Here is a 113,464-nt window from a genome sequence, read left to right on the forward strand (position 1 = left end):
ACCCACACCCTCGGTACCGAGACGGTGCCCCAGCGCTGGCGCGGTCTGGTATCCGGACTGGTCGGCGGCGGCGGGGCCGGACTCGGCGCGGTGATCGCGTCGCTGGTGTTCCTGGCCGTGTCCTCGGCCTTCCCCGGACCCGCGTTCGACGAGTGGGGTTGGCGGGTCATGTTCTTCACCGGGCTGCTGGCCTCGCTGGCCAGCCTCGCCTTCTTCCGGCTGCTCGAAGAGTCCCCGGTGTGGGCGGCGGCCGCGCGGGCCCGGGCCACCGCGGCCGTACCGGAGCAGCCGGTCCGGGCGCGGGACCTGGTGAGCGCGGTGACCCCGCGGACGCTGGTCGCGAGCACCGCGCTCGTGATCGGCGCAGGCGCGCAGTACTACCTCACCTCCGGCTACCTGCCCACGTTCCTGGACAAGATCAACCAGCTGCCGACCGGCCCGCGGGGGCTGCTGCTGGTGTGGACGAGCCTGGCGATCCTGCCGATGGCGTTGCTGGCCGGGCACGCCTCCGAACGCTTCGGCCGCCGCCCGGTGTTCCTGGCCATCGGCGCGGTGAACCTGGTGGCACTGCCACTGCTCGCGTTGGCGATGGGCGGGCTGGGTCCGGACGACACCGGAGCGCTGCTCGGCTACGGCCTGCTGATCACCGTGCTGGCCAACGCCTCCTACGCCGCGGTGCCGATCTTCCTCAACGAGCTGTTCCCGACCCGGTTGCGCGCCACCGCGACCGCCCTGATCTGGAACGGCGGGTTCGCCCTCGGCGGCCTGACCACCACGTTCGTCAGCCTGGCCAGCCCTACTGTTGCCGACATTCCCGGCCGGCTGGCGCTGTTCCTGGTCGCGGTCGTCGCGGTGTTCCTGCTCGGCGCCGCGTTCGTCCCGGAGACCCGCGGCGCGCTCGACCGCGACGACCCCCATGACGACCCGCACGACGACCTCAGGGCACCAGCCGCCCCGGCCGACCGGCCGGGAACCCTCCCGGGAGGACCACGTTGAGCACGAACCAGCACAGCAAGAGTGAGCACGCAGGTCGCACCGTCGTCGTCACCGGCGCCGGCGGCGGGATCGGCGGCGACTACGTCGCGGCGTTCGCCGGGGCCGGTGCGAACGTCGTGGCCACCGACGTCGCCGCGGCCGAGGACGCGGGCACCGCCCTGGCCGACAGGGTGAGCGCTGCCGGGCCGGGGCGGGCCGTGTTCGTGGCGGCCGACGTCACCTCCGACACCGACTGGGAGGCCGTCGTCGCGACCGCCACCGCCGAGTTCGGCGGGATCGACGCGCTGGTCAACAACGCCGCGATCTACCAGGGCCTGGGCACCAAGGCGCACCTGACCGAGCTCACCAACGAGTCCTGGGACCGGGTACTGACGGTCAACGTGCGCGGCACCTGGCAGGCGATCAAGGCCGTTACCCCGACGATGCGCGCCCGCGGCGGCGGGCGGATCGTCAACATCTCCTCCACCGTGGCGCGGATGGGCGCGCCCGGGTTCGCGCACTACGTGGCCTCCAAGGCGGCCGTGGACGGGCTCACCCGGGCCGCGGCCCGCGAGCTAGGACCGGACGCGATCACGGTCAACGGCGTCGCGCCCGGTCTGGTCAGCGACGACGCCAGCCGCACGCTGAACACCGGCGACTACATCGCCGCGGCGGCGAAGGGGCGGGCGCTGGGCCGGGAGATGGCCCCGGACGACCTGGTCGGCGCCGTGATGTGGCTGGCCGCGCCGTCGTCCGGGTTCGTCACCGGACAGACCGTCGTGGTCGACGGCGGTGGGGTGTTCACGTGAGCCCGGACCTGCGCTCCTGGCTCGAGGTGCTCGAGGGCCGTGACGAGCTGTCCCGGCTGAGGTCCCCGATCGACCCGGACCAGGACGTCGCCGCCGTCCTGACCCGGGCCGACGGGCGCCGCGCCGTGCGCTTCGACGATGTCGTCGGCGCGCGGTTCCCGCTGGTCGGCAACACCGTGCCGGACCGGGCCCATCTCGGACTGGCGATGGGTTGCGACCCGACCGGGGTCGCCGACCGGTTCGCCACCGCTCTGGACCACCCGGTCCGCTGCCCCGAGGTGGGGGCGTCCGGGGCCCCGGTGCTGGCGAACCGGATGAGCGGCGACCGGTTGCTCTCGGCGCTGCCGCTGACCCGTCAGCACTCCGAGGACGGCGGCATGTACCTGACCTCGGCGCTGCTGGCGGTGCGCGACCCGGCGAGCGGCCGGATGAACCTCTCCATCAACCGGCTGCTGGCCGCGGGCGAGCGGGAGCTGCGCGCACTGCTGCTGCCCGGACGGCTGCGGCGGATCTTCACCGAGGCCGAGACGGCCGGGCGCGACCTGGACGTCGCGCTGGTCGTCGGGGTACACCCGGCGCTCGTCCTGGCCAGCCAGTCCCCAGCCGACCGCGAGCTCGACGACTACGCCGTGGCCAACGCGCTGGTCGCGCCCGTCGAGCTGGTCGCCGCCCCGACGGTGGACGCTCTGGTGCCGGCCCGGGCGGAGTTCGTCCTGGAAGGTCGCTTCCGGGCCGGGCGCCGCGAGGCCGAAGGACCGTTCGGCGAGTATCCGCGCACCTACGGGCCCGGCGGCCCCGCCCCGGTGATCGAGCTACTGCAGGGCTGGCACCGCGACGACGCGGTGTTCCAGACGATCCTCTCCGGCGGCCGCGAGCACTTCTACGCCGGCGGTGTCCCACGCGAGGCGGCCTGCGTGCGGGCGCTGCGCCGGGCCGGGCTGGACGTGGCGGCGCTGCGGCTACCCGAGTCCGGCTCCTGCCGGCTCTCCGCCGTCGTCGCGCTGCGCGACCCCGCGCCGGGAGCGCCGACCACCGCGATGATGACGCTGTTCCTCACCGCGTCCACGATCAAGCAGGTCACCGTCGTCGACGACGACGTGGACATCGCCGACGACGAGCAGGTCGCCTGGGCGGTGGCCACCCGGGTGCAGCCCGACCGCGACCTGCTGGTGGTGCCGAACGCGAAGGGCAGCAGCCTGGACCCCTCCGCCGAGCACGGGCTCACCGCCAAGCTGGGGCTGGATGCGACCGTCCCGGCCGCCGACCGGGGCCGCTACCGGCAGATGGCGGTGGTCCCGGCCGACCCGTCGGCGTTGGTCCGCCATCTCGCGGAACTGGGCGGCCTGTAGTGCGGCGCATCGTCGTCGCGCTCACCGGGGCGTCCGGGGCAGCGTACGGGATCCGCGCGCTGGAGCTGTTGCGCGCGGTACCCGACGTCGAGACGCACCTGGTACTGACGAAGGCGGCGCGGGCGACCATCGGCTACGAGACCGACCACGGTGTCGCCGACGTGCGTGCGCTCGCCGACGTCGTGCACTCCGACAACGACCTGGGCGCACCGATCTCATCCGGCTCGTTCCGGACGGCCGGGATGTTGGTGGCGCCGTGCAGCGTGAAGACGCTGTCCGGGATCGCCTCCAGCTACGACGAGTCGCTCGTGGTGCGGGCCGCAGATGTGGTGCTCAAGGAACGGCGGCGCCTGGTGCTCCTGCTGCGGGAGACTCCGCTGCACGCCGGACACCTGCGTCTGATGTCCGAGGTCACCGCCTCCGGCGCGGTCGTGATGCCTCCGGTGCCGGCCTTCTACACGCGCCCGCGTACCGTTGCCGACATCGTCGAGCACACCGCGGGTCGGGCGCTGGACCTGCTGGACGTGGACACCGACGCGGTCGCCCGATGGACCGGTGAGCGTGACGCCGGAGGCGACGACGACGCCATCGTGCGCCGGTTGTGAGGCCCGGTCGCCCCTGTGCGTGACACCCGCTGCGGCTCAACCGCGCGCCGCGCACAGCAGCGACCGGCGGAACGCCTGGACCGGCGGTGACACGTGCGCGCTGGCCCGCGAGACCACGCCCAGCTCGCGGACCGCGGAGGGCTCGGCGAGCCCGACCGTGGGCCCGTCGCCCGCGGCCAGCCTCGGCAGCAGCGCGACCCCCATACCGGCGGCCACCATGCCGTGCACGATCGCAAGCTGCCCGGTCTCCAACACCACCCGCGGTCGGACGCCGGCCTCGGCCAGCAGCTGATCGGCCAGGTCGCGCAACCCGTAGCCGCTGCGCATCCCGACGAGCTCCTCGCCGGCCAGCTCGACGAGAGTGGTCTCCCCGCGCCCGGCCAGGCGGTGCTCGGCGGGAACCAGCAAGAGCATGGGCTCGCGGACCAGCACGTCGGCGCACAGCCCGCTCAGGGTCAGCGGCATCCGCGTTATCGCCAGGTCCAGCTCCCCGGAACGCACGAGCTGCTCGAACTCCCGGGAGACGTCGTGCTCGACGATCCGCACACCGACCCGTGGATGCGCGCGCCGGAAACCGGCCAGCACCTCGGGCAGCAGCCGGGCACCGATACTGGGCAGCACCCCGACCCGCACCTCACCCTCGCGAAGACCACTGACCTCGCCCACCCGTTCCCGGCCGCGTTCGAGCTGATCGAGCGCGACCTCGGCGTGCTCGAGCAGCGCGGCCCCGGCGGCGGTGAGCACGACCTGCCGCCCGGTGCGCTCGAACAGCCGAGCCCCGACGTCCTGCTCCAGCTTGCGAATCTGCACCGACAGCGACGGCTGGGCCAGGTACAGCCGGGCGGCCGCGGCGGTGAAGCTGCCCTCGTGCGCGACCGCCACGAAGTAGCGCAGTTGATGCAGCTCCACAGAGCACCTCAGACCATCCGTTTCAGACTATTGAACAGAGAGTACTGCGATGCGCTCGAATCGAACACTTACCGCCGCTCGGTCGAGGCGGAGCTACTTGAGCATGAAGCCCGCGTCGATCGGGACGGTCGTCCCGGTGATCCACTTGCCGGCGTCGGAGCACAGGAACGCGACCACTTCGGACACGTCGGCCTCGGGCAGTGCGTCCACCGGCATCGGGTTGAACCGCATGGCGTTGCCCAGCTCCTCGTGCTCCGTGAGCCACTGTGGGAAGAAGTCGTTGTTCGACATCGGCGACGCGACGCCGGTGGGGTGGATGGTGTTCACCCGGATCGACTCCGGCGCGAGCTCCTTGGCGAGCGTGCGCATCAGCCCGACGATGCCGGTCTTGGCCGCCGTGTAATGCGTGCAGCCGGCCACCCCGCGCAGGCCCGCGATCGACGACGTGATCACGATCGAGCCGCCGTCGCCGCCCGCCCGGATGTGCGGGACCACCGCCCGACAGGCCTTGAAGACACCGGTCAAGTTAATGTCGATCATGTCATCCCAGGCCTCGTCGGTGAGCTCCCAGGTGTTCTCGGACAGGCTCAGGATCCCGGCGTTGGCCAGCAGGATGTCGATCCGGCCGAACTCGCCCATCGCGGTGTCGGCCAGGCGCGCCATGTCCGCGGTGCGCCGCACGTCGCCCTCGAGGGCGATGCACCGGCGGTCCAGCTTCTCCACCTGTGCGACGGTCTCCTCCAGGTCACCGGGGCGACCCGTGTCGAACGGGACCGAGCCCACCTGCTCGGTGATGTCGCAGGTCACGATGTCGGCGCCCTCGCGGGCGAGGCGGATCGCGTGCGAGCGTCCCTGTCCGCGGCCGCCGCCGGTGATCACCGCGACCTTGCCGTCCAGCTGTCCCATGTCAGTTCCCCTTCCGGTACGCCGCCGCGCGGCGGTTGTGTTCGGTGATCGCGTCGGTGAGCGGCCGGTAGGGCTCGTCCCACGGGTCCTTGAGCCCCCAGCCGCGGCCGCCGGTGTTCTCCACGTAGCCGCACCAGTGCCAGCCGGCGAACCACGGCTCGTCGAGCAGCGCGTCCATCGCCGCGCCGTAGTCCGCGCCGCGGGCGGCGTGGTCGGGCAGGCCCTCGCGGTGCGGGTTGAGCTGGGTCGGGGTCCAGTTCCCGACGTCGGCGACGACCACCGGCTTGTCCCCGCACTGCTCGCGCCAGCGGGCCAGGTCGTCGTGCATCCGCCGGCGCGACTCGGCGGTCGGCTCGGTGAAATACTGCACCGACAGCGTGTCGATGTGCGGGACCATCGCGCGCAGCACCGGCTCCGGGATGCCCTTGTTACCGTTGAACCGGTCGCCGAGGATCAGGTGGTGTGGGTCGTAGCGCCGGATCGCCGTCGCGATCGTCTCGTAGTAGCGACTGGCGACGTCGTAGAGCTTGCGCTCGCGTGCGGCCGTGTCGAGGCCGGCGAGTTCGGCGAAGTCCCGCCCGGACGCGTGCGGCAGCCAGGCCGGGATATCGACCAGGAAGTAGCCGAGCAGGTCGGGCGAGTCGGCGTGCTCGGCGGCGATCGCGCGGCCGAGGTGGTCGCACCAGTCGGCGAAGTCGTCGTCGAGCGGGCGGAACGCGGGGTGGCCGTTCCAGTCCTCGATCTCCTGGACCCGCACCTGGGCGACGTAGGGCATCCCGGCGCCGCGCAGCTCCGCGGCCGACCAGGGCTCGGAGTGCTTGAGGTCGATCGGGTCGCCGAACCAGTCCAGCGCCTCGCCCCAGCCGCCCGCGACGTACTCGCTCGTCCAGCCCAACGTGTTGAAGCCCCACCCGCTCAGGTCGGCGACGACACCGTCCCGGATCCAGCTCTGCCGCGAGCCGTAGCGCTCGCGCCACACGTCGACGGTGCGCGGGAACTTCAGCGCCGTCTCGTCGGTGTGGTTGAGGCCAAGGGACAGGAACGGGTTCCCGTCCGGGTCGACGAGCCGGCCGTCGCGGACCGCGTAGGTCATGCCGTCTCCCCGGCGAAGAAGCGCACGTAGTGCCCGGCCAGCTCGTCCGGGGACTCCTCGGCGAGCTGGTGGCCCCAGGGCAGGATCACCGCGCGCACGTCGTCGGCGACCTCGCGCATCTGCCGCTCGTTATCGGCGCCGATGAAGTGCTCGCTGCCCACGGCCAGCACCGGCATCGGGAGCCGGGTTCTCGCGGACTCCTTGTTCTGGTCGCCGTCGGTGAGCGTCGCCCGGTAGATCTCGCACATGCATTTCACGCCGCCGGGCGAGGAGTAGCAGCGCACGTACTCGTCGAGCGCGTCCGGCGTGATCGCCGACGGGTCGTGCGTCTCGTGCTTCATGAAGTAGGAGAAGTACTCCCGCTCGTGCCCGCTGATGAGCATCTCCGGGAACTCGGGCACCGAGTAGAAGTTGATGTGCCAGAGCCAGACGTAGCTGCGCACGTTGTCCGGGGTCAGGAACGAGTAGTCCTCAAGCCCGAAACCGGGCAGGATCATCTCCTGGTAGACGAGCTGCTGCACGCGGTCGGAGTGGCGTGCGGCGAGCTGGTAGGCGGCCGCGGCGCCCCAGTCCTCGCCGACCACCCGGAAGCGTTCGTGGCCGAGCTCGGTCATCAGCGCTGCGAAGTCCTCGGCCACGTTCGCCATGTCGTAGCCGCCGTCGGCGTGCTCGGAGTCGCCGAGCCCGCGCATGTCCGGCACCACGACCCGGTAGTGCGGTGTGAGCAGCGGGATCACGTGCCGCCAGTGGTAGGAGGTCTTGGGCACCCCGTGCAGCAGCAGGACGGGCTCGCCCTCGCCTGCGGTCAGGTAGTGCAACCGGACGCCGTTGACGGTGGCCCGGCCGTGCCGGACGCGGTCACCGTGGTGGTCGACGATCTGCATGGGGTTCCGCTCCTCACTCACTTGATCATGAATCCGGCGTCGACCCGGTGCTCGACGCCGGTGACGTAGCGGGCGTCGTCGGAGACCAGGAACGCGATCATCTTCGAGACGTCCTCGGGCTGGACGACCTCGGCGGGCATCCGGTTGCCGCGCATCGGCTCGGCCAGGTCCTCGTGCTCGCCCAGCCAGCGCACGAACCAGTCGTTGTTGCTCATGTCGGTGTTCACCCCGGTCGGGTGCACGACGTTGACCCGGATGTTCTCCGGGGCCAGCTCCCAGGCCAGGGTCTTCATCAGCGCGATGCAGCCGTACTTGGCCGCGTTGTAGTGCGTGCACCCGGCCACCGCGCGCAGCCCGCCGGTGGAGCCGGTGATCGTGATCGCGCCGCCGTTCCCGGCCGCGATCATGTGCGGCACGACGGCCCGGGTGGTCTTCCAGACCGACGTCAGGTTCACGTCGAGCATGTCGGCCCACTGGTCGTCGGTCAGCGACCAGGTGTTCTCCGCGGCGCTCATGAACCCGGCGTTGCACACCAGCGCGTCGATCCGGCCGAACTCGGCCATCGCCTGCTGCGCCATCTGCTCCACCGCGGCGGTGTCGCGCAGGTCGGCGCGCACCGCCAGCGCCCGCCGGTCGTGCGCCTCGACCAGGCGGACGGTCTCGGCCAGGTCGTCCGCGGAACCCATCGGGTACTGCGCGGTGCCGATCTCGCCCGGCACGTCGACGGCGACGACGTCGGCTCCCTCGGCGGCGAGCGTGACCGCGTGCGCGCGGCCCTGTCCACGGGCGGCACCGGTCACCAGGGCGACCTTGCCGGTCATGCGGTCCATCGGTTGTATCTCCTCGATCTCGGTGGTGCACGGATACCGCGGTCCGCGCGCGTTATCCGCCCGCGCGCCGGAGGCATTCGCGGACGTAGGCGTCGGCGCCGCGCAGCTCGCGGGTGATTCGCTCGAGCGGCCAGCCCGCGGTGCCGTGGCACTTGAGGCTGGCGACGCCGGTGTACCCGGCCCGTGCCAGCGCGGCGAAGGGCACGGCGTGGTCGAGCACGCCGTCGGGGCGGGGCAGCTGGCGTTCGCCGGGGCCGAAGTTGAGCCCGTCCACCCCGCGCCGGTAGGCGTGGTCGATGTCCCAGACGTAGTAGTAGAAGAGCTTGCCCCGCTCGCTGAGGTAGCCGATCGCCTCGGTGATCGACTCGTTCATCACCCACAGGTGTGGCGGCGCCAGGCAGATGCCCAGGTTCGGGTGGTGCAGGTCGGCGAGCAGCCGCTTGATCTGGGCGAGGCTGTCCACGCCCTCGTCCCAGCGCTGCCCCTCGCCGACGCCGGACTCGAAGTCGGCGCTGAAGGGCACGGTGAGGTGGTTCTCCACCGCGATCCGCACCCCGAGCCGCTGCGCCTCGTCGAGCAGCGGCGGCAGGAACTGCGACACGAACACCGGGTAGTGCGCCTCGCAGTCGAACACCACGGTGTCGATCTCCAGGTCGTGCGCCAGCCGCAGCCGGTCGCGGATCTCGTCCTGGTCCTTGCCGTAGCAGGTCAGGCCGCACGCGGTGAGCCCGTGCCGGCGCAGCGCCGCGCTGATCGCGGGCAGGTCGTCGCCCGGGTTGACGTGCGCGGCCAGCGGCGGGGCCGAGGACCACAGGTTGACCTCGGTGAACCCCAGCCCGGAGAGCTCGCCGAGCGCGGTGTCCAGGGCGACGTCGTGGTAGGGCAGGACTTCGGCGGTGTAGCGGAACACGGGGGCTCCTTCCTCGGTCGGTGTCGTCGCGGCTGGGGGTTACAGCTCGGCGGCGAAGAAGTCGCCGAGTACCCGGGCCAGCTCGGCCGGACGCTCCAGGGCCAGGCTGTGTCCGCAGTCGGCGATCTCGACGTAGCGCACGTCGGTGGCCGTGCGCTCCATCTGCCGGCGGGACTCCTCGCCGATGAAGTGGCTGCTGCCGATCGTGAGCACCGGCATCGGCAGCGGCGTGCGGGCCCACCCGGTGTCCAGCTCGATGTTGGTGAACGTGGCCCGGTAGACCTCGAAGATCGCGCGCAGCCCGCCCGGCGCGGCCGAGCAGCGGGCCCACTCGCGCACGCAGTCCTCGGTGATGGCGGCCGGGTTGTAGGTCTCGTTCTTCATCCAGGTGGACCAGAACTGCTCCTCCCGCCCGGAGATCAGCATCTCCGGGAAGTCCCGGACGTGGAAGAAGCCGACGTGCCAGAGGAAGTGGTCGGAGGACACGTTGTCGGCGGTCAGCGCCGACCAGTCCTCCAGGCCGAACCCGGGCAGCAGCATCTCGGCGAACGAGAGCTTCGTGACCCGCTCCGGGTAGGTGGCGGCCACGGCGTAGGCGAACGCGGCGCCCCAGTCCTCGCCGGCGACCGCGAACCTCTCGTGGCCGAGCTCGGTCATCAGCGCGCCGATGTCACGGGCGATCGTGCCCATGTCGTACCCGTCGTCGGGACGGGCGGAGTCGCCGAAACCGCGCACGTCCGGGGCGATGACGGTGAACCTCTCGGACAGCAGCGGGATCACCCGGTGCCAGTAGTACCAGCTCTTCGGGACGCCGTGCAGCAGCACCAGCGGGCCGCCCGAGCCGGCCGTGACGTAGTGCAGGCGAACCCCGTTGACGGTCGCGCGGCCGTGCGTGACCGGGTGGCCGGCGTGGTCGGTGATCTCGCGCATCAGCCGTTCCTCCTGTCGTCGTCGCCCCGGGCCGCGGCCCGCCGTCGTGGGGAGAACCAGGCCAGCGCCAGGGTCACCACGCCGACGAGGGTCATCACCGCGCCCCAGAGCAGGTCCTTGTTGAGGGTCGAGCCGTCCTGGTTGAGCTGCGGTCCACCGAACAGGCCGTAGCCGGCCAGCAGCAGGCCGATGATCAGGACGATCGCGCCGATGTAGAGCCCGATCGCGAAGGCCTGCTGGTCGCGGCCGAGGTCCGGGTCGGCCGCGGGTACCCGCGGTTCGTGCTGGATGTCGCTGGGCATGACGGTCTCCGATCAGAAGAAGTAGACGTTGAGGCCGACGACGATCGCCAGCACGCCGGTGCTGAGCACCCACGGACGTTTGAACCAGGTGGGTTCGTGGCCCGGGCGGCGGTCGAGCAGGCTCCAGACCAGGCCCTGCAGCCGCTGGTCGGGCAGCCGGTCGCGCCGGGTCAGCAGCGACACCGCGACCGTGAGCGCCACCGAGATCACGAAGCCCCACCACGCCAGCCAGAGGTCTGCGCCGAGCTCGCTGCCCAGGTCGAGCAGGTCGGCCCGGTAGAGGCCGTAGAGGACCAGGTAGCCGACCAGCCCGCCGACGAGCCCGGCGAAGCCGCCCCACGGGGTGCTGCCCTTCCAGAACACGCCGAGCAGGAAGATCGCGAACGGTGGCACCAGGAACAGCCCGTTCAGCAGCTGCAGGTAGCTGATGATGTTGGTGAAGTTCAGGACGATGTAGGCCGCGCCGATCGACACCATGACCCCGGCCACGGTGGCGACCCGCCCGACGAGCAGGTAGTGCCGGTCCGAGGCGTCGCGCTTGAAGTAGGTCCGGTAGATGTCGTAGGTGAAGATCGTGTTGAACGCGGTGACGCCGCCGGCCATGCCGCTCATGAACGAGGCCATCAGCGCCACCAGCCCGAGTCCGAGCAGCCCGGTGGGCAGGTAGTAGGCCATCGTGTAGGGCACGGCCATGTTGAAGGAGTTCTCGATCCCGCCGCCCTGGCCGAGCCCGGGCACGATCATCAGCGCGAGCAGCCCGGGGAACAGGGCCAGCGCGCCGAGCAGGATCTTCGGGTAGGCGCCGATGATCGGGGTCCGCTTGGACGCGGCCTCGTTCTCCGCGGCCAGCGCGCGCTGCACCACCAGGAAGTCGGTGCAGTAGTAGCTGAAGCTGATCGCGAACCCGATGCCGAGACCGATCACGAACCACTGCACCCCGTAGGGGTTGTCGGTGGACCCGGTGTAGGCCCAGATGTGGAAGAAGCTGTCCGGCCGGTCCAGCTTGGCCTGCAGGCCCTGCCAGCCGCCGACGTGCACCAGGCCGAAGATCAGCAGCGGGACCAGGCCGAGGGTCATCAGGAAGAACTGCAGGGTCTCGTTGTAGATCGAGGAGGACAGCCCGCCCAGCGCGGTGTAGATCAGCACGATGACGCCAGCCAGCACGATCGACTGGGTGAAGCCCCAGCCGAGCAGCAGGTTGAACACCAGCGCCATCGCGTACATGTTGATCCCGCTGTTGAGCAGGACGAACAGGGCGAAGGTGATCGCGTTGAAGCCGCGGGTGGACTCGTTGTAGCGCGCCCGGAAGTAGCCGGGCACCGAGTGGATCCGGTTGCGGTAGTAGAAGGGCATCATGAACAGGCCCATGAACAGCATGCCGCCGACGCCGCCGAACCACAGGAACACGGCCTGCATGAAGCCGTACTGGGCGGTGCCCGCCGCCTGCCCGAGCACCTCCAGCGCGCCCACGTTCGCGCCCACGTAGGCCAGGCCGGTGACCCAGCTGGGCATGTTGCGGGCGGAGAGCAGGTAGTCCTCGGAGGTGTTCACCCGCTTGCGCAGCACCGCGCCGATGCCGAGCACGAAGACGAAGTAGATCGTGATGATGCTGTAGTCGAGCCAGGTCACGTCCACGAACACCGGTAGGGCCTGTGCCGCGGCGGGTACGGGATGGGTCATCGTCGTCTCTCCTGAGTCAGATGCTCGTGGCGAGCTCGTAGGCCTCGGCGACCACGGCGCGCAGCAGCCGGGGTGCGACGCAGTCGCCGACCCGGTGCACCCGGCCGCCGGCCCGGCCGTCCCGCCGGGCCGCGAGGTAGCCGTCCTCCACCGAGCGCCGTCCCAGGACCGGGACCACCAGGGCGACCCCGTCGATCCCGGTGCGTCGCCCGGTGTCCAGGTCCTCCAGGACCACGTCCCGCCGGCCGACCGCGACCAGCCGGGTCCGGGTGCGCAGCTCGATCCCGCGCGAGCGGGCGCGCTGGTGGAACAGCTCGCGGCCGGTGCCCTCCAGGTCGGCGCCGACCACGCCGGACGTGGTGACGACGGTGACCTCGGCCCCCAGCTCGGCCAGGTACTCCGCGGTTCCCGCGGCCTCCCAGTGACCGTTGCCGTCGATGACCACGACGTGCCCGGACGCCTCGTCGAGTCGCAGTGCCCGGTCGACCGGGCAGACCAGCTCGCCGTCCAGCCCGTCCGGGCGCCGCCCGGCGTGCACGCCCAACCCGGACGCCCACTCCTGACCGGCCGCGACGTTGATCACTGCGGCGCCTGCCGGCACCGACGCCGGGTCCCGGTGGGTCCAGTCGAGGGCGGGCACCGACCCGGTCGCGAACACGATCACGTCGGCATCCGCCGGCACTGTGTCGGCGCCGATCGGCGAGCGCAGCAGCACCTCGACGCCGAGCCGTTCGACCTCGCGGATCAGGTGACCTGCGACGTCGAAGACCTCGGAGTGCAGCGGCTGGCGTGCGGCCAGGCGCAGCTGACCGCCCAGCTCGGGCCCGGCCTCGTGCAGGGTGACCCGGTGACCGCGCCGGGCGGCGGTCTCGGCGACCTTGAGTCCGGCCGGCCCGCCGCCCACGACGACGACGTGCTCGGCCGCGTCCGGTGTGCGCAGCAGGTGCGTGCTCCACCGTCGCTCGCGCCCGGCCGCCGGGTTCGTGTCGCAGCGGATCGGCCGCTGCTGGCCCACCTGGTGGATGCACGAGTCGTTGCTGCCGATGCAGTACCGCAGCTCCCGTTCGCGCCCGTCGAGGATCTTGTTCGGGGTCTCCGGGTCGGCGACGAGCTGGCGGGCCATCCCGATCAGGTCGGCCGAGCCGTCGGCGAGCAGCGCCTCGGCCATCTCCGGGCGCTTGATCCGCCCGAACGCGATGACCGGGAGCGACACCGCCCGGCGCAGGTCGCGGACCAGCTCGTTGAACCGGCCCTCCGGCACCGCGGCCGGCGGGATCTCCATCCAGTAGCTGGAGAACGACCCGGCGTCGGCGTTGAGGTAGTCGACGAGCCCGCCCCGCTCCAGGTGCAGGGCCATCCGCCTGCCGTACTCCGGCCCGTAGCCCCACGGCGTGAACTCGTCCAGGCACAGCCGCACACCCAGCACGAACCCGTCACCGGTGTGCTCGGCGACCGCGGCGCAGACCTCGTCGATGATCCGCATCCGGTTGGCGAACGTGCCGCCGTAGGCGTCGGTGCGCCGGTTGAAGTACGGGGAGGCGAAGCTGCGCAGCAGCCCGTCGTGGCCGACCTTGAGCTCGACGCCGTCGAACCCGGCCTCGCGGGCCAGCCGCGCGCAGTGCCCGAACGCGGCCACCACCTCGTCGATGTCGGCGCGCTCCATCGCCTTGGTGCTGAACGAGCTGGAGGGCTCGGGCATCTGGCTGGGTGCCCACATCAGCGGCGGCGGGTACTCCAGCGACGTGTGCCCACCGTGGGTGAGCTGACTGAAGATCTTGGTGCCGTGCCGGTGCACGGCGTCGGTCACCGCCCGCAGCCGGGGGACGTTGTCCTCGCGCCAGGCCTGCACGAACCGCCGCGACATCATGCCGCTCGGGTGCACGGCCTGGCTCTCGAAGATGATCAGCCCGGCGCCGCCGCGGGCCCGCTCCTCGTGGTAGGCGACGTGGTCCTCGGTGGGTTCGCCCTCGTCGCTGCCCAGCGCGGTGAAGTGCGGCTGGAACACGAACCGGTTGCGCACGCTCACCGAGCCGATCGCGAACGGGGTGCCGAGCAGCCCCGCCGGCCCGCGCCTCTGGACGGTCTCGCTCACGTCGATGCTCCTTTGCTCCAGCACGTCCGGCGCGGCGAGCGCACGAGCGCAGCACGGGGTAGGCCGTCGTCGGCGCGTCGTCCACGCCGGCTCGGCTCGGGTCGGTACCGCGGGCCCGCTGGCCCGCGCACGGGTCGTCCCTAGGCGACGATCAGCGGCCGCAGGGTGCGGTGGGCGACCTGCAGGCCGGTGTGGATCCGGTCCTCGGTGCCGCCCCAGACCGGGTCCTCGTGCTCGACCGAGAGCACGCCGTCGAAGCCGCCCTCGTAGAGCGTGTCCACGACCCGGCGCCAGTCCACGTCGCCGAGGCCGGGTACGCGGTAGCGCCACCAGCCGACGTCGAACGGGTCCTCGCGCCCGACCGCCTTGCCGGGCCAGCCGTAGCGGTGGCGCCTGTCCGGGAAGAGCTGGATGTCCTTGGCCTGCGCGTGCGGGATCCGGTCCACGTAGGGCTTGAGCGCCTCGACCGGGTCGATGCCCATCCACATCAGGTGGCTCGGGTCGTAGTTCAGGTAGAGCCCGAGCGAGAACATCCACTCCCACAGCTCCGGGGAGTAGGCGAGGTTGCCCGGGTAGCCGTCCGGGTGCCAGCCCTCCATCACGCAGTTCTCGACGATCAACTTGACACCGCGCTCGCCGGCCCGCTCCACCAGCGGCGGGAAGATCTCCTCGGCATCGCGCAGGTTCTCCGCGACCGTCCTCCCCGGGTGACGCCCGACGAACGTGCCGACCGTCGGGCAGCCGAGCAGCGCGGCGGCGTCGATGCAGGCGGCGACGTGGTCGTTGACGGCCTTCCGTTCGCCCGGGTCGGGGTGCAGGTTGTTGTCGTAGAACGCCAGCGAGCTCAGGGTCAGGCCGTGATCATCGAACAGCGCGCGTGTGGCGTCGGCCTCGCGCTCGCCGAACGAGGCGACGTCGAGGTGGCTGGCGGTGAACGGGCGGTCGCCGATCGCCGGCCAGGCCGCCACCTCCAGGGCCTCGTAGCCGGCTCCGGCGGCCCAGCTCGCGATCTTTGCCAGCGGCTGGTCGGGCAGGCAGGCGGTCAGCATTCCGAGTTTCACGAGGGCACCTCCACCCAGGTCGAGGACTGCGACGAGCGGATCACCGCGTCGGTCAGTGCCGCGGCGCGCAGGCCGTCGGCGAACGTGGGCAGCCCGGCCGGTGCGTCGCCGTGGACCGCGGCGTAGGTGTCGGCCACGAACGCGTTGAAGCAGTCCTGGTAGCCCTGCGGGTGCCCGGGCGGGAGCAGCGAGTAGCGCGCGGCGGCCGCGGAGGACGCGGGCGAGCCGCGGTGCAGCATCCGGTCGCCGTCGGTGTCGCCGATCCGCACCGCCTCCGGGTCCTCCTGGTCGAAGCGGTACGCCGCCCGCTCGCCGTCCAGCGAGATCCGCAGGGCGTTGCGCCGGCCGAGCGCGGTCTGGCTGACCACGACCGAGCCGGTGGCGCCGCCGTCGGTCTCGAACTGCACGGTGCTGGCGGTGCCCCCGCCCGCGGTCGCGGCCAGCAGGCGGGTGATCCGGTGCCCGCTGGTGAACTCGACCAGGTCGCACCAGTGCACGCCGACGTCGGCGAACGCGCGGTGCGCGCCGCCCTCGGACGCGTCGCCGCGCCAGCCGGCCGGTGCTCCGCCGGCCTGCCAGTCCTGCAGGTAGGCGCCGTGCAGCAGGTGCAACGGCCCCGCCTCGCCGGCCGCCACCCGGGCCCGGATCTCCCGGGCCGCGGGGTAGAAGCGGTAGACGAACGGCACCGTCGCGACCAGCCCGCCGGCCGCGGCGGCCAGCTCCCGCGCGCCGTCCAGCGTCGTCGCCAGCGGCTTCTCGCAGACCACCGGCTTGCCCGCGGCCAGCGCGCGGCGGGCCAGCGCGACGTGTGTCGAGTTCGGGGTGCACACGTGCACCACGTCGACGTCGTCGGCGTCGATCAGCGCCTCGCCGCTCGGCGCCCCGGCGTAGGCGCCGAGCCGGGCCGCTGCGGCGGCCGAGCGGTCCGGAGTGGACGCGACGACACGAGTCACCTCGCCGCCGGCCGCGCGGACGGCGTGCGCGTGCACGCCGCCGATGAACCCGGCGCCGATGATCCCGGCGCGGAGCCTGTCCGCCATGTCTTCCCGCTCCCTTCTCAGTTCGTCACGGTCAGCCCGGCCCGGTCCAGCGCGCCGTCGAGCCAGGCGCGGCTGATCCGGGCGGCCTCGGCCGGGTCGCCGTCGTAGGAGTCCAACTCGACGACCAGCCAGTCGTCGTAGCCGGACTCGGCGACGGCGGCGAGCACGCCGTCCAGGTCGAGCTCGCCGCGGCCGAGCGGGAGGAACGTGGCACCGTCGGCCCCGAGGTCCTTGAGGTGCACGTGCCGGATCCGGTCGCAGTACCGGCGGATCATCGCCGCCGGGTCACCACCGCCGGCGGCCAGATGCGCGGTGTCCGGGCAGAACCCGATCGAGGATCGGGAGAACACGGCCTCGACCTGCTCCGGGGACTGGCCGATCGTGCCCAGATGCGGGTGGTAGCAGGCGGACAGGCCGTGCTCGGCCGCGATCCCGGCCACCATGTCGAGGGCCTCGGCGAGCCGGTCGTGATCGCCCTCGGCGATGCCGTCGGCACGGGGTGCACCGCCGCCGACCACCAGCTGTCCGGCCCCGAACCGGTCCGCGACCTCGGCGACCCGGCGCACCCGGTGCAGCTCGTCGGCCAGGATGTCCGGGTAGACGAAGTTCGCGCCGGTGTAGACCCCGACCAGCGACAGACCGGTCTCGTCGAGCAGCCGGGGCAGCGAGGCCGGGTCGTCGTCGGCGAGCTCGGCGAACTCGCGCACGTTCCCGTCGAACATCTCGACGCCCCGGTAGCCGGCGTCGGAGATCTCGCGCAGCGCCCGGTGCATGTCCCCCGGTACCCGGTAGACGAGATCCTTCACGCTGGTCACCCCGCCAGCGGCGCCGGTGACCCCGCCCCAGGTGATCGAGTGATAGCCCAGACGCACGGCCCACCTCCTCCCGATGCGGCAGCAGCGCCGCACTTCCGATCGATACGAAGACACTAAAGTTTGATCTGCACAGAAGTCAATGGGCTAATCTCGGAAGTCCGAGCCGGGGCGGAACGAGGAGGGCCACCGAGTGGGACTGTCCGTGCAGGGGGTCGCGCCGGACCAGCTGGACACGCTGGTCACCGTGCTCGACCTGATTCGATCCGGTGGCGCGCGCACCCGCCCGGAGCTGGCCCGCCGCTCCGGACTCGGGCGCACGGTCGTCTCGCAGCGGCTCGGTCAGCTGGAGGCTGCCGGTCTGGTGACCGAAGGTGACCTCGGCGTGTCGACCGGCGGTCGGGCGCCGCGCGAGCTGCGTTTCAAGGCCGATGCGGGGGTCCTGCTGGTGGCCTCGCTCGGGGCGACCGGGTTCGACGCCGGCGTGGCCGACCTGAGCGGGCGCCTGATCGCCCACCGGGGCTGCACCTGGGACATCGCCACCGGGCCGGAGGCCAGCCTGAGCCGGGTCGAGGAGTTGTTCGACGAACTGCTCGCCGAGGGGGACGCTGCCCCGGTCTGGGGCGTAGGTCTCGGGGTGCCCGGGCCGGTCGAGTTCGCGTCCGGCCGCCCGGTCGCGCCACCGATAATGCCGGGCTGGGACGGTTACCCGGTCCGCGACCGGCTGGCCGCACGCTACGACGCACCCGCCTTCGTGGACAACGAGGTCAACGTGATGGCGCTGGGCGAGTACCGGGCGGGCCGGGGGGCCGGCTCGCCCGACCTGGTGCTCATCAAGATCGGGACCGGGATCGGTGCCGGACTGATCTCCGGCGGGCGGCTGCACCGCGGCGCACAGGGCTCGGCAGGCGACATCGGACACGTCGGGTTGACCGGATCGGTAGCCGGTGCCGAGCAGGTGGTGTGCCGTTGCGGCAACGTCGGCTGCCTGGAAGCGCTGGTCGGCGGGGCCGCCCTGGCCCGGGACGCGACAGCGGCCGCCCGGGAGAGCCGGGGCGAGCATCTGGTCGCGCGGCTGGCGCAGGCCGGCGAGCTCGTTCCGGACGACGTCGTGCTCGCGGCCGAGTTCGGCGACCCGGTCGCGGTGGAGCTGCTGTCCCGCGCCGGCCGGCTCGTCGGTGACACGGTCGCCGCAGTGGTCAACTTCTTCAACCCCTCGACGATCCTGCTCGGCGGGCGGGTCGGGGCCTCCGGCGACCTGCTGCTGGCCAGCGTGCGCCAGTCCGTCTACCGGCGGTCGCTGCCGCTGGCCACACGCGAGCTGCAAATCGTGCGGACGTCGCTGGGTGAGCGGTCGGGACCGACCGGCGCGGGATTCATGGTCGTCGACGAGCTGTTCGGCCGGGACCTTCTGGCCCGGTGGATCCCGCACGGCAGCCCCGTCGGGATGTCGGGCCTGCACGCGCAGACGATGGCGGGCGTCTGACCGTCGCCGAACTTGACGCACCCCGCACCGCCCGCATCCCCGGCCTCGCTGCCTGGCGCTCGGTCGAGGTCCAGGAGTGGCGAGCGAGCCTGACGCTCGCCTCCCCCGGCACGACCAGCGAGCTCACCACCGCCGCGCACTAACCCGGCTCTTCCCAGATGAGGGTGTAGGTCGGCCGGGCGCGTCGGTCCGCAGATAGACGTCGAGGTCTCCCGACGATGGAGGTTCCTACGCCATCCATCCGAAAGACCTCGACGTGACCGACGCTACCCCGCCGGCCGGCCTCGGCCGCCCTGACCTGACCGCCTTCGCGTCTCATCCCAATCGACCCTGATCGGGTCTGCTGACCCCCTCGACGAGAACGCAGCGACATCACAGCCACCCAACCCCGACCGGCCGGGAAGCCGGGGCACGTCACATGGCCTGTGCTGCGGGCGTGTCGAGTGGGTCGTCCAGGGGCGACGCAGGAGCGTCGACGCGACGTGCTGAGAGGTGGTTCCAACCGGGCGCTAGGACACCGGCTACAGGCATGGCGATAGGTCAGGAACGGCGTCGCTCCCTGCGCAGGAGGGAGCGCAGAGTCTCGGCGTTCGCGTAGCCGACCCGTAGCGCGATCTCGGCGGAGGTGAGGTCCGTGGTTGCTGAGAGGTGCCGAGCTCGTTCGATGCGAAGCCGTTGGACGAAGCCGAGCGGAGTGAGGTTGAGCGCCGCACGGACTCGTCGTTCGAGGGTGCGCCGGCTGGTGCCGAGCGACTGCGCGACGAAGGCGACGTTGAACGGTTCGTCCAGGCGGGCGCGCACGAAGCGTTCGAACTCGACGACGATCGGGTCCTCGTGCCGGAGATGTTCGTAGGCGACGAAGGCCGCCTGCGACGGACGCTCGTCGATGATGAGGAGCTTGGCGACATGTTGGGCCAGGTCGGGGCTGATCGATCGCACGAGTGAGAGCGCGAGGTCGATGTGGGCGAACGCGGCGCCGGCGGTGACGAGGTTCCCGTCGACCACGACCATGGTGTCGAGATCGAGGGCGACGGTCGGATAGCGCTTCAGGAACTCCGGCCCCAGGAACCAGCTGGTCGTCGCCCGCCGATGATGCATCCGTCCGGTCTCGGCGACGGCGAACACGCCGGTGCACGCCGCGGCGATCCGGGTGGTCGCGTCGTCGAGGCGCCCGAGTGAGGCGATGACCGAACGTGCATCTCGGCTCTGGAGGGCGTCGTTGGTAGCGGCGGCCGTGAGGGTTCCAAGCGCAGGGACGACGACCACGTCGAACTCTCCGGACTCCGACAGCGGGTGGTCTACCGACAGGGTCATCGATGCCGTCGTGGTCACTCGCCGTTTCGGTCCGAGGATGGCGAGTTCGATCGGGTCGATCCGCGGGTCGACATCGCCGCGGGCTCCGTCGGCCACCCGCACGATGTCGATGACCGACGCGACAGCCGAACCGAAGCAGCCGTCGATCGCGATCAGTCCGATACGCATGGCGCGAACAATAGCAATACTGTCGTATACGCCACTCCCCATCGGCCCTCGCTCGTCATACGCTGAACTCGCCCCACGAAGAACCCCGACTTCAAGGAGAACCCCTCATGTCCACACCCGCATCACTTCCGTATGCCTTCGTCGCCAAGATCGTCGCGGCCGATGGACAGCACGACGCGCTCGCCGATCTGCTCGCCGGCGCTGTCGCACTCGCCAACGAAGAAGTGGGAACGATTGTCTGGTTCGCGGCTAGAACCCACGCCGACACCTTTTGGATCTTCGATGCATTCCCCGACGAGGCCGCTCGCGACGCCCACGCCAACGGCGCCATCGTCGCAGCCCTGATGGCCAACCAGCACCTCCTCGGCGCAGCACCCGAGATCCTGGCGGCCGACGTCCTCGCGTCCAAGCTCCCGTAGTCCGCCAACGCACGAGACGATCGCGCCCCGCCGAGCCGTCGGACCCGACCGCCTCGACACCCGCACCACGTTGACGATCCCCGACGGGCCGATCACGGGGGGCCAGGCAACACCAGGCGCAAGCCTGGAGCGGCACTGGTTCACCGGTGGTCATCGAGAGAGCCAGCGCGGTTCCATGGCAGCGCAACTGTGTCAACTTGCCCTCCGTCCCGCTAGGCGCCGTGGGCGGGGTCGTGGTTGCGATCCGTTGCCGTGACGGGAGACGCGTTGCGCGTCGCAGCGATGACGGGTCGTTGGCGTTCCGGGGCGTTGCGTTCGTGCGCGCCGCGCGTGCGGCATGGAACATCTCGCTGCGCACACAACGATCGCTGCGCCGACGCACCGTTGACACCTCGCACGTCCAGGTCGCGACACAACGCCACGCCGCGTTGCCGAGCGGAGCGAGGCCTATCGGCACACGGACAGGATGCCGGCCGCGAGCGCTCAGCCGGCGAGGGGTCCGTCGCAGAGGAGAGCGACGTCGGTGTCGGGCAGAGCCGTGAGGCCAGCGCATCGCGCGACCACCAGAACCGAACCGCCCCTGCCCTGCGTTTCCGCAGGTCAGGGGCTGTTCGCCAGAGCCGCCTGTCGGAATCGAACCGACGACCTAATCACGTCGGCTTTGCGTCTATCGCTTGATGCGCCCACTGGGCGAACGAGCCGCTGACCTGCGCAAACGCCGAGAGTGGGGGGCGCCGCCATCCGGTGGTGACCGACGACGACCGACCAGTACCGACCGTTTCACCGGAGCTTGCGGCGGCGTCGAAGCCGAGCAAGCTCCATTCTTTTAGCTCACCGCGCCCTCCTCCTAGCCGGTCCCGTCGTCGTCGAAGACGTTTCACCGCCGACGATGCGCGCCCGAGCCCGACCACGATCCACGTCGGCGCCACGCTCGTGTGGCTACCCGAACCGCTCATCGCCCTCACCCGCTCATTCCCGGATCCCTCGTTGCGGGCTCAGCACCAGTCTGCTCTCGGCGGCGGCGAGGACCGCGTCGCGCGTGTAGGCGAGCGGGAACGCGTCGCCGTCCGCCCAGGACTCCAGCTGATCCGCGTAGTGCGGCGACCGAGGGTCGCCGGACTGGCCGGGCGAGTTCAGGACCAGGGTCGAGTCCCACTCCCCCACATCGACGGCGATCCGGAAGCTGCTGCCCATCACCGCGTTGAACGTCGCATCGTGGCCGGACAGGCCGATCGTGTCGCCGCTGCCGGCGCGGGACACGGGCGGCAGCGACCGCCACTGCGGCGGCGCGTCCGGCACGTGCGTGAACACCGCGTGCCGCAGCTCGGTGCGGTGCAGCGCCCCCCACGTCCACGACGACGGGTCTTCCTCACCGAGCAGGACGGCGATCTCGGCGAGCGCCGCCCCGAGCGTCTCGTCCACACCGGCCCGCAGGAGCTCCGCGTCCGCCGGGTCGTGCCGCTCGAACAGGTCGATCATCCGCAGGTCCGGGCGGAGATCGGAGAACAGCGTGTCGGCCCGCAGGAGCCGGTGCCGGGCCGCCTTCGCCCGCTCGCCGTGCGCCCCGAGCCGCTCCAGGCACCGGTCGACCAGCCAGGGCCGCAGGTGCCGGCGCACCCAGACCTGGAAGACCAGCGCCGGACGGGAGTCGACCGCCTCCACGCCGTCCCAGGCCTGCAGCTCGGCCCACTCGTCCGCGTGCCGCACGGAGCCGCCCAGCTCGGCCAGCCCGTCGAGCAGGCGGCGGCCGTGCAGGTTGGTCGCGTCGGACTGCATGCGGACGCTGCCGGCGACGTCGATCGGATAGTCGCCGTCGAGCCAGCCGCGGAGGCGCTCGTGCCGCGCGCCGGAGTACCAGTCGGTGGTGATGGTCAGCTCGTCGTTGTCGAAGCCGTCGGGCAGGTTCTCCTGGTTCGACGTCGAGAACCAGCCGGAGTCCGGGTTGAGTACGCCGGGAAGCTCTTCGAGCCGGGCGAACCCGTCCCACTCGAACCGGCCATCGCCGGGTACCGGCAGCGCGCCGTCCCACCCGGGCCGGCGCGGCACCAGGGCGCATCCCTGCCATCCGATGTCACCGGCGGCCGTCGCGAACACCTGGTTGGCCCCGGGAGCTCCCCAGCGGCGCAGCGCCTGCCGGAACTGCTCGGCGTCGTCCGCGTCCTGGTACTCCAGGCTCGCCAGATACGGCGCCATCCCCGGTTCGAGCCAGACGGCACGGACAGCCACCGCCATCCGCGCGCCAGAGTCGACGTGGATGACCGGTCCATGCCGGGAGTACGTGAGCCGCAGCGTCTCCTCGCGACCGCCCGCGACGGCGGTCCGCTCCTCGAGGACGGTGAATGCCTCCCACTCGCCGCGGTAGCGGTAGCGGTGGTCGTCATCGGGGTGGAGCTCGTAGACGTAAAGGTCCTCGTGGTCGACCGGCCAGATCGTCAGACCGAACGCAACCCTCCCGTTGTGCCCGATGGACACGCCTGGCAGGTTCGGCTCCCCGGCGCCGATCACGCTCATCCCCGGCGCCTCGAGGTGCGTGAGGTAGCGCAGCGACGGCACGGTGACGGCACGGTGCGGGTCGTTCGCCAGCACGGGGCGGCCGGTGGCCGACCGTTCGGGCGAGACGACCCAGTTGTTGCTGCCCGACGGCGCCGCCGTCGTCGCCCTGGTCCCGGGAAGACCGGTGAAGTCGGCCGGGGCGAAGGCCAGGCGGTAGACGTCGAGCACCTCGTCGGTCAGGTGCGTCAGCGCGTCGGCATCCGGTACGACGAGGTCGGAGTGCGGGTCCCGCACCGACCGGAGCTCCTCGGCCGCGACGCCGAGGTCGCGGACGGTGAGCGCCCGGCCGAGCTCGTGCTCGGCGTTGTAGAGCAGACCGTGCGTGCGGATCCGGACGACGTCCTCGGGCTCCCAGCGCGCCGGCTCGTGGCCGAGGGCACCGAACTCCGGGGGCAGGCGCTCGTCCGGGGCCTGCAGTGCCCAGTCGACGTAGGCGTTGACGCCGGCCACGAACGCGGAAACGACGTCCCTGGTCGCGGTGCCGTAGGCCAGCCACTCGGCCCGCATGTCACCGCGGTAGAGGAATAGCCGCGTGGCCCGGTCCTGGGCCAGGAAGCGGCTGCCGAACACCTCCGACAGCCGCCCCAGCCCGCGGCGACGCCACAGGTCGATCTGGAACAGCCGGTCGCGGGCGGCCTGGAACCCCTGGGCGACGTAGGCGTCGTGCCGGGTCGTCGCGTAGATGTGCGGGACGCCCCAGCGGTCGACGATCACCTCGACGTCGCCGTCCAGCCCGGGTAGCCGGCGGGACTCCGTCGGGATCGCGGTCATCGCTCAGGCCCAGCCGGAGTCGGCGGGCGCCGGCTCGACGCCGCGCACGTCAGGGAGCGCGAACTTCGCCTCGTCGGTCTCGTCGTCGACCCAGGCCCTGGCGATCTCCTCGATCGTGGCGAACCAGACTCCGTCGTGGCCGCTGATGTACTCCACGAGCCGTTCGTACCAGAGCATGTGGTGCGCCTGGGCGATGACCTGCGGGTGCACGCAGGTCGCGAACACCGGGTTCGTCTCGTTCGCGTAGCCGTAGTCGAAGATGTCGCGCCATCGGTTGTAGATCGTGTTCGAGTCCTGCATGCCGGCCTGGGCGCCGGTGTAGGCCAGCGGCGGGAAGTCGTCGAGGTACCAGTTGACCGGGACCTCGAGGACCCGGCTCGCCCGGCCCGCGACGTTGCCCTGCTCCCAGCGCACCTGCCAGCGCTGCGGGTGGTACGGGTGGAAGTCGCGGCCCATCAGGGACGTGTCGTAGATCAGTCCCGAGCCCTCGATGATGTCCAGCGTGGAGTCGCTGTAGTCCCAGTACGGCGACCGGTACCCGACCGGCCGGACCCCAGGACCGTCTTGAACGTCGCGAAGGCCAGGTCGACCAGGCGCCGCTCGGTGTCGCCGGAGATCATCGTCGGGTTCTCGTGGTAGTAGCCGTGGTGGCCGAACTCGTGGCCGTCGTCGAGCACCTTCTTGCACTGCTCGGGGAACGTGTCGATCGAGTGGCCCGGGGTGAACCAGGTCGTGCGGACGCCGTAGCGCTTGTACAGCGACAGCAGGCGCGGCACGCCCACCTCGGCGCCGAACTCGCCGACCGGATCTTCGTCCCGAGCGAGGCGACCCAGCACGCCAGGTCGTCGAGGCTGGCATCGGCAGTGCGGATGCCAGCCCGGCACCGCGCCCGAACCGAACCGTCAACGCGGTCAACCTAGCCGCGTCGGACACCACCTCCGGCGCCAGATCCTCTATTGGCCAGCCATCCGTCGACCTCCACCGCGCTAGTTGTAGTGACCGGAAACGTTGATCGAGCAGCAGGGCCCGCAGCGTCGGACGTATCGCCGGGTGGAGGTGGAAGGGCTAAGTGCCGGCGCCGCCATCGAGAAGCCAGTGGTACCGCATGCGCATCGCGCGCTCGATGGCACCGGCCGCCGCGCCGAAGCCGAGTGCGAGGTTGAGCCACAGCGGCAGACGCAGCGGCGACTCGAATGTGCCCACGGCCGCGCCGATCGGCGGGATCTGGGAGATCGGTTCCACGAGCTGCAGCAGATTCACACCGACCCCGATCAGCAGCAGCAGAATCGAGACGGCCCCGATGAGCCCGCTCGCGGCGGGGTGCTCACGCGCGAACCGCATGCGCCGTCCCTCGGCGGAGCGCGGGTCGGGGACGAGGCGCTGCTCCGTCCCGTCGTCGCCGACGAAATGACAGCGGCGCATGCCTCCTTCGCTGGTGCGGACCTCGATGTGACCGCCCGCGACGGGGAATCGCGCCGGCAGCTTCGACCCCAGCCGGAGGTGGCCGTCGAGGTACAGCCCGGCCCGGACCACACCGGTCTGGGCGTCCCCGCCGTGCTTGACCTCGACCGTGTGCACGACCGGGCGCCCCTGGACCGGGAGCGTGATCGACAGCACCGAGCGGCGCATCATCTGCCACCAGCGGAAGGGCTTCAGCGCCCGTCCCGTGGGACTGCCCAGACTTCGGTTGACTCCTGACCTGTGAGGACGTCCTCCTCGCTGGAAGGATCAACACCGTGCCCAAGCCGTTCCCGACCGAGTTCCGCCGCGATGTGGTCGCGGTCGCCCGCCAGGGCGACCAGTCGATCGCTCAGGTCGCCCGAAGCTTCGGAGTCTCGGAGTCCTGCCTGTCGCGCTGGCTGCGCATCGCCGACCGCGAGGACGGCATCGAGCCTGGCGAGTCAGCCCCTGCTGGGCCGACGGCCGGGACGGACCTCGAAGCGGAGAACCGTGAGCTGCGCAGGCGGACGAAGCAGCTCGAGCAGGAGAACGAGATCCTGCGCCGCGCGACCGCCTACTTCGCCCGCGACGTCCTCCCAAAATGATGTACCCGCTGGTCCTCGACCTCGCCGACGACAAGATCCCTGTCGCGGTGACCTGCCGGGTGCTGGGCTTCTCCAAGCAGGCCTTCTACCAGTGGCGCGCCAAGCCGGTCTCCGACCGTGACTACGACGACGCGCACCTGATCAACGCCGCGTTCGACGTCCACCACGACGACCCCGAGTTCGGCTACCGCTTCATCGCCGACGAACTCGCCACGCAGGGCCACACCGCCTCCCGGACCCGGGTCGGCAAGTTGTGCAGCCAGCAGAAGCTCTGGTCGGTCCACGCCCGCAAGCGCGGCCGCACCCGCCGGCCCGGACCACCGGTGCACGACGACCTCGTCCGCCGCGAGTTCACCGCGGCCCGCCCGAACCAGCTCTGGCTCACCGACATCACCGAACACCCCACCGGTGAGGGCAAGCTCTATCTCTGCGCAGTCAAGGATGCCTGCTCGAAGCGGATCGTGGGCTACTCAATCGACGCCCGCATGACCTCGGTGCTGGCGGTCAACGCGCTGCGCAACGCCGTGAATCAGCGAGGCTTCCTCGCGCCGACGGTGGTCCATTCCGACCGCGGCAGTCAATTTCGATCACACGCCTACCAGCGAGAACTCCGCAGAGCCCGGCTACGGGGCTCGATGGGACGGGTCGGCACCTGCGCCGACAACGCCGCGATGGAGTCGTTCTTCAGCCTGCTGCAGAAGAACGTGCTCAACCGCCGGCGCTGGAACACCCGGACCGAACTACGACTGGCGATCGTGACCTGGATCGAGACCACCTACCACCGCCGACGCAGACAGCAGAGCCTCGGTCGGCTGACTCCGGTCGAGTTCGAGACACTGCACAACACCGCCCACGCGGCCTGACCCACCTACCGAGATCGGGTCAACTGAGCTCTGGGCAGTCCCGTCGCCCGGCTTCGCGCGCCTGCTCAGGCGGCGTTCGTTCCAGCTCGAGCTCACCGATCCCGTCTCTCTCCCGTGTTCGTCGCGGAGTGGCACATCGTTCTCCGACGCCGTGTCAGCGCTCGTGCGTTCACCGGCCGGCGAGCGTCTTCGCGTGTGGTCCGGTGCCTCGAGCACCGCTCGTCGGCCACCCGTTCTCCGGAGTGCGTGTCGGACCGTGGCTGCGGGTCGCCCACCAGATGATCGCGGTGATGACGACAAGCACCGCGCTGGGGACGAGGTTCGCCCAAGAACCGACCGCCGCCGACCGGTTCGCGAGCTCGGCACCGACGTCGACGTGCAGGGTCGTGCCGAGCACGAGGGCGGAGACGTTGTAGACGCCGTGCAGGACGACCGCGACCTCGAGCCCACCCGTGCGCCAGGTGACGATCGCCATCGACGAGAACAGCACGAGGTAGGAGGTGAACAGGAACGGGTCGAGCGTTCCGTGGATCAGCGAGAACAGCACCGTCGTCACGACGATGCCGAGGATCGCACCGGATCGGGCTCCACGGGTCCAGCCACCGAGGACACGGAACATCAGGCCGCGGAAGCCGTACTCCTCACCGGCCGCACCGAGCGGAGTCAGCACCATCCCGATGACGAAGAACCAGACGAGATCGGCGGTCGTCCACGGGGCCGACCCGCCATCGCCGCCCAGCGCCCCGACGGCGACCACGACCAGGACCGGCGGCCCGAACACCAGAAGGGTTCGGCCGAGAACGCCGAAACGGAAGCGGCCCGCCACCGAGTGCAGCGACCCCGCAGGCACCCCGTAAAGGACCCGCTGCAGCAGCATGCAGTACGGGATCAGCGCAGCCAGCGCCAGCGCGCCCGCGGCCTGTCGTAGCGGCGTCGACGGTCCCGACCGTCCGAACAGGGCAGCGTCGACCACCTCCGAGAGGTGCTGGAACAAGACCGCGAACCCGACGAACCCGGCCACGAGCAGCACGATCGCGAGGACACCACGCAGGATGCGCCGGCTCTGTCCCGCATACACGCGGTGGTACTCGACGCCGGCCGGCACCGCGGGACTCTGCTCTGGGCGGTCACCTCGAAGGATCCAGGGTTGGTGGTCGGGCACTGTCATTGCCTGCTCCTCGTGGTCGCTGCGACTAGCACGGTGTGATGGCTGAAAAGTAGCACACTGTGATAGACAGGGAGGACACACTGCCCGGAGGGGTGAGCGGACGTATGGGGCGAAGCACGCGAGACAAAATCTTGATCGCTGCGGCGACGATGCTCGGCGAGGATCCGACGGCCAAGCTCAGCGTGCGCGCGGTCTCCGCACGCGCCGGCGTCAGTACGGGGTCGCTGCGCCACTTCTTCCCGACGCAGCGAGCACTGATCGACACCGTGGTCGCCGGCATCTACACCGTCGACCTGCCCGACGATCCGATGCAGGACCCCGAACGTCCGCCGGCCGAACGACTCGTGGCGTGCCTACAGCTACTGTTGGCGCAGGTGGGGACGGGTGAGACGGCGCGCGAACACTGGCGCGCACAACACGCCGCCTACGTCGCCTCGCCCCCGTCCGACGACGCCGTCCACGCCTTCCTGGCACTCGAACGACTCGCCGTGCACTACGTCGAGAAATGGTTGGTGCGCCTGCGCGACGAGGGAGCGCTCGCACCCGGCGAGCTCGAACACCACGCTCGGTTCCTCCTGACCGTCGTCAACGGCCTCCTGACCGAACGTGCCTTGCCCGGCGACCTGACACGGCTCGAGTTCGAGTCCCGCACGCTCGTGACTGCCGCCTCGGCCGTCCTGCAGCCGGCATCGTCCAACCAGACCAACAGCGTGATCAGCTGAAGTCCATACAACAAAAGTACGATCAGGCCGTGGCCGTCTCACGTCCGCGACCGCCACTGCGCAAGATTGCGACTTGCGACTGAAGTACTAGTTCAGCGTCCAGATCGCGATGTTCAAGGCGCCGGCGAAGGTCACCCAGCCCAGGTAGGGCAGCAACAGAACCGCTCCGAGGCGGGTATGGCGGGCGAACAGGACGATGGTGGTCACCACCGACAACCACAGCACGACGATCTCGATGGCAGCGAGTCCGATAGAGCCGAGCCCGAAGAACATCGGCGTCCACAGCAGGTTCAGCACCAGCTGCAGTGCGTAGACCGCCAGAGCTAAGCGGGCAGCCGGCCAACCGGAGCTTCGCCACACCAGCCACCCGGCTACGGCGATCATGAAGTAGAGCACTGACCACACCGGGCCGAACAACCACGCCGGCGGCGCCCACGTCGGTCGTTGCAGAGCCAGATAGTCGGCGCCGGCATTGGACGCGGCCAACCCACCCACTGCAGCCACGACAACGACTGCGACAACGAACCCGGCCAGGCCAGCGCGGCCGCGCCCCTGGAAGGCGGCCGCGTGGTCATCTCGCTCATCGAGCAACTATCTCACTCATCAAGGGAGTTTGCACGAGAGCGACTTCCCCGGATTGGCCGGTACGGGCGGTCTGTCCCAAACCTCGCCGCCACCATCCGCGCGGCGCACAGCACCGAGCGGGCTGGCCAGGCACGACGGACGGGTCACGAATGTGTCTCGTGCCGTGCAGCGCCCGCCATCGCGGCGCGGCCCGGATCATCTCCCCCGCTGGGACGCCGGTCGGGGTGTCGCGGCGCGACGGGCGTGGTCGATGGCCTCGTCGAGGCTGTGGGCGGTGCGCACACCGGCCGGCAGGTCATCGCGGGTCCACCCGGGGCCGGCCGCGATGACCGTGCTCGAGTGCGGCAACAACACCCGGAGCGTGTCGAGGTGTGCGGTCGCGGGGGCCTGCGACCAGAGCAGCACCGCGGCGGGGCGAACGGTTTCCGCGGCATGCACGAGGGCGGGGGTGGGTACGGATGGACCGAGTGTGCGGGCCGAAAGGTGTTCTTCACCCAGGCCCGCGAGGACAGCGTCGAGGGCCAGCGTGTGCAGCTCGCCGGCCGTGCAGGCCAACAGGATGTGTCCGATGTCCGGTGGCGCGGGTGGCGGCGCGGGGAGACGGTGCAGGCTGGTGGTGATCGCCCAGACCAGAACACACTCGGCGTCCACGGACGCCGTCGGATGCAGACTTGCACCCGAGGTCCCGCCTGGGACGTCGGGAACCTCGGCGTTGAGCGCGGTGTATGTAAGGGCCGGCCGACACAACTGATTCCAGGTGCTCACGACTCCGCGGCGGGTGAAACCGGCCTGTAGTGCCCGTACAGCGGAGTCGGCGTCGAGACGGCGGACGGCGCGGATCAGCGCGCTGAGCTCGTCGGGCGAGACGTCGTCGAGGTTTTCGGGTCCTTTCGACGTCACGGAGACGGTTTCGGCACGGTAGTGCTCGGTATCGCGGTGTCGGTCGCGGGCGATCGAGGCCGCGGTCGCCATCGGCACTCCCTCGCGGTGCAGGCGGCGCATCATGTCCAGCTCGGCGACGTCGAGGCTGGAGTAGCGGCGGTACCGACCGGCCTGGTGCCCGGGCGGGCCTACCCCGTAGCGGGCCCCCCAGCTGCGCAGCGTCGCCGGCGACACTCCGAGCCGGCGCGCCACCGCGGCCGCGGTCCACACCGGCGGGGACGGGTCGTCCGCCTCGGCGCCGGCTGGTCTGGTCACGACCCCATGCTGACCCACCGACGACCGAACTGCCCATCTCGCCGCTCGAGTGGCAGGTTCGCAACGGTTGTGCCACGGTTTCGGTAAGTGCATAACGGAGGTGTTCGCGATGGCCTACACGGTTCGGTTACCGGATCCGGTAACCGGCGAGTGGGACTGGCAGCTTCAAGCCGCATGTCGCGGGATGGACCTCGCCGCGTTCTTTCACCCGCCCGGCGAGCGTGGACCGGCGTGGCGGCGCCGCGAGGAGCAGGCCAAGCAGGTCTGCGCCGGTTGCCCGGTTGCGCAGGAGTGTCTGGAGTACTCGTTGCGGATCGAGGAGCCCTTCGGGACCTGGGGCGGTGTGGGCGAGCGCGAACGCTGGAACATGGTGCAGCAGCGACGCGCACGGCGCCCCCGCCTGCGAAGCACGACATCGTCGCAGGTACGCGCCATGACGTGTGATGATCGGAAGGACCGAGATGAGTCGAGAAGCTGAGGGTGACCGGCAACAGACGCCGCCGAGGCACGATGTGGCCGGCGGCGGCACCCTTGGATGGCTGCACCGCATAGCTGGGTTCGTGCTCGGGCTGGGGTTGTGGGTGTTCGGGCTGTTGGGGTTCGTCAACAGGCTGGAGTTCTTCGCCACCAGCGGGCCGCCGGTACTCGGACTGTCTTCCAATGGGCTGCTCTCGGCGATCTCGGTGGTGTTCGGCACGATCCTGATCGTCGCCGCCGTCCGTGGCGGTCGCCTGGCCTCGACGACCAGCGTCGTGGTCGGCGCGCTGTTCATGGCTTCCGGAGTCCTCAACGTCCTCGTGTTGGCGACCCCGTTCAACGTGTTGTCGTTCCGGATGTCCAACGTCGTGTTCAGCCTCGTGGCCGGCGCGTTGCTACTGGTACTGGGCGCCTACGGCCGATTCACCGGCCGCCTGCCCGACAGCAGCCCCTATCACCGCGTCGCCCACGGCGGCCCGGTCGACGCACAACACAGCAGCGACAACGACCAGCAGACCCCCACAGATCGCGCCGACGCGACCGCCGCCCGTGAACTGGCTGAGGCTGAGCGGGCCAGCGCCGGCGGAGGAGGCACTGCAGAACAGAGAGATATTCTCTCCCAGGTCGGAGGCAGCCGCGACGCCGCGGGCCGGCGAGCGATCTGGCGGCGCCTGACCGAATGAGAGAATCCGGCTGCGCCTCTCGCGGACGGACCGGCCACCGACGATGGCGAGCCGGTGCCCCCTCGTCGGCCGGTCGTGATGGGTGTCGTGCGGGCCGGCCTGACCTACCTGGCCCGGGCCACTTTCGCTCGCTCCGGCCCGGTCCAGCTGACGGTTCCGGTCAGCATTCCGGATATCTCCGCTACGCGCGGACGAACTCGGTTCGAATTGACCCGCTCGTGGTGCCGTCGGTGCGTGCCGCCCTCTCCCCCAGAGCGCGAGACTCACGGCTGACGCCTCAGCCCTGCCCCGTTGTCACTGCATCGACGTTGCGGAGTCGACACATGATCGGAACAGGTCGGGCAAAGTGATGTCGGCGGCTTCGGCCATCATGGTGATGACGCTGGTGGGTGCGAACGAGCAGTAGAGGCCTGCTTCGAGGAACCAGGGACGTCCGTCCGGGTCGATCCGGAAGTCGAACAGGCCGTACTGGCGGCAGCCCAATGCCGTGTAACAGGCTCGGGCTGCTTCCCAGACGGGCGCGGTCACCGGGTCGGTGGGGTCGACGATCCATGCCCGTTCGCCATCCTTGGCCATCAGGCGCAGGTCGCCGTCGCTGCTACGGGCGAGCTTGTCGTCGTAGCCGCGGATCGGCTTCGACGCGGCGTCCATCGCGTACTCCTCGAGCGGTAGGCACACCAGATCTCCGCCGTATTCGATCAGGCCGCACCGCACTTCGCGGCCCAGCTCGACGTAGCGTTCGACGAGTGCGGTGCGCGAGTGCCGGAACGCTTCGGACAGGGCAGGCTCGTAGTCCTCAGGTGAGCGCACCAGGGTCACGCCGGAGGAGTTGTCGGCGTCCGCAGGCTTCACGACGACGGGACCTGCGATCGTCGGTGTCTGTCCCGGCCGCAGCAGCTCCGCGTGGGGGACGTGGACACCGGCTGCCGCGACGAGAGTTCTGGCCCGGTGCTTGTCCACCGACAGTGCGGTCGCGTCCGGGGTGTTGCCGAGATAGGGGACACCGAGCACGTCGAACAGGGCCCGGTAGTTGGTCATCCCGGGTCGACAGAACATCTGCGGGACCATGACGTCCGGTTCCAGCTCCGTGATCCTGCGGATCGCGTCGCCGGCGGTCACCGGGGCCGCTGTGTCGAGTACCTGCGGGTCGAGGGAGGCGGGGAACCTCCAGCGGCCGTCGGGACTCACGTGGGCGATGTGGGTCTCGTAGTGGTCCGGGTCGGCGGTGGCGGTCAGGCAGCCCCGGGCGTAGAGCAGTGACAGGTCGGCGAGCTCGTCGGAGACTGCCGAGCCGGTGAGATGCAAAACCCGTCGGCTCGAGGTTGCTTGTCCGGCCGGAGCCTGGAGCGTGTCGACGGGTCCTCCGGGTCGGTACGTCCGCATCTAGTCCCCCGCCGGTTCGACGATCTTGCCGATGTTGAAGTCGATCCGTACCCAGTCCGAGCCGCGGCGCAGGGCCCGCAGCAGCAGCCACGGGATCTGCAGGTGGTGCACGAGCAGGAACGGCAGCGGGTCGGCGGCCGAGAGGATGGCGTCGGTCCCGTTGATGATGGTGCGCAGCCGCGCGGCGCGGTCCGGCCCGGTGAGCAGCCGCCATAGTTCGTGGTAGATCCAGTAGGTCGGGCGGCTGGACGCCGAAGGAGTCACGGTCGGTGAGCTGCCGTGCAGGTAGGCGTCGGCGACGCCCGGGTGGTCGTGGAACATCGTGATCGCCGAGTGGGTGCGCGGGTTGCACTCGATCGCGTAGACCCGCCCGTCGTCGGCTTCGATGAAGTCGAACGAGAGCTGTCCGGTGACGCCGAGCTCGCCGACGAAGTGCCGTACCCACTTCTCGATGTCCGGCCGGTCCAGGTGCGCGTAGTTCACCTGGAACGACGACGACACACAGCACCCGTGCAGCGTCACTTCACCGTCGCGCACGGTGCTGTGCGTGCAGAACTCCTGACCGCGCACGAACTCCTGCAGGATCCAGGGGTTCTGCGCCGAGATCGGCAGCGACCGCGCGAACGCCTCGGTCTGGGCGGGCGTCGGGCGTGGGAGCGGGGTGAGGTCGAGGCGGCGTACCGGGTCGTAGGCGATGCTCTTGAGGACGAACGTCCGGCCCGGGCGCGCGGCGAAGTCGAAGGTCGTGACCTGGGCGGGGTCGGTGATCCGGTGCGTCTCGGGCACGTCGAGCCCGAACGAGGCGGCGGTCGCGGCGAAGGCGTCCTTGTCGTCGAGCAGGCCGATCACATCGGGCCCGGGGTGCAGCACCTCGCAGTGTGGCTCCAGCAGCGGCTTCGCGTGGGCGTCAGCGACGCTGGAGGCCGGGCTGCACACGGGGACGTAGACGTCGACGCCCTCAGACTGCACGATCGTCAGCAGCGCCTCGACGTAGCGGGGGTCGGAAGGCTCCGGCACGGTGTGGAACCGGTCCACCGCACGGGAGAACCGGTGCCCGGTGATCCGGTAGCGCGACGACTCGACCAGCACGACGCGGTGACCAGCCTGGTGGAACGCGCGGGCCAGCGCCAGTGCCTTGGTCATCTTCCCGCCGCTGAGCAGGATCGTGCGCGGTTCGGCCACCGGCGTCGGTGTCGCGACGGGGCGCCGTAGCCACGCCAGCGCGGTGACGGCGGCGTTGAGCGGGAGCGCGGCGGTCAGCAGCGCGATCGTGGCCAGTGTGCGTGCGCGTGTCATCTAGACCTGCCGAATCAGGGTCAGGCCGTCGCGCAACGGCAACACCACCTGTTCCACCCGCGGGTCGTGGGCCACGGCCCGGTTGAACGCCGCGATCGCCGCGCCGTTCGAACTGGCTTCCGCGCCGCTCCACGGTTCGCCCTGCATCAGGGTGTTGTCCACGCAGATCAGCGCGTCGGATGCCAGCAGGCCGGTCGTGAGCAGCAGCTCGAGGTAGTCGGCGTAGCCGCCCTTGTCCGCGTCGATGAACACGAGGTCGAACGACTCACCGGCGTCGGCGAGCTCGTGCAGCGTCTGCGTGGCCGGCCCCAGGCGGATCGAGATCCGGGCGCCGGCCTCGGAGGGCGCGAAGCTTGATCGGGCCAGTTCAGCGACGTCCGCGTCGATCTCACACGCAGTCACGGTGCCACCGGTCGGCAGGGCCTCGGCCATCGCCAGCGCGGAGTAGCCGGTGAACATGCCGATCTCCAGAACCCGCCGGGCCCGGGTGGCGTGCACGAGAAACGCCAGGGTCCGGCCCTCGACATGCCCGGAGAGCATCTCCTGCTCGAGTGGGCCCGAGCCCCAGCTGTGGGTACGCGTGCGCTCCGCCAACGCCCGCAGCGCCGCCGATTCCGGCGTGGTGCACGCGGCCACGTAGGGGTCCAGACCGCCGATCAGTGCGGCGACTGCTCGCGCCTCGGCGCCGGCGTCGCCGTCGAGCCGCTCGGCGAGACGGTGCAGCCGCTCGGCCGCGATCGTCACCGGCGTGACCGGGCGCGCCGGCCGGACCCCCGACCGGGCGAAACTCACGCCGCCTCCGCCGGGGCGTAGACGTCGATACCCTCACCGGCGCGAGGCAGCGCACCCACGAGGTCCTTGTGCGCGGCCAGTGCCTGTTCCAGCTCGGTCGCGGTGAGGTCGTTGATGAAGTGGCAGGTGCCGATCGGGCGGGGCACCGCCGCGCGCAACAGCCCGCCGCGGGTCTGCACGATCGACTCGGTAGCTCGCGCCAGGAGCCCCGAGGTCAGGTAGGAGCTGTCCAGCGATAGCCCCAGCCGGCTCATCACGCCGTGGATCCGGTCCCGGCTGCGGGCGGTGATGTAGTTGCGGCGCTCGGCGACTGTCGCCGACAGGGCCATGTCGACGCTGATCGCGTGGCCGTGGAACATCGGCACGTCCGGTGCCAGCTCGAGTGTCGGGCTCCACGTGTGCCCGTAGGCGATCTCGCGGTCGAGGTCGAGTTCGTGCAGGTTCGGCACCTCGAGTTCGAGCATGGTCTGCACCGCGTCGTAGGTGAACTTGTGCGCCAGCTCGCGCAGCTCACGGCTGCCGCCCTCACCGTGGCCGAACCCGGTGGCCATCAGCTCCTCACCGTGCTCCTCGATCAGGTCGAACGTTGCGCTGTTCGCGACGACCGAGATCTTGATCAGTTCGGCCATGCCGTTGCGGACCTGGTCGAGCGGGAGCGTGGCCAGCAGCGTCGGGTCGAGGATCACCATCTGGGAGGCGTGGTAGGCGCCGATGCGGTTCTTGCTCTTTCCGTGGTTGACCGCGACCTTGATCGCGACACTGGCGTCGACCTGCCCGATCACCGTCGTCGGAACGCGGATGTAGGGGGTGCCGCGGCGAAACGATGCGCAGGCGAAACCAGCGACATCGGTGGTCAGCCCGCCGCCTACGACGAGTACCGGCTCGGTGCGGACGAGGCCGAACTCGCCGAACGCGTCGATGATCCGCTCCACCGTGTGCAGGCTCTTCGCGGTCTCCGCGATCTGCACTCCGAACACGGTCAGGTCGATACCGTGGCGGGCGAAGTAGTGCCGGATCCGGTCCCCGTGCAGGCCCAGGACTTTCTCGTCGACGACCATCAGGCAACGCCCGTAGGGCCGGTAGGCGTCGGCCAGCTCGGCGTGGGCCGGGTCGAACGCTCCGTCGACGTAGACCAGGCTGAAGTCGATCTTTTCGTAGCCTTCGACGTGGAAGGCTCGCTCGGTCGCCGAGACGCTCGCGTGGGGGTGGCTCATGTGCAGTCTCCGGTTCGGTCGATCAGGCGTGGGGCAGGTGGGCGAGCAGCGCCGGATACTCGAGCCGGTCGACCCGCTCGTCTGCGGCGCCGAAGTCGTGGCCCGAGGTGTTGGCGTTGGGGAAGGCGACGCACGTGATGCCGGCTTCGCGTGCGGCGTCGACGCCGCCGACGTTGTCCTCGATCGCGACGCAGGCCTCGGCGGACTCGCCGAGCTGCTCGAGCGCGAAGATGTAGGCCGCGCCGTCCGGCTTGGGCTTGTCGACCTGAGTGGAGTCCACGACGAGGTCGAATCCCTCGTCGAGCGCCAGCGCCTCGATCACGGCCGCGACGTTCTCCGGCGACGTGGTGGTCACCAGCGCCACCCGCTGGCCGTTGCGGCGCGCGGCGGAGATCGTCTCGACGACGCCCGACCTCGGTGACAGCGGGTTCTCCCGCACCAAACGGCGGAACCACTCGGACTTCGTCCGGTGTACTGCGTCCGCGTCGACGTCGGCGCTCGCGGAGCGGGCGAACTCGGCGATCCGGTCGCGGCCCCCGTTGCTCGAGAGCATGTCCACGTACTGTTCGCGGTCCCAGCGCCAGCCGAGCCCGTGGTCGTCGAAGGCGTGGTTGAACGCCTCGCGCTGGATCTCGGAGGTGTCTGCGACCGTGCTGATGGACCCGAAGAGAATGGCAGGCATAGATACTCCCGGTAGTAGTGAACACTGAAGCTCGTACTGAACGTCATACCCGAAAGCCGACAGCTCGAACACTACTGAACCATATGTTCAGAAGATTGTGGAGGTGAGTCCGTGTCCTCGCAGGCAGATGACCGCACGGACCCGCGCGTGGCACGCACACGGCAGGACGTCCCCCGCGCCGCCTACCGGATCCTCGTGGAGCAGGGCGCGGACGCGGTGACACATGCACACGTCGCCCGAGCCGCCGGCTACTCGAAGGCGACGCTCTACGCGCACTGGCCCACCCGGGCGGACCTTCTGCACGCCGCGCTGTCGCTGATGGCCGAGGTCGACCATGCCGCGGTCACCGGCGAGCCACGCGCCGACCTGATCGGCCAGATGTCCGGATTCCGGTCCATGATCCACGAACACGGCACCGACCGGGCACTCGGCGCTATGGCCCAGCTCGGCGCAGCCACACCGGAGCTGGCCGACCTGCGCGACCGGGTCGCGGCCGAAGGAGAGCGAGTGATGCGCGAGGTGCTCGCCGGTATCACCGCCGACGACGAGCTGGAGGCCGTCGCGTTGATGCTCAACGGCGCCGTGCTCTACGCCGCCATGCTGCACCGACAGCCACCGGACGACGACACGATCGCCACGATCGTCGACATCGTCCTACGCGGACTGAGCCCGAACTGACCTACGCCGCGGCCGGCACGTCGGTACCGGCGACCATCCCCCTGTGCATGACACGGTCACCCATGACGTCGTCGTGGTCGGCACGGTGCAACACACAGGCGTTGTCCCAGATCACGACGTCGCCCGGCGACCAGGCGTGTCGGAACACGTTGCCCTCCGCCGTCGAGTGCGCGAACAGCTCCGCGACCGTCTCCGCGGACTCCTCCGGTGTCATCCCGCTCACCGCCACGCAGCGGGTCGGCGTGGACAGGTAGAGCGCAGCGCGCCCGGAGACCGGGTGCCGGCGGAACACCGGATGCTCGGCAGCGGTCTCGGCGCTGTCGCCGGGATCGACACCGGTCACCACATGGGTGATGGTCCGCCCATCCAAGCGCTCGCGAAGCTCGGGCGGCAGCGTGTCGTAGGCCCGGTACTGGTTCGTGAACAGCGTCTCCCCGCCGCGCGCCGGGATCTCCACCGCTCGCAGCGACGTGTAGGCCGGTGGCCGGCGCACATAGCTGGTGTCCACGTGGAAGGTGCTGCGCGGGGGCACCGTGCGGCCGACGTTGCTCACGACGTTGAGATCCGGGAAGTCCTCGACGGGCGTCTCCCCAACCGTGAACGTGAGGTCGCCGAACCCGCGCAGGAACTCGACGAACGCACCATCGTCGATGGGCTGCTCCGGCAGCACGAGCACACCGTGCTCCCCGAGGAGGCCCCGGATGCGCTCGATCATCTCGGGTGCGGGATTGCGCAGCGACACCCCGGTCACTGTCGCCCCGACCGGTTCGTGGACCACTGTCTGCATGCTTCGAAGGCTAGGGGCCGTCGTATCGAATCGCGCGCCGTCTCGAGGAGCTCGTCGATCGCCGCACACGGCGTCGGCCCCGGCGGACATGAGCGTGCCGATGAACGTGGTCAACATCTGTCGGAGCAGGTCAGGACTCTCGCCTGGGACAGCTGCTCGTGCAGGAACTGGGTGGCTGTCGATGCTGAAGGGCCGCGGTCATCGCGTGTCGTCCTTCGAGAAGCACTGTGAGAGGTCTTCAAGAAGACACGCGATGGCCGACCTACACCTCGACGCCACGCCCGTCACCGGGCTGGTCGCCCACCACCTTGGCGGACGCCACTATGCCCTAGCCGCAGCATCGCAACTGGCCCCTCAAGTGAGCGAGCCGGCCGTGTCCGGCCCCGCGTCGCCGGAAGCGGATAGGGCAACTGGGAGCGACGTATCATGACTCCATCTCCTCAGAAGATCAAGTCTCCGGACACGCCGGGCGGTTCATGGGGCAACTCGGCAACACGTAGTCGCAGCATCCACCGCCCCATAGGTGACGGGTACAGCAGCTGTCGCGTACTGCACGTGCGCCAGTCGAAGCTGCGCCGTGCGTCTGGCTGCGGCTTGCCGTTCTCGCGCTCGGCACGAGTGGTCGACGCTCAAGGGCAGAGGTCCGTCACAAGCTTGAGAGCTGCAGCGCGGGAATGTGCTTGCATCGACGCTTCCCGCGGGCGGGCCGTATCTTGATCGGCGTGTCAGTATCCGAGCCCGAGTACCTCGCGGACGCCTTCGCCGCCGTCGCCCGCGAGATGCAGGCCGCCACTTGCCCCGAGGAGACACGACTGGTGGTGACCCGCCGCGCGGTCGAGATGGTGCCGGGTTGTACCTACGCCGGGATAACCCTGGTGCAGCGGCGTGGATCGCTCACCAGCGTCGCACCCACCAGCGAGGTCGCCGACCGAATCCACGCCATCCAGAACGAGCTCGGCGAAGGCCCGTGCCTGAGCTCGATCCACGACCACATCGTCTACACCGTCGACGACCTGCGCCAGGACGAGCGCTGGCCCCGGTTCGCCCGCCGCGTCGCCGCGGAGCTCCCCGTCGCGAGCATGCTCGCCTTCCGGTTGTTCACCTCCGAGGAGACCACCGGTGCCCTGGACCTGTACTCGGACACCCCGGCCGCGTTCGACGCGCACTCGCGCGCGATCGGAACCGTGCTGGCCGCGCACGCCGCCATCGCCATGGTCGCCGCACGCGAGCGCGAGAACGCCGACAACCTCGAGGCCGCGCTGCACAACAGCCGACAGATCGGCATCGCCATCGGCATCCTGATGCGTAGTGAGAGCCTCACCCAAGATCAGGCGTTCGATTTCCTGGTCAACGTCTCGCAGCGGCTCAACCGCAAGCTGCGCACCGTCGCCGGTGTCATCGTGGAGGCGGGAGGAGTGTCGGGCGACCTGACCGCCAGTTCGTGAACCACCCTCGGGCGTCGCTCAGAGCGGGATGGGCCCGTGACGGTAGCACCGAATTTTTTACAGGAAGACACGGGCGTGCTGGCCGCTCCTGTGGGCCGCAGAGCTACCACGGCGCTTCGAACCTCGAACCCCGAATTCCGAAGACATGCGGGCCCATTTGGCTGCGGACGCACGGGTTATGGCGCTGACCCCGTTGACCGTTCAGGTGCCGCTGATAGGGTCACGCTCGAGTCCAACGGCCCAACGCCTCGGTGAGGGCGATCACGGTGTTATCTCCGGTCCGTTCGAACTCCACTTTGGCCAAAGGGGTCGCGAGCTTGGCGGCGCCGCGGAAGTCGATGTGGGCCCGGTAGGTCACGGCCGCGGCGCCGGGCTCAGTACCCGGCCTCACATCGATGTCATCGGTCGCGGTGGCACTTTTGTTCTCGCCACGAAACACGACACGCTCGTCATCGAGTTGAACGAGTTCGTAGGTCAGCTCGGTCTTGTTCCCCATGAACTTGGAGACGTTCTTCCAGCGAGATCCCACCTGAATCGGGCCACTGTCAACTCGCGCGCATGACACCGTGCCGGGGTCCCACTCCTCTGCCCGACTGAAATCCTGCAGGTACTCGAGGACGACGCCTGGAGGTTGCCGTACTTGGAAAGTACGATTCACTTCAACCATTACATTCCAACCGTTCTGATTGATGAGGTCCGGTATCCCGGCTCGGGCCAGAACAGCCTCTGTGCGGCTCTCCTAAGGTACTCCCCACGAGGTGGTTGCCATGACCCTAGGGTCCGCGACTTGCAACGCAACGGCTTCCCTGCGTAGCGCCGGCGAAACATCGTCGGCTCTCGGAGCCAAGACGTCCATTGCCATGCCTGTAGCTCACAGACGCGTCAGTCGTTCATCACAAGTCGCTTGTCGGTGTGAGCCGCCGGCGACCGTGATTGTTGATCGAGCGGACCGGCTGGCTGGGTGTAGCCGGCGCGAGCGGCCAGGACGCCCGTCGGGTGCGAATCCGGATCGGGCCGTCCACGTGCCCATTCGCGAGCTCGCACGCAGAGACGCAGAACTGGGTCCACATATGCAGCTGGATCTCCTTGCCGATCTTGAGCTGATCGAACACCAGGGCGGCCGCGCGGTCACCGGGGCGGGACCACGCCTCGATGCCGAACTCCAGCCCGTGGTCGCCGTCGTGCGCGGCGAACTCGATCTGCCCGGCCTCGAGGTGGTGGGCCAGCGTGGCGAACCGGAACGAGCGCGCGTCCCGGTTTACGACCCGGACCGGGCCGTTCCAGGGTGCGGGCATCTGCACGATGTACTCGTCGCCGAGCGAGAGCCCACCGAGCCGGCCCCTGGTCTTGCGGAAGGAGGTCACCTCGGACGGCGCGGCCCGGTCCAGGTCAGCGGTGATCCGGTCGATCAGCCCGGTGGCATCAGTATCGGCGTCGCGCACCGACACCCGGAAGGTGCGGTGCAGCAGTGGCCCTGCGCCGTCCTCGATCGTCTTGAGGTGGGCGTCGACGAAACGGTCGGGTAGCGCGGGTGGCAGGTCGTCGGCGTCGCCGGCTTGTTCGGTGCGCTCGACGCGGCTTGACCACAGGGCGTAGCGCGCCGTGCTCAGCGCCAGTCCCACCGGGTAGCGCAGCACTGCCGCGGCCCTGCGGGCCGCGCCGGGCTGCGGGGTCGGCTCCGCCCGCCGGGCCGTGTGGATGCGCTGCGCCGCAGCGTGATGTTCGACGGCCCGAGCCAGTGCTTGCGGTTCTGCGACCGTGACCGTGACGCCGGGATGGCGTAGCGCCCCTGTCGGTTCGAGACCGGGCACCGGTGTATGGAAACGGATGCACACGCCGTGTGCGGTGCTGCTACCGAACGTCGCGCCCCGGTCGGCCAGCGACAGGTGGGGGCCGAGAACTTTCGGGGCGCTGAACGGGCCGAGGACCTGCGCTCCGGCCAGGTTGCGCACCGGCGTCGAAAGCCCCCAGTGTCCGAACCGCACCTGCAGCTGGTCGTTGTCGAGGTCGACGTAGGCATCCGACTCGTCACACACGCCGAACGGCAACAGCAGCAGGCGATAGCGGGGAGCCACGTCGAAGGGGTACCGGCGCGCGCCGCGATGTGGCTCGTCGGGGTCAGGCATTGTTTGGAGTACCCCGCGAAGACCGTCGGTATCCAGTCAGCGACCTCCCTGCCCCGCCTCGGACGCGAACGGCCCCGCCCCACCCATGGGCCAGGGACCGGCCCGGCTCGGCTCGGCTCGGTGCGATCCACGCACAGCGCTCCGGCGTAGGCCAGGCGACAGAACCTCCAAGAGGCGATTTGCGTCCGGCCGGGTTGGACGCTCATGATCCGGCTTGCGTGTCGGGTTGTGAACGAGCTCGGCTCCCTTGCCGCGGCCATGCGGGCGACCACGCCCGTCTGCTGGAGCTGGAGTAATCATGCCTTTTTCCTCTTCCCTCCTACGTGCCTCGCCTGCCGGGGCTCGAACGCGTTCGACCGGACCGGCGGTGCGGCGGTGACGGGCTCCGACGCCAGGTCGACGAGGTCGCTGGGGCTGCTCGCCGATCCCGGCCTGCCGACCAAACTCGCCCATCACCTGGCCGGCGAGCTGCCCGAGATACTGGCCGACCGTCTCGGTGGGCAATGGACCGTCCAGGTCGGCGACACCAAGATCAGTCTCGACGCACAGGGCGCCCTACCGATGGTGCAGATCGGGGCGCACGCCCGCGATCAGGGCGGTTGGGACGCGACGGTGCTGCTCTCTGACCTGCCGCGCCGGGCCGGTTCGCAGCCGGTGGTGGCCGACGCCAGCACGAGGGAACGGGTGGGCCTGGTGTCGCTGCCCGCACTCGGCGCGCTGGCCCAGTACCGGCGTACCCGCGACACGGTCATCCGGCTGGTGACCCACCATCTGCTTCCAGACTCCGAACCCCGGCAATCCACCGATGATGGGGGCGCCGCAGGCCCGCTGACCCAGATCGATCCCGAGCACACCCAGGGCAGCGCCGAGGGCGATGTCACGAATGACGCCGCTCAGGAAGCGGACACCGACGAGGCCGGAGCGGCCGGCACCGAAGACGCGGTAGACGTGCGGCTGGGGCTGGCCGGGATGCGTGGTCGGGCCCGTCTGCTGGCCGGGATGGTCCGAGCGAACCGACCGTGGCGGCTCGTGTCGAGCCTGTCTCCGGCACTGGCGGCCGCGGCTGCCGGCGCGGCTTTCGGGATCTTCTACTCCAACATCTGGACCCTGGCCGCAGCACTCGGCATCGGCCGGCATGTCGCCGTCGCGCTGCTCGCGGTCGTGGCGATGATCGTGTGGCTGATCGCGAACAACCAGCTGTGGGAGCGTCGCTCGTCTCGTTCGCTGCGCGAGGAGGCGATCTTGTCCAACACCTCGACGGTGCTGACCGTCGGCGCCGGCGTGGTGATCATGTATGCGGTGTTGTTCGTGATCGCGCTGATCGCGTCGGCGATCGTCATTCCAGCGGACTACCTGGCCAGTCAGCTCAGCCGGGCGCCTGGTTTCGACGACTATGTCGTGATCGCGTGGCTGTCGTGCTCGATGGGCACCGTGGCCGGCGCTCTCGGGTCGGGTTTCGCCGACGAGGACGCCGTGCGCCAGGCCGCCTACAGCCGCCGCGAGCAGGAACGGCGCGCTCGCCTCGACCAACACGACGATGATCAGCGGGAGCGCGAGTAGCCCGAGTTCGTGGCCCCCCCGACACCCGAGGACGCTCCCTGCCGCGCCTGGTGACAGCAGCGGGTGGGTCGCAGATGATCGGATGCCCCGGTTTCGCCGCTCAGTAGGCGGGTACGAGTGTCATAGGGACGGGGAGCGGGCCCGGGCCCACTTCATTCCTTAGGTCCTTGTGGTTGAGTCCAACAGCCTCAGGGGCCGTCCCCCACTGACTCTCCGGTGCTCTTCCTGCCGAACCTCGAGCTCTTCGGCTGCATAAGCTCGCGAGGCGCGTTGCTCGCAAGCGTACCGACCGTTCACGTAGTTCTTGCTGGCTACAGGGATCTTGCGCTGTCACCGTTCGGAGCCCTGATGGCACGACCGCTCATCTTGCAGTCGACCGCTCCCGCACCGCCGCGCGCGGGGTTGGTCCTCGGGTCCGCGCGCGGCTGGCTGTCGTCGGCCACGCCGGGGGTCGGGGTAGATTGTTAACCAGCGATCAAGCCGAATGCATAGCCCCCTGTTCGCAGTCGGGCGTTCATGAGAGGCAGAGCGAGAGACAGTGGTGGACATGTCCAGCGAAGCTGATTGGCGCCGGGACCGGGACGACTGGATCGCCGCTGACGCCGGACCTGAGCAGGCAGCCGCGACCGACGAGTCCGTCTTCTCCGCGGCTCGGCTCCCGGCCGACACCGGTCCGCTGGCCGAGCAGTTCGCCGAGCTTGCTCAGACACTGTTGGTCGCCGACACCGTGTCCGACGTTCTACACCAAGTGGTCCACGCCACCCGCGAGATCACCCCAGGCTGTGACCTGGCCAGCGTTACCCTCCGTCGGCCTGAGGGCGGCTTCACGACTCCGGTCTACACCGACGCACTGGCCGAGCAGATCGACCAGGTCCAGTATGACGCCGACGAGGGCCCGTGCGTGGACGCCACCCGAGCCGAGGGACTCGGTATCGCCTGGTGCGCCGACCTCCACGGCGACACCGAGCACTGGCCGAGGTTCAGCCCCGGCGCCGCGCAGTTGGGCATGGGCGCCCTGCTCGGTGTGGGCATGTTCCCCCGGGGCGACCCGCCACGGTTGGGCGCCCTCAACATCTACTCCACCCGCCGGCACGGCCTCGACAGCACTGATCGCGACATCGCACTGATCCTGGCCTCACACGCCTCAGTGGCCTTGTCTCGCGCCATGGATGTCAGCGCCGCTCAACTCGAAGCCACCCAGCTGACGGAGGCGCTGCACAGCCGCGACGTCATCGGTCAGGCCAAGGGGATCCTGATGGAGCGACGCGGCATCGACGCAGGCGAAGCATTCGACGTTCTGCGTCGCGCCTCCCAGGACCTCAACGTCAAGGTCTCCGAGATAGCCCACACCCTTACCTCTCGTCGCGCTGAACTGTGACGAGTTCGTCGACGACGACCGTAGGTTCCTGCTGGCGCTGGGGGAAATCTGCCACGTGCGGGTTATTTGACCAGCCCTGTGGCGGCCCCGGTCATGGCCGGGACGCCGGCCGATTCGTTCTCATTCCACGTCGCTGAGCCTGCGGCTTTCGAGTGCTGCGAGTGCGGCTTGTGCCGTGGGGAAGTTCGGGAAGCCGCGGAGCCGTTCACGCAGAGACAACGAGGTCGACAGCGGACCGAGGCATCCGGCCAGCACGACGTCGATGCCGCGGCGGTCACAGGCGTAGCGGATGTGGCTGAGGGCTTCGGGTCCTCCCCGGTGGACGGCCTCGACCCCTTCCATGTCGATGATCACGGCTTGTAGCCGCCGGTGACCGGAGCTAGCCAGCATGAGTTGCGAATCGATCATGCGAAGCAGGCGAGCGGAGCCGTCGCCGCCCAGCACGCCGGACACTCGGATCAGCCGAATACCGGGCGCCGGCGTCTCGTTCATCAGTTGGACGGATCGAGCGGACGGGGAAGCGGCCACGTCACGTCGCGAGGTATTCGGTGAGGTGCTCATCGTTAAGAAACCCCCGTGTCGAGTGGGCGCCGCTGTACGAACGCGGTCTTCCCGGCTTGGCCAAAGGCGAGCTGGTCCTCAACTCGACAGGTGCTGTGAGCGTACCCCGTCCATACGGTCGATGCCCGCTTTGATGCGGGACTCGAATTAGCGTCTTCAGAGCGCGGCAGTGCTCGACGGAAAGGTCTGACGCTCGCGGGCAAGTAGCTGCGAAGAGCGCATGACCGCGCTATCAGGGGGCACGCGGCTACTGTTCTTGGACCTGGTCATCGGGCTGCGGTGTCTCGCGGTCCGGGCGCGTACGGGTTCGATGGCTGGTGTCGCAGAACGGGTAGCGGTTCGACCAGCCCACGTGACTCGTGCAGCGCAGCGCGGGCACGCATCACCGGCCCCAACGGGACCCGCACCCGCTCCAGCACCTCGGCCACCACACCGGAGGCGGCGAGCCGCTCGACGGTGACATCGGCCCGGCACGCCCCGGAGTGCACCAACAGCAGCGCACCACCCGGCAGAAGATGATCGGCGGCGGCATCACAGATCCGGTCCAGCAGAGCCCGCCCGTCCGGGCCGGCGTCCCAGCACCGCGCCATCCGGTGGCGCGGGAGCACGCTCGTCTGCGCCGGCACATACGGCGGGTTCGCCGTGACCAGACCGAACCGCCGCCCCTGCACCGGGGCGAACAGATCACCCCGGTGCACCGATACCCGGCACCGGTGCAACCGGGCGTTGAGACGTGCCACGGCCACCGAACGCCGCGACAGGTCGACGGCGGTCACCGACCGGGCACCGCAGCGGGCAGCGGCGAGCGCCACCGCCCCGGTGCCCGCGCCGAGATCGAGCACGTCGTGCCCGTGGGGGTTCGGCGCCCGTGGCGCCGGGTCATTGCCGGGTGTATCCACGGTGGGTGAATGCCGCGGTGTCGTAGTAGGTGCGCAGGCGGGCGATCTTGTTCCCGTCGAGGTCGAGCACGGTGACGCCTCGGTAGGAGATCGGGCCTTCGTCGGCCAGCGTCGCGTCGCTGCTCCATTCCAGAGCGATCTGGTCGGTGCCTTCGATGGCGTTGGAGAACGTCGTGGACAGCTCGCTGAACTGCTCGCGGTACTCGCGCCAGAACGCCGCCGGGTCGCCGCGTTCACCGCGGCCGTCGAGGCGCATCAGCGTCGCGTCGTCGGTGAACAGCGCCACGAGGCCGTCGGGGTCGGAGTCCTGCTCGAACGACCGCAGCGCGGCGACGAAGGCGCGTGCTCGCGGGTCTTCGATGTGGTTGTCCTGCATGTGAAGTGGTCTCCATTCGAAGTCGCGGAGCTGACCAGCGTCGTGCCGATCAGGTGGGCTCCCCGGCGGGTGTGCCGAGGACACCTCGCCCGGTCCCCGGGACGCATCGGTTACGGGCGAGGTGACCTCAGCCGGTCATGCGCTTGTGGCCTGCTCACGTTGAGGGCCTTCGGCGAACTGGGTGACCAGGGCGGAGCAGAACGCGGGCAGGTCCTCGGGGCGGCGGCTGGTGATCAGGCCGTGGTCGATGACAACCTCCTCGTCGACCCACACGGCGCCGGCGTTGCGCAGGTCGGTGGCCAGGCTGGGGTAGGAGGTGACCCGGCGGCCGTCGAGCACGTCGGCCTCGATGAGCAGCCACGGCGCGTGGCAGATCGCGGCCACCGGCTTGCCCAGCGCCATGAACTCCCCCACCAGGCGCACCGCGTTCGGGACGGTGCGCAGGAAGTCGGGGTTCGCGACGCCGCCGGGGAGCACCAGGGCGTCGTAGTCCTCGGGCTGGACCTCGCCGATGACCTTGTCGACGGTGAAGGTGTCGGCCCGGTCGAGATGGTGAAAGGCCTGAACGGAGCCGTGGTGCTCGGAGACCAGGACCGGGGTGGCGCCGGCGGCGGTCACTGCGGCCCAGGGCTCGGTGAGTTCGACCTGCTCGGTTCCCTCGGCCGCGGTCAGGAACACGATCGTGCGCCCGGCCAGCTCAGCGGTGGATGTCATCTGCGTGGTTCCTCGCTGTCGTGGGTTGCGTGGCGGTGTCCTCGGCGGGTCGGGTCCCGGTGCGGCGGAAACGTGCCCCGTCGACTACGGGTCGAGCGATCAGTGGGATCCGAGGCTGTCGGTGAGGCGCTGGGTGAATGCCCCGACCTGCACGGCGGGGCGCTGCTGCTCACCCTGCTGGGCGCCGATGACGGTGAGTGCCCCGGTCAGGGCGGGAACCACCCACTGCACCACCCGCAGTCGCTTCTGCGCCGCCGCGGCAGCGGCCGGGGTCTCTGCTGCGGGTGTGACCCCGCCGCGCGCCGGGGTCCCCTCGCCGGCGGCGGCCTGGCGGCCCAGGACTCCGGCGTAGGCGGTCGCGGCCAGTGCCGCCCCGGTCAAGACGGTCTTGACCGCGCTGGCGGAGGCCACGCCCGGCTGGTGACGAACGCGGTCCTGGTTGGCGCGCAGCATGCCGACCGCGCCGACGAGGTGCAGGCCGATCGCTACCGCGTTGACCGGCGTCCACCGGTCCCACCCGGCCGTGGCGACGCGGATGCGTTCGCGCGGCTCGCGCACGTCGTCGGCGGCGCCGTTGACGCCGACCGCGCCCATCAGCGACCCGCCGAACCAGGCGGCCATGCCGACGTCGTGCAGGCTGCGGACGAGGGTGTTGGTTCGTGTCATCGTGGAAGTTCCTTTCGGTTTTGGTGCGTGTTAGAGGTTGTTGAGGGCGCGGGTCAGCTGGTCCTCGGTGCCGTCGCCGAGGCGTTTGAGTTCTGAGCCCATGAGCGGGGCAGCCAGCTTGGCCAGGGCGGAGAACTCGATGTCGGCGTGATAGGAGATCGAGGTGTCGCTTCCTCGCGGTGACAGGGTGATGTCGTCGGTCGTGGTCGCGGTCTTGTTCTGTCCGACGAAGGTCAGCCGGTTCGGTTCGAGACGGATCAGGGTGTAGGTCAGGCGGGTCTCACGGCCCCAGAACTCCGACACGTTGTCCCAGGTCGAGCCCTCGCCGATCGGGCCGCTGTCGTTGCGGCGGCACGACTTGGTACCCGGGTCCCAGTATTCGGCCCGGGAGAAGTCCTTGAGGTAGTCCACGACCACGTCGACGGGCTTGTTGACGACGAAGGTTCTCTCCACACTCACCATGGCGGATCCTCGTTCCTGTTCGTCATTCGCTTGAGCGGGTCTCTCGCGCTGGTCACTGGTGGGTTGCCCCACCAGGGCCCTGTTCCGGCTCCGTGGATGAGGTGTCGCCGTCCGTCGCGCGGCGTTCGGCGCCGGTCTCGTCGGCGTAGCCCAGGTCGTCGCCGGCGATCTGGCCGACGAACTCCCCGGTGTTGCCGGTCCCGGTGACCGAGCCGCGATCGCTGTCGAGATAGGCGTGCTCGCCGCCGGTGGCGCGACTCGAAGCCAGGTTAGGGTCGATCGGCACGTCGGACTCGGGTCTGTCGACGTGCGGGTCGGACCCCGACCGGCTCCACCACTCGCGCAGGCGCGACACGGCGCTCACGGCGTTGAGCCCTGATGAGTACCGGTACGGCGCCTGCGAGTACCGGCCGTTACTTGTTGCCTGGGGGTGCGCGGGCCGATCAGCACGGCACCGGGCCCAGGGCACTGATGGGGTAGGTCTCGTCAGCCACGACCTCATAGGTCATGCGTTGGTCAGAGTGCATCTTATTCATCCGTCTCGTGGCGCGGCCCTTATCGGGCCGGCCGGGTCGATGGTGGTGGGTACCCGAGGCGGGTGCGCGCCCGAGTCAGCGCTGGGGACGCCGCAGGTGGCGGCGCCAGCCCTGCAGCCGATCCTCGCCGCGCCGCGATTGCGCGGCGTCGGTAAGGCCTTTGGCCTGTGTCGGTGTCGCGGCGCCGCGGGCGGCGGCGCGTTCGGCTTCGGCCATGTCTCGTACGTCAGCGACGTCGGCGGCGTCCGTATACGTGGTCGGGAGGCGGTTGACGGGGCTGCCCTGCCCGTCGACGGGTTGCTCTTCCAACAGGTTCCCGTCCCGGCCCTCATTCGGGTGGCGTTCGCGGCGGTAGGGGTTGTCCGGGGGCAGCCGGCCGGTGAACCGGCCCCAGGCGCCGGCGATCAGGAGTAGCGCTCCGGCGACGAGGCTGAAGATGACGTTGTTCATGGTGAAGGCCAGGATGTTGAGCGGCGTGGTCAGCACCAGCACGTTCGCCACTCCGGAGAGCATGAAGGCTGCGCCGATCACGACCAGGGCGGTCGAGGCCGTCCGCGGGCCGCGTAGCGCCGCTGCGATCAGCAGCGCGCCCACGATCACCGAGATCATCGAGAGCAGTCCGTTCGTGGACAGGCCCGCGATGGGTTCACCCTGGGTGGAGAACCAGTCCAGCCGCTGCAGGAACCCCAGCACACCGAAGGCGCACAACACCAATCCGAATCCGGCGGCTCCGACCCGGTGTGACCGGTGCAGACGGGTCGGCGGGGCGGCGGCGGCGTCGATGCGGGACGTCGGCTCCTGCGGGCTTCCGCCGACGTGGTCCGGTCGCGAGCTCGGGCCGCGCCGCGCTGAGTGGCGGCGTGATCGGTGGTCGGTGCTCATGGGTTCCCTCGCCCCCGGGTCGGTTCGGACGAATCGAGCGCGGTACTCACGTGGCCGCGGGCTGGTCCTCGACGAGGCGCTTGATGGTGGCCAGGGTCGTGTCGAGGGCCTCGCGGATGTCCGCGTCGCCGTCGGCGACCCGGTTGGTGTGCAGCGTTACCTGCACCTCGCTGCCGTCTGCGGTGGCGGTGACCTCGAGGGAGCCGTGGTAGTCGTTGGGCCCCTCGGAACCCCATTCGATGCGCTGCGCATCCTCGTTGACGCGGAACCAGGCGCTGCCCTCGACCTCGGTGCCATCGGGCATCTGCGCCGTCGTGTGGACCTCGTCCCCGTCACCGGGGGTCGCCGAGGTCATCCGCGAGAAGTAGTGCGGCAGGTTCTGCACCGTCGAGAGATAGTCGAACAGCGCGCCCTCGGCGGCGTTCACGGTGGTCTGTGCTCGGAAGTCAGCCATGGTGGGTGTCCGTTCCTCGGTTCGCGTGTGGTGGTGGGCGGGTTCAGCTCGGGTGATCAGGTCGGGATGCGGCGGGCGGCGGTCAAGCCGTGTCAGTGCGCGAGTGTCGGTGTGGCCGGTTCAGCAGGGCGTGGCGTTCCCCGGAGGTAAGCCCGCCCCATACCCCGTAGGGCTCCTGCACCGTCAGGGCGTGCCGGCGGCAGTCTTCGATCACCGGGCACGCGGCGCAGACCGTCTTGGCTTCCGCGTCACGGGCGACCGCGGCGGGGCCACGTTCATCCGGCGGGTGGAAGAACACGGTGCTGTCCACGTCGCGGCACGCTGCACGTAGCTGCCAGTCCCAGATCCGCGTGACCGGGGTCGGGAGTCGGCGCACATCAGCCATGGCCACCACCTCTCGGAACGCTGTGACGACGGTGCCGGTGCAGCATCAGCGCCACGACGGCCGCGGCGCCGCCGCCACCGGCCAACGCCATCGGAGTTGGGCGGCCCAGGGGCTCGCCACGTCGACGACATCGCCGCTGCCCGGGTGAGCACAGCCCACCCGGCGGGATCGATGTGCAGGTGGGGATTGCCCGTAGTCAGCGCGGCGATACGGCTGTAGCGGTCGGCGTCGAGCACGGCGAGACGCCCTCGCGGTCCGTGAAACTCGGCGCGGACCCCGGAGGTCGCAGCCAGTTCGGTCAGGACGACGTTGGCTCGGCGTCCCGCCGCGGCGACAAGCACCTCCGGCCGTAGGGCCCTGAGCCGTACCTCTCGCCCGGATCCGCTCAGATGCGCCGTGGTCTGTGCCCCAGGGCCGGCGTTGACGTCGATGACCAGGTCGGCCTCGACCTCGACGCCTCCGACGCTGTGCCCGTCGAGGCCGTTCGAGCCGTCACCACGAGCGTCCGCCCTCATTGCGCGCCGTTGCCCGACGGCGTCGAGACCGACCCGCGGTTGTCCTGGTCGCTGGTACGGATGCGCACCGTGCCGTGCAGCTTCCAGGTGGCGCGCGGCGAGTCCGCGCCGGTGTTCTTGGGCACTTCGATCGAGAGCTGGTCGAAGGCGTACTCGACCACCGCGCCCTTGCCGGTGAGGTAGCTCCAGAGCTCGTGGCCGAACTCGCGGATGTCGGTGGTCCCGGTGGAACTGGTTGTGCTGGTCATCGAGATCTCCCTGGTCGGTGACCGGGAACGACATGACTTCCACCCAGGTACTGGACAACAACTATGTCCGGCGTCGGTCGTGAGTCGACCACGCCGATGGTGGTAGCCAATGCCTCGTCTCCGGTGCGTCCTGTGTGCACTGCGAGCGCGTGTTGGATCCGCCGAGGGCTACAGCGGTGGCCAGGTTCACCAATAATCCGTCAGCACCCGGCCTAATCGTCGGAGCCTCAGCCAGGTGGCCGGGGTCCGATGCGATCTACCTCAGACCGTCGCACAACCGTTGCAACTCGGCAACGCGACGGTCCGCATCGACCACCTCGGTCCGCGGTTGAGCGCGTCCTGTGCCGTATCGGCGACACTGCAGAGATGACCGCGCCCACGGGACCGCGTGACGCACCGGGGCCGGTGTGGACCGCCGCCCCGGTGGCACGCCCAATCGGCGTGGCCCAGGGACGTGCGTAGCTGGAGTAAGCGCTACGAGATCGGCCCCGCAGCACCTGTCCCCGGTCGGCGTCGCCGCTACACCGCCACCGACGTCGCCGAACTCGACGCCATCCTTCATCTCGTCGGACACGGCATTGCGCTGCCCATCGCTGGGGCACTGTGCGGGCTCAACACCGCATCGCCCCCGTCTCGGATCCGGAGGCGACCGACACGGTGGGAGCGCAGCGATCCGGAACTCCGGCGCCGCCTACCGCGCCCGGCCGGGGACCCCGCCTCGCGGCACGGCGCGCTGACTCGGACGGCAACAGCGGCCGCCACCGAGCTGACGGCGGCCGCGACCCGCCTGGACTCCGTTACCGCACTGGAGATCGTCACCACCGGCATCGCCGAGCAAGGGGTCCGCGCGACATGGGAGCAGTTGTGCCGGCCGGCGATGGACGCTCTCGATGAGGCGATCGCCGACGATCTGGGCTGTGTCGATTCGCAGCTGCTGCTGAGCTGGGTACTGGCACGGGAGACGAGGGCTGGTCCGCGCTGCACGGCGGGGTGGCGCCGTCCAGTGACCAACGTGCTCACCGCGGGTACTGGCCGGTGCCTGGGCGTCGCGACCGCCGGCCCGCTGCGGACCGCTCTGGCCGCTCTGCCCTGTCGTGCGCCTCGCTGGCGGCTAAGCCCACGAGTTCAGGCACCGTGAGGGCGGGGATTGCCAACAGAGGGCCGTGCGTTCATCCTTGTCGTCCACCAGAGCCGATGGCGTGCGCGCTGAGGAGACCGATGGCCGACATCGATCAGCGACGGAGTTCGGGCTCGCCCATCGGAGGTGATCAGCGCACCCTGGTCGTAGGCTTGCTCACCGACCCCGACACGCCCGCGGAAATCGCCGCGAAACTAATTGACGATCTCCCCGACGTGTTGGCTGCCCGAGTAGACAGCGGGATCGTCTGGGACCTCCGCACAATGACCCACCCGGTGACCGCCTCAGTGCAGGACCCCGAGGAAATGCTCGGCGCGGTAGCCGACTACACGGCCCATACCGAGTGGGACATCGGCGTTTATCTCACCGACCTCCCGATGCAGCACAGTGACCGCCCAATCCTGGTCGACCTCGACCTCGACCGCCGCGTCGCAGGCCTCTCGCTACCTGGATTCGGCCCATTCCTCCAGCATCAGAAGGTGCGCAACGCGGTCGTCCGCCTGGTCGCTGACCTGGCCGAGATTGCCGACGCCGGTCTCGACCGGGGGGCACACCATCCGGGCCGTACTGGGCGCGCGGCGGCGAGACATCTGCAGCCGGTCCACGTCGTCCATACCGAGCAGGGCCGGCACACGCGGCGCTATGTGACGACTCGATGGCGCGGTCGGGCTCGCTTGCTCGCCGGTATGGTGCGCACCAACCAGCCCTGGCGCCTCGTCATCGGCATGCGCACCGCGCTGGCCGCCGTCTTGGGCACCAGCGCCTACCTGACCATCACCTCGACGATCTGGCTGCTGTCCACCCAGCTCGGAGTGGGCAAGCTCGTGCTCGTCACCGTGGTATCGGTCGCGTTGATGGTCGCCTGGATCGTCGGTGCCCACCATCTGTGGGAACGCGCCCGCGACGCGAGCGAGCGCGAGGAGACGTTCTTGTACAACGCCTCCACCGTGTTGACGTTGAGCATCGGTATCCTGGTGATGTCTGCTGCGGTCTACGTGCTCGCTCTGCTCGGGTCGCTCTTCCTCCTCGAACCCCCGTTGCTCAGCTCGAGTCTGGGCCGCCCACCCGAGCTCGCCGATCACTTGATGCTCGCCTGGCTGGCCACCGGCCTGGCCACCGTCGCCGGCGCGTTGGGTTCCGGGCTCGACAGCGAGGACGCGGTGCGCCGGGCGGCCTACGGCTACCGCGAGCGTCAGCGCCGCGACGAGCTGGGTCAGGACAACGAGACCACCGAGAACTCCTCTTCCTGATGACCGCGCGCTGCACCGACAAGGTCGATCGCACGACGATGCCGCGACTGCCCTGATTCTCTGGTGCTTGCTACAGGTTGTTGGGACGCGGGTCAGCTGAATGTCGGTCTCCGAGTCATCTGAGGCACGGCCGAACGGACGATCGTCGTGGCCTGGCCGCGGGGTGTAGCGGTGGGATTTCCGGCGGTTCCGCACGGGGCGCTTCGGTCGTACCGTGTCTGCGACGCGCACCCGTAGGCCGGTGCAGGTCCCCGGCTCGCCCCAGCCCCTGGCGAGCGCCTTGCCGCCCGCGATCTCGGGCGTGGGAGGTGCCTGATGAGCCGAGGCATGCGCGAAGAACCGCTGGGCCGGCAGTTGGTGTGCACCAGCGATCTCGACGACCTGGTCGCGCGGGTCACCGCGATCATGTCGCCCCACACGGTGGCCCCGGCCCGCCCGGGCGGATTCACCGCACAGGTCTTCGGGGTCCACATCCCGGGCCTGTCGTTGCTGGAGATGGACTACGGGATGCCGCTGCGGCTGACCGCCGAGCCCTTCCCCGACTACGTGGCGGTGGCTCTGCCACTGACCGGATCGATGACCGCGACACACCACGGCCGCCGATTCGACGCGCGCGCCGGCCGGTCCGCGCTGGTGGGCAGTCCGTGGTCGGAGCTGGTGATGGACTGGGACGAGGCGCTGCGGATGCTGGTGCTGCGGATCGATCTCGCCGCGCTGCGGTCGCTGGCCGCCCGGTTGGTCACCGACCGGTCCGAGGAGCCCGACCTGCTTTTCGACCCGGCCATGGACGTCCCGGAGATCACCACCGCGGCACTGGGGCAGGCCCGGCTGATGCAGCACCTGCTCGCCGACGCCGGGCCGAAGGCGGTGAACCCGCTGGTCACGGCGCAGTTACGTGAGCAGGTGATGTGCACCCTGCTGCTGGGACAGCCCAACAACTGGAGCCCGGCGCTGCGCCACCGCCCCGAGCACGCGCGCCACTCGACGGTCGCCGATGCCGCGAACCTGATGCGGACCCACCCCGAGGACGCGCTGACCATCGAAGGTGTCGCCCGCACGGTCGGCCTGTCGGTGCGGGCGCTGCACGCGGGCTTCTGTCGCGAGCTCGACCGGTCCCCGAAGCAGTACCTCCAGCAGGTCCGCCTCGAGCGCGCCCACGCCGACCTGACCGCCGCCGAACCCGGCAGCGGGATCCGGGTGATCGACATCGCGCACCGGTGGGGCTTCAGCCATCCCGGCCGCTTCGCCTCCTCCTACCGCCACCACTACGGCGAGGCACCGGCGACCACCCTGGCCCGTCAGACGCGCTGACGGTGACGGGCTGGTGACCGCCGATTCCGCACCGCCCCTCATCCGGAAACGTCTCTGGCACGACCGCGGAACTGCATAGCGTCGTGGCCCTCGGGAGGTATGGGCCCCGGCTCGAGGGGAGCACCGCGCCATGTCATCAACGCCATCCGCCTGTGATCAGGCCGCCCGCGACCGTGTCGGGGCCGAGCAGTACCGGATCACGCAGCTCGAACAGCAGGTCGAAGACCTGTTGCGGGCGCTGCAGACCCGCGACGCCATCGGCCAGGCCAGAGGCATCCTTCTCAGCCGCTACCCGCTGGGCCCGGACCAGGCGTTCGCCCTGCTGGTACGGCTCTCGCAGAGCACCGATATCAAGCTCGTCGAGGTCGCCGCCGCGTTCGTGACCCGGATGCGGGACCGCGGTTCAGCCGACCCGCGCTCCTATCAGCTGGTCACCGAGGTAGTCGATGAGTTGCTCGGCTCTTCCGGGCAAGGGGAGGGCGACGCGGGCGTCGCCGGCACCGCCCGTCGATCCGCGCTGACCGCGACCCGACAGGTGGTTTACGTCGCGTCGGATCGGGCAGGCGCCGTTTCTCCGGTTCCCGCCACATTGTGAGAGAGGACGATTCCCATGGCAGATGAGTTGCGCGGCCGGCGGGTCGCGATCCTGGCCACCGACGGCGTCGAACAGGTCGAGTACGAACAACCTCGCCACGCCGTGGAGCAGGCCGGGGCGCAGGTGACGCTGCTGTCGATCCACGACGGGGAGATCCAGTCGATGAACGCCGACATCGACAAGGGCGACACCTTCACCGTCGACCGGTTGGTCTCCGACGTCTCCGGCGAGGACTTCGACGCCCTGATCCTGCCCGGCGGCACGGTCAACCCCGACGGCCTGCGGGCCAACCCGGACGCGGTGGGTTTCGTGCGGGAGTTCGTGGGCTCCGGTAAGCCGGTCGGCTCGCTGTGCCACGGGCCGTGGACGTTGGTCGAGGCCGACGTGGTTCGCGGCCGCACCCTGACGTCGTTCCCCAGCATCCGCACCGACATCCGCAACGCCGGCGGAAACGTCGTCGACCAGGAAGTGGTCACCGACCAGGGCCTGGTCACCAGCCGCGACCCGAACGACCTGCCCGCATTCTGCTCCAAGATCGTCGAAGAGTTCGCCGAAGGCCGCCACCCGGCCCCCACCCAGTCCTGAAGTCGAACCCGAACCGCCAGAGGAGAAGAGCATGAAGGCACTGGTCTACAACGGCCCCCGCGACGTTTCGGTCTCCGACGTACCGGACGCGCGTATCGAGGCGCCTAACGACGTCCTGGTCAAAATCACCGCGACCAACATCTGCGGGTCGGACCTGCACATGTACGAGGGCCGCACCGACTTCGAGAAGGGCCGCATCTTCGGCCACGAGAACGTCGGCGAGGTCATCGAGGTCGGCTCAGGGATCGACAAGATCGCGGTCGGGGACATGGTCTCGGCGCCGTTCAACGTCTCGTGCGGACACTGCACCAACTGTGAGCACGGGCTGACCAACTACTGCCTGGTCGCGAACGTGGAAGGCATGGCCGGTGGAGCCTACGGGTTCGCCGACATGGGCGGCTGGGCCGGCGGGCAGGCCGAGTACCTGCGCATCCCGTGGGGCGACTTCCAGTGCCTGCGCCTGCCCGAGGACGCCAAGGAGAAGCAGAACGACTACGTGATGCTCTCGGACATCTTCCCCACCGGCTGGCACGCCGTCGAGATGTCCGGCCTGGTCCCCGGCGAGACGATCGTGATCTACGGCGGCGGCCCGGTCGGGCAGATGGCCGCACTGTCCGCGTCGGTGAAGGGCGCGGCGAAGGTGATGGTCGTCGACCGCCACCCCGACCGGCTCAAACTGGCCGAGCAGATCGGCGCGATCCCGATCGACGACTCGAAGGGCTCCCCGGTCGACCAGGTCATGGAGCAGACAGGCGGCCGCGGCGCCGACCGCGGCGCCGAGTGCGTCGGCTACCAGGCCCACGACCCCCAGGGCAACGAGGACAACGCACTGACCCTCAACAACCTGGTCGCGTCGGTGAAGTTCACCGGCGGCATCGGCACCGTCGGGGTGTTCGTCCCCCAGGACCCCGGCGGCCCGGACGAGCTGTCCCAGCAGGGCAAGGCCCGCTTCGACTTCGGCAACTTCTGGTTCAAGGGCCAACAGATGGGCTGCGGACAGGCCCCGGTCAAGCGCTACAACCGCCACCTGCGCGACCTCATCGCCGCCGACAAGGTCACCCCCTCCTGGATCGTGTCTCACAACCTGCCCCTGGACAAAGCACCGGACGCCTACAAGCACTTCGACGCCCGCGAGGACGGCTGGACCAAGGTCGTTCTCAACCCCGCCCAGCCCAGCTGAACCCGGCCCGGACCTCGACATGCAGAAGCAGCGACCCGAGACGGAGATCACATGAGCAGAGCGATGGTCGACCCCACGAGTTGGGCCGACCGTGCGATCGGCGCCGTGCAGAAGCTGATCGGACCCGCCGACCAGCATCTCGACGGGGCCAATGGCCCGGGCCGGTGGCTGGTGGTCACGGTCTACCGCAAGACCGACGACGTCCAGACCCAGGTCAACGACTCGGGTCCGCTGAGCCGGATGCACGGCGAGATCGAGCTGAGCGTGCGCCCGGCTCCGGGCGACAAGGGCACCGAGCTCGCGGCCCGCCCGACCGCGCCCGACGGCGGCTCGACCCAGATGCGCCGCCGGCTGCGCGCCGCGTTGCGCGAGACCAAGTCGATCCTCGAGTGCGGGGAGGTCGTCGAACCTTCCCGCCCGGGATCGAGCCATCCCGGCCCGGCCGGGCAACTGCTGCGCGCGGTCACCGCGCGGGCGTGGGGACAGGGGCGACTGTGAAGGCACTGTGCTGGCAGGGCGTCAACAAGCTCGGGGTGGAGCGGGTCCCCGACCCGAGGATCCAGAACGCCCACGACATGATCGTCAAGGTCCGCTACACCACGTCGTGCGGATCGGACCTGCACCTGCTCGGCGGCTACATCCCGGCCATGGAGGCCGGCGACGTCATCGGCCACGAGTTCATGGGCGAGGTCGTCGAGATCGGCCCCCAGGTCACCAGACACCAGGTCGGGGACCGGGTGGTGGTGGTGTCGTTCATCGGCTGCGGCACCTGCTGGTACTGCGACAACGACCTGTGGTCGCTGTGCGACAACACCAACACCAACCCCGGCATCACCCAGGCCCTGTGGGGCTACGAGCCCGGCGGCATCTTCGGCTACTCCCACGCCATGGGCGGGTTCATGGGCAGCCACGCCGAGTACGTCCGGGTCCCGTTCGCCGACCACGGTGCGTTCACCGTCCCCGAACAGGTCGACGACCTCTCCGCCGTGTTCGCCTCCGACGGGGTCCCCACCGGCTGGATGGGCGCGCACCTCGGCGGGGTCGAGCCGGGCGACACGGTCGCGGTGTGGGGCGCCGGCGGGGTCGGGCAGATGGCCGCCCGCGCCGCAACGCTGCTCGGCGCCGAACAGGTCATCGTCATCGACCGGTTACCCGAGCGCCTGGCCATGACCGCGACCCACATCGGCGCCGAGACACTCGACTACAGCCGCACCGACGTCGGCGCCGAGCTGCGCGAGCGCACCGGCGGCCGCGGACCCGACGTGTGCATCGAGGCCGTCGGCCAGGAAGCACACACCTACGGCCCGGAGTACCTCTACGACAAGGTCAAGCAGCAGCTGCGCCTGGAGAACGACCGGCCCCCCGCAATCCGCGAGGCGATCATGGCCTGCCGCAAGGGTGGATCGGTGTTCTCACTCGGGGTGTTCGCCGGGCTGGTCGACAAGTTCCCGCTCGGCGCGCTGATGAACAAGGGCCTGACCCTGCGCGGCGCTCAGCAGCACGGGCAACGCTACCTTCCGATGCTGCTCGACCGCATGGCCCGAGGCGAGATCACCACCAGCCACCTCGCCACCCACATCATGTCGTTGGACGAAGGCCCTCGCGGCTACGACATCTTCAAGAACAAGCAGGACGGCTGCGTCCGCTCGGTCTTCCAGCCCTGAGATCTCCCGACCCCGACGGCCTCCGCCGCCGGATCCCTCCACCGGCGCGAGGAGAATTGTGTACACCCACACCCAGCGGCTGCAGTACCAGGCCTCCCCCGACAGGTCCGACCCGGTCTATGCGGCCAAGCTCCAGGAACTCATCGGCGGTCAGTACGGCGAGATCACGGTGATGATGCAGTACCTGTTCCAGGGGTGGAACTGCCGACTGCCCGGCAAGTACAAGGACATGCTCCACGACATCGGCACCGAGGAGATCGGCCACGTCGAGATGCTCGCGACCATGGTCGCCAGACTGATGGAAGGCGCACCGCTGGACAGCCCCGGCCACGACGAGGTGTCCGACCCCACGGTGGCCGCGGTCATCGGCGGGATGGACGTCCAGTCCGCGATCGTGGCCGGCGCGGGCGGGCGGGCGGTCGATTCCCGCGGCAACCTGTGGAACTCCGGGTTCATCACCTCCAGCGGCAACCTGATGGCCGACTTCCACTCGAACGCCAACGCCGAGATGCAGGGCCGACTCCAGGCCACACGGCTGTACAACATGACCGACGACCCCGGCGTACGCGAGATGCTCGCCTTCCTGATCGCCCGCGATCACATGCACCAGAACCAGTGGCTGGCCGCGATCGAGCAGCTCAAGACCGACGGCATCGAGGACCTGCCCGTTCCGAGCGCGTTCCCGCTCGAACGCGAGACCGCTGAGGTCGGCTACCAGTTCATCACCTTCTCCGACGGAGAAGCCTCCACCCAAGGCCGCTGGGCCGGCGGCGCCGCCCCCGACGGCACCGGCGAACTCAGCGCCGTGCCCGGGCCCCATCCGGTCGACGGTGTCCCCGGCCCACCACTCAGCGACCCTCGACTGTTCGCCACCACGACCCCCGACCTCGAGCTACCCGGCTCCCGCGTGGGCGCCGACGCGGAAACCGAACGCTAACCGCAGTACGCCGGAGCGAGGTGATCGTCCATGGCCGTCAGCGAGACCACCACACCCACAGTGGTGGTGGTCGGCCTGCTCGCCGACGCGGGTCTGCCCACTGAGGTCTCTGAAGACCTCGCCCGGGAGCTGCCCGACAGGCTCGGCCGGGACAACACCGGGCGGGCCCGGTGGCAGGTCGACATCAGCCAGGCCCTGATACACGACCAGCACGGCACGTCGCCCTCGGTGCAGTTCGGACAACAAGCCATGGCCGATCAGGGTTGGGACCTGGTCATCCCGGTCACCGAGCTGCCCCGACGCGCCGGCATCCAACCGATCATCTCCGACTACGGAGCCGACACCGGTGTGGGCCTGGTGTCGCTGCCCGCCCTGGGTGGCCTGGGTCTGCTCGCCGGGAGGGTCCGAGCGGACCGGCCGTGGCGGCTGGTGCCCAGCCTCTCGCCCACCATCGCCGGCGCGGCTGCCGGTGCCGCGTTCGGAATCCTTTACTCCAATATCTGGCGCGCCGGCACCCTCGGCTCCGGCCCGGCCAGCGAGGACATCGTCCGCCGCGCCGCCCACAGCCGACGCGAACAAGAACGACGCGCCCACCTCGCGTCCGAAGACCCGGACACCGACAAGGGCGAGCGATGACAGCACCGCAGCCAGGGCTACTGCTGTGTGTACACCGAGCCCCACCGCGCTGCCGGGTCCGGCTGCGCGGTGACCTCGACATGGCGACCGCACCCGCGCTGCGCACGCTGCTCGATCAGCTACGCGCGGCCGGAGTCCGTTTCCTCGCCCTGAACCTGGCCGAGCTCGATTTCCTGGGCGCAGCGGGCGTACACGCGCTCATCCGCGCCGACCGGCAGTTCCGGTCCGCCACCGGTTGGGTCGTGCTCACCCACCCGACCGACCGTACCCGCCGTGTCCTGCAGATCACCGGCCTCGACAACGACCTCACCCTGCACCCTTACCAGAGCTGGCATGCACCCACGTCTGCACCGACACCACACGGGTCCCCGGTCCAACTCGGCCGGAGCCCGATGGTTGCACCCCAAGCCCCGGGAGAACAGCGTTGACCCCACCCGATCCGGCCGACCACCTGACAACCGAAACAACCCGGCGACATAGCCAGATGCCTTCGGCCGACAGCGGTCGTGTCGGGCGACGCCTCCGCACCTGACCGAGCCCGCGCAGTACTCCACGGTTGCCAAGATCGAGCCGACTCTCAGCGCCGGGGTTGCGCGTCCGAATCGGCCTCGCGTTCACCACAGTCGGCGTCGGCTCCCGGCCGTCGGTCCGCCCCGACGGCCTCAACTCCAGCGCCCGCCCTGGGTTGCAGACCCGGCGACCCTGGCTTCGCGGGCGAGGGCCCGGAGCAGATGTTCAGCCAGCTGGTCGATGATACGGGCTGGATCGGCCATCATGGGTAAGCCGCGCTGCTCAGCGCGAACGTCTGGAGGTCTGCCCGTCGATCGCCGCCGTAACCCCGAGGGAACCGACCCACGAACACCACACTAACGATCAGCAGAAAGGAACACCTGTGAGAAAGCTGGAAACCGTCTCGCTCGACGACGCCCGCAGAGTGATCGCCGCCGGCGAGGACAAGGCCCGCAAGATCGGGTCCCCGAGCAACCTCGCGGTGGTCGACGTCGGAGGAAACCTAGTCGCCCACATCCGGATGGACGACGCCTGGCTGGGCAGCGTCGATATCTCGATCAACAAAGCGTTCACCGCCCGCGCGTTCGACACCGCCACGGCCGACCTGGCCACCAACGCCCAACCCGGCGGCCAGTTCTTCGGCATCAGCGATTCCAACCACGGCCGCGTCATGATCTTCGCCGGCGGGGTACCGCTACGCAGCAGCGACGGCATCGTGGTCGGCGCGGTGGGGGTCAGCGGCGGCACCGGCGAACAGGACCAGACCATCGCCGACACCGCGGCCGCCGCGTTCTGAGCCGGGCGGGTAACAGCGACAGCACGTCAGCAGGACTGACGACATCGAGCCTCGGGCGCGCCCAAGGCTCGATCGCCCGACCATCGTCAACGACGACGCAGCGGGCCAGACGGAGCCGACTGGCCGAGGACGGCGGGGCGTTAACGTGGGGCCACGAGTGCCTCGGTGTATATGTCGCAATACACACCGGACCCGAAGGCCCTGCCAAACGTCAAGATCAACCCACCTGACCGGACGTACTCAACCTCTGTGGCCAGTTCAGCTAGAGAGGTTGTTCTGGTCTCGCCGATGCCGCATCCGCTCGGCACTGGCGACGAAGTCCGCGACCAGCGGATGCGCGGCCAGCCGCGGCCAGGCCAGCGTGATCGGCACCCGCGGAGAGTCTGCGACGAGCCGGTAGCGGATCTGCGGGTGAGTGTAGAGCCGTCCGGTGGAGGCCGGGGTCAGTCCGACACCCCGCCCCGCGGCGATCGCCTCCATCCACTCGTCGACGTTGCGGACCCGCACGACGGTGTCCGGTCGCCGGGTCGACGCCCACAGCTCGAGCGTGGTCGTGCCGGAGACCACGTTGATCACGATCGTTTCGCCCGCGAGGTCGGCCAGTACGACCTCCTCGCCGGACAGCAGCGGGTGATCGGCCGGGAGGGCCACGACGCGGGGTTCGTCGGCCAGCACCAGCGTCCCGAACCGGGGGGCACCGGGGTCGCCCGGCAGGAACCCCACGTGGGTGCGACCGTCGTCGAGCCCGGCCACCGTGTCGTCGTAGCGCCGGATCTCCACCGTCACCTCCGGATGGGCGCGCTCGAAGTCACGCACGATCGGCGCCGTGTACTCGGCCGTGGAGCCCCAGGTGAACCCGACCCGCAGGACGGGTGACCCGCCGGTCGCGGCACCGACCGCCTCGTCGAGCACGGCCAGCACGCGATGCGCGTGCGCCAGGAACTGCTGACCGGCCGCGGTGAGCGCAACCGTGCGGCGGTTCCGCGACAGCAGCGCCGTACCGACCAGGCGCTCCAGGGACGCGACGGTGCGGCTCATGGCGGGCTGGGTGATCTGCAGGGTCTGCGCGGCGCGGGTGAAGTTGCGCTCCCGCGCGACGGCCACGAACGCGCGCAGATGCCTTATCTCCACCCCGTGCTCGGCCGGCATCTCACTCATGCGTCGGAAGCATAAGTGGTGCTGGATCGGCATTTCCACCCGCGCCGAACGCGGGCCTAGCGTCGTCTCATCGCCGATCCCGACGAGGAGAGGCGCAACTGACGAAGAGAGGACGGGACCGACGATGGTCTCCTTCCGCGGTGTGATCCCGGCGCATCTGCTCCCGTTCACCGAGGACCTACAGATCGACGAGCACAATCTGCGCCGCCACCTGCGTTCCCTGCTCGACGTCGAGGGCGTCGCGGGCATCACGACCAACGCGCACGCGTCGGAGGTGGCCACGCTGACCGCCGACGAGCAGCGCCGCCAGCTCGACATCGTCCTCGACGAGGTCGCCGGACGGGTCCCGGTCATCTCCGGGGTCTACCAGGACGGCTCCGCCGAGGCCGGGCGGATCGCCGCGAACGCCGAGGCGGCGGGCGCCGACGGCCTGCTGGTGTTCCCCACGGTGGTGTTCGACGGCGGCGCGCAGCTGCGCCCGGAGATGGCGGTGGGGCACTACGCCGCGATCGCCGACGCCACCTCCCTGCCGATGATCGCGTTCGTCTACCCGGCGACGTCCGGGCTGCGGCTGGGCACCGACGCCCTGGTCCGGGTCTGTTCCGAGATCGACAACGTGGTCGCGGTCAAGGAGTGGTCGAACGACATCATCGCCTACGAGCGCAACCTGCGTGCGCTGCGAGCGCTGGACAAGCCGGTCTCGGTGCTGTCCAGCTTCAGCCGCTCACTGCTCGCCTCGCTCGTGCTGGGCGCGGACGGCATCCTCTCCGGGCACGGCAGCGTCGTGGTGGACCTGCAGGTGGAGCTGTTCCGAGCCGTGGAGAAGCATGACCTGGCCGACGCCCGCCGGGTCTGGGACCGCATACAGCCCTTCGCCGAGGCCTGCTACGCCGACCCGTTCCTGGACGGGCACAACCGGATGAAGGTCGCGCTGGCGCAGCTGGGCCGGATCGACGCCGCGCACGTCCGGCCACCGCTGCAGCCGGTGTCCGACACCGAGCGGGCGACGCTGCGGGCCGCCGTCGAGCGGGCGGAGCTGCCCCGTGGGTGAGAGCGCCGACCTGTTCGACCCGATCGAGATCGGCGGCGTCCGGCTCCGCAATCGCACCCTGCTGCCCTCGATGACCACCCGCCTCGCCGACGACGCCGGGCACGTCACCGACGCCACCCTCGCCTACTACCGGGCCCGCGCCGAGGGCGGCGTCGGGCTGGTGACCGTCGAGATGGCCTCCCCCGAGATCGCCGGCAAGCACCGCTTCCGCGAGCTGGGCATCTACGACGACATGTTCCTGCCCGGCCTGCGCCGGCTGGTGGACGCGCTGCACGAGGCCGGGGCGTGCGCGTCGATCCAGCTCGGGCACGGCGGCAGCCGGGCCCGGTCCGCGGTCTCCGGCACCACCCCCGTGGCGCCATCGGCCGTGCCCACCCCGGTCTTCGAGGTGGAGAGCGAGATCGCCGTCCCGGAGGCCATGTCGCCCGCCCGGATCCGCGAGACGGTCGACGCGTACGTGGCCGCGGCGGCCCGCGCGCAGCGGGCCGGGTTCGACCTGGTGGAGCTGCACGGCGCGCACGGTTATCTGATCTCGCAGTTCCTGTCCCCGCTGGAGAACACCCGCACCGACTCCTACGGCGGATCGTTGGAGAACCGGGCCCGGTTCGGCCTGGACATCCTGCGCCGCATCAAGACCGAGGTCCCGGGCCTGCCGGTGATCTTCCGGATCGGGGTGGAGGACTTCTTCCAAGGCGGGCTCACCGCCGACGAGGGCATGCAGGTCGGCCGATGGTCCGAGCAGAACGGTGCCGACGCGGTCAGTGTGACCGCCGGGCACTACCGCTCGCTGCCGGCCGCCGAGCGGATGATCCCGCCGATGGCCTACCCCGCGGCGACGTTCGTGGAGTACGCGGCACAGATGAAGCAGCTCGTCGACGTCCCGGTGATCGGGGTCGGGCGCCTCGGCGATCCCGCCCTCGCCGCCCGTGCCGTGGCCGACGGCAAGCTCGACATCGTGGCCCTGGGCCGCCCGCTGATCGCCGACCCGCACTGGGTGGCCAAGGCACAGGCCGGAGCCCCGGTCCGGCGCTGCCTGGCCTGCAACCACTGCATCACGAACATGCGCTCCGGCGCACAGCTGTCCTGTGTGGTCAACCCGGCGACCGGTCGGGAAGAAACCTACGCCGGCACGAGCGCGCCAGGGGGCCGCCGGATCGTGGTGCTCGGCGCCGGACCGGCCGGGTTGACCTACGCCTCGCTGGTCGCCGAGGGCAACGACGTCACCGTGATCGACACGGCGGAACGCGCCGGCGGGGCGTTCCGGCTCACCGGGCTCGCACCCCGGTTCAACGACGTCGCCGCGGCCGAACCGACATTCGCCGCCTACGTCGGCGATCTCGAACGAACCTGCCGGCTCGGCGGTGTCCGGTTCCGCTACGGCTCCGAGGCCACCCGCGACGACCTGCGTGGCGCCGACCTGGTCGCGGTGGCGACCGGCGCGGACTACCGGTTCGGCCTCGGCGCCGTGGTCCCCCGCCTGCTGCGCACCCGGGCCGCCCGCTCCGGGGCCGCCGCCCGGCTGTTCGCCTCGACCCGGGTCCGCGACAGCCTCTACTACCGGCTGCGCACCGGACGCGGCGCCGCCCTGGCCCGCCGTCTCCCCCTCGAGCCGGGCACCGAGGTGCTCGTGCTCGGCGACGCCGCCCGGGCCGGCAAGGCCCGCGAGGCCATCACGAGCGCGTTCGACGCCGCCCTGGCGCCCAGCACCCACACCGCGCCCACCCCCTGACACAACCGACAAGAGGTCCAGTGCCATGACAGAGACGTCAATGAGCGCAGTACATGCCCCGCCGGGCAGCCGGCGGCAGAGCGGCAAGGTCGCCTTCGCCAGCCTGATCGGCACCACCGTCGAGTGGTACGACTTCTACATCTACGGCACCGCCGCCGCCCTGGTGTTCCCGAAGCTGTTCTTCCCCGAGTTCTCACCGGGGGCGGGCCTGCTCGCGGCGCTGTCCACCTACGCGGTGGGCTTCGCCGCCCGCCCGCTCGGCGGCATCGTGTTCGGTCACTACGGCGACCGGCTCGGGCGCAAGAAGATGCTGGTGATCTCGCTACTCGCGATGGGCTTCGGGACCCTGGCGATGGGCTTGGTCCCGGGCTTCGCCGAGGTCGGCATCCTGGCCCCGATCCTCATCGTGGCGCTCCGGTTCATCCAGGGCGTCGCCGTCGGCGGTGAATGGGGCGGGGCGGTGCTGATGGCCGTCGAGCACGCACCGCCGGGCAAGGCCGGCCTGTACGGGTCGTGGCCGCAGGTCGGCAGCCCGCTCGGGCTGGTGCTCTCCACCGCGGCCTTCTCCGCGGTGAGCGTGCTGCCCGACGAGGACTTCCTGTCCTGGGGCTGGCGGATACCGTTCCTGGCCAGCGCGGTACTGATCATCGTCGGGCTCGTCGTGCGGCTGCGGCTGATGGAGTCCCCGGTGTTCGCACAGATGCAGGCGGCCGGCGACACCGCCCGACTGCCGGTGCGCGACGCACTGGCCAAGCACCCGGGCAGCGTGCTCGGCGCCGCCGGCGCGTTCGTCGTGATCAACACCGTCTTCTACCTGGTCACCGTGCTCGGCCTGTCCTGGGCCACCTCGCACCTGGGCATCCCGCGCGGCACCTTCCTGGCCGCCGTCCTGGTCGCTGCGGTGATCATGTGCGGCACGGTGCCGCTGTTCGGTGCGCTGTCCGACCGGGTCGGCCGACGCCCGGTGTTCGCGGCCGGGGCGATCCTGGTTGCGCTGTTCGCGTTCCCGCTGTTCTGGCTGATCGAGACGATGTCGACGCCGCTGCTGTTCCTCGGCGTCATCGTGATCATGGGCATCGGGCACCCGCTGATGTACGGGCCACAGGCCGCGCTGTACTCGGAGATGTTCCCGCCCGCGCTGCGCTACTCGGGCGCGTCGCTGGGTTACCAGATCGGCGGCATGCTCGGCGGGCTCGTCCCGCTCGTGGCCAGCGCCCTGCTGATCAGCTACGACAACGCGTCGTGGCCGATGGCCACGCTGCTCGCCGTCACCGCCGTGATCAGCCTGCTGTCGCTGCTCACGATCCGCGCCCGCTACGCCGACCACACCGGCACCGACCACACCGCCGGGGAGGTCACGCCGTGACCGCACTCGATCTCACCGGCCGCACCGCCGCCGTCACCGGCGCGGCCCGCGGCATCGGCCAGGCCATCGCCACGGCGCTGGCCGACGCCGGAGCCCGGGTAGCCGTGATCGACAAGGACGCCGACGGTGCCCAGCTGGTCGCCGAGAAGATCGGCGGCGTGCCGGTGTCGGCCGACCTCACCGAGGCCGCCGCCGTGGAGCGGGCCTTCGCCGAGGTCGTCGAGCAGCTCGGCGCCCCCGACGTGTTCGTCAACAACGCCGGCATCCTGCGGGCCGGTGACCTGATCACCTCCGGGATCGACGACTGGGACGCCCAGTTCGCCGTCAACACCCGTGCGGCGTTCCTGTCCGTGCGGGCCGCCGCGGGACACATGCGGGCCCGCGGCGGGCCGGGCTCGATCGTCGTGGTCACCTCGAACTGCGCCCGCACCCCGCGGATGGACCTGGGCGCCTACTGCGCGTCCAAGGCGGCCACCGACATGATGGCCCGCTGCCTGGCCCTCGAGCTCGCCGGCGAGGGCATCCGGGTCAACACGCTCTGCCCGGGCTCCTGCGACACCGAGCTGCAACGCGTCCAGTGGCGCAAGCTCGGCGTCGGCCCGGAGCGCCAGATCCACGGTGACCCCGCGAAGTACCGCACCGGCATCCCGATGGGACGCCTCACCACACCCCAGGACGTCGCCGACCTGGCCCTCGTACTCGCCTCGGACGCCACCCGGTTCGTCACCGGACAGTCCTGGCACGTCGACGGAGGACAGACCCTGCCATGAACGACGCCACCACCGCCTCCCTCGCGAACGACTTCGCCGGGCTGACCGCCGTCGTCACCGGCGGGGCCTCCGGGATCGGCGCCGCGACGGCGGCCCTGTTCGCCGCACGCGGCGCCCAGGTCGCAGTCCTCGACCTCGACCCGGGCGGCGTGCCCGGCCCGTTGCTGGGGGTGCCCGCCGACGTCACCGACGGCGGCTCTGTCACCACCGCCGTCGACGAGGTCGTGGCGGCGTTCGGCGGGATCGACATCCTCGTCAACAACGCCGGAGTCGGTGCGGCCGGCACGGTGGAGGCCAACGAACTCGACGAGTGGCGGCGGGTACTCGACGTGAACCTGCTCGGGCTGGTGCGCACCACCAGGGCCGCGCTGCCGGCCCTGCGCCGTGCGGGCTCGGCAGCAGTGGTCAACGTCTGCTCCATCGTGGCCACCGCCGGGCTGCCCGACCGAGCGCTGTACTCGGCGAGCAAGGGCGCCGTGCTGTCCCTGACCCGGGCCATGGCAGCGGACCACGTCGGCGAGGGGATCCGGGTCAACTGCGTATGCCCCGGCACCGTCGACACCCCGTGGATCGGTCGGTTACTCGATGCCGCCGACGACTCCGACGCCGAGCTCGCGGCGCTGCGCGCCCGTCAACCGACCGGTGGACTCGTCGGGATGGACGAGATCGCCCGGTCCATCCTTCATCTCGCCGACCCGCACCTGCCCTCACTCACCGGCATCGACCTCGCCGTCGACGGTGGGATGTCGGGCCTCCGCGTCCCGCGGCGGTGAACGACCAGCCCGGTCCCGTCCCGCCCCATTCCGCCCGTCCCGTAACGGAACACCCCCGGCGACAGGTCCGTCGCGATTCGCCGGCCGCCGCGTCCGCCTTGCCGCCGAATGGATCGGAACGGAATGGGCGGCTGCTCAACTTCTGACGCACGGGTCCGGCATGGTCATCTACGAGGTCACCCGATCGGACTCGTCCAGGAGGTTCGCGATGATATCTCGCTCGACGTCGCGAATGTGCTTGACGGCCGCGGTTCGGGCCTCACGGACACGTTTTCCAGCTACTGCATCGACGATCGCGCAATGCCCCTTGTGCGCAGTTTCTCGACGACCCGGCAAGCCGATGACCTGCAGGGAGTAGTCCACGAACAAGGGCTCGATCGACGAGTGAAGGGTGAGCAACAGCGGGTTGTTGGTCATCTTCGTGATAGTCCGGTGGAGATCAGCGTCAAGCGCGACGAAAGCTTCGTCGCTCAGACCGGTGTCCGCCATCGCCGTGATGATGTTGTGGAGGGTGTCGGCACCTTCCGGTGCGATGCGTTGAGCTGCAAAGCCTGCGGCGTCGCGCTCGAGAGTGATCCGGGCCTCGAAGAGCTCCGGCACCGTGTACTCGTTGAGCACCAACAAGTGCGACAGGTCAGGAGTGCGACGTGTCTTGCTGACGACGAAGACTCCGATCCCGTGGTCGGTCCGGAGCATTCCGTTCGCTTCGACAATTCTGATCGCCTCCCGCATCGAACTACGGCCGACCCCGAATTGCTCGGCGAGCACCCGTTCCGGCGGCAACTTGTCCCCGGGCGAGAAGTCCCCTCGGCCGATCATCGACTCGAGCTGCTCGGCGACGGAGTCCGCCACCTTCAGACGCCGGATCGGCTCGATCTTGCCGTGGCTCATGTCGACCATTCGGTCCCCTCTTGCTGTGCCCGGGATGTCGGGTGGTCGTCGTCGCGTCTGACGAGGTCGTCTGTGGTCCGGTGGTCTGAAGAGTAGTGTCCCGTCGTCTGCGTCCGCCAGCGCTGCACTAGGCGGTATCCAGGGCCGCTTCGGCCGGGTCACGTCGCGGAATGACCTCTTCAGGCAAGATCGCTCCGGGCCCGCCTACGACTCGGGCGGCCAGCAGATGTGCACGCTCGGCTGCTCGCAATGGTCGTTCGCCGTGCAGCCTGGCTGCGAGGTACCCCGCGTTGAAGGAATCGCCGGCTGCGGTCGTGTCGACGACGGGAACGTCGGGTTGTGCCGGTACGGATGCGACGCCGTCATCGGTCAGCACCAGACACCCCCGTGCCCCGTCCTTGATGACGCATTCCGAGACTCCGAGGCCCGCGATACGGTGTGCGCATGCTGGTCCGTCCCGGTCGCCGAAGACAGCTTGTTCGTCGGCCAGGGTAGGCAGGTAGAGGTCGGTCGATGCGACCGTGCGCTCGATGGCCGCACGCGCATCGCCGACCGTCGACCAGCCTCGCGGCCTGAAGTTGCTGTCGAACGCGACCCTCGCTCCCCGGGCACGGGCGGTCGAGAGCATCGACCAGAGTCGCTCCCGGGCCGACGCGGAGAGGATCTGGAGTGTGATCGCCGACAGATAGATCAGGTCACTCTCCACGACGGCGCGGTTGATCCGTTCCGGCCAGCCCTGGTCGAACAGGTGTCGCGCTGCTGATTCCGACCGGTGGTAGGTGAAGGTGCGTTCTCCCTGGTCGTCGGTCCGGACCAGATACAGCCCTGGGGAGTGGCCTGGTAGGCGCGCGACCAGTTCGGTACCGATACCCTCGGCCTCGACCGCCGAGACGAGCTCATTGCTGTACCAGTCGTCGCCCACGGCGGTGACGTAGTCGATGCGCACATCGCGGGCCCGCGTGCCGCGGGCCAAATAGACTGCGGTGTTGAAGGTGTCGCCGGCGAAGCCCAGTGCGAGCGTTCGGTCGCTGCGGTGGGTTAGTTCGACCATGCATTCGCCGATGACGGCCACCCGGGTCGGTGGGGTGTTCGCGGAGGTAGGCCTGGTGAACCCGGTCATGAGTGTCCCGCGCCGACGAGCTCTCGCAGCTCCGATACCTTCGCCTCCAGGTTGTCGGCCGCGTACAGGTCGCTACCGACCCCCACCGCGAACGCGCCAGCGTCGAGCCACGTGGGGACGTCGCTCACGGCGATGCCTCCGGTGGGGACGATCCGGGCTCCGGGCAGGATCGAGAGCAAGGACTTCAGGTACTGCGGTCCGCCGAGGTGGGCAGGGAACATCTTGGCGACACCACGCTCGGCGGCCTCCCCGATCTCGGCCGGAGTGGTTCCGCCCTCGACGAACAGCACGTCCTGCGCACGGGCGGTCGCTCGGGCTGCCGCAACCGGGTGCGGGCTGACCAGGAAGTCGGCGCCTCGTGCCAGCGCGCGCCCGACGTCAGCCCCGGTGCGGACGGTGCCCAGGCCCACCAGTGCGTTCGGGGCCTCGGCCTTCACCGCGGCGAGGAGGTCGTGCCAGCCGGGGATGGTCGCGGTCAGCTCGAGAACGTCGAGGCCGGCCGCGATCAGCCGCAGGGCGACGGCGTAACCGGTGTCGTCGTCGGGGGCTCGCAGGACCGGAACGATCCGGGCGCTGCGTATCCGCTCGGCGCTGCGTTCCATCGCCGGGGAGAGGGTCATTGTTGGGTCCTCTTTTCAGAACGCCCGGGTCCCGGGAACCCGGGTCCGGAACCGATGGAGCGTGCTACCGGCGCATACGTAGAGCGTGCGCATGTCGTCGTCGCCCCAGGTGAAGTTGGCCGTCACCTCGGGGACGCGGATGACTCCGAGCGCGCTCCCTGCGGCGTCGAAGACGTGGATGCCACCGGGCCCACAGCTGAACAGGTTCCCTGCGCTGTCGATTTTCAGGCCGTCGGGCTCGCCGGGTCCGGTGCCCGTGGTGCGTACCCATCCCGGACCAGCTCCGACGCCACGGTCGGTGAGCTCGAAACGGCGGATGTGCATCCGTTCTGTGTCGGCCACGAAGAGATGTTGCTCGTCGAGGGACAGGCACAGCCCGTTGGGCCCCTCGACCTCGTCGGTCAACAACTCGAGGCCGTGGGCGTCGAGCCGGTAGACCCCGCAGAAGGGGAGTTCGCGTGGGCGCGGGACGCCGTAGGGCCGGGTGCGGCAGTAGGCGGAGTCGGTGAAGAAGATCGTCCCGTCGCGCGCCACCACCACATCGTTCGGGCTGTTGAGCTCCCTACCGTTGTAGCGGTCCGCCAGCGTGACCGGCCGGCTTCCGGGTTCCTGCCGGACCAGCCTGCTCGTCGCGTGCTCGCAGGTCAGTAGCCGACCCCGCCGATCGTAGGCGTTCCCGTTCGCCATGTTGCTGGGGTCCCGGAAGACTGACAGCTGACCGTCGGCGGAGCGTCGGTACATCCGTCCGGCCGGGATGTCGCTGAACACGAGCGAGCGCTCCCGCGGATGCCATACCGGGCCCTCGAGGAACCGGAACCCCGTGGCGGCCCGGCGCGGTGGCTCGTCGACCACCACGTCGTACAGCCGGGGGTCCCGGACCTCGAGGGCGGACACGGCAGGGGTCACCGCCCGCCGTCGGTGGGGCGCGTGGACTCCGCGGAGAGGGCGAACCGCTCGTCGGCGTCCGCTGCAAGCTCGACGCCCAGTCCGGGCGCATCGTGCACGCTCAGGTACCCGTCCTTCACCACCAGTGGATCGATGAGCATTCCGTCCCAACCCGGACCGCCGTACGCATCGACCTCGATCAGAGGGGTGTTCTCGCAGGCCAGGATCAGATGTAGGCCAGCCGCGAGCGCGATTCCGGTGCCCGAGGAGCAGGCAATGTGCGGGATGCAGCTGAGGTTCCAGGTGCTGGCCATGTCGGCCACGCGCTTGGCCTCGGAGATCCCGCCGACACTGGTGGCGTCGGGCTGCAGAATGTCGAAAGTCCGCCGGTTGAGCAGGTCAATGAACTCGAACCGGGTCAGCAGCGATTCACCACCCGAGAGCCGCAGCGAGACCCGGTCCGCCAACCACGTGTGGTCGTCGATGTACTGGGTCAGGCTGCGCGCGAGGATCGGCTCCTCGAGCCACGCCACCTGCAGTCCCTCGAGTTCTCGGGCGAGCTGCAGGGCTCCGCGTCGGTCGTAGGACATGTTCGCGTCCACACCGAGCTCGACACTGTCGCCGACCGCGTCGCGTACCGCGCCAACCAATTCTACGGCGGCACCGATGTCGCCCAGGACGCGCAGCTTCATCGCGGTGTAGCCGTCGGCCACCGCACGTCGAGCCTCTTCGACAATCCGGTCGACCGGCTTGACCGAGGGCGCGAAGTAGGCGCGCACTGTCTGCTTGGACGCTCCCAGCAGGCGGTGCACCGGCTGGTCGGAGATCTTGCCCAGCAGATCCCACAGCGCGATATCGATGCCGCTGAGGGCGTAGGTCTCGATACCGCGGCGGCCCCACATGTGGGTCGCGTCGAGCATCTGTTGCCAGAGGGCGCCGATGTTGCGTGGGTCTTGACCGACGAGCATCGGCGCTAGCTGCTGGTTGATGATCGGGCCGACGGTCGGGAAGTACTCCGAGGAGAACCCCGCTTCTCCGATCCCGACCAGACCCTCATCGGTGGTGACCCGCACGACGATGCCGCCCTTCGAGGTGACCACCATGGCGCCCCACCGAAGTGGTTCGTCCAGCGGTGACCCGAGTGGCCTCGCCTCGATACTGGTGATTCGCATCAGCCGACCTTTCCAAGATGCGGGACGAGCTCGTTCCAGTCGTAGCCACCGACGTGGAAGAACTCCGTTGTGTTGTAGGTTCCGTCCATCGTGTCCTTCAGAGTCGTGGGGCCCGGAAAGCCGATGACGTCCCAGTCGACCCGGTTACGGTTGCCGCCGTAGACGGGGTCGCAGTAGAAGCCCTGTCGGGTGTGCAGGCACAGGGCCTCGAAGAAGGGCAGGCCCTGGTCGAACACGCCCTGCAGGAAGGTCTGGACGGCCTCGCTCGTGCCAAGGGTGACCGGCCCCGGCTTGACAGAACCGGACAGCGCTTCCAGCACTGTGTCCTGCTCGGACTCGCTGAGCGCAACAAACTGTCGATCGAATTGTTCTTGGGCGAGGGAATCGAGTGTTCGGATGCCTTCGCGGTAAGTCCGTTGCATGTCGGACATCCGAGCCCGCCACGCGTCGGCGAACTTGCCGGTCAGCTTGAGGAATCCGCTGCCGTCGGCGGCGGCGAATATGTAGTCGATCCCCGACAGGTAGCGGTCGAGGAACACGACCACCCGCGCCTCGCGGGCGCCCGGGTCGTGGTCCGTGGGAATGATGCGGGCGGTGGCCGCTTCGATCGTGTCCCACTCGTGGTCGGCAAAGAACAGCCGCTCGTCGGAATCGGGATCGACCGGGGAACCGACGATCTCCCAGTCGGCCTTCAGCGTCATGACGTCCTCGTTTCCGTGGGGGTAGGCGGTGGCGGTTTCAGGCGACCGTGATGTGCTCGTCGCGACCCTTGGACCAGACGTCGGTGATGTACTCCGACACGCGCCAGGCGTTGGCCATCATCGTCAACGTAGGGTTGACGCCAGTGGAGCTCGGGAAGCAGGACCCGTCGACGATGAAGAGATTCTCCACGTCGTGGGACTGGCACCACTCGTTCAGAACGGTCGTGGTCGGGTCTGTTCCCATCCGGGCGGTGCCGTGTTGGTGACAGGTGTTCCCGGTCATCCGGTCCAGGTAGACGGGCACGGTCTTGCTCGCGCCGGCGACCTGAAGGATCTCCGCGTTCTTGTCAACCTGCCACTTGCTCATTGCCACGTCGTTGACGTGGGGCTTGTGCGTGATCCGGGCAACCGGCAGTCCCCAGGCGTCCTTGACAGTCGGGTCGAGGTCGACGCGATTCGACTCGACCGGCATGTCGTGCAGGATCGCTCCGATCTTCATTGCGAAATTGAAGTAGCTACGGTCGGCGTCCTTGAGCGCCTGCCCCCAGGACGGGCGGCCGGGGAAGACCCAGTTGATCGGGTGGCAGGTCTGCGAGGCAGAGATGAGGCAGCCGCCGATGTGTCCGCGATCCTCGTCGGTCTCGTAGAACTCGAAGGTGCCGCCGCTGATGTAGTTGCCGGCCCAGCCGTGTAGCGGGTCGTCGATCTCCTGGTCGAACAGGCCGACCGCGAAGACGTACTCGTGGAAGGTCGCGTTCTTGCCAACCATGCCGCTGGAGTTGCCCAGGCCGTCGGGGAACTGCGGGGACGTCGACATCAGCATCAGTCGGGCGGACTCGATCGCGCCGAGGCCGAGGACGACGACCTTCGCCTCCTGGACGACCTCCACGCCGTCCGGGTCCACGTAGACCACGCCGGTCGCCCGGCCGTCCTTGCCGACCGTGACCTCGCGGACGAATGACTCCGAGCGGAGCTCGAAGTTCCCTGTGGCCACCGCCTCCGGGATGAACGTGGTCAGCGTGTTCGAGCGCGCGGTGCTCGGGTCGCCGTACTGGTTCCAGAAGCTGGTGGTGTTGAACGGGTCCCTGCCCTTGTGGTCATGGGTGACCATCGCGTGCGGGATCGGAAAGCCGTTGACACCCATCGTGTTACAGGCGTCGTAGAAGCGCTTGCCGAACTTCGTCGGACGCAGCGGCGCGCTCGGGTAGCCCTTACTCCGGAACGGCTCGTACTTGTCCGCCCCGGCGATGCCGGAGATCCCGAACTCCCACTCCACCTTGGTCAGGTAGGGCTCGAGGTGCTCATATCGGATCGGCCAGTCCGCCAGGCTCGCGCCGTCGAGGTCGCCGTGCAGGCTGCGCTGCAGGAAATCTGACTCGCGAGGCCGCGGCACCCAGCCCGCCCAGTGGTTCGTGCCGCCGCCGACGAGCTGCGGGGTGGGCGAGAACGGGAAGCGCTCGGCCTCGGAGACCTCGTCGTGGCGCAGCGTGCGGGGGAAAAGGTTCGGGTCCGGCCACAAGTAGTTGCGGTTGACGAACTTGAGCTCGTCACCGGAGTAGTGGTCCTTCGCGGACAGCCAGGGGCCACGGTCGAAGCCCACGACCTTGAGGCCGGCCTCGCTGAGTACTTTCGCGGCCGTAGCACCGGTGGCCCCGAGTCCGACGACGATCGCGTCGACCGGGCCGGGCTTCTTGGCGTGACGCACGTGCTCTCCTCTCCACGCCGGCAACCGGGCCGGTGCGTGATGGCGTGCCCGGCCCGAGGGAGGCGTCCTCGGGCCGGGAGACGGGTGGGGATGGACCGAGCCGCTACAGCGCGGGAGCGTCCGCGTTGCTCGGGGTAATGGTCTGCGACGCGATGTCTCGGTGGCGTCGTTTGATGTACTCGGCGGCGCGCACCGCGACGGCTTGCAGCGTGCTGGTGGGGTTGACCGCAGCGCCCGTGGTGAGCGAGCTGGCGTCGGTGATGAACAGGTTGGGGACATCCCAGGTCTGGTTCCACTTGTTGGTGACCGAGTCCTCAGCCGTGTTGCCCATCCGGCAGGTACCCATGATGTGCCAGCCGGGCGGTGGCGCGTCGATGCCGCCGATTCCGGTCGTGGTGGTGTCGATGACGCCACCCGCCGCATCCGCGGCCTCGCGGGCCCGGTGCTGCCCCCACTCGACGAGCCTGCGATCGTTCTCGTGCAGGCCGTAGTTGATGTGAGGCGCGGGTAGCCCGCTGGAGTCCTTTGCGTCCGGATCCAGTGTGACCCGGTTGGTCCGCACCGGAAGATCCTCTCCCTGCACGTAGATGAGCGCGTGCCGGCCGAAGTGGTCGTCGAAGAACCCGCGGTGCCCGGCGCCCCAGGGCGCGAGGTTGCCGGTGTTGGTCCCGAGCGCGCTCGTGGCGGCGCCCAGAGCGGTGCCGACCTGCAGCGAGAACCCGTTGACGAAGCCCCGCGACGTGTCGGTGTCGTAGAACTCCTGGCTGTAGAGCACGGCAGGCTCCGGGCCCTTGAAGCCCTCAAGCGGCTCGTCGAACCAGAAGTCCACGAAGGACCAGCTGTGAAACATCAAGTGCGTGCCGACGAGGCCGTTGGAGTTCGCCAGCCCGTCCGGGTGCCCGTTCTGGGCGGACATCAGCAGCAGACGCGGCGTGCCGATCGAGTTCGCGGCGACCACCACGGCCCCCGCCCGCACCTCGTGGCGCCGGCCGGTGACCCGGTCGACGTAGGTGGCACCGGTGGCGCGGCCGTTCTTGGCATTGATCTGCTCAACCCGGGCGTTCACTCGCAGGTCGACGCCGTTGCGCAGGGCCGCGGGCCAGTACGACACATCGGTCGAGGCAATGGAGTGCCGCGGACAGCCTGCGAGGCAGAACCCGCAGTCGTTGCACGCCAGACGGGCGTCCTTGGTGCGGGTGAGGATCGCGTTGTCGGCGGGCCACCAGTGCCAGCCGAGCTTGTCGAAGCCCGAGCCCATCTTGTGGCCGACCTTGCCGCCGCGGCTCGCCGGGCCCCAACCCTCGGGGCGCACCGGGTTGCCCGGATCCCCGGTGCGCCGCGCGACCCCGATCTCGGCGTCGTTGATCGCGTAGAACGGCTCGAGCTCCTCGTAGGAGATCGGCCAGTCGATCGTGCCCTCGACGCCGTGCTCGGTTCCCTTGCGGAAGTCGACGGGCTTGAACCGCGGCCAGGCCGCCGCGTAGTGTAGCGTGGAACCGCCCACCCCGGTGAAGATGTAGGGCGTCGTGTTTCCGGTGGTCGGGTAGTCCTCCGGGAACTGCCGGACGTTGGGCTCGAACGACCAGGTGCGCTTGCGCTCGATCTCCCAGCCGTCGTACATGTGCGGGTGGTCCATCGCGTGGACCCAGTCGCCCTGCTCGAGGCAGACAACCTTGAGGCCGCCGTCGCTGAGCCGCTTGCTCATCGCGCCCCCGCCCGCGCCGGCCCCGATCACCAGGACGTCGGTCTCGGTGTATGCCGCCATCAGCTGCCTTCCCCTCGGAGCTTCCGGGCCGGTCCCACCGGGAGGTCCGCCGGGACCATGACCCGCCGCACGTCCTCGGTACGGGTGTAGGTGCCGCGCACCCTGCTCAGCAGCTCGTCGTCCCAGTCGTCCATGACGTCGGAGTAGCCGTACGGCTGGGGGGTCGGGCGGTAGTCCCGGCCCGCGGGCAGGTTCCGGTTCATCGCCCGGACGACCTCGGGGCGGGAGTAGTACGCGTGGTAGACGAGGTCCCGCACCCGGACGAAGAATTCGGACTCGTCGCGCTCGAGGCCTTCCATTACCCGAACACGCGCCAACGAACCGCCGTTGACGAACCCGTCGCCCAGCGCGTCGAGCCGAGCGCGGAGATCGTTCTCCCCGAGAAACGGGAACCACCGAGCCGGAGTGCCAGCCGGTGCCACGTACCGCGCGATGAACGAGATCACGTCGATCTCGCTGGGCGCCGGGAAGCCGTCGCCACCGGGGATGAGCTCGTCGGCTACGGCATTCAGCACCGCGGCCTGCGCCTCGGTCAGCCGGACCCCCGGCAGCCAGCCGCCCAGCGGCGGCTTGGTGTCACCGGAGGTCAGTCTCAGATCCGTCACGTTCCCTCTCCTTTGCGGGACGTCGTCTACCCCGTGGGTCAGGCGCGCTCGAGATAGTTGACGATCGCCCGGCCGAAGTCGGGGAGATCGACCGGTGTGCGGGAGGTGATGACGTTGCCGTCCTCGACCACCGGCTCGTCGACCCACGTGCCGCCTGCGTTCTCGACGTCGGTCTTGATCGGCAGGTAGCCGGTGATCTTGCGGCCCTTCGTGGCGCCCGCGGAGGCGAGCATCCAGCCGCCGTGGCAGATCGCGGCGACCAGCTTGCCGGACTCGTAAGCGTCCTTCACCAGGTCGATCATCTCCGGGTGCAGGCGCATGTTGTCCGGCGCGAATCCGCCGGGAATGACCACCGCGTCGAAGTCGGCGGCCGAGACCTCGGAGGCGGCGGCGTCCGCCTCCATCGGGTAGTGCTCCTTGCTTTCGTAGCTGCCCTTGGTGCCGCTACCGATCACCTTGATGTCGGCTCCCGACTCCTGCAGCCGCAGGTAGGGATACCAACCCTCGAGGATCTGGTACTCGTCCTCGATCAGCAGGGCGACCTTCTTGCCGGAAATCGACATGTCACGTCCTCGCGTTCGTCGGTTCGTCGGTTCGTCGGGGAAAGCGAAGTCTCGGACGCCGCTCAGGCGTCGAGCATCTTCAGGAACTCGATGCTGGTGCGCACGTCGCCGTGGTTGGCCTGGATCTGGCGCAACGCCTCCCAGTGCTGGCCGTAGCCCATCGGGTCGTCCTTACCGGAGGGAATGGCAGCCGTGGTGTCGGCCAGTACGACGATCCTGAAATCCTGGTTGGCACCGTCGATCGCAGTCGCGATCTGACAGTTGCCGGTGGACAGACCCGCGACTACGAGGGTGTCGCAGCCGGCCTTGCGCATGTATTCGGTCAGCGCGGTCCCGTAGAACGAGCTGAAACGGTGCTTCCGGAACACCGGCTCGTCCGGAAGCGGCTCGAGTTCGTCGACCAGCTCGTCGCCGCCGTTACCCCAGGCGCCCGGGAACTGCGCCAGCGCGCCTTGCAGGCCCCACTTCACGTCGGCGAATCCGGCGTCCTTGCCGTCAGGGCGAAGTCCCCACAGCGACCACACCACGGGGATGCCCTTGGCGCGGCATGCCTCCAGGACGTTGACGACCGGTTGTACGACGTCCTTGCCCTCGGGGGCACCGCCGGTGCTGGGGATGTACATAGCTCCGCCGGGCTGCGCACAAGCCTTCTGCATGTCCAGGACCAGCAGCATCGTCTTCTTCGGGTCGATCGTCGGCGCCACCCAGGCCGAGCGGTCGATGTGCGTGTCGATGTGGGTGTAGGTGTAGTCGAGCGAGGACATCGCTGCTCCTTTGCATTGACGTGGATCGTCGAGACGACCAGGGACACCCGACCCGAGCACCCGCGATGGGATCACACTCGGATCACCGTCAGGTGACCAGGTGGTCTGACCACTAGGTAACCGGACCAGGCTCCCTGTGTCAACAGTCGATCCGTCTCGCACGGCTCATCGTCCGCGCTGACGCGGTTAGCCGCCCCAGGTCTCGATGTCGATCCGATCTAAGGGCGACGCCAGCGATCAGACCTGGCACCAACAGCCCAATCGCGAGCAGGCGACTACGTCCAGGCCCTACATCACAGTGAGCTGCCATAAATCCGGCGGCCATGTCCTGCCGGCTGCGCAGATATGGATTGCATCTCCACGATGGAGGACACTGCTGCGATGAGGCTGCGCGCGAACCACTCCCAAGGCCACTTGGCGCGCGGCGGTCTCCTCACCGTCACACCTGGGTTGTTGCTGTTCGAGCCGCACCACTATGAGCAGAGACTGGGCGGTGCAACCGTTCAACTCTCCGCGAACGAGGTCACTGGCATCGAGGTCGCACCACGAGCCTTGCGGCGTCCTCTTAGCGGCGGTCTTCGTCGACGTCTGCGGATCACCACCGCGGAAAGCTCGGTGCACCTGTTCATCGTTTCCGGGGTGGAGCGAGTGGTTGCTCGCGTCAACGACGTTCTTCGGCGCTCGTAGTGCCCGGCCGGCCGTGCCGAGTACGTGCCGAAGTCGGCCGCCGCTGAGCACGCAGGCCCTCGTTCATGCCGGTCAGCGGTAATTTTCGCGCAGGCGACGCGGCTCCCCTGAACGGACCACGCTGTCGCTGAGCCTACGGATCGAACTCAACTACGCTGAGCGGCCCGCCTGGCTATCTCATGGACAGGAGCCAAGCTGTGGTTGGACTCAGCAGATACCGACGATACGGGCGTGTCCATCCGGGCACACGCCCTCAGGGGGTCCTTGCACAGCGGTGTGGCGATGCCGTTACCCCCCCACGGTGGCGACGTGGTCGCGCGCGGCCGTCGTTTCCGGCACTGCCGTAGTCCGCTTCGCCGCCGAACGGCCAGCTGGTCCGCGGCGTCCCGGGCGGCCGACGCCTGGTGTACCCGATCGCGTTCCTGTTGCCAGGCCCCGATCTCCTCCAGCAACGCCGCCAGCAACACGACCAACGCAACCGCCGCAGGCCCCGCGTCGTCCTGCACACCCAACGTTCGGCGCCGCCGGATCAGCTGACGAGCGACCCGCCGCAAACCTGCCGATGCCTGCCCATCCTGGCACTGCCCGCCACGCGGAGGTCGGGCCGATCGATCGAAGCGTTCGGCCGCTGAGCCCAACTCGTCGGACCACTCCCCCACCGCGGTCAGGAGATCCCGTGTCGCGTGGGCCACGCCGTCCGGGTTCTCGGCGCTGTCACCGCGGCGAGCAGCTCCTACCCGTGCTCGGGCACCGTCGACACGCCTGCGCGCCGCGGCCACAGGGTCGACAGCATCGCGCGGCTGGGCCAGAACCGGCGCGAGGTGTCCTGCCGGACCAGAAAGGCCGCGATATGGATGTGGTCGTCCGCGTGCCGGATCGCGACCCACCGTGGCCCGCCGGAGTCGCCCGCGACGGCGACTCCCGAGCCGTCGAGCAGCTCGCGTGCGATTGACGCCCACTGCTCGTCGGACAACACCCGATCGCCGGCCGCTACTCGCGCCGAGCAGTGCCACACGTAACCCCGCTTGCCGTCCTCGTCGGACTCGCGCAGTCCGGCCGCGACCGCAGGAGCGCGCAGCGCCCGGATCAGCGGGCCCAACTCGAGGCGGCCCTCCTCGTTCTCTCGTGGCAGGCGTCCTACGTCCTGGCCGCCCCAGCTCGCGATGACGCGTGGTCGTACGTGCTCCTGCGCTCGCCCGGGCCCCATCAAGTAGGCCACCAGCCCACCGACCCGCCACCCGTGCACGACCTTCGTGATCACCGGCGACCTCGCTCGAACTCGGCCGTCACCGCGTCGATGACCGCGTCGAGCCGGAGCAGCATGCCCTCGATGCGCGCGATCTCCACACCCGAGGCTGCGGCGGCCTGCTGCGTTCGCACGACATCCGAGTGCAGGCACAGGAGATCCGGCAGCCCCGCCGAAGCTCCGTCACGACCGGCTGCGGCGTCCATCGCGGTCTGCCCGATCCACGCCCCGACAGCGAGGCCGGCCAACGTCGCGCGGTTCCGAACCACGTCGAGCTCCTCGGTCGAGAACCGCACCACGACCTGTCGAGTCCTCGGCGTTGCGCTGCGCATGCGACGACGGCGAGCGGGTTCGTCGTCGCGCGGCTCGTAGTGCACAGTCCGGCACAGGACCACGGCGACGCTGCCACACCGTGGTCGGCAGCGCCTCGTCTCTGGTGAACGGGCCTACTCCTCAGCCGACCCGGACGCCGTTGGACCTCGGAACGCCCCCGTTCCGATCTTCAGGCCGCCCACGGCCAGCGCCGGAAGCATCGCTTCCGGCATATCTCGCTGCGCCCGAACCAAAGCAGCACGACCTCATGAACCTCCGCCCCGCTGCCGGTGCTGTTAGTCGACCGGGTCGTCGAGCTCCGGGGACGAGTCCAGGAACGGGCGAGCGAGGTCGTAGACAGTGGTCTGGCGGACCTCGGTCATCCGCGCGATAGCCGGCCACGACAGCCCCTGACGACGGTGGAGCTCGGCCAGGAGTCGACCGCTGTTCTCCCGGCCGGCGCGCCGCAGCTCTTCCGAGCGCTGCACCGCGGAGACGAGCTCGTCCACCGACATCCCGGCGAGGTCCACCGCGCCATCCTCGCCGACCCCACCGTCGCTGACCTATCCACACATCCGAAGTTCGTCCCGCCAACACTTTCGGACGCCCGAAAGCTCAACACATGACGTCCGACCAGACTCGGCGGCGCATGGCCGTCTTCTCCGTGCACACATCGAAGCCCGACGACATCGGAGCCATCGAGGTGGTCTTCGACAACCAGCTCGCAGCCGAGGAGTTCGCCGCCGGCCGCTCCAAGGACCCGGGAGTCCTGTCCGCATCGGTGACCCGGTACTTCCTGAGCGAACTCGGCAGTCGCAGGCCGATCAGCTGGTTCGTCGACGGGATCGAACAACCTCGCCGATTCGACCGTCATCCCTATCCCACGGACGGAAGCGAAAGCCCGCCAACAAATCCGGCCACACGGCAGCAACGCAGCCGGACACCTCGACCGGAAGCGTGATCGTGCACCAGCAGACGATTAGGGTGCCCCCGGCTTGGCGCTCGTGGCGACACGGAGACGACCTCATGGCGGACAAGGAGCTCTACCGGGTCGACGAGGCGATGACGATCCTGTCTCTCAAGCGCAGCACGATCTACGAGCAGCTCCGATGTGGAAGGTTGCGCTCGGTCCATGTCGGCCGGACCCGGCTGATTCCCGCAGCCGCCATCGCCGAGTACGTCGCCCTGCTCGAGGGCGAGGCGGGAGCCTCAGGTCGATTCGGCGTTGCGTCATGACGGTGCGGCGCAGCCGCGGTGAAGGCTTCACTGGGACGAATCCCGGCAGCGCTGGATCGCCACCGCGACGATCGGGTTCGACGGCCGCGGGAAGCGGATCACCCGGAAGGCCAGCGGAGCCACGAAGACGGCTGCCAAGACCAAGCTGCGAGAGATCCTCCGCGATCATGAGGACGGCACGACCGTCGCTCCCGGCCACTACACGGTGCGAGAGACGGTGATGGACTGGTTGTCCTACGGGCTTTCCGGGCGGGCACCGGCGACGGTCAAGAACTACATGACGATCGCCGGGCAGCACATCGTCGGGCCGCTCGGCGCGCACAGGCTCCGAGATCTCTCCGCTGACGATGTCGACCGCTGGTTGAAGGCCGAGTCCCGATCGGTGAGCACCCGGACGCTTCGCCTGATGCACTCGATTCTGATCCGGGCGGTCAACCACGCCATGGCCCGCGACAAGGTCAAACGCAACGTCGTGAGCGTGTGCCGTCCTCCGACCGGCCGGCCTGGGCGGCGGTCCAAGTCACTCGATCTCGCACAGGCAGGCGCTCTCCTCGATGCAGCTGAGTCGAGCTCCTTGCACGCCTATATCGTGCTGTCGCTGCTGACCGGCGCCCGTACCGAGGAGCTTCGCGCACTGCGGTGGGGAGACGTTGACCTCGTCGGACAACCCGAGGCATCGCCCCCGATCCCCCCGTCGATCTCCGTGGTGCGATCGGTGCGCATCGGTGGGGACACCAAGACACGCAAATCACGGCGCCGGCTCGGTATGCCGCACCGATGCGTGACGGCGCTCCGACGCCAGGCGGCCCGGTCGATGCCCTCACCAGATCCGGATCAGTTGGTCTTCGCGACCCGGAGTGGCTCCGAGATGGATGCCCACAATGTGCGTCGCGCCTTCCGGCGTGTCACCGCGAGCGCCGGTCTCGACGCCACCGAATGGACCCCTCGAGAAATGCGGCACAGCTTCGTGTCCCTGCTCTCGGACTCTGGAATGCCCCTCGAGCACATCTCGCGTCTCGTCGGGCACAGCGGCACCGCCATCACAGAAGCCGTCTACCGCCAGCAGCTCCGTCCGGTCCTGGAGCACGGTGCAGCTGCCATGGACGACATCTTCCCGGTCGCCGATTCATAACGTCCGAGTCGCGACCCGAGCAGTCGCATGCTCTATCCCGAGCGCACCGTGTCGCCTTCTCCGCGGCGCCCGGCCCCTCGACGGCGACGATCACGGCTGGCCCTCGTCTCGAACGATAGACACTCAGTTAGTCACTCAGCACCCGCCCTGCAGCTGACCAAGATCACGAACGCACGAGGGTCGGGCTCATCCTGGGACCACGACGAAGTCGCGAACCCGCAGGTCAAATGAGTAGAGGCCGGTACCCGACGTTCTCGGATACCGGCCTCCGGCCTGTCGGGACGACAGGATTTGAACCTGCGACCCCTTGACCCCCAGGCACTTATACGCTGTCCCTGACCTGCGCCCAATCCGGGTCCGCGCTGGTCACGAGTCCGGCGGTGTCCGTGGTCGTCCGGCGGGCCGTCGGTCGGTTGTCACTCAGTTAGACACTCACCGGCCGCCGTACGCCCCGACCGGCACCGTGCTGCCTACTCCCCGGCTTGCCCCGATAGAGGCCATCCCGAGCGTGGTTCGGGTGGCGTGCAGGGTCGCCGGAGGCGATCGCGTAGCGACGGCTCTGTGTTGGGACCACGGGTCTCCGCGCAGGTTCGCCCTGGACGGCGCCCGAATCACAGGCGACCCTTCGGCCGGCTCAGGGCAAGCACGACACGCCCGAAGCGAAGACCTCAGAGTCGGACACGAACACATGGGAACATGTGTTCGTCACCGCTCCTCAGCGAGGAGGAAGCCTACTGATCAGCCTGAGTGAACCGCCCCGGCGTGTCCGGAGAGCTATCGGTTTGAGTGCTCCGGCTCCGGTTGGGCCTCGTGGTGACGGTAGTGGGCCGTCTCCAGCTCGGCGGGTGGCAGGTCTGCGGCGGAGCCGTGAAGGCGTCGGTGGTTGAACCAGTCGACGTATTCGAGGGTGGCGATCTCTACCTGCTCAACGGTGCGCCATGGTCCCCGCGGTTTGATCAGTTCGGTCTTGAACAGCCCGATCGTCGACTCTGCCAGCGCGTTGTCGTAGGCGTCGCCGACGGATCCGACCGAGGGCGCGACACTGGCGCTGGCCAGGCGTTCGGTGTAGGAGATGGACGTATATTGGGAGCCCGCATCGGAGTGGGCGATGAGTCCGGACAGGTCTTGCTGGCCTTGTCGGCCACGTGTCCAGACGGCCTGTTCGAGGGCGTCGAGGACCAGTTCTGTGCGCATCGTCGTGGCCGCGCGCCAGCCCAGGATCCGTCGTGAGTAGGCGTCGATGACGAACGCGACGTAAACCATGCCCGACCAGGTCGGCACGTAGGTGAAGTCGGCGACCCAGAGCTGGTCCGGGGCCGGTGGGTTGAACCGGCGGCCGACCAGGTCCGCGGCCCGGACTTCGGGCCCGGCGATCGTGGTGCGGATCCGCTTGCCGCGCCGAGCGCCGACCAGGCCGTGGGCTCGCATCAGCCGTTCCACGGTGCAGCGGGCGACCGTGATGTCCTCGCGGTTGAGCTGGGTCCAGACCTTGCGGGCGCCGTAGACGCCGTAGTTCTCGGCGTGTACGCGCACGACCTCCGCGCTCAGCTCCTCGTCACGCTGCTGCGCCCGGGACGGACCCGCGGCGCGGGCGGCGTAGTAGGTCGACGGGGCGATCGCCGCGCCCAGCTCGCCGAGCTGGGCACAGATCGACGCGACACCCCACCGCCGCCCGCCGGTGCTGCGGGCGGCGTGCTGGTCGATGAACCTCACCAACGCGTGCGTGGCCGGTCGATCTCGGCCGCGAAGAAAGCCGACGCCGCCTTCAGGATCTCGTTGGCGCGCTTGAGTTCCGCGTTCTCCCGCTTGAGCCGGCGCAGCTCATCGGACTCCTCAGTGGTTGTCCCGGCCCGGGCACCGCCGTCGGTCTCGGCCTGGCGGACCCACTTGCGCACCGTCTCCCCGGTCCCGACTCCGAGCTTCTCCGCAACGGCGTTCATCGCCGCCCACGGCGACTCGTAATCGGCCTGGACCTCGGCGACCATGCGCACCGCCCGCTCACGCAACTCCGGCGGATAGGGCGGCTGGGAACGACGTGTCATGACTCCATCTCCTCAGAAGATCAAGTCTCCGGACACGCCGGGGCGGTTCAGAGAGGACCCGACGATGGTGCATGAGTCGCGACCCACGGGACAACCCCCAACGACCGCACAACTGATCTGTCGAATACCGAGCGCAAGGATGGGTCGCACACGATCCAGACCGCAGGCTTTCCGGACGGGTTCGTACCGCCGTCTGCGTCGCTTGAACCGCAGCCTCAGTCGAACGCCCCGACGGCAAGCACTGACATCCAGGCGAAGAATAACGAGTAGATGCTGCCGACTAGCATTTGGATCGGCGCAATCCTCTTGGCGCTGGTTCCAGGCTGGCTTTACACGCAGTTGCGCGAGCGCTTATCGCCGCGTCCACCGATGTCTAACCTGAGTGAGCTCTTGAGCGCCTTATCGGTCGGCCTTGCCACTACAGGCGTAGGCATCGCGCTTCTCGTTCTAATCCCTCATCAGTGGTTACCGTTCCTGGTTGATGTTGACGCTTGGCCTTCGGGCGGGAATGTGTACTTGCGGGGCAATGCTCGCGAGGCAGTATGGACAGTGGCCGTCGTCCTGATGCTCGCGACCGCAATCTCGCTGGTCCTGTACATTCCACAGCGCTTACGGCGCAAAACCGAGTTTAGCGCCAACCGGAGCGTGTGGGTCTCGTCGCTCGGCGCCAGACCGAAGCGCCAGATACCGTGGGTTGGCATAAAGCTACAGGATGGCTCACTCATTGAGGGAATTCTATACAGCTACAGTGTCGCAGAACGCCCGCCGGAAGAACGAGATATCACGCTACAGAAGCCGCTCCGGCGAACCGCCCCAGAGCCCGGATGCACCCCAACACCCGTCCAGGTTGACCGCGCCATGTTCTCCGGAACAAACATCGCCTATGTTACCGTTAGCAACTACCCGGAGAAAGAATCGCGGTCGAGGCAGGCGCGTAGATCCGTCTACCGATGGTGCGCCGCGCAAGCGGCAAAGCTCCGGCGCATTGATACGAGATGGAAAGGCTAGAAGCAGTGAGCCGTGCGAGCGCTGCCGTATGGCACCGCGTGGGCGCCTGAACTGCGCTTCCGGTCAGACAAGGGCAGCGGACGCGACGAGCACCCATTGGGCGGCTCGATCGGATCCGTGTCGGCTGCTTCGTCGAACCAAACAGTTCGAACTCATTCTTGATGAGGTAGATTCATGCGACCCTGCCATGGAGGTGCTCAGCTACCCGACCCGTTATTCGATCCGAGCGCACTTAACAGTCGTTCGTCCAGCGACTGCGGAGTCCAGGGAACTTCGGCTCGAAACAGGTTCAGCAGGAGAGCACGCAAGAGCACGACTCCGACTTCATTAGCTGGATACGCCTTACCCTCTAATACAACGTTCATCGTCTTCCACGAACGACCGTGGACAATTTTCGAACGCTGCTCGTAGAACTTCTTCACCAGTCGATAGACAACCGATGGATCGACCCCGTCGACCGAGAGCACCACCGCAGCACGTTGAGCCATTCGATGCGTCATCTCGTCGCGATCACTATCGGCGAGGAGAAGTGCTTCGATCCCTATCGCTGCATCCAATACTTCGTCTTCTTCAGCGACTCGAAGCAGCGCCCGAACCGCACGCCGGGAAGCCAACTTGACGTTCGCGGGCGCCACGCTCAGAGCGGCAAACGTCGCAGGTAGCACCTCCAGCTCTTTGGCCGAAATTGGCTCGACCTCTTCGTTCCACCGTCCTTGATCAAATTCGTGCGGATACCGCTCGAAAGTCTGCACCTTCCAGACAGCCGGAAGATCGTGCTCCCAATCATCAGCCCAATCGAGCGGACGAACGACTGCCTGCGCGTAGCCCGTACGCCGACTAGAAATGACATGGAGACACTCGAATACGCGATCAACCACCTCGTAATCTATACCTGATTGGCGGTAGCGCCGCTCAAACGGGTCTTGATTATCGATCGCAATATCGCAAACCACTACAGCATGCGTCGAAGCTGCAACGACATGAGCGGATACTCGACCGCCATACATCGTGGAGACCGCCCGCGCGCGCTGCATTGATTCGTCTAACTTCTCGATCCTTACACCGTGACCCAGCTCAATCGGCCCAGCATGGTCGAGGGGAGTTAGAGATATCGGCACAAGCAGGTCCCCCCTTAGCTCATTCGCGAACCGCGCTCGCTCTAGCTGCAGATAGATCGCCAGCAAGTCCACATCGGCTTCAACTCCGACAGCCTCTGCTCGAGATATGATGTCACACACAAACCGCATATATTCGAAGACGAACTGCTTCTTGCGAGATTCGGCGTCAGATTCGCTATGTGAGAGCAGACTGATGCGTCGCTCGAACGATTCATCGCTGGCAGCAACTTCCCAGACGCCGTCTGCGGCAGCCTCCAGCTCGGGAACGTTACTGTACTTGATTTGCGCAAATAGTCCGACATCTGAGCCAAACATGTGGTCCCAGTTGACCGGAGCAGAGTCAGGCGGAAAGAAGGTGTCGGCTGCGGTCGTGGTTGACCAGCCTACTGAACTCGATGTGTACTGCGTAACGGCTTTCCGAGGGATGTATCGGTTCGATCTCAAATGCTCGCGGGCCCGCTCGCGGGCAGCCCGAACAGCGGGCAGCGTCAGACTCCACAAATCCGGCTGCAGGGGTGCATCCACGCTGCACATGATCCCGCAGTCGCCCAAGGAGCGGTGAGGCAGGGTGTCTCACCGCTCCCTCCGTGTTATCGCGGCCGACGACCGCGCTGCGGTAAAGCTCAGCCGAGCCTCGTCGTCCATGGTGCTCGCTGGGGGCGACCGCGATGCGGCCCCCCGACAGGCGGCCGGTGAGAAGTGCCGGCCCAACCTGTCTGGTCGAAAGGACGCGTCAGGTGATGCCGAATTCCCGCATCTTTCGGTAGAGGGTGTTACGACCGATTCCGAGTAACCGCGCTGCCTCGCTGCGGTTTCCGTCGGCTACTCGAAGCGCGTCGGCTACCGCTTCTCGTTCGGCCGCTTCCATTCGGTTCAGAGTGCGGGGCGTGCAGAGCTCATCGGGCAGATCGTGTGCGTCGACGGTTTCGCCGTCCGCGCGTCGGGCCAGGAGGATGACCGTGTTGCGCAGTTCTGCGAGGTTGCCGGGCCAGCGCCAGTCCATCAGCCGGCCCCAGGCCGAGGAGGAGAACCGCGTTTCCGACTGCGGGGACGGCAGCTCGTCGAGGACGGTTCGCACCAGAGCGGGTAAGTGGTCCAGCCTGTGCGCCAGCGCGGGCAGGCGGACGGTAGTAGCGACCCGTCGGATCACACCGACCGCCATGTCGTCTGCGGCGTCGAGGTCCGCTGTGAGCGCGAGCGGAGCACGTGAGTTGGCGAGCGCCTGTAGCTGCGCAACTGTCGGTGATGGGGTCGCGTGCACTCGGCGGACGACGACAGCACGTCCGACGCTTGTGGCCGCTCTCGCAGTCTCGAACCAACCGGGATCGAGGTGAGGCTCGACGACCAACGGGTCGTCCGCGCCCTGCATGCGCAGCATGCGCAGCGTGGTCCGCAGCTTTCCAGTGCCACCCGCACCGGTCACCGCGACCATCTCGCCGTACCGCACGGCCGTTGCAAGCTGGCGGTCGACGTCATGGTCGAAATGCAGCGGCTCCGCCGATATGTCGGGTGCAGCCGCACCGACCACGCGCACCGGGGGCGGCTGTGTACTCCCGCCAGGGTGGCGGTCCGGTCGCCTTGGGAGCAGCCGGATGCTGAAGGCCAAGGCTCCGGCCTCGTCGATCGGTTCGACCAGGGCGTCATGCCGACCGTCCGAGAGCGGTACCTGCATCCGCCGCGCGCTGGTCGGCCCGTGCTCGCTGAGGAACCGCCACAGCGTCGGGTGTAACTCCGGGCCTGTGTGGTCGAGCCCGAGTCGATTGGCGAGGACGGTGTGCTCGTCGACGACGAGTGCTCCGGTCGTCCCCCGTTCGGTAGCCAGGTAGGCGTGGACGAGTCGACGATGCCGTTCGCCAGCTTCATCGAGGATCCGTGACGCGATCTGGCGCCCGATGTCCTCTGCCATGACCGTCATCAGGGGGTGGACGTCGCGTAGCGAGCAGGCCAGCGCGAAGGACCCGATCATCCGCCCGGTGTAGGGCTCCATGATCGGCGTGCCGGCGCAGGTGAAGTCTGCCAGCAGGGCGTTGTAGTGCTCGGGTCCGCGGACGAGCACCGGACGGCGCTCGACGAGCACCGTGCCGAGGCCGTTGGTTCCGACCGAGTGCTCCGAGAAGTCGAATCCCTCCGCCGCGCTGGCGCGATCCATGGTGTCCCGCTGACGACGAACGTCGGCATGTCGCATCAGGATCCGTCCGGTTGCATCGGACAGCACCATCGCCACGGGCACATCGGCAAAGCTGTCCTTGAGCCGGTCCAACACCGGCTCCGCAGCACGGCGCAGCACCGGGAGGACGTCGGCGGGTTCGCGGTAGTCGACGCCGTTGGGGGCTACCGGTACCGCGTCGCCGACGCATCGCCGCCAGCTCTTCTCGATGTACTGCGGCACACCGCTGGTGCCCGGCGACTCGGTCAGCAGCCCGCCGTCGACGAGCGCCTCCCGACTGACCCGGGTGCGCTCGCGCTCGACCGACGTCAGGAACATTGGGAACCGGATCTCGTCTCGACGCATCGTTGCCTCGTTGTCTGTGCTCGACGCGCCCTGCTGGCTCGCATGCCCCTCGTGCAGCCGGATACCTGGCGACGGCGCCCCGGCTGCACGTCGGGCTGCCTCTCGTGGCGAGCGTGTAGCCGGCAGGGCCGTCGGTACCCAATGAGGGCTGGCTCAGACGGTAGTCCGAGACCGATGCGCAAGCTGTCCCGTTTCGGAACACCCATGAGGCGTCTGCATTCCCCACAGTGATCCCACACCGGGAATGTGGCCACCGAGGTCCGCGGCACGGTTCGAGGAGGGATCCAGATGACAACGGCGCCATCGACCCGCCCTGCGGGGACATCCGCCCAGTCCGACGCCTTGCGCGCGCTCTACGCCGACTGGTCCAGCATCCTGGCCAGTACGCCGGACATGACGATCCGGCTGTTCCGCAGCGTTTTCGACGAGTGGCACCAGCCCACTCGTGAGCCCGAGGACGTGACCTACCGCGAAGAGACGGTCGGTGGCGTGCCCGGAATCTGGACGTTGCCGGCGGACGCCGACACCTCGAAGGTCTTGCTCTACACCCACGGCGGCGGTTTCGCCGTCGGCTCGGCCGCGAGTCACCGCAAGCTCGCCGGGCACGTGGCCAAGGCACTCGGCGTGACGTCGTTCGTGCTGGACTACCGCCGCGCTCCGGAGCACCCGCACCCGGCGCAGGTCGAGGACGGCGTCGCCGTGTTCACGGCGCTGACCGGACGCGGTGTCGACGCGCGCGACATCACGACGATCGGGGACTCGGCGGGCGGCAACCTCGCCGTCGCGATCCCGCTGTCGCTGCGCGAGCAGGGACTCCCTCTGCCCGGGAGGGTCATTGCGTTCTCGCCGTGGCTGGACATGGAGAACGCCGGTGAGACGCTGGTGATCAACGACGCGAGCGACGCACTGATCACCGTCCCACTGCTCGAAGGCATGATCGCCGGCGTCCTCGGGGAGTCGATCGACCCGACGACGCCTCTCGCGAACCCTCTGTATGCAGACCTGACCGGCCTTCCGCAGCTCTACATCAACGCGGGCTCGGCGGAGTCGCTGGTCGACAACGCGACCCGTCTCGCCGAGCGCGCGAAGGCGGCGGGTGTCGACGTGACCCTCGCCGTCGCAGACGGGATGCAGCACGTCTTCCCGTTCCTCGCCGGCAACGCACCCGAGGCCGACGACGAGATCGCGGCTATCGCGAAGTGGTACCACGGCTGATCGCTGCCACACCCCGGCCTCACGTCCCTGCGGCGTCACTCTCTCCGCGACACGATTCTGGAGCAACCAATGAGCACAACACGTACCCCTGACGTCGATGCGATCGTCATCGGCGCCGGTTTCGGCGGCATCTACATGCTGCACAAGCTGCGCAACGAGCTGGGCCTGACCGTGCAGGGCTTCGAGAAGGGGGGCGGTGTCGGCGGTACCTGGTACTTCAACCGCTACCCCGGCGCCAAATCCGACACCGAGGGGTTCGTCTACCGCTACTCCTTCGACAAGGACCTGCTCCAGGAGTGGGACTGGACCACCCGCTACCTCGGGCAGCCGGAGGTTGAGCGCTACCTCAACCACGTCGTCGACCGCTTTGACCTGCGTCGCGACATCCAGCTCAACACCGAGGTGACCGGAGCGACGTTCGACGAGGACGCCGACCTGTGGGCGGTGACCACCGCCGACGGGAAGTGCCTGACCAGCCGCTACGTCGTCAACGGGCTCGGCCTGCTCGCCAAGAGCAACATCCCCGACATCCCCGGCCGGGACAGCTTCGCCGGCCCGCTCGTGCACACCAACGCCTGGCCCGAGGACCTCGACATCACCGGCAAGCGGGTCGGCGTGATCGGCACCGGCTCGACCGGGGTCCAGTTCATCACCGCCGCTGCATCGCGGGTCGGGCACCTCACGGTATTCCAGCGCTCGCCGCAGTACGTCGTGCCCTCGGGCAACCGCCCGGTCGACCAGTCCGAGGTCGACGAGACCAAGCAGAACTTCGACGCGATCTGGGACCAGGTCAAGAACTCCGTCGTCGCGTTCGGTTTCCAGGAGAGCGGCGTCGAGGCGACGAGCGTCTCCGCCGACGAGCGACGGCGGGTGTTCCAGGAGAACTGGGACAAGGGCAACGGGTTCCGGTTCATGTTCGGCACGTTCTGCGACATCGCCATCGACCCGGACGCGAACGCAGCCGCCGCTGCGTTCATCCGCTCCAAGATCGCCGAGACCGTCGACGACCCGGAGACCGCCCGCAAGCTCACCCCGGAAGACCTCTACGCGAAGCGACCGCTGTGCGACCAGGGTTACTACGAGACCTACAACCGCGACAACGTCGAGCTGGTCTCTATCCTGGAGAACCCGATCCACACGATCACCCCCAACGGCGTGCGCACCGCCGACGGGGTCGAACACGAGCTCGACGTGCTGGTGTTCGCAACCGGCTTCGATGCCGTGGACGGCAACTACCGGGCGATGGACCTTCGTGGGCGCGGCGGACGGCACATCGGCGAGCACTGGACCGACGGCCCGACCAGCTACCTCGGCCTGTCGAAGGCCGGTTTCCCCAACATGTTCATGATCCTCGGCCCGAACGGCCCGTTCACGAACCTGCCGCCGAGCATCGAGGCCCAGGTCGACTGGATCGGCGAGCTCATCAGCCATGCCCAGCGCAACGGGGTGCGCATGGTCGAGCCGACCCCGGAGGCAGAGGACGGCTGGACCGCAACCTGCACCGAGATCGCGCACATGACGCTGTTCCCGAAAGCCGAGTCCTGGATCTTCGGGGCGAACATCCCCGGCAAGAAGAACGCGGTCATGTTCTATATGGCCGGGATCGGCGCCTACCGGCAGAAGCTCGCCGAGGTCGCCGGGAACGACTACGAGGGCTTCGTGCAGACCAAGCAGAACGACACCGCTAGCGTCTGACCGCGCCACCGCCACGACGGGGCCCCGACCGACGGCCGGGGCCCCGTTCGCGTGACAGGCAAGACTGAAAGGAACCATCCGCGCGCACGCCGAGTCACCATCGGTCCCGTTGCTGCTCCACGTGCTCACGCCTTGCCAACTCGTCCGCTGTGGCGCCGCAGACGTCCCGGTCCGGTCGTCTGGACCGTGCAGGATCGCGTCATCCCATTCGCGCACATCTGGCACCGATGAGGGAGCGCGGGCCGGGGGCCGGTGCTCGCCCGCGTCGCCAGCATCCGGTCACGTTCCCACATTTGACGATGCCGACGCCGTCGACCGGACGACCCTCGACGTGATGGGTACGGCGGACGGTCCGCCGAACACGACCCACGTTGTTCGGCTTCTCCGACATATGCAATGCCATTCGACATTTTGTGCTACCCTCCGAATATCTGTCGTAACTCGGCACAGGGAGCGCCCATGACAAGAACTGGTAACCCGGGCGTACCCGGCGTCGACCGGCGTGGACGGCGCGCGGCCACCCGCCGCAGCATGATCCTCAACGCCGCCGCCACCTCGATGGCCGAGCACGGCTACGAGCGGGTGACTTTGGAGCAGATCGGCGAGCAGGTCGGGCTCTCGGCCACCGGCCTATACCACTACGTCAGCGGCAAGGAGGACATCCTCGCCCAGCTGATGACCGACACGATCGAGGAGATCGGCCGTGAGACCGATTTGCTCGCCGCCGGTTCCTCCGACCCGGAGGTGTTGTTGCGGGCCTTCGTTCGCGCGCACCTGCGGGTCGCGGTGACGACGCCAGCAGGACGGGTACTGAGCAGCCATCAGGACATCGTGGTCAGCGAGACTTACAGCGATGCCATTCGTGACGCACGCCGCCGACACGAGCGGAGGCTCGAGTCGATTATCGCAGATGGTGCAGCGAGGCGGGCCTTCCGTGCTTCCGACCCCCGCACCACCGCTCGGTTCGTTCTAGGCGCGCTCAACGGCGTCCCCCGGTGGGCCGGCTCCCAGGCCACCACGGTCCTGACCGACTCGATCGCCGAACAACTCGTCGACCATCTGATCAGCGGCATCGGAACTGAGCCTGGCGCAGCCGGGTCCTGACTACGGCATACGCCGCGGCGATCCACGAAGGAGTGGCATGACAGAACTACGAGACAGCTCGCTCGAACAGTCGCGCTTCTCCGAGTTGCTCTATGCCGTCACCGACGGCGTCGCCCGGATCACACTGAACCGTCCCGCCGAGCTGAACTCCTTCAGCACCAACCTCTATCGAGAGCTCCGCGACGCCGTCCGGTTGGCCACCATCGACGACGTGGTCGACATTGTCGTCATCACCGGCACCGGACGCGCCTTCGCCACCGGCGGCGACCTCAAAGAAGTGCTGGCCTACCTCCAACCCGGAGCGGACCCGCTCGACATCTACCGCTTCGAGGACAACCTGCCCTTCGAGACGGTGCGACAGTGCCCGAAGGTCACGATCGCGGCAGTCAACGGGATCTGCATGGCCGGGGGGCTCATCACGACGATGTCGTGCGATATCTCGGTGGCGGTGGCCGACGCGGTCTTCGCCGCTCCGGAGGGCAAGGTCGGTGTCGCCGAGGGCTGGATGCCGGCCGTCATGTTCGGGCGGGTGAGCGTGTCGAAGATGCGTTACCTCGTCCTGACCGGCGCCGCGATCCCGGCCGAGAAGGCCGAGCGCTGGGGTCTGATCACCGAGGTCGTGCCCGATGCCGGCGCCCTCGACCGCCGCGTCAACGAAATCATCGAGGAGGTCCGCGGCACGTCACCCGCCGTGCGTCGGTCCTACAAGCAGACGATCAATGACATCGCGCCTGCCGGGAGGATGGGCGACTTCCGCGAGGGAACCGGCACCCCCGACGGCATCGAGGGGCTGAGCGCGTTCGCCGAGAAGCGCCGGCCCCAATACCGCAACGGCATAGCCCACGCCTGACCGCCCGGACGGGAGACGACGATGCGCGACTGGAACGGACTGCTCACCCAGCTCACACCGGAGAAGGCTGCGGAACTCCGGTCGCAGGGGTACTGGGGCGAGCAGCGGCTCTGCCACCAGGTCGACAAGGCGGCGTTGCAAACGCCGGACCGGGCAGCCGTCGTGGACCGGGGTGGCTCCACCAGCTACCTGGAGCTGCAACGGCTGAGTCACGTTGTCGCGGCGGGCCTGGCCGGACTCGGGGTTAGGCCCGGAGACCTCGTGAGCTGGCAGTTGCCCAACCGGCTCGAGGTGGTCGCGTTGATGGTGGCCTGCACGCGCCTCGGCGCGGTGTTCAACTCGCTGGCGCCGATCTTCCGCGAACGCGAAGTGTCGACGATGCTGGCGCTGGGCGCCCCTAAGGTCGTCGTCACCGTGGAATCCTTTCGCGACTTCGGCCACGCCAAGATGATGAGCGCGATCGCTCAGGACCTGTCCGAGGTACCCACCGTGGTCGTCATCGAGGGAGCCGGCGGCGACCGCGGCTGGCCGCAGCTGTTGGCTGACGGGCAAGCCCGGTTCGACGCCGAGGGTCCGGTCGACGCCGGGACCAGCGCCGACGCCGTCGCGCAGCTGGCGTTCACCTCCGGTACCACGGGTGAGCCCAAGGGAATTCTGCACACCCACAACAGCCTCTACTACGGCGGCCGCATCATCGTCGAGCGGCGCGCGTTGACCACCGACGACGTTTACCACATGGCCTCCACCCTCGGGCACCAGACCGGAATCCTGTTCGGCGTCCTGGCCCCGGTCCAGCTCGGAGCGACCGTGGTCCTGCAGGACGTGTGGGACGCGGGCGATTACCTGGACATGGTCGAGGCGAACGGAATCACCATCACCAGCGGCGCGACCCCCTACCTGCAGGACACCCTGGAGCGCCCCGACTTCGCGGCCAAGGACACCTCGACGTTGCGGCAGGTCGGATGCTTCGGGTCGGGCTTCCCCAGCCCGCTGGCCCGGCGGGCTGCGCAGATGCTGCCCGGCGTCGAGTTCTACGGAATCTGGGGGATGACCGAGGTCGGCCTCGCCACCGCGCACTCCCCCGGCGACCCGCCCGAGATCGTGTGCGACACCGACGGCCACGCCGTATTCCCGATCGAGGTGGCGATCCGCAGCGACGACCTGGCCGAGGAGCTCGGACCCGACGAAGTGGGCGAGATGGTCGTGCGCGGCCCGTCGCGGCACCTGGGCTTCCTGCAGCCCGGTCTGGCGCCATCGCACTTCCTCGACGGCGACTGGTACCTCACCGGCGACCGGGGCCGGATCCGTTCCGACGGCCGGTTGGTGATGACCGCCCGCAGCAAGGACATCATCATCCGAGGCGGCGAGAACGTACCTGTTCTGGAGGTCGAGAACGTCCTGATCGAGCACCCCGACGTCTGGTCCGCCGCCGTGGTGGCCGTGCCCGACGAGCGACTCGGCGAGAAGGCCTGCGCCTGCCTCGTCCTGCGCGACGGCGCCTCGTTCGACGTGGCCGAGCTGCGCCGCTGGCTGGCGGAGAAGAAGGTCACCCGACAGTTCTGGCCCGAGTACGTGCAGGTCTACCCGGAGTTCCCGGTCACACCGAGCGGAAAGATCAAGAAATTCGCCCTGCGCGAGCAGGTGGCGACAATCGCCTCCAGACCCATCGACGAAGGAGCGTGACGGGTTGACCGTCAGTCCACTGCGGGACGCGATCGCCATCGTCGGCGTCGGGGAGTCCGTCTACTCGCGCCGGTCCGCGGTGCCGGTGCCGACGCTGATGGTCCAGGCGGTGCGCGACGCCATCGCTGACGCCGGCATCGACATCGACGAGGTGGATGGAATCGTCTCCGACGCCGCGGTCGCCCCCCACCTCCTCCCCGCAGACGAGCTCGCTGCCAACCTCGGGCTGAGCGACCGGGTCTTCACCGCGCAGATGTCGGTAGGCGGCGCGGGAAGCGTCGGGGCGCCCCTTCTCGCGGCCCAGGCGATCGCGACCGGTGCGGCGAAGACCGTGGTGTGCTATTTCGGCGTCGACTGGGGCTCGGCACCCGGCGGTCCGTACCGGTTCCACGGCACCGACCCGTACAAGGCCAGCCTCGAGATGCCGTTCGGCTTCTACGGGCAGCCGGTCTACTTCGCCGCCGTGGCGCGCCGTTACATGCACCGCTACGGGCTCACCCCCGAGGATCTCGCCGACGTCGCGATCTCCACCCGCGCCTGGGCGGCGCTGCACCCGGGGGCGATGAAGCGCACGCCGATCACCCGCGCGGACCACCGGTCCTCGCCCATGATCGCCGACCCCCTGCGGGTGCTGGACTGCTGCCTCCTCACCGACGGCGCCGCCGCCTTCGTGATGACCTCGACCGCGCGCGCGCGCGACTGCCGGCACCGTCCGGTCTCGGTGGCGGGCGTGTCGTTCAGCGGGGCGGCCATGTCCGGGCACTCCTACCTGGCCCAGCACGAGGACTATCTGTCCACGCCGGCCCAGGTGACCGGCCCGCGCGCGCTGGGGATGGCCGGGGTCGGTCCGGAGGACGTCGACTTCGCCGAGATCTACGACTGCTTCACCATCAGCTGCCTGCTGCAGGCGGAGGACCTCGGCTTCGCGCCCAAGGGCGCCGGCGCCACCCTGTTCGCCGACGGACACGCCGCGCCGGGGGGATCGCTGCCCATCAACACGCACGGGGGCCTGCTGTCGCACGCCTACGTGCTGGGGATCAACCACGTCGTCGAGGCGGTGGCGCAGCTGCGCGGGGGCTGCGGCGACCGGCAGGTGCCCGCCGCCGAGGTCGGACTCGTGTCGGGGTATGCGGCCTGGGAACACGCGAGCCTGGTGCTGACCGCATGAGCGCCATCACCGTGCCGAACTCCGGACCTTGGGTCCCCGACATCACGTGGCCGGTCCTCGAGGAGTTCTGGGCCGCCGCCCGCGAGGGGCGTCTGGTCTTCCCGCGCTGCACGGCGTGCGGCCGGTACCAGTGGTATCCACAGGCGATGTGCCCGGACTGCCGGGCGATGGCCTTCGAGTGGGACGACGTCCGCCCAGAGGGCTACGTGTTCAGCCACACGACGCTGCGGCGCAGCTTCGTCCCCGGTGAGGACGGCGAGCAGGCCCGGCACATCGTGCTGGTCAAGTTCGTGCACGTGCCGGGCGTCACCCTGGTCACGAACGTGCGCGGAGACATGGCGCCCCGGGTCGACCTGCGGGCGCGGATCATCTTCGACCAGGTGGCGCCCGGGGTGTGGCTGCCGGTCAGCGAGCTGTCCGAGGACTGATCGCCAGGTCAGATCATCGCGCCGAGCCGGTCCCGTACGCCGGCGAGTCGCTCATACTGGCCCAGCACATCGACCGCGGTCGGCATCATCACGAACGCCTCGGCTCCGGCCTCGCGGTACCGGGCCAGCTCGTCAGCCACGCGGTCCTCGCCACCGATCACACACCACCGCTCGATGGCCTCGACGGGCATGCCGTACTGGCCGGCGACAAACCGCTCCAGCTCGCGGCGACCGGTCTCGGCATCGTCGGTGACGTGTACGAACACCAGCATCACGGTGGTGCAGACCGGCCGGCCGAACTCCTCCGCCTGGGCCCGCAGATCGGCGACCGCCCGGCGCACCCGCTCAGGTTCGAGCCACACCGCGATCCAGCCCTCGGCGAATCGGGCGGCGCGGCGCACCGCGTGTGCGGACCGGCCGCCGACCACCAGCGGAGGTCGCGAGGACGGCACCGGTTCCAGCTTCGGCGAGCGCACCGGCAACAGCGGGCCGGGATGGTCCACGGCCTCGCCGCGCAGCAGCGCATCGACAACGCCGATGGCCTCCTCGAGCCGGCGACCCCGCTGGGCCACAGGGTAGCCGGCGGCCTCGAACTCGGCCGGGTTCTCACCGCCCACGCCGACACCGACTATCAGGCGGTCCGGCGCGAGCGCGGCGACCGTGCCGAGCTGCTTGGCGGTCCACACCGGGTTGCGCATCGGCAGCAGCAGCACCCCGGTGCCCAGGACCAGCCGCTCCGTGACCGCGGCGACAGCTGCCAGCGCTCCGCACGGTTCCAGGACCGGTGGGTGGAAGCTCAGGTGGTCACCGACCCAGCCCGAGTCGAACCCGAGATCCTCCGCCAGCCGCGCGGCGGCCAGCAGCGGCGGTGCGCCCAGACGCAGCGGGTCGAAGTTCGGCAGCATCACTCCGAACCCGGACGCCCGTACCGCCAGCGGTGTACTCACACGGTACCGACCTGGCCGAGCTCGCCGTCGTTGATACGCGCGGTGAGCTCCCGCTTGAGGATCTTCCCGACCGGGTTGACCGGGAGTGCGTCGATGAGATGATAAGTCTTGGGGATCTCGAACCCGGCGAGCCTGCCGCGGCAGAACGCGGTGAGCTCCCTCGGATCCACTGCCGTCCCCTCGGCCGGCACGACGCAGGCGCACACCCGCTCGCCCCACTTCTCGTCGTGCGCACCGACGACCGCCACCTCGCGCACCGCAGGATGCTCGACCAGAACGCTCTCGACGCGCACGGCATAGACGTTCTCACCGCCGGTCTTGATCACCTCCTTGCCGCGACCCTCGAAGTAGAAGTACCCGTCCGGGTCGCGGCGCAGTATGTCGCCGGTGTGGAACCACCCGCCGCGCCATGCACGAGCGGTCTCCTCGGGGTCGGCGTAGTACTCGGGTATCACCGACGCGCCACGCAGCAACAGCTCACCGGGCGTGCCCGGTGGCACGTCACGGTCCTCCTCATCCGCCAGGCGCCACTCGAGCCGCGCGTCCAGTCGCCCGACGGACTGGCGGCGTTCGAAGATGTCCTTGCCGCGCAGCAGGCAGGTCGTGGTGTTCTCGGTCTGGGAGTACAGGTAGAACAGCTCGGTGTCGGGCAGGTACTTCGCGACGACATCGCGGTTGAAGAAGTTTCCGCCGGGGACGAACAGCTTCGTGATGCTTGACAGGTCGTAGTCGTCGATGCCGGCCTCGACGAGCCAGTTGAACAGCACCGGCGGCATCAGGAAGACGTAGCTGACCCGCTCCCGGTCGATGATCGAGAGGAACTCGGTGGGGTCGAACTTGGGGGTGACGATCGTGGATGCCCCGATGATCATGTGCGTCAGGGTGGTGACCAGAATGGACGCATGATAGGGCGGCATCGGGTGCAGGCAGATGTCATGCGGCCGGAAGCCGATGTTCCACTGGAACGCGTAGTGGTTCTGCAGCACGGTCGCGTGGGTGTGCACGGCCAGCTTGGGCAGGCCGGTCGTGCCGCCGGTGGAGAACAGGATCACCGGGTCGTCGTCGCCGACGCCGACAGGGAGCGGCACCCCCGAACCCGACGCCACCAGCTCCTCGTAGGCCAGCACGCCTTCCGCGGCTGGCGGTGGCCCGATCTCCACAACCGTCGCGATCCCGGCCAGCCTTCCCGTTGCGCGCATCGCCGCGACGCGGTCGCGGTGGTCGGGCCCGACCACCAGTACGCGGGCGCCGCACTTGGCGACCAGCGCGTCGACCTCGTCGTCGATGCGGCGGGTGACCATCGGCGCCAGGACCGTGCCGGCCTTCGCGCAGGCGAAGAACAGCTCCGGCATCTCCACGCAGTTCTCCAGGACCGCCGCGACCGTGTCGCCGCGCCCGAGACCCAGCCCGGCGAAACCACCGGCCAGCCCGGTGGTCCGGTGTTCCAGCTCGGCGTAGGTCAGGGAGCACATGCCGACCGTGATCGCCTTCTTGGCGGGGAACTCCTGTGCGTGCGAGGTGATGAAACGCCCGAGGTTCATCGTCATGCCGGGGCACCTTCCGGTCGGCGCCGCACCGGCGCGCTGGGGGTGAGCTCGAAACCGTCGTAGCCGCTCGCAGCGACCGCGTCACACGCCGTTCGGTACGCCCCGACACCGGCGACGTAGGGGTACACGACGCGCGGTTTGCCGGGCACGTTGGCGCCGGTCCACCAGGAGTCCACTGCTCCGAGCAGGGTGTGCGCCGCGACGCGCGCGGCGTGCGCGACCCAACCGTCCTCTGCCTCGACCGTCGGCTCGATGAGAGCGTGACCGTTGCGCTGCAGGTGGTCGAGGCACCCGGCGATCCAGTCGACGTGCTGCTCGATGCAGGTGGGCATGTTGGAGAACACCGACGGGCTGAGCGGGCCGGTGATCGTAAAGAGGTTCGGGAAGCCCGCGGACATCAGCCCCAGGAGGTTGCGGGGTCCGTCGATCCACTTCTGGCGGAGCTCGACACCCTCCCGTCCGACGATGTTTATCGCCAGCAACGATCCGGTCATGGCGTCGAATCCGGTGGCCAACACGAGCACGTCGAGCGGGTACTCAGCCTCTGTGGTGCGCAGACCACCTTCCGTCACCTCCACGACGGGGGTTCGGCGCAGGTCGACCAGCGTCACGTCGTCGCGGTTGTAGGTCTCGTAGTAGCGGGTGTCGAGGGCCGGGCGCCGAGTACCGAAGGGATGGTCACGCGGGGTGAGCGCCTCCGCAGTTGCCGGATCGCGCACCACCTCACCGATCCGGGCGCGCACGAAGTCCGCGGCCACGTCGTTGGCGGCGCGGTCAGTCAGCACGTCGGCGAATCCGCCGAAGACGAACCGCATCCCCCCGGTGTCCCAGAGGCCGCGATAGAGGTCCTCCCGCTCCGCCGGTGACACCGATAGTGCCGAGCGAGGGTCGACATCGAACGGGAAGCCGCCCAGGGAACGCCGGCAACGTTCGCGGATCGCGTCGTACTCGGCCTTAACCGCCGCACTGACCATCGGGTCGGTCGGTGCGTTGCGCGCGGGAACGCTGTAGTTGGGGGTGCGCTGGAAGACGGTCAGGTGCTCGGCCTGCTCGGCGAGCAGCGGGATCGCCTGCACCCCCGACGAGCCGGTGCCGAGCACCCCGACCCTGTGACCGGCGACGTCCACCGGTTCGTGCGGCCAACGACCGGTGTGCAGCACCGGGCCGCGGAATCGCCCGACACCGGGCACGGCGGGGACGTTCGGCGTGGACAGACAGCCGACCGCGGAGATCAGGAAGCGGGTACGCACCTGCTCGCCGGTGTCCGTACGGACCGACCAGCGGGATCCCGCCTCGTCGAACGTCGCCGCCACGACCCAGGTGTCGAACTGGATGTCACGGCGCAGGTCGAACCGGTCGGCGACGTGCTCGAGGTAGCGCAGGATCTCCGGCTGCGACGCATACCGTTCGCTCCACTCCCACTCCTGTTGGAGCTCCTCGGAGAAGGAGTACGAGTAGTAGACGCTCTCGGAGTCGCAGCGGGCACCCGGGTAGCGGTTCCAATACCAGGTGCCACCCACCCCGGCACCCGCCTCGTAGCCCCGAGCGCTGAGACCGAGCTGCCGCAGCTTGTGGAGCATGTAGAGCCCGGCGAATCCGGCCCCGACCACGACCGCATCGACGACGTCATCGGCGTCTGTGCGGTCCTCGTCAGGGCCGCCTATCGGGCTCACCGCCGCCCCGCACCCGTGGCGGCGAAGCGGGGCACGGCGAAGGATGTGCGTCCCGCCTTCCAGAACAACCGCTCGCCGAGGTGGGCGGCTACCTCACGACGCTGCCGCTCGAGCGGGTCGGCACCGGTCGGTGGCTGCGTGAGATGCTCACTCAGCTGCAGCCAGTAGGTCGCCGGGCCGAGCCTGGTCACCTCGCGCGCGGGCGTCGACGCCACGACGTCGCCGCCGATCAGATCGACGTAGGCGGGCCCGAGCACCATTCCCCACCAGATTTCCGGAAGCCAGGCCTGCAGGTTCTGCGGCGTCAGGTAGACGAAGCCGGGTGGCTCGCCGTTCGCTGCGGCTGGGCCGGGCAGGACGTCGACATAGCCGAAGTCGGCCCCGAACGTCGTCGAGGCCTCCCGCACGAAGCCGACGAGGCCGTCCGGGCCCGCTACTGCGTTGTTGCACTCGAGCGTGATCGTGGCATGAGTGTCGGTGGGGTAGAACATCGGATGCACCCCTCCCCTGACCCGCATGGGCGAAGGTGAGTCCCAGAAGATCTCCCCCGAGGACTCGGCATGCGCGGAGCGCAGCGCCCGCGCGGAGCCGCCGCCGTCCCCGCGCGGTCCGGGGACCGCACCGGGAGCGTGTCGCGCGAGGATCGAGAACAGCCGGGCCAGCGTGCCGGGTCCGGTGAGCGGGTCCCGGGTGAAGACCTGGGCCACGTGGGTTGCCGTGCCCATATCAATGACCGTCACCGTGGGGTCGTACTGGTCACGACCGACCTGTCACGGCCGATACCGCGGGAGTCGCCGCCTCGGGATAGAACTGGTCCGCCCACCGCCGGTAAGCCAGGTACGGCTTGGCCTCCTCGGGAGGCAGCGGGGGCCGTGCGACATAGGTCATGTGCTCCCACACCACAAGATCCCTGCCGACCTGCCGACGCAGGTGCTCGATGCGCTTGGCCGCACGTTCGGTCGGTACTACGGCGTCGGGCTCGTGGCGCGGCACGAAGTTGGTCATCCGCAGGTCCGAGACGGTGTCGTCGACGGGCGTGATCGACTGGATCTGGACCGTGTCGTCGATGCCTTCGAAGCGGAACAGGGCGATGCCTATCCCCCAGCCCTGGATGTCGAGGTGACCGACCTTCCCACCGGAGGGCGTCAACCAGGTGTCGCCCTTGCCGCGTCCCCAGACCATCCGCTGCCGGGAGTGCCACAACGGGCCCTCTCCGGAGAACTCGACGATCTCCGGCACATCCGTCGCCTCGTGGACGTACTTCTGATGCGCCGAGTCGGCGAGATTCTCGCCGAGGAACTGTGGCGCAACCGGGCGGTTGAGCCACTCACCGGTGCAATGCGGATGTACAGGGTAGAAGGTATCGGTGTCATAGCCGGCAATCAGGGGCAGCTCCCACGTCGGCTCGGCGCCGGTCGCGTCGTACCAGAGCATGACCAAGCCGTTGACCTCGTGGACCGGCCACACGGTCACGCGCTGCCCGCGGTTAGGCCTGCTGCTGTAGGGGATCTCGGCATTGCGTCCCTCGGCGGTCCACTGCCAGCCGTGGAACGGGCAGACGAGATTGTCGCCGCATACCGACCCGCCGTAGCCCATGTGCGCCCCGAGGTGCGGACAGTAGGCATCCATGATCGACAACGTGCCGGACTTACCACGGAAGGCGACGAGATCACGGCTGAAGTAGCGCAGCGGCATGACCTCGCCAGCCTCGAACTCTGCCGACCAGCCCACGTGGAACCAGCCGGTGGGATGGCTGCGGTAGGGAAAGCCGCGGTTCGACGCACTCAGCATCGGCGGTGACGCAGTGTTGACCACTCGAGAACCTCCATCGATCACGACCGGCCAGCACGCCGGTTTCAATATCACTCGTGATGTCGAATGTCATTCGAGCATTGAGCTCTTCCTCTGTCAAGGTGGCTGAGTGGTCGGTCCCGCACCGCCTTACCTGCAGTTCAGCTGAGCGCAAATGCGCCTTCTTGCTGCTGTGACTGTCACCATCTGAGGTGGCATCGAGCCCAGCGCCTGTCTCGACACGCGTTGACCGCGGACAGCCCAAATGCTGGGGCGTCGGCCGGCGTGGCGCAGCCGTCTCCGCTACGCCCCCCGGGAGGGCAGGTGTACCCCTACGCCACAGGGCTCGCCGCCACCGACGGTCGGACAGATTCGGTGGCGGCAACGGTTGCACCGCAGCCGTCGTCGCGTCGAGGTCGGACCAGGTCGCGTTAACCCGCCGCACATTGCGTCTACGTCCGCCTGACCGGACGGAACTGCTGCCTGGTTCGGTTGACTCCTACCCCGGGAAGACTCAGCCACTCAGGAAGGAGCCTCATCGTGCCCCAAGCCGTGCCCTGCGGCGTTGCCCCCGCGAACTGGCCTTGCGTCTGATGGAAGACTCCGTACCACCCGTCGCACGTCACCCGCGCTGTCGGCCGTCGCGTCGACCGGCTCGAGGCTCCGTCGCTGGCTGGGGCAGTCGAGCTGGATCCACGACGAGTTCCTGGCCGCCTGCCTACAGCGCGAGGTAGCCGCCCGCGAGGCCCACGGCGGCGAGAGCCGCGTCCGCGCCTACCGGTTCCGTCCACGGAAGTCGTTGGAGGACTCCGACTTCGACGACCAGCGCGCTCCGTGAAACGGGAGGCGATCACGCATCTGGGTACGTTGGACTTCATCATCGTCCGAGGCAACTGTCACGGTCCTCGGCCCTCCCGGGCGCTGAGAAGACGCACCTCCCGGTCGAGCTCGGATCCGGGTCCTCAGGCTGGGCGCCGCACCCTGTTCGCCACCGCCGCCGAATGGGTCGCCCGTCTCGCCGACGCCCACCACGCCAACCGCTTGCAGGACGAACTCGTCAACTCGCCCAGGTCCCGCTACTGATGATCGGTGAGGTCGGCTACATACCGTCGAGGCCGAAACGGTCAACCTGATCTACCACCTCGTCATCCTGCTGCGCATGGGCCAGCATGATCGTCACCAGCAACAACCCCTCGGTCGCTCGGGCCCAGCCTTCGGCGACGACGTCTTGGCCGCCGCAATGATCAACCCGCCTCGACTCATCGGTCTGATCGGCGGCGACACGTTCAGGCGCCCAGCCACCGTTCCTTCGGAAGCACCGGTTGGTCAAGACGGCCGTTCGCTCCGAGCACACGCTCGAACTGCTGGAGATGGCGGAGCATCGCCTTCGACGCACGGTCGGCATCGCCTGCCGCGACCGCTCGGGCGATGCTCCGATGAGCTCGTCGGGTGTCGGTCATGTCCTGTCCGGACAGCTGCTCCCCCGGGACGTGCCATGTCAGCTCCTGCCCGAACGCTGCGATGACGACACGAAGGATCTCGTTGTTGCTGCACACTCCGAGCGCCTCATGAAACTCCACCGACGGTGCCCATGCCTCGCTCGGCGAGGTGCCGGCCTCGGCCAACGCGAGCAACCAGCCGCGCTGTTCGTCCGACGCGGAACGGGCGGCCGCTGCGGCAGCGGCCGGCTCGACGAGCTGGCGGAACTCGGAGAACGCCCGCATCGACGTCTCGGCGAGAGTCAACAGGAGCGCCAACGAGCGCGTCACCTGACTCAGATCGGGCCGGGCCACGCGAATCCCGCCGTGCGGGCCGCGCCTGATCTCGATCAGCCCATCGGACTCGAGCAGCCGCAGGGCTTCTCGCACGGTTCCGCGGCTGAAGCCGTGCTCGGCGATCAGGCTGGCCTCAGGGGGCAGAGGCTCCCCGACCTGCATCCCGCGTCCGAGGATCTGCCCGCGCAGCCGGTCGGCAAGCACGTCGGAAGCCTTCGGAAGACGAGGTTGCCGCCTCGTCGGGGATGACGTGGGCACGTCCGAATCCGCAGGTTTCACGCCGTCCACGTCATGCTCCGCCACAGTCATACACTCCGGGCGTGCCCTGCCCCGCAGGAGCCCCTTCCGCTGGAAAGCATAATGAACCACACGGATAGGCCCCCACCCGGGCTCAATGGATCTCGAGGCCCGCGGCCTCCAACTTGCGGTAGAGCGTCGAGCGCGAGATACCCAGCAGCGCTGCCGCGGCCCTCTTGTTGCCACGGGTCTCGCTCATCGCGTCCATGATGGCGCTCAGCTCTGCCTGCTCGAACCTGCTCATCCTCCGTCGATAGGCACTGGTCCGCAGCTCTACCGGCAGATCGCCCACCCGCACCTCCGCCCGACGCGACGTGGCGACCGCGCGCTCGATCGCAGCACGCAGTCCTCCGGTGTTCGCCGGCCACGGCATACGAAGCAGCAGCGCGACAACCTCTGGCGCCAGCCGGCGGGAATCGGCGAAGTGCCGGGCCAGTGCCGGCACGTCGCCGATGCGGTTGCTCAGCGGTGGGAGCACGACGACAACGGCTCTCTGCTGCCCGTTCCCGGCCGGCAGAGCCATGACCTCGACACCGGCTGTCGCCAGACAGCGCCAACCACCCGCTCGGGCCTCGTCGAGTAGCGCCGTCACGCAGCTGATCGCGGACGGCGACAGCCTGTCGATATGCCGGACGATCACGCTGCCCGGCTCGCCGTCGAGCTGCGCGCGCAGGCGCCCAATCCACCAGGACGGGCCGTCGACCGACATGGTCGAGGCGTCCTGGACGACCAGACTCCCACCGCCGCAGTGCTCGTGTGCGGCCACCGCCACGGCCGTCTTGCCCACTCCGGGCTCACCGCACACCACGACGATCTGGTGAGCCGCGGTGGCGGCGACCTCGCCGCAGGCCCGCAACCAGGCCGGGTCGGAGCCGACCAGTCCGGGCAGTGGCCGCACACGAGGACTGACGCACCCGGGTTCCCGCATCCCGGGCGCCTCCTTGATCTCGACGATGGCGCCGATCGATGTGCCGCCGTCATACAACTCCTCGCTGCGCACAACGAGCTGACGGCCACCCGGAAGCTCGAGGTCGGACGAGGCGGAGTCGGAGGACATCAGCAGACGCGAGATGTGCTCCCACAGCAGAGCCTGCTCGGTGGCATCGAGAAGCTGCGCAGCGCGCGGTGACGTGATGAGCATCTGATCGCTGATCACGAAGAAGTCCCGTCGCCCGCGACGGGACGCAGCCAGGAACCGGTCGAGCAACGCGCGCTCCCGGGCCGACTGCTGTGCGAGCAGTCGCTGTCCGATCGTCTCGGCGGTCTGCTCGGCGATGAAGTTGATCACCTTGTTGTCGTGGTTGGCCACGCACGTGACGTCCAGCAGACCCTGCAGCCGCAGATCTGCCCCGAAGATGGGCACACCGACGCAGGTGAACTGACGAAGCTCCTCCGCGTAATGCTCGTGCCCGTCGACCCGCACACGACGGCCGAGCTCGATCGCCGTGCCGACTCCGTTCGTACCGACCTCCCGCTCGGCGAAGATGAACCCCGTTGCGGCCGACACCGCGTCGAGGCGGGAGAGCAACTGCGTCGTGGCCGACCGGCGGTCGATGATGCGACCTGCGGGATCGGTCAGGAGGAAGGAGAGCCCGACGTCCCCAAGGCGCTCGTTGACGTGATCCAGAACCGGCTTCGCTGCCCGGATGAGGGGGGCCTCCGCATCGACGTCGGGGGCGTAGCGGGGAGAGATGTGGTCGGCCGAGACGTCGAGGTACGAGCAACGCCGCCACGACACGGCGATGTCAGGCCGAGCCGATCGGGGGATGTCGCCAGCGAGGAAACGCTCGCGATCGCGCTCGACGGAGCGCTCCCGGATCGTCATCTGTGACCTCGCGATCTCCGGCCGGCGAGAGGTATCGGCCTCGTGGACGGCGCCCGACTCCGCCCATTTAGATTATACTAATTGACCGCCGACTGACCATCAGTCACTCGAAGCAGTTCGGTGCGTGCTTGAACTCGGCCCAGTCCTCCGGGTCGTGGCTGATCCAGATGGTGGCGTCGGCGGAGTCGCGGAGCAGGTTGAGCCGCCGGATCGATCTCAGCGCCTGGACCGTGTCGGCGTCGTGGGGCATCGGGGCGATCATCGTCAGCGCGTCCCGCAGGTGCACCGTGTCGCCGGTGAGGATGAAGTTGCGACCCGGCAGCCGAACCAGAAGGCTCAGCTCGCCCGGGGTGTGGCCCGGGGTGAACAGGATGACGATGCTTCCGTCGCCGAACACGTCATGATCGATGCCTGGTACCTCGAGCACGTTACGACCGCGGAGCGGCTCGATGTCGGCCTGCCGGAAGAACCCCGCCCCGGCCGGGTCGGGCCAGAACCCGAACCTCATGTCGCCCTCGCCCACGTAGAACTGGGCGTCCGGGAAGAGGTACAGCCCGCCGGTATGGTCGAAGTGCGTGTGCGAGGCGATCACGTACTTGATATCGGACAGCTTGTAACCCAGGGCTTTGAGCTGAGCGTCCACCGTCTGGTCCGGGGTGAACCGCAGGCCGAGATGCTCGGCGAGTGGCCCGTAGACTCCCTCGGGATCGGTGGCCGCCGCCGGGACCAGGCCGGTGTCGAAAAGCACCAGCCCCCTCGGGTGTTCGATGAGGTAGGCGGGCATCGGGATCGTGCACTCGCCTGCTGCACCGAGTAGGAGCAGGGACTTGTCGACGGTGAAGGTGGGCGAGTCAAGCGCCCACATCCGCTTGGCCGTTCCAGGGGAAGCCATGATCGTCTCCTTCTTGGGATCAGCTGTTGACCGGGATTCCGGTTGGGACGTTCAGAGCGACGCTGCTGGGCCCGCGCTCGACCCGGCCACACTCCTTGCGCGGCACCGGCATGATCTGCTCGGCGAAGTACTGCATCTGAGCCTCGATCACCCTCTGGCTGTAAGTGGTGCTCGGTCTGGAACCAGCAGTCGAAGCCGGGCTGGTCGGCGATGATGTCTTGGCGCACCAGGGACTGGCCGGGGCTCTGTTATGGACCCTCCGATTTCGATCGCCACGGCGGTGCTCCGTTCTCCAGCCGAGGCCGATCGCTGGTCGTGTCCCTGTCGGGCCGGACGCCTTAACGTCCCGGTCGGGTCATTGGGTCGAGTAGCCGCCGTCGATCACGAGCTCTGAACCGGTCACGTACGACGCCTCGTCCGAGGCCAGGAAGAGCACGCCGTAGGAGATCTCCTCAGGCCGCCCCATACGTTGCAGCGGCGTCGCGCCGACGATGATCGGGATGACCTCGGCCGGTACGTCGTCGGACACCATCGGGGTGTCGACGATCCCGGGGTGCACCGAGTTGACGCGGATGCCCGCACCGGCGAATTCGATGGCCGCGGTCTTGGTGAGCAGCCGAACAGCACCCTTGGTGGCCTGGTAGGCGGTGGCCCCGCCGCTGCCGATGAGGCCGTAGATCGAGGAGGTGTTGATGATGGACCCGCCGCCCGCCCGGCGCATCGCCGCGGCCGCGGCCTTCATCCCCAGCCAGACCCCCGTCTGGTTGGTCGCGATGACCCGGTCCCAGCTCTCGCGGGCGGTCGCCTCGACGCCGGCCATGTCGAGGACTCCGGCGTTGTTGACCAGGATGTCGAGCCGTCCGAAGCGCTCCTCGGCCAGCGCCACCGCAGCGTCCCAGCCGTCCTCGTCGCGGACGTCGAACACGTGAGCGACGACCTCGTGCCCCTTCGCCGTGAGAGTCTCCGCCACAGCGCCCAGCTCATCGGCGCGAATGTCCCCGATCACCAGCCGCGCGCCCTCGGAGGCGAGCAGCGACGCGTGCGCGGCCCCTTGCCCCCGCGCCGCGCCGCTGATCAGCGCGACCTTGCCGGCAAGCCTGTCAGCCATCTCGTTCTCCTTCGGTCGTCGACATGGTCGGCGCACCGCGTTCACGGGGGCCACTGCGGGCTGCGGGTGTCGAATGTGTGTGGGTATGCCCTCCCCCGCGGGAGTGCCCGTGGTCGTGAGACACCGGATCGGCCGCTGGTCCGGCGCTCTCTTTGAGGGAGCGTTCCTGGCGCTCCAGCTCCCGGTCGAGGCTGCGGTTGTCCCCCCTGGCCCTGGCGACCCACGTGCGGGCGGCGTCGGGCGTCATGTGGCAGAGCCCGGGCACGTCCCGGTTGTCCAGGCACAGCGATCGTTCGGACGCGGCCGGCGTGCGCTCGACCGGCGGTGCCGCCCGACCGGAGAGCCCGACCGCGGAGAACCGGCGCCGGGCGGGTGCCCGGCAGGCCGGGCACTGCATCGTCGGTGGCACCGGTCTGGACACGAAGTGCTCGCTCACGCCGTCGCAGGCCTCGCACCGGTAGTCGACGATGATCATCGCGGTGCCTCCGCCCGGTGCCGGTCGCGGGCGTCGGCCTCGCCGAACCTGGCCCGCAGGACCTTCTTGTCGAACTTGCCCACCCCGGTTTTCGGGATGGCATCGACGAACAGGAACTCCTCGGGAACCCACCACCGGGGGAAGTGCTCCAGCAAGTACGCCGTGAGCTCGTCGGAGGTGACCGGTGAGCGGGTCACGACACAGGCGAGCGGGCGTTCCATCCACTTGTCGTGCGGCACGGCCACCACCGATGCCTCCACGACCGCCGGGTGCGCCATCAGGGAGTTCTCCAGCTCCACCGAGGAGATCCACTCCCCACCGCTCTTGATCAGGTCTTTGGAACGGTCGGTCAGCTGCACGTAGCCGTCCGGGTCAATCACCCCGACGTCGCCGGTCTTGAACCAGCCCTGCGCGTCGTAGCTGGCCGGGCTGCGTGGGTCGTCGTAGTAGGCGCTGGCCATCCACGGCGAGCGCAGGTGGTACTCGCCGACGGCCTTGCCATCCCACGGCAGGTCGGTTCCGCCCTCGTCGACGAGCCTGACCTCGCACAGTGGTAGCGGCAGACCCTGCTTGCCGCGGATGTCGTAGACCTCGTCCTCGGGGACGTGGTCGTGCTTGCTCTTCAACGCCGTGAACGTGACCAACGGCGACGCCTCCGTCATGCCCCAGCCCTGCGGCACCACGATGTCGTGCGTGTCCTTGAACCACTTCATCAGCCCGCGGGGTGGGGCCTGCCCACCCAGCCAGAGCACGTCTAGGGAGGAGACGTCGTAGTGCGGGTCGTCGCGTTCGAGCAGGTCGCGCATCATCACGCCGATCGTCACCGCGCCGACGGCGTGGGTGATCTTGTGCCGGTCGATGAGCTCCAGATAGTGCTTCGGCTCGGGGTGCGGACCGGGCAGCACCAACGTCGCACCCTGCAGGGCGGCGGCGAAGGGGATGCCCCAGCTGTTGGCGTGGAACATCGGGCTGATCGCGAGGAAGGTCGCCTCCTCGCGCACCCCGATCGAGCCGTGCAGGCACAGGGCCAGGGTGTGCAGCACCACGCTTCGGTGGCTGTAGAGCACACCCTTGGGGTCCCCGGTCGTGCCCGACGTGTAACACATCGCGGACGCGGTTGTCTCGGGGAGGTCGGGGAACTCCAGCTTTCCGTCCTGTGCGGCGAGCAGCTCCTCGTAGGAGTGGACGGGACTCAGCGTGGTCTCGGGCACCTGGTCGGCGAGCACGACGAAGGCCTGCACACCGGGCAGTTCCGGGGCGAGCCGCTCGATCAGCGGGATCTGGTCGGGTTCGATCAGCAGCACCCGGTCGCCGGCGTGGTTGATGATGTAGGCGATCTGCTCGTCGAACAGCCGCAGGTTCACGGTATGCAGCACGGCACCCATGCACGGCACGCCGAAGTAGGCCTCGTAATGGCGGTGGGTATTCCAGGCCAGCGTCCCGACCCGATCGCCGGGGCCCACGCCCAGCGCGGCCAATGCTTGGGCGAGCTTGCGCGCTCGCACCGCGTACTCGGCGTAGGTGTAGCTGGTGTCCGCACCGTCACCGGTCCGGGAGATGACGCACTTGTCGCCGAACAGCCGTTCCGCACGCCAGAGCAGCTGCTTTATCAACAGCGGCCGATCCATGATCAGGCCGTCCATGCCCACCTCCGAGCTCGACCCATCCACCAGACGACGCTAACCGCGGGAGCGGGACGTGGCGTGTGTCACTTCGTGACACGCCTCCGCTTCGATACCCGGACCGGCCATCGCGCGGTCCGATGCGGGCCGGGCCCGGCT

At 69.2% G+C, this 113,464-nt stretch carries 113 protein-coding genes; 43 read left to right on the forward strand and 70 right to left on the reverse strand.

What is annotated here, in order from left to right; all coding sequences use genetic code 11:
* From I4I78_RS00005 to I4I78_RS00020, 4 genes are all read left to right on the forward strand, one after another.
* A partial coding sequence (locus tag I4I78_RS00005) for an MFS transporter (protein WP_218609041.1) occupies positions 1 to 996 on the forward strand: 996 nt, incomplete at its 5' end.
* Entirely contained in the window at positions 993 to 1,784 is a 792-nt protein-coding gene (locus tag I4I78_RS00010) for an SDR family NAD(P)-dependent oxidoreductase (protein WP_218609042.1), read from the forward strand. The genes I4I78_RS00005 and I4I78_RS00010, both read left to right, overlap by 4 nt.
* Positions 1,781 to 3,133: a UbiD family decarboxylase gene (locus I4I78_RS00015; protein WP_218609043.1), complete on the forward strand. Its 1,353-nt coding sequence runs from the start codon at positions 1,781 to 1,783 to the stop codon at positions 3,131 to 3,133. The genes I4I78_RS00010 and I4I78_RS00015 overlap by 4 nt, the downstream gene beginning before the upstream one ends.
* The gene (locus I4I78_RS00020) at positions 3,133 to 3,738 is read left to right on the forward strand and encodes a UbiX family flavin prenyltransferase (RefSeq protein WP_218609044.1); all 606 of its coding nucleotides are present in this window, start codon (positions 3,133 to 3,135) and stop codon (positions 3,736 to 3,738) included. Before I4I78_RS00015 ends, I4I78_RS00020 begins: the two co-directional genes overlap by 1 nt.
* Before the next feature lie 36 nt (positions 3,739 to 3,774).
* On the opposite strand, the gene I4I78_RS00025 is transcribed toward I4I78_RS00020, so the two are convergent.
* From I4I78_RS00025 to I4I78_RS00085, 13 genes are all read right to left on the reverse strand, one after another.
* Complete coding sequence (locus I4I78_RS00025) at positions 3,775 to 4,647, reverse strand: LysR family transcriptional regulator (protein ID WP_218609045.1); 873 nt, start codon at positions 4,645 to 4,647, stop codon at positions 3,775 to 3,777.
* A gap of 93 nt (positions 4,648 to 4,740) precedes the next feature.
* On the reverse strand, positions 4,741 to 5,553 hold the full coding sequence (locus I4I78_RS00030; RefSeq protein ID WP_218609046.1) for a mycofactocin-coupled SDR family oxidoreductase: 813 nt from the start codon (positions 5,551 to 5,553) through the stop codon (positions 4,741 to 4,743).
* Position 5,554: 1 nt separating this feature from the next.
* Positions 5,555 to 6,646, reverse strand: coding sequence for an agarase (locus I4I78_RS00035; RefSeq protein WP_218609047.1), 1,092 nt, complete (start codon positions 6,644 to 6,646; stop codon positions 5,555 to 5,557).
* Positions 6,643 to 7,530: an alpha/beta fold hydrolase gene (locus I4I78_RS00040; protein ID WP_226378817.1), complete on the reverse strand. Its 888-nt coding sequence runs from the start codon at positions 7,528 to 7,530 to the stop codon at positions 6,643 to 6,645. Before I4I78_RS00040 ends, I4I78_RS00035 begins: the two co-directional genes overlap by 4 nt.
* Positions 7,531 to 7,547: 17 nt before the next feature.
* The gene (locus tag I4I78_RS00045) at positions 7,548 to 8,360 is read right to left on the reverse strand and encodes a mycofactocin-coupled SDR family oxidoreductase (RefSeq protein WP_218609049.1); all 813 of its coding nucleotides are present in this window, start codon (positions 8,358 to 8,360) and stop codon (positions 7,548 to 7,550) included.
* A gap of 52 nt (positions 8,361 to 8,412) precedes the next feature.
* The gene (locus I4I78_RS00050) at positions 8,413 to 9,270 is read right to left on the reverse strand and encodes a sugar phosphate isomerase/epimerase (protein ID WP_218609050.1); all 858 of its coding nucleotides are present in this window, start codon (positions 9,268 to 9,270) and stop codon (positions 8,413 to 8,415) included.
* Positions 9,271 to 9,309: 39 nt separating this feature from the next.
* A complete protein-coding gene (locus I4I78_RS00055) occupies positions 9,310 to 10,200 on the reverse strand; it encodes an alpha/beta fold hydrolase (RefSeq protein WP_218609051.1) in 891 nt (296 codons plus the stop codon).
* Positions 10,200 to 10,502, reverse strand: coding sequence for a hypothetical protein (locus tag I4I78_RS00060; RefSeq protein WP_218609052.1), 303 nt, complete (start codon positions 10,500 to 10,502; stop codon positions 10,200 to 10,202). Before I4I78_RS00060 ends, I4I78_RS00055 begins: the two co-directional genes overlap by 1 nt.
* 12 nt (positions 10,503 to 10,514) lie before the next feature.
* The gene (locus tag I4I78_RS00065) at positions 10,515 to 12,182 is read right to left on the reverse strand and encodes a sodium:solute symporter family protein (RefSeq protein WP_218609053.1); all 1,668 of its coding nucleotides are present in this window, start codon (positions 12,180 to 12,182) and stop codon (positions 10,515 to 10,517) included.
* A gap of 16 nt (positions 12,183 to 12,198) precedes the next feature.
* Positions 12,199 to 14,274, reverse strand: a complete 2,076-nt coding sequence (locus I4I78_RS00070) for an FAD-dependent oxidoreductase (protein ID WP_218609054.1) — start codon at positions 14,272 to 14,274, stop codon at positions 12,199 to 12,201.
* A 140-nt stretch (positions 14,275 to 14,414) separates the two neighbouring features.
* On the reverse strand, positions 14,415 to 15,335 hold the full coding sequence (locus I4I78_RS00075) for a sugar phosphate isomerase/epimerase (protein ID WP_218609055.1): 921 nt from the start codon (positions 15,333 to 15,335) through the stop codon (positions 14,415 to 14,417).
* On the reverse strand, positions 15,332 to 16,375 hold the full coding sequence (locus tag I4I78_RS00080) for a Gfo/Idh/MocA family protein (RefSeq protein WP_218609056.1): 1,044 nt from the start codon (positions 16,373 to 16,375) through the stop codon (positions 15,332 to 15,334). The genes I4I78_RS00075 and I4I78_RS00080 overlap by 4 nt, the downstream gene beginning before the upstream one ends.
* A 17-nt stretch (positions 16,376 to 16,392) precedes the next feature.
* Positions 16,393 to 17,247, reverse strand: coding sequence for a sugar phosphate isomerase/epimerase (locus I4I78_RS00085; protein WP_218609057.1), 855 nt, complete (start codon positions 17,245 to 17,247; stop codon positions 16,393 to 16,395).
* A 133-nt stretch (positions 17,248 to 17,380) separates the two neighbouring features.
* Between I4I78_RS00085 and I4I78_RS00090 the strand changes: the two genes are divergently transcribed.
* Positions 17,381 to 18,673: an ROK family transcriptional regulator gene (locus tag I4I78_RS00090; protein WP_218609058.1), complete on the forward strand. Its 1,293-nt coding sequence runs from the start codon at positions 17,381 to 17,383 to the stop codon at positions 18,671 to 18,673.
* Between the two features lie 540 nt (positions 18,674 to 19,213).
* On the opposite strand, the gene I4I78_RS00095 is transcribed toward I4I78_RS00090, so the two are convergent.
* The gene (locus tag I4I78_RS00095; RefSeq protein WP_027504856.1) at positions 19,214 to 20,155 is read right to left on the reverse strand and encodes a GlxA family transcriptional regulator; all 942 of its coding nucleotides are present in this window, start codon (positions 20,153 to 20,155) and stop codon (positions 19,214 to 19,216) included.
* A 107-nt stretch (positions 20,156 to 20,262) separates the two neighbouring features.
* On the opposite strand from I4I78_RS00095, the gene I4I78_RS00100 reads away from it, so the two are divergent.
* The gene (locus I4I78_RS00100) at positions 20,263 to 20,574 is read left to right on the forward strand and encodes a putative quinol monooxygenase (RefSeq protein WP_006247389.1); all 312 of its coding nucleotides are present in this window, start codon (positions 20,263 to 20,265) and stop codon (positions 20,572 to 20,574) included.
* 969 nt (positions 20,575 to 21,543) lie between these two features.
* Here the strand turns inward: I4I78_RS00100 and I4I78_RS00105 are convergent.
* From I4I78_RS00105 to I4I78_RS00115, 4 genes are all read right to left on the reverse strand, one after another.
* A complete protein-coding gene (locus I4I78_RS00105; RefSeq protein ID WP_218609059.1) occupies positions 21,544 to 23,898 on the reverse strand; it encodes a penicillin acylase family protein in 2,355 nt (784 codons plus the stop codon).
* 3 nt (positions 23,899 to 23,901) lie between these two features.
* On the reverse strand, positions 23,902 to 24,354 hold the full coding sequence (locus I4I78_RS32400) for a hypothetical protein (protein WP_226378818.1): 453 nt from the start codon (positions 24,352 to 24,354) through the stop codon (positions 23,902 to 23,904).
* 17 nt (positions 24,355 to 24,371) lie between these two features.
* Positions 24,372 to 24,734, reverse strand: coding sequence for a polysaccharide deacetylase family protein (locus tag I4I78_RS32405; RefSeq protein WP_308251822.1), 363 nt, complete (start codon positions 24,732 to 24,734; stop codon positions 24,372 to 24,374).
* A gap of 229 nt (positions 24,735 to 24,963) precedes the next feature.
* Complete coding sequence (locus tag I4I78_RS00115; RefSeq protein WP_308251823.1) at positions 24,964 to 25,515, reverse strand: hypothetical protein; 552 nt, start codon at positions 25,513 to 25,515, stop codon at positions 24,964 to 24,966.
* Positions 25,516 to 25,634: 119 nt separating this feature from the next.
* On the opposite strand from I4I78_RS00115, the gene I4I78_RS00120 reads away from it, so the two are divergent.
* Positions 25,635 to 26,806, forward strand: a protein-coding gene (locus I4I78_RS00120) for an IS3 family transposase (RefSeq protein WP_218609060.1) whose coding sequence is annotated in 2 segments (ribosomal slippage) — positions 25,635 to 25,932 and positions 25,932 to 26,806 — 1,173 coding nt in all. Because the reading frame shifts where the segments join, the coding sequence is not laid out codon by codon here.
* 169 nt (positions 26,807 to 26,975) lie between these two features.
* Here the strand turns inward: I4I78_RS00120 and I4I78_RS00125 are convergent.
* Positions 26,976 to 27,974, reverse strand: coding sequence for a CPBP family intramembrane glutamic endopeptidase (locus tag I4I78_RS00125; protein WP_218609061.1), 999 nt, complete (start codon positions 27,972 to 27,974; stop codon positions 26,976 to 26,978).
* A gap of 92 nt (positions 27,975 to 28,066) precedes the next feature.
* Here I4I78_RS00125 and I4I78_RS00130 point away from each other — a divergent pair, with 92 nt between their 5' ends.
* The gene (locus tag I4I78_RS00130) at positions 28,067 to 28,696 is read left to right on the forward strand and encodes a TetR/AcrR family transcriptional regulator (RefSeq protein WP_308251824.1); all 630 of its coding nucleotides are present in this window, start codon (positions 28,067 to 28,069) and stop codon (positions 28,694 to 28,696) included.
* Between the two features lie 87 nt (positions 28,697 to 28,783).
* Here I4I78_RS00130 and I4I78_RS00135 read toward each other — a convergent pair whose 3' ends face one another.
* Together I4I78_RS00135 and I4I78_RS00140 are read right to left on the reverse strand one after the other, a co-directional pair.
* Positions 28,784 to 29,287, reverse strand: a complete 504-nt coding sequence (locus I4I78_RS00135; RefSeq protein ID WP_226378820.1) for a TspO/MBR family protein — start codon at positions 29,285 to 29,287, stop codon at positions 28,784 to 28,786.
* Positions 29,288 to 29,476: 189 nt separating this feature from the next.
* Entirely contained in the window at positions 29,477 to 30,571 is a 1,095-nt protein-coding gene (locus tag I4I78_RS00140) for a MerR family transcriptional regulator (protein ID WP_226378821.1), read from the reverse strand.
* Positions 30,572 to 30,587: 16 nt separating this feature from the next.
* Here I4I78_RS00140 and I4I78_RS00145 point away from each other — a divergent pair, with 16 nt between their 5' ends.
* Both I4I78_RS00145 and I4I78_RS00150 read left to right on the forward strand, forming a co-directional pair.
* The gene (locus tag I4I78_RS00145; RefSeq protein WP_218609063.1) at positions 30,588 to 30,956 is read left to right on the forward strand and encodes a WhiB family transcriptional regulator; all 369 of its coding nucleotides are present in this window, start codon (positions 30,588 to 30,590) and stop codon (positions 30,954 to 30,956) included.
* Complete coding sequence (locus tag I4I78_RS00150) at positions 30,940 to 31,638, forward strand: DUF4383 domain-containing protein (RefSeq protein ID WP_218609064.1); 699 nt, start codon at positions 30,940 to 30,942, stop codon at positions 31,636 to 31,638. The genes I4I78_RS00145 and I4I78_RS00150 overlap by 17 nt, the downstream gene beginning before the upstream one ends.
* Before the next feature lie 294 nt (positions 31,639 to 31,932).
* Here I4I78_RS00150 and I4I78_RS00155 read toward each other — a convergent pair whose 3' ends face one another.
* The 5 genes from I4I78_RS00155 to I4I78_RS00175 form a co-directional block, all read right to left on the reverse strand.
* Positions 31,933 to 32,943, reverse strand: a complete 1,011-nt coding sequence (locus I4I78_RS00155) for a D-alanine--D-alanine ligase (RefSeq protein ID WP_226378822.1) — start codon at positions 32,941 to 32,943, stop codon at positions 31,933 to 31,935.
* A gap of 78 nt (positions 32,944 to 33,021) precedes the next feature.
* The gene (locus I4I78_RS00160) at positions 33,022 to 34,317 is read right to left on the reverse strand and encodes an ATP-grasp enzyme (RefSeq protein ID WP_218609066.1); all 1,296 of its coding nucleotides are present in this window, start codon (positions 34,315 to 34,317) and stop codon (positions 33,022 to 33,024) included.
* Positions 34,318 to 35,109 (reverse strand): class I SAM-dependent methyltransferase, encoded by a 792-nt coding sequence (locus tag I4I78_RS00165; RefSeq protein ID WP_218609067.1) that lies wholly within the window; start codon positions 35,107 to 35,109, stop codon positions 34,318 to 34,320. It lies immediately after the preceding gene.
* Positions 35,106 to 36,323, reverse strand: a complete 1,218-nt coding sequence (locus I4I78_RS00170; RefSeq protein ID WP_218609068.1) for a sedoheptulose 7-phosphate cyclase — start codon at positions 36,321 to 36,323, stop codon at positions 35,106 to 35,108. The genes I4I78_RS00165 and I4I78_RS00170 overlap by 4 nt, the downstream gene beginning before the upstream one ends.
* Positions 36,324 to 36,345: 22 nt before the next feature.
* On the reverse strand, positions 36,346 to 37,005 hold the full coding sequence (locus I4I78_RS00175) for an HAD family phosphatase (protein WP_218609069.1): 660 nt from the start codon (positions 37,003 to 37,005) through the stop codon (positions 36,346 to 36,348).
* Positions 37,006 to 37,152: 147 nt separating this feature from the next.
* Between I4I78_RS00175 and I4I78_RS00180 the strand changes: the two genes are divergently transcribed.
* Entirely contained in the window at positions 37,153 to 37,683 is a 531-nt protein-coding gene (locus I4I78_RS00180; protein ID WP_218609070.1) for a TetR/AcrR family transcriptional regulator, read from the forward strand.
* 1 nt (position 37,684) lies between these two features.
* Here I4I78_RS00180 and I4I78_RS00185 read toward each other — a convergent pair whose 3' ends face one another.
* A complete protein-coding gene (locus I4I78_RS00185) occupies positions 37,685 to 38,470 on the reverse strand; it encodes a TauD/TfdA family dioxygenase (RefSeq protein WP_218609071.1) in 786 nt (261 codons plus the stop codon).
* Positions 38,471 to 39,192: 722 nt separating this feature from the next.
* Between I4I78_RS00185 and I4I78_RS00190 the strand changes: the two genes are divergently transcribed.
* Positions 39,193 to 39,915, forward strand: a complete 723-nt coding sequence (locus I4I78_RS00190) for a GAF and ANTAR domain-containing protein (protein WP_218609072.1) — start codon at positions 39,193 to 39,195, stop codon at positions 39,913 to 39,915.
* A gap of 220 nt (positions 39,916 to 40,135) precedes the next feature.
* Here I4I78_RS00190 and I4I78_RS00195 read toward each other — a convergent pair whose 3' ends face one another.
* Both I4I78_RS00195 and I4I78_RS33620 read right to left on the reverse strand, forming a co-directional pair.
* Positions 40,136 to 40,582, reverse strand: coding sequence for an SRPBCC family protein (locus I4I78_RS00195; protein ID WP_218609073.1), 447 nt, complete (start codon positions 40,580 to 40,582; stop codon positions 40,136 to 40,138).
* 226 nt (positions 40,583 to 40,808) lie between these two features.
* A complete protein-coding gene (locus I4I78_RS33620; protein WP_218609074.1) occupies positions 40,809 to 41,990 on the reverse strand; it encodes a DUF1990 family protein in 1,182 nt (393 codons plus the stop codon).
* Between the two features lie 279 nt (positions 41,991 to 42,269).
* Between I4I78_RS33620 and I4I78_RS00205 the strand changes: the two genes are divergently transcribed.
* Positions 42,270 to 43,601 carry a hypothetical protein gene (locus I4I78_RS00205; protein WP_218609075.1) on the forward strand — a complete coding sequence of 444 codons (1,332 nt, stop codon included), beginning with the start codon at positions 42,270 to 42,272 and terminating at the stop codon, positions 43,599 to 43,601.
* A gap of 547 nt (positions 43,602 to 44,148) precedes the next feature.
* Positions 44,149 to 44,979, forward strand: coding sequence for a GAF and ANTAR domain-containing protein (locus tag I4I78_RS00210; RefSeq protein WP_218609076.1), 831 nt, complete (start codon positions 44,149 to 44,151; stop codon positions 44,977 to 44,979).
* A gap of 120 nt (positions 44,980 to 45,099) precedes the next feature.
* On the opposite strand, the gene I4I78_RS00215 is transcribed toward I4I78_RS00210, so the two are convergent.
* From I4I78_RS00215 to I4I78_RS00265, 11 genes are all read right to left on the reverse strand, one after another.
* Positions 45,100 to 45,471, reverse strand: coding sequence for an STAS domain-containing protein (locus I4I78_RS00215; RefSeq protein ID WP_218609077.1), 372 nt, complete (start codon positions 45,469 to 45,471; stop codon positions 45,100 to 45,102).
* A gap of 335 nt (positions 45,472 to 45,806) precedes the next feature.
* Entirely contained in the window at positions 45,807 to 46,439 is a 633-nt protein-coding gene (locus I4I78_RS00220; protein WP_218609078.1) for a HemK2/MTQ2 family protein methyltransferase, read from the reverse strand.
* Complete coding sequence (locus I4I78_RS00225; protein ID WP_218609079.1) at positions 46,420 to 46,815, reverse strand: nuclear transport factor 2 family protein; 396 nt, start codon at positions 46,813 to 46,815, stop codon at positions 46,420 to 46,422. Before I4I78_RS00225 ends, I4I78_RS00220 begins: the two co-directional genes overlap by 20 nt.
* Positions 46,816 to 46,950: 135 nt before the next feature.
* Complete coding sequence (locus I4I78_RS00230) at positions 46,951 to 47,529, reverse strand: type 1 glutamine amidotransferase domain-containing protein (protein WP_218609080.1); 579 nt, start codon at positions 47,527 to 47,529, stop codon at positions 46,951 to 46,953.
* Between the two features lie 99 nt (positions 47,530 to 47,628).
* A complete protein-coding gene (locus tag I4I78_RS00235; RefSeq protein WP_218609081.1) occupies positions 47,629 to 48,195 on the reverse strand; it encodes a hypothetical protein in 567 nt (188 codons plus the stop codon).
* 30 nt (positions 48,196 to 48,225) lie between these two features.
* The gene (locus I4I78_RS00240; RefSeq protein WP_218609082.1) at positions 48,226 to 48,657 is read right to left on the reverse strand and encodes an SRPBCC family protein; all 432 of its coding nucleotides are present in this window, start codon (positions 48,655 to 48,657) and stop codon (positions 48,226 to 48,228) included.
* Positions 48,658 to 48,709: 52 nt separating this feature from the next.
* On the reverse strand, positions 48,710 to 49,021 hold the full coding sequence (locus I4I78_RS00245; RefSeq protein ID WP_308251825.1) for a hypothetical protein: 312 nt from the start codon (positions 49,019 to 49,021) through the stop codon (positions 48,710 to 48,712).
* Between the two features lie 247 nt (positions 49,022 to 49,268).
* Entirely contained in the window at positions 49,269 to 50,075 is an 807-nt protein-coding gene (locus I4I78_RS00250; protein WP_218609083.1) for a DUF4383 domain-containing protein, read from the reverse strand.
* A gap of 46 nt (positions 50,076 to 50,121) precedes the next feature.
* Positions 50,122 to 50,529: an SRPBCC family protein gene (locus tag I4I78_RS00255; RefSeq protein WP_218609084.1), complete on the reverse strand. Its 408-nt coding sequence runs from the start codon at positions 50,527 to 50,529 to the stop codon at positions 50,122 to 50,124.
* An 82-nt stretch (positions 50,530 to 50,611) separates the two neighbouring features.
* Positions 50,612 to 50,914, reverse strand: a complete 303-nt coding sequence (locus I4I78_RS00260) for a WhiB family transcriptional regulator (protein WP_218609085.1) — start codon at positions 50,912 to 50,914, stop codon at positions 50,612 to 50,614.
* A 511-nt stretch (positions 50,915 to 51,425) separates the two neighbouring features.
* Complete coding sequence (locus I4I78_RS00265) at positions 51,426 to 51,677, reverse strand: hypothetical protein (RefSeq protein ID WP_218609086.1); 252 nt, start codon at positions 51,675 to 51,677, stop codon at positions 51,426 to 51,428.
* Positions 51,678 to 52,131: 454 nt separating this feature from the next.
* On the opposite strand from I4I78_RS00265, the gene I4I78_RS34065 reads away from it, so the two are divergent.
* The 12 genes from I4I78_RS34065 to I4I78_RS00325 all read left to right on the forward strand — a co-directional run bounded on the left by I4I78_RS34065 (position 52,132) and on the right by I4I78_RS00325 (position 62,279).
* Complete coding sequence (locus tag I4I78_RS34065) at positions 52,132 to 52,815, forward strand: MerR family transcriptional regulator (RefSeq protein ID WP_218609087.1); 684 nt, start codon at positions 52,132 to 52,134, stop codon at positions 52,813 to 52,815.
* Positions 52,816 to 52,895: 80 nt separating this feature from the next.
* Positions 52,896 to 54,065: a hypothetical protein gene (locus I4I78_RS00275; protein WP_218609088.1), complete on the forward strand. Its 1,170-nt coding sequence runs from the start codon at positions 52,896 to 52,898 to the stop codon at positions 54,063 to 54,065.
* Positions 54,066 to 54,392: 327 nt separating this feature from the next.
* Positions 54,393 to 55,376 (forward strand): AraC family transcriptional regulator, encoded by a 984-nt coding sequence (locus tag I4I78_RS00280; RefSeq protein WP_218609089.1) that lies wholly within the window; start codon positions 54,393 to 54,395, stop codon positions 55,374 to 55,376.
* Between the two features lie 130 nt (positions 55,377 to 55,506).
* The gene (locus I4I78_RS00285) at positions 55,507 to 55,971 is read left to right on the forward strand and encodes an ANTAR domain-containing protein (RefSeq protein ID WP_218609090.1); all 465 of its coding nucleotides are present in this window, start codon (positions 55,507 to 55,509) and stop codon (positions 55,969 to 55,971) included.
* Between the two features lie 15 nt (positions 55,972 to 55,986).
* Positions 55,987 to 56,556, forward strand: coding sequence for a type 1 glutamine amidotransferase domain-containing protein (locus I4I78_RS00290; protein WP_218609091.1), 570 nt, complete (start codon positions 55,987 to 55,989; stop codon positions 56,554 to 56,556).
* Positions 56,557 to 56,587: 31 nt separating this feature from the next.
* On the forward strand, positions 56,588 to 57,736 hold the full coding sequence (locus I4I78_RS00295) for a glutathione-independent formaldehyde dehydrogenase (protein WP_218609092.1): 1,149 nt from the start codon (positions 56,588 to 56,590) through the stop codon (positions 57,734 to 57,736).
* Between the two features lie 51 nt (positions 57,737 to 57,787).
* Positions 57,788 to 58,234 (forward strand): hypothetical protein, encoded by a 447-nt coding sequence (locus I4I78_RS00300; protein ID WP_218609093.1) that lies wholly within the window; start codon positions 57,788 to 57,790, stop codon positions 58,232 to 58,234.
* Positions 58,231 to 59,400 carry a zinc-dependent alcohol dehydrogenase gene (locus tag I4I78_RS00305; RefSeq protein WP_218609094.1) on the forward strand — a complete coding sequence of 390 codons (1,170 nt, stop codon included), beginning with the start codon at positions 58,231 to 58,233 and terminating at the stop codon, positions 59,398 to 59,400. The genes I4I78_RS00300 and I4I78_RS00305 overlap by 4 nt, the downstream gene beginning before the upstream one ends.
* 58 nt (positions 59,401 to 59,458) lie before the next feature.
* Positions 59,459 to 60,337 carry a manganese catalase family protein gene (locus I4I78_RS00310; RefSeq protein WP_218609095.1) on the forward strand — a complete coding sequence of 293 codons (879 nt, stop codon included), beginning with the start codon at positions 59,459 to 59,461 and terminating at the stop codon, positions 60,335 to 60,337.
* A 30-nt stretch (positions 60,338 to 60,367) separates the two neighbouring features.
* Positions 60,368 to 60,973 (forward strand): hypothetical protein, encoded by a 606-nt coding sequence (locus tag I4I78_RS00315; protein ID WP_218609096.1) that lies wholly within the window; start codon positions 60,368 to 60,370, stop codon positions 60,971 to 60,973.
* Positions 60,970 to 61,401, forward strand: coding sequence for an STAS domain-containing protein (locus tag I4I78_RS00320; RefSeq protein ID WP_226378823.1), 432 nt, complete (start codon positions 60,970 to 60,972; stop codon positions 61,399 to 61,401). The genes I4I78_RS00315 and I4I78_RS00320 overlap by 4 nt, the downstream gene beginning before the upstream one ends.
* 464 nt (positions 61,402 to 61,865) lie before the next feature.
* Positions 61,866 to 62,279 (forward strand): heme-binding protein, encoded by a 414-nt coding sequence (locus I4I78_RS00325; protein ID WP_218609098.1) that lies wholly within the window; start codon positions 61,866 to 61,868, stop codon positions 62,277 to 62,279.
* Positions 62,280 to 62,537: 258 nt separating this feature from the next.
* On the opposite strand, the gene I4I78_RS00330 is transcribed toward I4I78_RS00325, so the two are convergent.
* On the reverse strand, positions 62,538 to 63,437 hold the full coding sequence (locus tag I4I78_RS00330) for a LysR family transcriptional regulator (protein WP_218609099.1): 900 nt from the start codon (positions 63,435 to 63,437) through the stop codon (positions 62,538 to 62,540).
* A gap of 124 nt (positions 63,438 to 63,561) precedes the next feature.
* Between I4I78_RS00330 and I4I78_RS00335 the strand changes: the two genes are divergently transcribed.
* From I4I78_RS00335 to I4I78_RS00355, 5 genes are read left to right on the forward strand one after another with little or no spacing between them, the layout of a single operon-like run.
* Positions 63,562 to 64,488 carry a dihydrodipicolinate synthase family protein gene (locus tag I4I78_RS00335; protein WP_218609100.1) on the forward strand — a complete coding sequence of 309 codons (927 nt, stop codon included), beginning with the start codon at positions 63,562 to 63,564 and terminating at the stop codon, positions 64,486 to 64,488.
* A complete protein-coding gene (locus I4I78_RS00340; RefSeq protein WP_218609101.1) occupies positions 64,481 to 66,217 on the forward strand; it encodes an NAD(P)-binding protein in 1,737 nt (578 codons plus the stop codon). The genes I4I78_RS00335 and I4I78_RS00340 overlap by 8 nt, the downstream gene beginning before the upstream one ends.
* A gap of 25 nt (positions 66,218 to 66,242) precedes the next feature.
* Positions 66,243 to 67,583: an MFS transporter gene (locus tag I4I78_RS00345; RefSeq protein WP_218609102.1), complete on the forward strand. Its 1,341-nt coding sequence runs from the start codon at positions 66,243 to 66,245 to the stop codon at positions 67,581 to 67,583.
* The gene (locus I4I78_RS00350; protein WP_218609103.1) at positions 67,580 to 68,353 is read left to right on the forward strand and encodes an SDR family NAD(P)-dependent oxidoreductase; all 774 of its coding nucleotides are present in this window, start codon (positions 67,580 to 67,582) and stop codon (positions 68,351 to 68,353) included. Before I4I78_RS00345 ends, I4I78_RS00350 begins: the two co-directional genes overlap by 4 nt.
* Positions 68,350 to 69,126, forward strand: coding sequence for an SDR family NAD(P)-dependent oxidoreductase (locus I4I78_RS00355; RefSeq protein ID WP_218609104.1), 777 nt, complete (start codon positions 68,350 to 68,352; stop codon positions 69,124 to 69,126). Before I4I78_RS00350 ends, I4I78_RS00355 begins: the two co-directional genes overlap by 4 nt.
* 168 nt (positions 69,127 to 69,294) lie before the next feature.
* Here I4I78_RS00355 and I4I78_RS00360 read toward each other — a convergent pair whose 3' ends face one another.
* From I4I78_RS00360 to I4I78_RS00410, 11 genes are all read right to left on the reverse strand, one after another.
* Positions 69,295 to 70,026 (reverse strand): FadR/GntR family transcriptional regulator, encoded by a 732-nt coding sequence (locus I4I78_RS00360; protein ID WP_218609105.1) that lies wholly within the window; start codon positions 70,024 to 70,026, stop codon positions 69,295 to 69,297.
* A gap of 118 nt (positions 70,027 to 70,144) precedes the next feature.
* Positions 70,145 to 71,137, reverse strand: a complete 993-nt coding sequence (locus I4I78_RS00365; RefSeq protein WP_218609106.1) for a sugar kinase — start codon at positions 71,135 to 71,137, stop codon at positions 70,145 to 70,147.
* Complete coding sequence (locus I4I78_RS00370; RefSeq protein WP_218609107.1) at positions 71,134 to 71,757, reverse strand: bifunctional 4-hydroxy-2-oxoglutarate aldolase/2-dehydro-3-deoxy-phosphogluconate aldolase; 624 nt, start codon at positions 71,755 to 71,757, stop codon at positions 71,134 to 71,136. Before I4I78_RS00370 ends, I4I78_RS00365 begins: the two co-directional genes overlap by 4 nt.
* A 15-nt stretch (positions 71,758 to 71,772) precedes the next feature.
* Entirely contained in the window at positions 71,773 to 72,651 is an 879-nt protein-coding gene (locus I4I78_RS00375) for an SMP-30/gluconolactonase/LRE family protein (protein WP_218609108.1), read from the reverse strand.
* Positions 72,652 to 72,659: 8 nt separating this feature from the next.
* A complete protein-coding gene (locus I4I78_RS00380) occupies positions 72,660 to 73,814 on the reverse strand; it encodes a mandelate racemase/muconate lactonizing enzyme family protein (protein ID WP_226378824.1) in 1,155 nt (384 codons plus the stop codon).
* A complete protein-coding gene (locus tag I4I78_RS00385) occupies positions 73,814 to 74,515 on the reverse strand; it encodes a gluconate 2-dehydrogenase subunit 3 family protein (protein WP_218609110.1) in 702 nt (233 codons plus the stop codon). Before I4I78_RS00385 ends, I4I78_RS00380 begins: the two co-directional genes overlap by 1 nt.
* A 37-nt stretch (positions 74,516 to 74,552) precedes the next feature.
* Complete coding sequence (locus I4I78_RS00390) at positions 74,553 to 76,220, reverse strand: GMC family oxidoreductase (RefSeq protein ID WP_218609111.1); 1,668 nt, start codon at positions 76,218 to 76,220, stop codon at positions 74,553 to 74,555.
* Between the two features lie 103 nt (positions 76,221 to 76,323).
* Positions 76,324 to 77,985: a GMC family oxidoreductase gene (locus I4I78_RS00395; RefSeq protein WP_218609112.1), complete on the reverse strand. Its 1,662-nt coding sequence runs from the start codon at positions 77,983 to 77,985 to the stop codon at positions 76,324 to 76,326.
* Positions 77,985 to 78,590: a gluconate 2-dehydrogenase subunit 3 family protein gene (locus tag I4I78_RS00400; RefSeq protein WP_218609113.1), complete on the reverse strand. Its 606-nt coding sequence runs from the start codon at positions 78,588 to 78,590 to the stop codon at positions 77,985 to 77,987. Before I4I78_RS00400 ends, I4I78_RS00395 begins: the two co-directional genes overlap by 1 nt.
* 38 nt (positions 78,591 to 78,628) lie before the next feature.
* Complete coding sequence (locus I4I78_RS00405) at positions 78,629 to 79,153, reverse strand: type 1 glutamine amidotransferase domain-containing protein (RefSeq protein WP_218609114.1); 525 nt, start codon at positions 79,151 to 79,153, stop codon at positions 78,629 to 78,631.
* A gap of 62 nt (positions 79,154 to 79,215) precedes the next feature.
* Positions 79,216 to 79,917, reverse strand: coding sequence for a cysteine hydrolase family protein (locus tag I4I78_RS00410; protein ID WP_218609115.1), 702 nt, complete (start codon positions 79,915 to 79,917; stop codon positions 79,216 to 79,218).
* A 381-nt stretch (positions 79,918 to 80,298) separates the two neighbouring features.
* Here I4I78_RS00410 and I4I78_RS00415 point away from each other — a divergent pair, with 381 nt between their 5' ends.
* Positions 80,299 to 80,604, forward strand: coding sequence for a hypothetical protein (locus I4I78_RS00415; protein ID WP_218609116.1), 306 nt, complete (start codon positions 80,299 to 80,301; stop codon positions 80,602 to 80,604).
* A 733-nt stretch (positions 80,605 to 81,337) separates the two neighbouring features.
* On the opposite strand, the gene I4I78_RS00420 is transcribed toward I4I78_RS00415, so the two are convergent.
* The 3 genes from I4I78_RS00420 to I4I78_RS00430 form a co-directional block, all read right to left on the reverse strand.
* Positions 81,338 to 81,865, reverse strand: coding sequence for a hypothetical protein (locus tag I4I78_RS00420; RefSeq protein ID WP_218609117.1), 528 nt, complete (start codon positions 81,863 to 81,865; stop codon positions 81,338 to 81,340).
* Complete coding sequence (locus I4I78_RS00425; protein ID WP_218609118.1) at positions 81,862 to 82,056, reverse strand: hypothetical protein; 195 nt, start codon at positions 82,054 to 82,056, stop codon at positions 81,862 to 81,864. Before I4I78_RS00425 ends, I4I78_RS00420 begins: the two co-directional genes overlap by 4 nt.
* Positions 82,057 to 82,458: 402 nt before the next feature.
* On the reverse strand, positions 82,459 to 82,692 hold the full coding sequence (locus tag I4I78_RS00430) for a hypothetical protein (protein ID WP_218609119.1): 234 nt from the start codon (positions 82,690 to 82,692) through the stop codon (positions 82,459 to 82,461).
* 92 nt (positions 82,693 to 82,784) lie between these two features.
* Here I4I78_RS00430 and I4I78_RS00435 point away from each other — a divergent pair, with 92 nt between their 5' ends.
* The 3 genes from I4I78_RS00435 to xerC all read left to right on the forward strand — a co-directional run bounded on the left by I4I78_RS00435 (position 82,785) and on the right by xerC (position 84,530).
* Complete coding sequence (locus I4I78_RS00435) at positions 82,785 to 83,123, forward strand: hypothetical protein (protein WP_218609120.1); 339 nt, start codon at positions 82,785 to 82,787, stop codon at positions 83,121 to 83,123.
* A gap of 65 nt (positions 83,124 to 83,188) precedes the next feature.
* Positions 83,189 to 83,398, forward strand: a complete 210-nt coding sequence (locus tag I4I78_RS00440; RefSeq protein WP_218609121.1) for a helix-turn-helix domain-containing protein — start codon at positions 83,189 to 83,191, stop codon at positions 83,396 to 83,398.
* Positions 83,399 to 83,618: 220 nt separating this feature from the next.
* Positions 83,619 to 84,530: a tyrosine recombinase XerC gene (gene xerC / locus I4I78_RS00445; RefSeq protein WP_226378853.1), complete on the forward strand. Its 912-nt coding sequence runs from the start codon at positions 83,619 to 83,621 to the stop codon at positions 84,528 to 84,530.
* Positions 84,531 to 85,304: 774 nt separating this feature from the next.
* Here the strand turns inward: xerC and I4I78_RS00450 are convergent.
* Positions 85,305 to 86,572 (reverse strand): IS3 family transposase gene (locus tag I4I78_RS00450; RefSeq protein WP_218609122.1). Its coding sequence is split into 2 segments (ribosomal slippage): positions 85,305 to 86,284 and positions 86,284 to 86,572, totalling 1,269 coding nucleotides; the frame shifts between segments, so codons are not numbered across the junction.
* A 270-nt stretch (positions 86,573 to 86,842) separates the two neighbouring features.
* On the opposite strand from I4I78_RS00450, the gene I4I78_RS34070 reads away from it, so the two are divergent.
* Positions 86,843 to 87,580 carry a DUF6338 family protein gene (locus tag I4I78_RS34070; protein WP_226378826.1) on the forward strand — a complete coding sequence of 246 codons (738 nt, stop codon included), beginning with the start codon at positions 86,843 to 86,845 and terminating at the stop codon, positions 87,578 to 87,580.
* 197 nt (positions 87,581 to 87,777) lie between these two features.
* Here the strand turns inward: I4I78_RS34070 and I4I78_RS33625 are convergent, their stop codons facing one another.
* Positions 87,778 to 89,223, reverse strand: coding sequence for a HEPN domain-containing protein (locus I4I78_RS33625; protein WP_218609123.1), 1,446 nt, complete (start codon positions 89,221 to 89,223; stop codon positions 87,778 to 87,780).
* A 208-nt stretch (positions 89,224 to 89,431) separates the two neighbouring features.
* Complete coding sequence (locus I4I78_RS00460) at positions 89,432 to 91,210, reverse strand: sigma-54-dependent Fis family transcriptional regulator (RefSeq protein ID WP_218609124.1); 1,779 nt, start codon at positions 91,208 to 91,210, stop codon at positions 89,432 to 89,434.
* Positions 91,211 to 91,498: 288 nt separating this feature from the next.
* Here I4I78_RS00460 and I4I78_RS00465 point away from each other — a divergent pair, with 288 nt between their 5' ends.
* The 7 genes from I4I78_RS00465 (at position 91,499) to I4I78_RS00495 (ending at position 99,353) form a co-directional block, all read left to right on the forward strand.
* On the forward strand, positions 91,499 to 92,425 hold the full coding sequence (locus I4I78_RS00465; protein WP_218609125.1) for an alpha/beta hydrolase: 927 nt from the start codon (positions 91,499 to 91,501) through the stop codon (positions 92,423 to 92,425).
* Between the two features lie 69 nt (positions 92,426 to 92,494).
* Positions 92,495 to 94,120: an NAD(P)/FAD-dependent oxidoreductase gene (locus tag I4I78_RS00470; RefSeq protein ID WP_218609126.1), complete on the forward strand. Its 1,626-nt coding sequence runs from the start codon at positions 92,495 to 92,497 to the stop codon at positions 94,118 to 94,120.
* A 531-nt stretch (positions 94,121 to 94,651) separates the two neighbouring features.
* Positions 94,652 to 95,224, forward strand: coding sequence for a TetR/AcrR family transcriptional regulator (locus I4I78_RS00475; RefSeq protein ID WP_218609127.1), 573 nt, complete (start codon positions 94,652 to 94,654; stop codon positions 95,222 to 95,224).
* A gap of 85 nt (positions 95,225 to 95,309) precedes the next feature.
* Entirely contained in the window at positions 95,310 to 96,074 is a 765-nt protein-coding gene (locus I4I78_RS00480; protein ID WP_218609128.1) for an enoyl-CoA hydratase/isomerase family protein, read from the forward strand.
* A gap of 21 nt (positions 96,075 to 96,095) precedes the next feature.
* Complete coding sequence (locus I4I78_RS00485; RefSeq protein ID WP_218609129.1) at positions 96,096 to 97,757, forward strand: AMP-binding protein; 1,662 nt, start codon at positions 96,096 to 96,098, stop codon at positions 97,755 to 97,757.
* A 4-nt stretch (positions 97,758 to 97,761) separates the two neighbouring features.
* Positions 97,762 to 98,925 (forward strand): thiolase family protein, encoded by a 1,164-nt coding sequence (locus I4I78_RS00490; protein ID WP_218609130.1) that lies wholly within the window; start codon positions 97,762 to 97,764, stop codon positions 98,923 to 98,925.
* Positions 98,922 to 99,353, forward strand: coding sequence for a Zn-ribbon domain-containing OB-fold protein (locus tag I4I78_RS00495; RefSeq protein ID WP_218609131.1), 432 nt, complete (start codon positions 98,922 to 98,924; stop codon positions 99,351 to 99,353). The genes I4I78_RS00490 and I4I78_RS00495 overlap by 4 nt, the downstream gene beginning before the upstream one ends.
* Before the next feature lie 8 nt (positions 99,354 to 99,361).
* Here the strand turns inward: I4I78_RS00495 and I4I78_RS00500 are convergent, their stop codons facing one another.
* The 12 genes from I4I78_RS00500 to I4I78_RS00550 all read right to left on the reverse strand — a co-directional run bounded on the left by I4I78_RS00500 (position 99,362) and on the right by I4I78_RS00550 (position 113,353).
* On the reverse strand, positions 99,362 to 100,300 hold the full coding sequence (locus I4I78_RS00500) for an LLM class flavin-dependent oxidoreductase (RefSeq protein ID WP_218609132.1): 939 nt from the start codon (positions 100,298 to 100,300) through the stop codon (positions 99,362 to 99,364).
* The gene (locus tag I4I78_RS00505; RefSeq protein ID WP_218609133.1) at positions 100,297 to 101,847 is read right to left on the reverse strand and encodes a class I adenylate-forming enzyme family protein; all 1,551 of its coding nucleotides are present in this window, start codon (positions 101,845 to 101,847) and stop codon (positions 100,297 to 100,299) included. The genes I4I78_RS00500 and I4I78_RS00505 overlap by 4 nt, the downstream gene beginning before the upstream one ends.
* Entirely contained in the window at positions 101,844 to 103,520 is a 1,677-nt protein-coding gene (locus I4I78_RS00510; protein ID WP_308251827.1) for an NAD(P)/FAD-dependent oxidoreductase, read from the reverse strand. Before I4I78_RS00510 ends, I4I78_RS00505 begins: the two co-directional genes overlap by 4 nt.
* Positions 103,517 to 104,011, reverse strand: coding sequence for a hypothetical protein (locus I4I78_RS00515; protein WP_218609134.1), 495 nt, complete (start codon positions 104,009 to 104,011; stop codon positions 103,517 to 103,519). Before I4I78_RS00515 ends, I4I78_RS00510 begins: the two co-directional genes overlap by 4 nt.
* A 265-nt stretch (positions 104,012 to 104,276) precedes the next feature.
* Entirely contained in the window at positions 104,277 to 105,335 is a 1,059-nt protein-coding gene (locus I4I78_RS00520) for a Rieske 2Fe-2S domain-containing protein (protein WP_218609135.1), read from the reverse strand.
* A 1,262-nt stretch (positions 105,336 to 106,597) separates the two neighbouring features.
* Positions 106,598 to 107,389 carry a FadR/GntR family transcriptional regulator gene (locus tag I4I78_RS00525; protein WP_218609136.1) on the reverse strand — a complete coding sequence of 264 codons (792 nt, stop codon included), beginning with the start codon at positions 107,387 to 107,389 and terminating at the stop codon, positions 106,598 to 106,600.
* Between the two features lie 88 nt (positions 107,390 to 107,477).
* Positions 107,478 to 109,208 carry a sigma-54-dependent Fis family transcriptional regulator gene (locus tag I4I78_RS00530; protein ID WP_218609137.1) on the reverse strand — a complete coding sequence of 577 codons (1,731 nt, stop codon included), beginning with the start codon at positions 109,206 to 109,208 and terminating at the stop codon, positions 107,478 to 107,480.
* A gap of 103 nt (positions 109,209 to 109,311) precedes the next feature.
* Positions 109,312 to 110,100 carry an N-acyl homoserine lactonase family protein gene (locus I4I78_RS00535; RefSeq protein WP_218609138.1) on the reverse strand — a complete coding sequence of 263 codons (789 nt, stop codon included), beginning with the start codon at positions 110,098 to 110,100 and terminating at the stop codon, positions 109,312 to 109,314.
* A gap of 19 nt (positions 110,101 to 110,119) precedes the next feature.
* Positions 110,120 to 110,251: a hypothetical protein gene (locus I4I78_RS33260; RefSeq protein WP_255567023.1), complete on the reverse strand. Its 132-nt coding sequence runs from the start codon at positions 110,249 to 110,251 to the stop codon at positions 110,120 to 110,122.
* A gap of 204 nt (positions 110,252 to 110,455) precedes the next feature.
* Positions 110,456 to 111,208: an SDR family NAD(P)-dependent oxidoreductase gene (locus tag I4I78_RS00540; protein WP_218609139.1), complete on the reverse strand. Its 753-nt coding sequence runs from the start codon at positions 111,206 to 111,208 to the stop codon at positions 110,456 to 110,458.
* On the reverse strand, positions 111,201 to 111,683 hold the full coding sequence (locus tag I4I78_RS34075) for an FmdB family zinc ribbon protein (protein WP_218609140.1): 483 nt from the start codon (positions 111,681 to 111,683) through the stop codon (positions 111,201 to 111,203). Before I4I78_RS34075 ends, I4I78_RS00540 begins: the two co-directional genes overlap by 8 nt.
* Positions 111,680 to 113,353 carry a long-chain fatty acid--CoA ligase gene (locus I4I78_RS00550; RefSeq protein WP_308251828.1) on the reverse strand — a complete coding sequence of 558 codons (1,674 nt, stop codon included), beginning with the start codon at positions 113,351 to 113,353 and terminating at the stop codon, positions 111,680 to 111,682. The genes I4I78_RS34075 and I4I78_RS00550 overlap by 4 nt, the downstream gene beginning before the upstream one ends.
* Positions 113,354 to 113,464 lie beyond the last annotated feature (111 nt).

This window comes from Pseudonocardia sp. KRD291 (assembly GCF_019263595.1).
Taxonomy (GTDB): domain Bacteria; phylum Actinomycetota; class Actinomycetes; order Mycobacteriales; family Pseudonocardiaceae; genus Pseudonocardia.

Bases quoted from the DNA above. Each gene is read 5' to 3' on its own strand.
- I4I78_RS00250 (WP_218609083.1), bottom strand. From the start codon at position 50,075: ATGAGCACCGACCACCGATCACGCCGCCACTCAGCGCGGCGCGGCCCG.
- I4I78_RS00360 (WP_218609105.1), bottom strand. From the start codon at position 70,026: ATGGTCGACATGAGCCACGGCAAGATCGAGCCGATCCGGCGTCTGAAG.
- I4I78_RS00475 (WP_218609127.1), top strand. From the start codon at position 94,652: ATGATCCTCAACGCCGCCGCCACCTCGATGGCCGAGCACGGCTACGAG.
- I4I78_RS00300 (WP_218609093.1), top strand. From the start codon at position 57,788: ATGAGCAGAGCGATGGTCGACCCCACGAGTTGGGCCGACCGTGCGATC.
- xerC (WP_226378853.1), top strand. From the start codon at position 83,619: ATGGACTGGTTGTCCTACGGGCTTTCCGGGCGGGCACCGGCGACGGTC.
- I4I78_RS00235 (WP_218609081.1), bottom strand. From the start codon at position 48,195: ATGACACGAACCAACACCCTCGTCCGCAGCCTGCACGACGTCGGCATG.
- I4I78_RS00225 (WP_218609079.1), bottom strand. From the start codon at position 46,815: ATGCAGGACAACCACATCGAAGACCCGCGAGCACGCGCCTTCGTCGCC.
- I4I78_RS00530 (WP_218609137.1), bottom strand. From the start codon at position 109,208: ATGACGATCCGGGAGCGCTCCGTCGAGCGCGATCGCGAGCGTTTCCTC.
- I4I78_RS00335 (WP_218609100.1), top strand. From the start codon at position 63,562: ATGGTCTCCTTCCGCGGTGTGATCCCGGCGCATCTGCTCCCGTTCACC.
- I4I78_RS00385 (WP_218609110.1), bottom strand. From the start codon at position 74,515: ATGACGCTGAAGGCCGACTGGGAGATCGTCGGTTCCCCGGTCGATCCC.
- I4I78_RS00470 (WP_218609126.1), top strand. From the start codon at position 92,495: ATGAGCACAACACGTACCCCTGACGTCGATGCGATCGTCATCGGCGCC.
- I4I78_RS00160 (WP_218609066.1), bottom strand. From the start codon at position 34,317: ATGACACGCGCACGCACACTGGCCACGATCGCGCTGCTGACCGCCGCG.
- I4I78_RS00060 (WP_218609052.1), bottom strand. From the start codon at position 10,502: ATGCCCAGCGACATCCAGCACGAACCGCGGGTACCCGCGGCCGACCCG.
- I4I78_RS00355 (WP_218609104.1), top strand. From the start codon at position 68,350: ATGAACGACGCCACCACCGCCTCCCTCGCGAACGACTTCGCCGGGCTG.
- I4I78_RS00290 (WP_218609091.1), top strand. From the start codon at position 55,987: ATGGCAGATGAGTTGCGCGGCCGGCGGGTCGCGATCCTGGCCACCGAC.
- I4I78_RS00380 (WP_226378824.1), bottom strand. From the start codon at position 73,814: ATGCGAATCACCAGTATCGAGGCGAGGCCACTCGGGTCACCGCTGGAC.
- I4I78_RS00315 (WP_218609096.1), top strand. From the start codon at position 60,368: ATGGCCGTCAGCGAGACCACCACACCCACAGTGGTGGTGGTCGGCCTG.
- I4I78_RS00535 (WP_218609138.1), bottom strand. From the start codon at position 110,100: ATGGCTTCCCCTGGAACGGCCAAGCGGATGTGGGCGCTTGACTCGCCC.
- I4I78_RS00435 (WP_218609120.1), top strand. From the start codon at position 82,785: ATGACGTCCGACCAGACTCGGCGGCGCATGGCCGTCTTCTCCGTGCAC.
- I4I78_RS00230 (WP_218609080.1), bottom strand. From the start codon at position 47,529: ATGACATCCACCGCTGAGCTGGCCGGGCGCACGATCGTGTTCCTGACC.
- I4I78_RS00505 (WP_218609133.1), bottom strand. From the start codon at position 101,847: ATGACGATGAACCTCGGGCGTTTCATCACCTCGCACGCACAGGAGTTC.
- I4I78_RS00215 (WP_218609077.1), bottom strand. From the start codon at position 45,471: ATGAACGAGACGCCGGCGCCCGGTATTCGGCTGATCCGAGTGTCCGGC.
- I4I78_RS00395 (WP_218609112.1), bottom strand. From the start codon at position 77,985: ATGGCGGCATACACCGAGACCGACGTCCTGGTGATCGGGGCCGGCGCG.
- I4I78_RS00540 (WP_218609139.1), bottom strand. From the start codon at position 111,208: ATGGCTGACAGGCTTGCCGGCAAGGTCGCGCTGATCAGCGGCGCGGCG.
- I4I78_RS00175 (WP_218609069.1), bottom strand. From the start codon at position 37,005: ATGCCTGCCATTCTCTTCGGGTCCATCAGCACGGTCGCAGACACCTCC.
- I4I78_RS00345 (WP_218609102.1), top strand. From the start codon at position 66,243: ATGACAGAGACGTCAATGAGCGCAGTACATGCCCCGCCGGGCAGCCGG.
- I4I78_RS00080 (WP_218609056.1), bottom strand. From the start codon at position 16,375: ATGGCGGACAGGCTCCGCGCCGGGATCATCGGCGCCGGGTTCATCGGC.
- I4I78_RS00055 (WP_218609051.1), bottom strand. From the start codon at position 10,200: ATGCGCGAGATCACCGACCACGCCGGCCACCCGGTCACGCACGGCCGC.
- I4I78_RS00425 (WP_218609118.1), bottom strand. From the start codon at position 82,056: ATGGACGCCGCAGCCGGTCGTGACGGAGCTTCGGCGGGGCTGCCGGAT.
- I4I78_RS00405 (WP_218609114.1), bottom strand. From the start codon at position 79,153: ATGTCGATTTCCGGCAAGAAGGTCGCCCTGCTGATCGAGGACGAGTAC.
- I4I78_RS00370 (WP_218609107.1), bottom strand. From the start codon at position 71,757: ATGACCCTCTCCCCGGCGATGGAACGCAGCGCCGAGCGGATACGCAGC.
- I4I78_RS00255 (WP_218609084.1), bottom strand. From the start codon at position 50,529: ATGGCTGACTTCCGAGCACAGACCACCGTGAACGCCGCCGAGGGCGCG.
- I4I78_RS00440 (WP_218609121.1), top strand. From the start codon at position 83,189: ATGGCGGACAAGGAGCTCTACCGGGTCGACGAGGCGATGACGATCCTG.
- I4I78_RS00285 (WP_218609090.1), top strand. From the start codon at position 55,507: ATGTCATCAACGCCATCCGCCTGTGATCAGGCCGCCCGCGACCGTGTC.
- I4I78_RS00040 (WP_226378817.1), bottom strand. From the start codon at position 7,530: ATGCAGATCGTCGACCACCACGGTGACCGCGTCCGGCACGGCCGGGCC.
- I4I78_RS00320 (WP_226378823.1), top strand. From the start codon at position 60,970: ATGACAGCACCGCAGCCAGGGCTACTGCTGTGTGTACACCGAGCCCCA.
- I4I78_RS00210 (WP_218609076.1), top strand. From the start codon at position 44,149: ATGTCCAGCGAAGCTGATTGGCGCCGGGACCGGGACGACTGGATCGCC.
- I4I78_RS00240 (WP_218609082.1), bottom strand. From the start codon at position 48,657: ATGGTGAGTGTGGAGAGAACCTTCGTCGTCAACAAGCCCGTCGACGTG.
- I4I78_RS34075 (WP_218609140.1), bottom strand. From the start codon at position 111,683: ATGATCATCGTCGACTACCGGTGCGAGGCCTGCGACGGCGTGAGCGAG.
- I4I78_RS00105 (WP_218609059.1), bottom strand. From the start codon at position 23,898: ATGACCGCGATCCCGACGGAGTCCCGCCGGCTACCCGGGCTGGACGGC.
- I4I78_RS32400 (WP_226378818.1), bottom strand. From the start codon at position 24,354: ATGGGCCGCGACTTCCACCCGTACCACCCGCAGCGCTGGCAGGTGCGC.
- I4I78_RS00195 (WP_218609073.1), bottom strand. From the start codon at position 40,582: ATGGTTGAAGTGAATCGTACTTTCCAAGTACGGCAACCTCCAGGCGTC.
- I4I78_RS00125 (WP_218609061.1), bottom strand. From the start codon at position 27,974: ATGACAGTGCCCGACCACCAACCCTGGATCCTTCGAGGTGACCGCCCA.
- I4I78_RS00145 (WP_218609063.1), top strand. From the start codon at position 30,588: ATGGCCTACACGGTTCGGTTACCGGATCCGGTAACCGGCGAGTGGGAC.
- I4I78_RS00185 (WP_218609071.1), bottom strand. From the start codon at position 38,470: ATGCAGACAGTGGTCCACGAACCGGTCGGGGCGACAGTGACCGGGGTG.
- I4I78_RS34070 (WP_226378826.1), top strand. From the start codon at position 86,843: ATGCTGCCGACTAGCATTTGGATCGGCGCAATCCTCTTGGCGCTGGTT.
- I4I78_RS00150 (WP_218609064.1), top strand. From the start codon at position 30,940: ATGAGTCGAGAAGCTGAGGGTGACCGGCAACAGACGCCGCCGAGGCAC.
- I4I78_RS00095 (WP_027504856.1), bottom strand. From the start codon at position 20,155: ATGCGTATCGGACTGATCGCGATCGACGGCTGCTTCGGTTCGGCTGTC.
- I4I78_RS00465 (WP_218609125.1), top strand. From the start codon at position 91,499: ATGACAACGGCGCCATCGACCCGCCCTGCGGGGACATCCGCCCAGTCC.
- I4I78_RS00260 (WP_218609085.1), bottom strand. From the start codon at position 50,914: ATGGCTGATGTGCGCCGACTCCCGACCCCGGTCACGCGGATCTGGGAC.
- I4I78_RS00275 (WP_218609088.1), top strand. From the start codon at position 52,896: ATGGCCGACATCGATCAGCGACGGAGTTCGGGCTCGCCCATCGGAGGT.
- I4I78_RS00140 (WP_226378821.1), bottom strand. From the start codon at position 30,571: ATGCACTTACCGAAACCGTGGCACAACCGTTGCGAACCTGCCACTCGA.
- I4I78_RS00035 (WP_218609047.1), bottom strand. From the start codon at position 6,646: ATGACCTACGCGGTCCGCGACGGCCGGCTCGTCGACCCGGACGGGAAC.
- I4I78_RS00100 (WP_006247389.1), top strand. From the start codon at position 20,263: ATGTCCACACCCGCATCACTTCCGTATGCCTTCGTCGCCAAGATCGTC.
- I4I78_RS00265 (WP_218609086.1), bottom strand. From the start codon at position 51,677: ATGACCAGCACAACCAGTTCCACCGGGACCACCGACATCCGCGAGTTC.
- I4I78_RS00495 (WP_218609131.1), top strand. From the start codon at position 98,922: ATGAGCGCCATCACCGTGCCGAACTCCGGACCTTGGGTCCCCGACATC.
- I4I78_RS00485 (WP_218609129.1), top strand. From the start codon at position 96,096: ATGCGCGACTGGAACGGACTGCTCACCCAGCTCACACCGGAGAAGGCT.
- I4I78_RS00515 (WP_218609134.1), bottom strand. From the start codon at position 104,011: ATGTTCTACCCCACCGACACTCATGCCACGATCACGCTCGAGTGCAAC.
- I4I78_RS00065 (WP_218609053.1), bottom strand. From the start codon at position 12,182: ATGACCCATCCCGTACCCGCCGCGGCACAGGCCCTACCGGTGTTCGTG.
- I4I78_RS00365 (WP_218609106.1), bottom strand. From the start codon at position 71,137: ATGACCGGGTTCACCAGGCCTACCTCCGCGAACACCCCACCGACCCGG.
- I4I78_RS00280 (WP_218609089.1), top strand. From the start codon at position 54,393: ATGCGCGAAGAACCGCTGGGCCGGCAGTTGGTGTGCACCAGCGATCTC.
- I4I78_RS00415 (WP_218609116.1), top strand. From the start codon at position 80,299: ATGAGGCTGCGCGCGAACCACTCCCAAGGCCACTTGGCGCGCGGCGGT.
- I4I78_RS00030 (WP_218609046.1), bottom strand. From the start codon at position 5,553: ATGGGACAGCTGGACGGCAAGGTCGCGGTGATCACCGGCGGCGGCCGC.
- I4I78_RS00330 (WP_218609099.1), bottom strand. From the start codon at position 63,437: ATGAGTGAGATGCCGGCCGAGCACGGGGTGGAGATAAGGCATCTGCGC.
- I4I78_RS00460 (WP_218609124.1), bottom strand. From the start codon at position 91,210: ATGCGTCGAGACGAGATCCGGTTCCCAATGTTCCTGACGTCGGTCGAG.
- I4I78_RS00170 (WP_218609068.1), bottom strand. From the start codon at position 36,323: ATGAGCCACCCCCACGCGAGCGTCTCGGCGACCGAGCGAGCCTTCCAC.
- I4I78_RS00410 (WP_218609115.1), bottom strand. From the start codon at position 79,917: ATGTCCTCGCTCGACTACACCTACACCCACATCGACACGCACATCGAC.
- I4I78_RS00045 (WP_218609049.1), bottom strand. From the start codon at position 8,360: ATGGACCGCATGACCGGCAAGGTCGCCCTGGTGACCGGTGCCGCCCGT.
- I4I78_RS00295 (WP_218609092.1), top strand. From the start codon at position 56,588: ATGAAGGCACTGGTCTACAACGGCCCCCGCGACGTTTCGGTCTCCGAC.